Origin of the sequence: Klebsiella planticola ATCC 33531 (assembly GCF_000735435.1) — a bacterium.
Taxonomy (GTDB): Bacteria; Pseudomonadota; Gammaproteobacteria; order Enterobacterales; family Enterobacteriaceae; genus Klebsiella; species Klebsiella planticola.
This window is the reverse complement of sequence record NZ_JMPP01000055.1, coordinates 167,192-282,534: the sequence shown is the minus strand read 5'-3', so window position 1 is coordinate 282,534 and position 115,343 is coordinate 167,192. Positions and strand designations below refer to the sequence as shown.

Annotated in this window: 114 protein-coding genes and 2 pseudogenes (2 of these 116 running past the window's edge); 75 read left to right on the top strand and 41 right to left on the bottom strand. The window is 54.5% G+C overall.

Annotated elements, in window-relative coordinates:
- Positions 1–814, bottom strand: partial view of a 30S ribosomal protein S12 methylthiotransferase RimO gene (gene rimO / locus GRPL_RS04060; protein WP_032688683.1) — the 5' portion only. It extends 512 nt beyond the left edge of the window; the window shows 814 of its 1,326 coding nt (coding positions 1–814); the start codon lies at positions 812–814; its stop codon lies off the left edge, out of view.
- A 128-nt stretch (positions 815–942) separates the two neighbouring features.
- Positions 943–2,181: an oligosaccharide MFS transporter gene (locus GRPL_RS04065; RefSeq protein ID WP_162180119.1), complete on the bottom strand. Its 1,239-nt coding sequence runs from the start codon at positions 2,179–2,181 to the stop codon at positions 943–945.
- Positions 2,182–2,581: 400 nt separating this feature from the next.
- On the opposite strand from GRPL_RS04065, the gene bssR reads away from it, so the two are divergent.
- Positions 2,582–2,965: a biofilm formation regulator BssR gene (bssR, locus tag GRPL_RS04070; protein ID WP_032688759.1), complete on the top strand. Its 384-nt coding sequence runs from the start codon at positions 2,582–2,584 to the stop codon at positions 2,963–2,965.
- 140 nt (positions 2,966–3,105) lie between these two features.
- Positions 3,106–4,194 carry a PQQ-dependent sugar dehydrogenase gene (locus GRPL_RS04075; protein ID WP_375339043.1) on the top strand — a complete coding sequence of 363 codons (1,089 nt, stop codon included), beginning with the start codon at positions 3,106–3,108 and terminating at the stop codon, positions 4,192–4,194.
- A 2-nt stretch (positions 4,195–4,196) separates the two neighbouring features.
- Here GRPL_RS04075 and GRPL_RS04080 read toward each other — a convergent pair whose 3' ends face one another.
- Positions 4,197–4,823, bottom strand: coding sequence for a glutathione S-transferase family protein (locus GRPL_RS04080; protein WP_032697669.1), 627 nt, complete (start codon positions 4,821–4,823; stop codon positions 4,197–4,199).
- A 256-nt stretch (positions 4,824–5,079) separates the two neighbouring features.
- On the opposite strand from GRPL_RS04080, the gene dacC reads away from it, so the two are divergent.
- Positions 5,080–6,282 carry a serine-type D-Ala-D-Ala carboxypeptidase gene (dacC, locus tag GRPL_RS04085; protein WP_015584824.1) on the top strand — a complete coding sequence of 401 codons (1,203 nt, stop codon included), beginning with the start codon at positions 5,080–5,082 and terminating at the stop codon, positions 6,280–6,282.
- A gap of 28 nt (positions 6,283–6,310) precedes the next feature.
- On the opposite strand, the gene deoR is transcribed toward dacC, so the two are convergent.
- Complete coding sequence (gene deoR / locus GRPL_RS04090; protein WP_032688678.1) at positions 6,311–7,069, bottom strand: DNA-binding transcriptional repressor DeoR; 759 nt, start codon at positions 7,067–7,069, stop codon at positions 6,311–6,313.
- A gap of 70 nt (positions 7,070–7,139) precedes the next feature.
- Complete coding sequence (ybjG, locus tag GRPL_RS04095) at positions 7,140–7,733, bottom strand: undecaprenyl-diphosphate phosphatase (protein WP_032700499.1); 594 nt, start codon at positions 7,731–7,733, stop codon at positions 7,140–7,142.
- A 325-nt stretch (positions 7,734–8,058) separates the two neighbouring features.
- On the opposite strand from ybjG, the gene GRPL_RS04100 reads away from it, so the two are divergent.
- A complete protein-coding gene (locus GRPL_RS04100) occupies positions 8,059–9,297 on the top strand; it encodes an MFS transporter (RefSeq protein ID WP_032697667.1) in 1,239 nt (412 codons plus the stop codon).
- Between the two features lie 47 nt (positions 9,298–9,344).
- Here GRPL_RS04100 and GRPL_RS04105 read toward each other — a convergent pair whose 3' ends face one another.
- On the bottom strand, positions 9,345–10,157 hold the full coding sequence (locus GRPL_RS04105; RefSeq protein ID WP_032700498.1) for a Cof-type HAD-IIB family hydrolase: 813 nt from the start codon (positions 10,155–10,157) through the stop codon (positions 9,345–9,347).
- Positions 10,157–11,359: an MFS transporter gene (locus GRPL_RS04110; protein ID WP_032688673.1), complete on the bottom strand. Its 1,203-nt coding sequence runs from the start codon at positions 11,357–11,359 to the stop codon at positions 10,157–10,159. Before GRPL_RS04110 ends, GRPL_RS04105 begins: the two co-directional genes overlap by 1 nt.
- A gap of 158 nt (positions 11,360–11,517) precedes the next feature.
- Between GRPL_RS04110 and GRPL_RS04115 the strand changes: the two genes are divergently transcribed.
- Positions 11,518–12,066 carry a TetR/AcrR family transcriptional regulator gene (locus tag GRPL_RS04115; RefSeq protein ID WP_032697664.1) on the top strand — a complete coding sequence of 183 codons (549 nt, stop codon included), beginning with the start codon at positions 11,518–11,520 and terminating at the stop codon, positions 12,064–12,066.
- Positions 12,067–12,109: 43 nt separating this feature from the next.
- Here the strand turns inward: GRPL_RS04115 and GRPL_RS04120 are convergent, their stop codons facing one another.
- The 6 genes from GRPL_RS04120 to GRPL_RS27220 all read right to left on the bottom strand — a co-directional run bounded on the left by GRPL_RS04120 (position 12,110) and on the right by GRPL_RS27220 (position 18,593).
- Positions 12,110–12,910: an SDR family NAD(P)-dependent oxidoreductase gene (locus tag GRPL_RS04120; RefSeq protein WP_032700497.1), complete on the bottom strand. Its 801-nt coding sequence runs from the start codon at positions 12,908–12,910 to the stop codon at positions 12,110–12,112.
- A 79-nt stretch (positions 12,911–12,989) separates the two neighbouring features.
- Positions 12,990–13,805 carry a DUF6216 family protein gene (locus GRPL_RS04125; protein WP_032700496.1) on the bottom strand — a complete coding sequence of 272 codons (816 nt, stop codon included), beginning with the start codon at positions 13,803–13,805 and terminating at the stop codon, positions 12,990–12,992.
- Between the two features lie 406 nt (positions 13,806–14,211).
- Positions 14,212–15,264, bottom strand: coding sequence for a phage integrase (locus GRPL_RS04130; RefSeq protein ID WP_032700495.1), 1,053 nt, complete (start codon positions 15,262–15,264; stop codon positions 14,212–14,214).
- Between the two features lie 89 nt (positions 15,265–15,353).
- A complete protein-coding gene (locus GRPL_RS27910; protein WP_139103873.1) occupies positions 15,354–16,283 on the bottom strand; it encodes a hypothetical protein in 930 nt (309 codons plus the stop codon).
- 16 nt (positions 16,284–16,299) lie between these two features.
- On the bottom strand, positions 16,300–17,976 hold the full coding sequence (locus tag GRPL_RS04135) for an SNIPE associated domain-containing protein (RefSeq protein WP_032700494.1): 1,677 nt from the start codon (positions 17,974–17,976) through the stop codon (positions 16,300–16,302).
- 20 nt (positions 17,977–17,996) lie between these two features.
- Positions 17,997–18,593: a phage repressor protein CI gene (locus GRPL_RS27220; RefSeq protein ID WP_072010702.1), complete on the bottom strand. Its 597-nt coding sequence runs from the start codon at positions 18,591–18,593 to the stop codon at positions 17,997–17,999.
- A 95-nt stretch (positions 18,594–18,688) separates the two neighbouring features.
- Between GRPL_RS27220 and GRPL_RS27215 the strand changes: the two genes are divergently transcribed.
- The 11 genes from GRPL_RS27215 (at position 18,689) to GRPL_RS27905 (ending at position 26,351) form a co-directional block, all read left to right on the top strand.
- On the top strand, positions 18,689–18,910 hold the full coding sequence (locus tag GRPL_RS27215) for a MerR family transcriptional regulator (RefSeq protein ID WP_012016743.1): 222 nt from the start codon (positions 18,689–18,691) through the stop codon (positions 18,908–18,910).
- Between the two features lie 32 nt (positions 18,911–18,942).
- Complete coding sequence (locus GRPL_RS04140; protein ID WP_032700493.1) at positions 18,943–19,452, top strand: phage regulatory CII family protein; 510 nt, start codon at positions 18,943–18,945, stop codon at positions 19,450–19,452.
- Between the two features lie 7 nt (positions 19,453–19,459).
- On the top strand, positions 19,460–19,660 hold the full coding sequence (locus GRPL_RS27210; RefSeq protein WP_065799428.1) for a phage filamentation protein Fil family protein: 201 nt from the start codon (positions 19,460–19,462) through the stop codon (positions 19,658–19,660).
- Positions 19,624–19,965, top strand: a complete 342-nt coding sequence (locus GRPL_RS0126045; protein ID WP_032700492.1) for a DUF5347 domain-containing protein — start codon at positions 19,624–19,626, stop codon at positions 19,963–19,965. Before GRPL_RS27210 ends, GRPL_RS0126045 begins: the two co-directional genes overlap by 37 nt.
- A 67-nt stretch (positions 19,966–20,032) precedes the next feature.
- Entirely contained in the window at positions 20,033–20,269 is a 237-nt protein-coding gene (locus tag GRPL_RS04145) for a DUF2732 family protein (protein WP_032700491.1), read from the top strand.
- On the top strand, positions 20,269–20,496 hold the full coding sequence (locus tag GRPL_RS04150) for a TraR/DksA family transcriptional regulator (protein WP_032700490.1): 228 nt from the start codon (positions 20,269–20,271) through the stop codon (positions 20,494–20,496). The genes GRPL_RS04145 and GRPL_RS04150 overlap by 1 nt, the downstream gene beginning before the upstream one ends.
- Positions 20,497–20,515: 19 nt before the next feature.
- A complete protein-coding gene (locus tag GRPL_RS04155) occupies positions 20,516–22,897 on the top strand; it encodes a replication endonuclease (protein WP_032700489.1) in 2,382 nt (793 codons plus the stop codon).
- 573 nt (positions 22,898–23,470) lie between these two features.
- Positions 23,471–24,127, top strand: a complete 657-nt coding sequence (locus tag GRPL_RS26315; RefSeq protein ID WP_050500333.1) for a helix-turn-helix domain-containing protein — start codon at positions 23,471–23,473, stop codon at positions 24,125–24,127.
- 1 nt (position 24,128) lies between these two features.
- The gene (locus tag GRPL_RS04160; protein ID WP_032700488.1) at positions 24,129–24,797 is read left to right on the top strand and encodes a dTMP kinase; all 669 of its coding nucleotides are present in this window, start codon (positions 24,129–24,131) and stop codon (positions 24,795–24,797) included.
- 2 nt (positions 24,798–24,799) lie between these two features.
- Complete coding sequence (locus GRPL_RS04165; RefSeq protein ID WP_032700487.1) at positions 24,800–25,720, top strand: hypothetical protein; 921 nt, start codon at positions 24,800–24,802, stop codon at positions 25,718–25,720.
- Entirely contained in the window at positions 25,713–26,351 is a 639-nt protein-coding gene (locus GRPL_RS27905; protein ID WP_152632033.1) for a hypothetical protein, read from the top strand. Before GRPL_RS04165 ends, GRPL_RS27905 begins: the two co-directional genes overlap by 8 nt.
- A 36-nt stretch (positions 26,352–26,387) precedes the next feature.
- Here GRPL_RS27905 and GRPL_RS04170 read toward each other — a convergent pair whose 3' ends face one another.
- Positions 26,388–27,413, bottom strand: coding sequence for a phage portal protein (locus GRPL_RS04170; RefSeq protein ID WP_032700486.1), 1,026 nt, complete (start codon positions 27,411–27,413; stop codon positions 26,388–26,390).
- A complete protein-coding gene (locus tag GRPL_RS04175; protein WP_032700485.1) occupies positions 27,413–29,176 on the bottom strand; it encodes a terminase ATPase subunit family protein in 1,764 nt (587 codons plus the stop codon). Before GRPL_RS04175 ends, GRPL_RS04170 begins: the two co-directional genes overlap by 1 nt.
- 140 nt (positions 29,177–29,316) lie before the next feature.
- Here GRPL_RS04175 and GRPL_RS04180 point away from each other — a divergent pair, with 140 nt between their 5' ends.
- The 11 genes from GRPL_RS04180 (at position 29,317) to GRPL_RS04225 (ending at position 34,744) form a co-directional block, all read left to right on the top strand.
- Positions 29,317–30,150: a GPO family capsid scaffolding protein gene (locus GRPL_RS04180; protein WP_032700484.1), complete on the top strand. Its 834-nt coding sequence runs from the start codon at positions 29,317–29,319 to the stop codon at positions 30,148–30,150.
- A 16-nt stretch (positions 30,151–30,166) separates the two neighbouring features.
- Positions 30,167–31,219: a phage major capsid protein, P2 family gene (locus GRPL_RS04185; RefSeq protein ID WP_032700483.1), complete on the top strand. Its 1,053-nt coding sequence runs from the start codon at positions 30,167–30,169 to the stop codon at positions 31,217–31,219.
- 3 nt (positions 31,220–31,222) lie between these two features.
- Entirely contained in the window at positions 31,223–31,876 is a 654-nt protein-coding gene (gpM, locus tag GRPL_RS04190; RefSeq protein ID WP_032700482.1) for a phage terminase small subunit, read from the top strand.
- A gap of 95 nt (positions 31,877–31,971) precedes the next feature.
- Positions 31,972–32,436, top strand: coding sequence for a head completion/stabilization protein (locus tag GRPL_RS04195; protein ID WP_032700481.1), 465 nt, complete (start codon positions 31,972–31,974; stop codon positions 32,434–32,436).
- Entirely contained in the window at positions 32,436–32,639 is a 204-nt protein-coding gene (locus tag GRPL_RS04200; RefSeq protein ID WP_032700480.1) for a tail protein X, read from the top strand. The genes GRPL_RS04195 and GRPL_RS04200 overlap by 1 nt, the downstream gene beginning before the upstream one ends.
- A 3-nt stretch (positions 32,640–32,642) precedes the next feature.
- The gene (locus GRPL_RS04205) at positions 32,643–32,858 is read left to right on the top strand and encodes an HP1 family phage holin (RefSeq protein ID WP_032700479.1); all 216 of its coding nucleotides are present in this window, start codon (positions 32,643–32,645) and stop codon (positions 32,856–32,858) included.
- Positions 32,839–33,348 carry a lysozyme gene (locus GRPL_RS04210; protein ID WP_032700478.1) on the top strand — a complete coding sequence of 170 codons (510 nt, stop codon included), beginning with the start codon at positions 32,839–32,841 and terminating at the stop codon, positions 33,346–33,348. Before GRPL_RS04205 ends, GRPL_RS04210 begins: the two co-directional genes overlap by 20 nt.
- Positions 33,349–33,352: 4 nt before the next feature.
- Entirely contained in the window at positions 33,353–33,781 is a 429-nt protein-coding gene (gene lysB, locus GRPL_RS04215) for an Rz-like lysis system protein LysB (RefSeq protein ID WP_032700477.1), read from the top strand.
- Positions 33,666–33,914 (top strand): Rz1-like lysis system protein LysC, encoded by a 249-nt coding sequence (lysC, locus tag GRPL_RS28350; RefSeq protein WP_117138991.1) that lies wholly within the window; start codon positions 33,666–33,668, stop codon positions 33,912–33,914. Before lysB ends, lysC begins: the two co-directional genes overlap by 116 nt.
- Positions 33,877–34,308, top strand: coding sequence for a phage tail protein (locus GRPL_RS04220; RefSeq protein ID WP_032700476.1), 432 nt, complete (start codon positions 33,877–33,879; stop codon positions 34,306–34,308). The genes lysC and GRPL_RS04220 overlap by 38 nt, the downstream gene beginning before the upstream one ends.
- Positions 34,301–34,744: a phage virion morphogenesis protein gene (locus tag GRPL_RS04225; protein WP_032700475.1), complete on the top strand. Its 444-nt coding sequence runs from the start codon at positions 34,301–34,303 to the stop codon at positions 34,742–34,744. Before GRPL_RS04220 ends, GRPL_RS04225 begins: the two co-directional genes overlap by 8 nt.
- 40 nt (positions 34,745–34,784) lie before the next feature.
- Here the strand turns inward: GRPL_RS04225 and GRPL_RS04230 are convergent, their stop codons facing one another.
- Positions 34,785–36,539: a hypothetical protein gene (locus GRPL_RS04230; RefSeq protein WP_032700474.1), complete on the bottom strand. Its 1,755-nt coding sequence runs from the start codon at positions 36,537–36,539 to the stop codon at positions 34,785–34,787.
- A 79-nt stretch (positions 36,540–36,618) separates the two neighbouring features.
- Between GRPL_RS04230 and GRPL_RS04235 the strand changes: the two genes are divergently transcribed.
- The 15 genes from GRPL_RS04235 (at position 36,619) to GRPL_RS27200 (ending at position 50,147) form a co-directional block, all read left to right on the top strand.
- Positions 36,619–37,191: a phage baseplate assembly protein V gene (locus GRPL_RS04235; RefSeq protein ID WP_032700520.1), complete on the top strand. Its 573-nt coding sequence runs from the start codon at positions 36,619–36,621 to the stop codon at positions 37,189–37,191.
- Positions 37,188–37,550, top strand: a complete 363-nt coding sequence (locus tag GRPL_RS04240; RefSeq protein ID WP_032700473.1) for a GPW/gp25 family protein — start codon at positions 37,188–37,190, stop codon at positions 37,548–37,550. The genes GRPL_RS04235 and GRPL_RS04240 overlap by 4 nt, the downstream gene beginning before the upstream one ends.
- On the top strand, positions 37,537–38,445 hold the full coding sequence (locus tag GRPL_RS04245; protein ID WP_032700472.1) for a baseplate assembly protein: 909 nt from the start codon (positions 37,537–37,539) through the stop codon (positions 38,443–38,445). Before GRPL_RS04240 ends, GRPL_RS04245 begins: the two co-directional genes overlap by 14 nt.
- Positions 38,438–39,109, top strand: coding sequence for a phage tail protein I (locus tag GRPL_RS04250; protein WP_032700471.1), 672 nt, complete (start codon positions 38,438–38,440; stop codon positions 39,107–39,109). Before GRPL_RS04245 ends, GRPL_RS04250 begins: the two co-directional genes overlap by 8 nt.
- Before the next feature lies 1 nt (position 39,110).
- Positions 39,111–41,060 (top strand): CotH kinase family protein, encoded by a 1,950-nt coding sequence (locus GRPL_RS04255; protein ID WP_032700470.1) that lies wholly within the window; start codon positions 39,111–39,113, stop codon positions 41,058–41,060.
- Between the two features lie 9 nt (positions 41,061–41,069).
- On the top strand, positions 41,070–42,188 hold the full coding sequence (locus GRPL_RS04260; protein ID WP_032700469.1) for a hypothetical protein: 1,119 nt from the start codon (positions 41,070–41,072) through the stop codon (positions 42,186–42,188).
- Positions 42,189–42,239: 51 nt separating this feature from the next.
- Entirely contained in the window at positions 42,240–43,319 is a 1,080-nt protein-coding gene (locus GRPL_RS04265; RefSeq protein ID WP_032700468.1) for a phage tail protein, read from the top strand.
- A gap of 147 nt (positions 43,320–43,466) precedes the next feature.
- A complete protein-coding gene (locus tag GRPL_RS04270; protein ID WP_032700467.1) occupies positions 43,467–44,639 on the top strand; it encodes a phage tail sheath protein in 1,173 nt (390 codons plus the stop codon).
- A 9-nt stretch (positions 44,640–44,648) separates the two neighbouring features.
- Positions 44,649–45,164 carry a phage major tail tube protein gene (locus GRPL_RS04275; RefSeq protein ID WP_032700466.1) on the top strand — a complete coding sequence of 172 codons (516 nt, stop codon included), beginning with the start codon at positions 44,649–44,651 and terminating at the stop codon, positions 45,162–45,164.
- A gap of 53 nt (positions 45,165–45,217) precedes the next feature.
- Positions 45,218–45,508, top strand: coding sequence for a phage tail assembly protein (locus GRPL_RS04280; RefSeq protein WP_032700465.1), 291 nt, complete (start codon positions 45,218–45,220; stop codon positions 45,506–45,508).
- 14 nt (positions 45,509–45,522) lie between these two features.
- Entirely contained in the window at positions 45,523–45,642 is a 120-nt protein-coding gene (locus tag GRPL_RS27205) for a GpE family phage tail protein (protein WP_072010701.1), read from the top strand.
- On the top strand, positions 45,635–48,265 hold the full coding sequence (locus GRPL_RS04285) for a phage tail tape measure protein (protein ID WP_032700464.1): 2,631 nt from the start codon (positions 45,635–45,637) through the stop codon (positions 48,263–48,265). Before GRPL_RS27205 ends, GRPL_RS04285 begins: the two co-directional genes overlap by 8 nt.
- A complete protein-coding gene (locus tag GRPL_RS04290) occupies positions 48,262–48,747 on the top strand; it encodes a phage tail protein (RefSeq protein WP_032700463.1) in 486 nt (161 codons plus the stop codon). The genes GRPL_RS04285 and GRPL_RS04290 overlap by 4 nt, the downstream gene beginning before the upstream one ends.
- 5 nt (positions 48,748–48,752) lie before the next feature.
- A complete protein-coding gene (locus GRPL_RS04295) occupies positions 48,753–49,841 on the top strand; it encodes a phage late control D family protein (protein ID WP_032700519.1) in 1,089 nt (362 codons plus the stop codon).
- A gap of 87 nt (positions 49,842–49,928) precedes the next feature.
- Positions 49,929–50,147: an ogr/Delta-like zinc finger family protein gene (locus GRPL_RS27200; protein WP_032431668.1), complete on the top strand. Its 219-nt coding sequence runs from the start codon at positions 49,929–49,931 to the stop codon at positions 50,145–50,147.
- Between the two features lie 220 nt (positions 50,148–50,367).
- On the opposite strand, the gene GRPL_RS04300 is transcribed toward GRPL_RS27200, so the two are convergent.
- Positions 50,368–52,053: an aspartate:alanine antiporter gene (locus GRPL_RS04300; RefSeq protein WP_004859941.1), complete on the bottom strand. Its 1,686-nt coding sequence runs from the start codon at positions 52,051–52,053 to the stop codon at positions 50,368–50,370.
- A gap of 268 nt (positions 52,054–52,321) precedes the next feature.
- On the opposite strand from GRPL_RS04300, the gene GRPL_RS04305 reads away from it, so the two are divergent.
- The gene (locus GRPL_RS04305) at positions 52,322–52,705 is read left to right on the top strand and encodes an inner membrane protein YbjM (protein ID WP_032688671.1); all 384 of its coding nucleotides are present in this window, start codon (positions 52,322–52,324) and stop codon (positions 52,703–52,705) included.
- Positions 52,706–52,711: 6 nt separating this feature from the next.
- On the opposite strand, the gene GRPL_RS04310 is transcribed toward GRPL_RS04305, so the two are convergent.
- On the bottom strand, positions 52,712–52,975 hold the full coding sequence (locus GRPL_RS04310; protein ID WP_004859945.1) for a GrxA family glutaredoxin: 264 nt from the start codon (positions 52,973–52,975) through the stop codon (positions 52,712–52,714).
- A gap of 209 nt (positions 52,976–53,184) precedes the next feature.
- On the opposite strand from GRPL_RS04310, the gene GRPL_RS04315 reads away from it, so the two are divergent.
- The 12 genes and pseudogenes from GRPL_RS04315 (at position 53,185) to GRPL_RS04370 (ending at position 64,342) form a co-directional block, all read left to right on the top strand.
- Entirely contained in the window at positions 53,185–53,472 is a 288-nt protein-coding gene (locus GRPL_RS04315; protein WP_032688670.1) for a YbjC family protein, read from the top strand.
- A complete protein-coding gene (gene nfsA, locus GRPL_RS04320; RefSeq protein ID WP_032688669.1) occupies positions 53,456–54,178 on the top strand; it encodes an oxygen-insensitive NADPH nitroreductase in 723 nt (240 codons plus the stop codon). The genes GRPL_RS04315 and nfsA overlap by 17 nt, the downstream gene beginning before the upstream one ends.
- Before the next feature lie 113 nt (positions 54,179–54,291).
- Positions 54,292–55,194 carry a 30S ribosomal protein S6--L-glutamate ligase gene (gene rimK / locus GRPL_RS04325; RefSeq protein WP_004859950.1) on the top strand — a complete coding sequence of 301 codons (903 nt, stop codon included), beginning with the start codon at positions 54,292–54,294 and terminating at the stop codon, positions 55,192–55,194.
- Between the two features lie 88 nt (positions 55,195–55,282).
- Entirely contained in the window at positions 55,283–55,762 is a 480-nt protein-coding gene (locus GRPL_RS04330; protein ID WP_004859952.1) for a type III secretion system chaperone family protein, read from the top strand.
- Between the two features lie 348 nt (positions 55,763–56,110).
- Positions 56,111–57,223 carry a spermidine/putrescine ABC transporter substrate-binding protein PotF gene (potF, locus tag GRPL_RS04335; protein WP_004859954.1) on the top strand — a complete coding sequence of 371 codons (1,113 nt, stop codon included), beginning with the start codon at positions 56,111–56,113 and terminating at the stop codon, positions 57,221–57,223.
- Positions 57,224–57,409: 186 nt separating this feature from the next.
- Positions 57,410–58,543 (top strand): putrescine ABC transporter ATP-binding subunit PotG, encoded by a 1,134-nt coding sequence (potG, locus tag GRPL_RS04340; RefSeq protein WP_032688668.1) that lies wholly within the window; start codon positions 57,410–57,412, stop codon positions 58,541–58,543.
- A gap of 10 nt (positions 58,544–58,553) precedes the next feature.
- A complete protein-coding gene (gene potH, locus GRPL_RS04345; protein WP_032688667.1) occupies positions 58,554–59,507 on the top strand; it encodes a putrescine ABC transporter permease PotH in 954 nt (317 codons plus the stop codon).
- Positions 59,504–60,350, top strand: a pseudogene (gene potI / locus GRPL_RS04350) (putrescine ABC transporter permease PotI). Before potH ends, potI begins: the two are co-directional and overlap by 4 nt.
- A gap of 75 nt (positions 60,351–60,425) precedes the next feature.
- Positions 60,426–60,899 (top strand): YbjO family protein, encoded by a 474-nt coding sequence (locus tag GRPL_RS04355; RefSeq protein ID WP_032688666.1) that lies wholly within the window; start codon positions 60,426–60,428, stop codon positions 60,897–60,899.
- A gap of 42 nt (positions 60,900–60,941) precedes the next feature.
- Positions 60,942–62,072: a 23S rRNA (uracil(747)-C(5))-methyltransferase RlmC gene (rlmC, locus tag GRPL_RS04360; protein WP_032700462.1), complete on the top strand. Its 1,131-nt coding sequence runs from the start codon at positions 60,942–60,944 to the stop codon at positions 62,070–62,072.
- Between the two features lie 78 nt (positions 62,073–62,150).
- Positions 62,151–62,867, top strand: a complete 717-nt coding sequence (locus GRPL_RS04365) for a response regulator transcription factor (RefSeq protein WP_032688664.1) — start codon at positions 62,151–62,153, stop codon at positions 62,865–62,867.
- Positions 62,864–64,342, top strand: a complete 1,479-nt coding sequence (locus tag GRPL_RS04370) for a sensor histidine kinase (RefSeq protein WP_032700461.1) — start codon at positions 62,864–62,866, stop codon at positions 64,340–64,342. Before GRPL_RS04365 ends, GRPL_RS04370 begins: the two co-directional genes overlap by 4 nt.
- 79 nt (positions 64,343–64,421) lie before the next feature.
- Here the strand turns inward: GRPL_RS04370 and artJ are convergent, their stop codons facing one another.
- The gene (gene artJ / locus GRPL_RS04375; protein WP_032688661.1) at positions 64,422–65,153 is read right to left on the bottom strand and encodes an arginine ABC transporter substrate-binding protein ArtJ; all 732 of its coding nucleotides are present in this window, start codon (positions 65,151–65,153) and stop codon (positions 64,422–64,424) included.
- A gap of 103 nt (positions 65,154–65,256) precedes the next feature.
- On the bottom strand, positions 65,257–66,258 hold the full coding sequence (locus GRPL_RS04380; RefSeq protein WP_032688660.1) for a KpsF/GutQ family sugar-phosphate isomerase: 1,002 nt from the start codon (positions 66,256–66,258) through the stop codon (positions 65,257–65,259).
- Between the two features lie 171 nt (positions 66,259–66,429).
- On the opposite strand from GRPL_RS04380, the gene GRPL_RS04385 reads away from it, so the two are divergent.
- From GRPL_RS04385 to GRPL_RS04400, 4 genes are read left to right on the top strand one after another with little or no spacing between them, the layout of a single operon-like run.
- Positions 66,430–67,149, top strand: coding sequence for a DeoR/GlpR family DNA-binding transcription regulator (locus GRPL_RS04385; protein WP_032700460.1), 720 nt, complete (start codon positions 66,430–66,432; stop codon positions 67,147–67,149).
- Positions 67,146–68,483, top strand: coding sequence for a four-carbon acid sugar kinase family protein (locus tag GRPL_RS04390; RefSeq protein WP_152632127.1), 1,338 nt, complete (start codon positions 67,146–67,148; stop codon positions 68,481–68,483). Before GRPL_RS04385 ends, GRPL_RS04390 begins: the two co-directional genes overlap by 4 nt.
- An 18-nt stretch (positions 68,484–68,501) precedes the next feature.
- Positions 68,502–69,497: a 4-hydroxythreonine-4-phosphate dehydrogenase PdxA gene (gene pdxA / locus GRPL_RS04395; protein WP_032700458.1), complete on the top strand. Its 996-nt coding sequence runs from the start codon at positions 68,502–68,504 to the stop codon at positions 69,495–69,497.
- A 48-nt stretch (positions 69,498–69,545) separates the two neighbouring features.
- Positions 69,546–71,042, top strand: coding sequence for a GntP family permease (locus GRPL_RS04400; RefSeq protein ID WP_080694461.1), 1,497 nt, complete (start codon positions 69,546–69,548; stop codon positions 71,040–71,042).
- Between the two features lie 39 nt (positions 71,043–71,081).
- Here GRPL_RS04400 and artM read toward each other — a convergent pair whose 3' ends face one another.
- The 5 genes from artM to GRPL_RS04425 all read right to left on the bottom strand — a co-directional run bounded on the left by artM (position 71,082) and on the right by GRPL_RS04425 (position 74,694).
- Positions 71,082–71,750, bottom strand: coding sequence for an arginine ABC transporter permease ArtM (gene artM / locus GRPL_RS04405; RefSeq protein ID WP_032688655.1), 669 nt, complete (start codon positions 71,748–71,750; stop codon positions 71,082–71,084).
- Positions 71,750–72,466 (bottom strand): arginine ABC transporter permease ArtQ, encoded by a 717-nt coding sequence (artQ, locus tag GRPL_RS04410; protein WP_032688654.1) that lies wholly within the window; start codon positions 72,464–72,466, stop codon positions 71,750–71,752. Before artQ ends, artM begins: the two co-directional genes overlap by 1 nt.
- A 6-nt stretch (positions 72,467–72,472) precedes the next feature.
- The gene (gene artI / locus GRPL_RS04415; protein ID WP_032688653.1) at positions 72,473–73,204 is read right to left on the bottom strand and encodes an arginine ABC transporter substrate-binding protein ArtI; all 732 of its coding nucleotides are present in this window, start codon (positions 73,202–73,204) and stop codon (positions 72,473–72,475) included.
- A 19-nt stretch (positions 73,205–73,223) separates the two neighbouring features.
- On the bottom strand, positions 73,224–73,952 hold the full coding sequence (gene artP, locus GRPL_RS04420) for an arginine ABC transporter ATP-binding protein ArtP (protein ID WP_004859977.1): 729 nt from the start codon (positions 73,950–73,952) through the stop codon (positions 73,224–73,226).
- A 223-nt stretch (positions 73,953–74,175) separates the two neighbouring features.
- On the bottom strand, positions 74,176–74,694 hold the full coding sequence (locus GRPL_RS04425) for a lipoprotein (RefSeq protein ID WP_032700457.1): 519 nt from the start codon (positions 74,692–74,694) through the stop codon (positions 74,176–74,178).
- Positions 74,695–75,275: 581 nt separating this feature from the next.
- Here GRPL_RS04425 and GRPL_RS27900 point away from each other — a divergent pair.
- Entirely contained in the window at positions 75,276–75,659 is a 384-nt protein-coding gene (locus GRPL_RS27900) for a hypothetical protein (protein ID WP_155274644.1), read from the top strand.
- Here GRPL_RS27900 and GRPL_RS28345 read toward each other — a convergent pair.
- Together GRPL_RS28345 and yahO are read right to left on the bottom strand one after the other, a co-directional pair.
- A pseudogene (locus GRPL_RS28345) lies at positions 75,652–75,785 on the bottom strand (fatty acid transporter); the annotation flags it as partial. The gene GRPL_RS27900 and the pseudogene GRPL_RS28345 overlap by 8 nt on opposite strands.
- 325 nt (positions 75,786–76,110) lie before the next feature.
- Entirely contained in the window at positions 76,111–76,383 is a 273-nt protein-coding gene (yahO, locus tag GRPL_RS04435) for a DUF1471 family periplasmic protein YahO (RefSeq protein WP_032688756.1), read from the bottom strand.
- Between the two features lie 404 nt (positions 76,384–76,787).
- On the opposite strand from yahO, the gene GRPL_RS04440 reads away from it, so the two are divergent.
- Entirely contained in the window at positions 76,788–77,615 is an 828-nt protein-coding gene (locus GRPL_RS04440; RefSeq protein WP_032700518.1) for an N-acetylmuramoyl-L-alanine amidase, read from the top strand.
- Positions 77,616–77,622: 7 nt separating this feature from the next.
- Here the strand turns inward: GRPL_RS04440 and GRPL_RS04445 are convergent, their stop codons facing one another.
- From GRPL_RS04445 to poxB, 4 genes are all read right to left on the bottom strand, one after another.
- Positions 77,623–78,636 carry a 3-beta-hydroxysteroid dehydrogenase gene (locus GRPL_RS04445; protein ID WP_032695647.1) on the bottom strand — a complete coding sequence of 338 codons (1,014 nt, stop codon included), beginning with the start codon at positions 78,634–78,636 and terminating at the stop codon, positions 77,623–77,625.
- 96 nt (positions 78,637–78,732) lie between these two features.
- A complete protein-coding gene (locus GRPL_RS04450) occupies positions 78,733–80,166 on the bottom strand; it encodes a DUF2867 domain-containing protein (protein ID WP_032700456.1) in 1,434 nt (477 codons plus the stop codon).
- Between the two features lie 10 nt (positions 80,167–80,176).
- Entirely contained in the window at positions 80,177–81,178 is a 1,002-nt protein-coding gene (gene ltaE / locus GRPL_RS04455) for a low-specificity L-threonine aldolase (protein WP_032700455.1), read from the bottom strand.
- A 149-nt stretch (positions 81,179–81,327) separates the two neighbouring features.
- Positions 81,328–83,046 carry a ubiquinone-dependent pyruvate dehydrogenase gene (gene poxB / locus GRPL_RS04460; protein ID WP_032688647.1) on the bottom strand — a complete coding sequence of 573 codons (1,719 nt, stop codon included), beginning with the start codon at positions 83,044–83,046 and terminating at the stop codon, positions 81,328–81,330.
- A gap of 152 nt (positions 83,047–83,198) precedes the next feature.
- Here poxB and GRPL_RS04465 point away from each other — a divergent pair, with 152 nt between their 5' ends.
- The gene (locus GRPL_RS04465) at positions 83,199–83,633 is read left to right on the top strand and encodes a DoxX family protein (RefSeq protein ID WP_032688646.1); all 435 of its coding nucleotides are present in this window, start codon (positions 83,199–83,201) and stop codon (positions 83,631–83,633) included.
- Between the two features lie 152 nt (positions 83,634–83,785).
- Here GRPL_RS04465 and hcr read toward each other — a convergent pair whose 3' ends face one another.
- The 4 genes from hcr to aqpZ form a co-directional block, all read right to left on the bottom strand.
- Positions 83,786–84,754: an NADH oxidoreductase gene (gene hcr, locus GRPL_RS04470; RefSeq protein WP_032700454.1), complete on the bottom strand. Its 969-nt coding sequence runs from the start codon at positions 84,752–84,754 to the stop codon at positions 83,786–83,788.
- An 11-nt stretch (positions 84,755–84,765) separates the two neighbouring features.
- Positions 84,766–86,418 (bottom strand): hydroxylamine reductase, encoded by a 1,653-nt coding sequence (gene hcp, locus GRPL_RS04475; protein ID WP_032700517.1) that lies wholly within the window; start codon positions 86,416–86,418, stop codon positions 84,766–84,768.
- A 222-nt stretch (positions 86,419–86,640) separates the two neighbouring features.
- The gene (locus GRPL_RS04480) at positions 86,641–87,540 is read right to left on the bottom strand and encodes a LysO family transporter (protein ID WP_032688644.1); all 900 of its coding nucleotides are present in this window, start codon (positions 87,538–87,540) and stop codon (positions 86,641–86,643) included.
- A 127-nt stretch (positions 87,541–87,667) separates the two neighbouring features.
- Complete coding sequence (gene aqpZ / locus GRPL_RS04485) at positions 87,668–88,363, bottom strand: aquaporin Z (RefSeq protein WP_032688642.1); 696 nt, start codon at positions 88,361–88,363, stop codon at positions 87,668–87,670.
- A gap of 394 nt (positions 88,364–88,757) precedes the next feature.
- Here aqpZ and GRPL_RS04490 point away from each other — a divergent pair, with 394 nt between their 5' ends.
- From GRPL_RS04490 to macB, 3 genes are all read left to right on the top strand, one after another.
- The gene (locus tag GRPL_RS04490; protein WP_032688641.1) at positions 88,758–90,416 is read left to right on the top strand and encodes an ATP-dependent endonuclease; all 1,659 of its coding nucleotides are present in this window, start codon (positions 88,758–88,760) and stop codon (positions 90,414–90,416) included.
- A 101-nt stretch (positions 90,417–90,517) separates the two neighbouring features.
- Positions 90,518–91,633: a macrolide transporter subunit MacA gene (gene macA / locus GRPL_RS04495; protein WP_032688640.1), complete on the top strand. Its 1,116-nt coding sequence runs from the start codon at positions 90,518–90,520 to the stop codon at positions 91,631–91,633.
- On the top strand, positions 91,630–93,576 hold the full coding sequence (gene macB, locus GRPL_RS04500) for a macrolide ABC transporter ATP-binding protein/permease MacB (RefSeq protein WP_032700453.1): 1,947 nt from the start codon (positions 91,630–91,632) through the stop codon (positions 93,574–93,576). Before macA ends, macB begins: the two co-directional genes overlap by 4 nt.
- A gap of 68 nt (positions 93,577–93,644) precedes the next feature.
- Here the strand turns inward: macB and cspD are convergent, their stop codons facing one another.
- Positions 93,645–93,866: a cold shock-like protein CspD gene (gene cspD, locus GRPL_RS04505; RefSeq protein WP_004860015.1), complete on the bottom strand. Its 222-nt coding sequence runs from the start codon at positions 93,864–93,866 to the stop codon at positions 93,645–93,647.
- A 325-nt stretch (positions 93,867–94,191) separates the two neighbouring features.
- On the opposite strand from cspD, the gene clpS reads away from it, so the two are divergent.
- Positions 94,192–94,509: an ATP-dependent Clp protease adapter ClpS gene (clpS, locus tag GRPL_RS04510; protein WP_004860017.1), complete on the top strand. Its 318-nt coding sequence runs from the start codon at positions 94,192–94,194 to the stop codon at positions 94,507–94,509.
- A gap of 30 nt (positions 94,510–94,539) precedes the next feature.
- A complete protein-coding gene (clpA, locus tag GRPL_RS04515) occupies positions 94,540–96,819 on the top strand; it encodes an ATP-dependent Clp protease ATP-binding subunit ClpA (protein ID WP_032688638.1) in 2,280 nt (759 codons plus the stop codon).
- A 130-nt stretch (positions 96,820–96,949) separates the two neighbouring features.
- Here the strand turns inward: clpA and infA are convergent, their stop codons facing one another.
- The 5 genes from infA to trxB form a co-directional block, all read right to left on the bottom strand.
- On the bottom strand, positions 96,950–97,168 hold the full coding sequence (infA, locus tag GRPL_RS04520; protein WP_002211347.1) for a translation initiation factor IF-1: 219 nt from the start codon (positions 97,166–97,168) through the stop codon (positions 96,950–96,952).
- A gap of 384 nt (positions 97,169–97,552) precedes the next feature.
- Complete coding sequence (gene aat, locus GRPL_RS04525) at positions 97,553–98,257, bottom strand: leucyl/phenylalanyl-tRNA--protein transferase (protein WP_032700452.1); 705 nt, start codon at positions 98,255–98,257, stop codon at positions 97,553–97,555.
- Positions 98,258–98,416: 159 nt separating this feature from the next.
- The gene (gene cydC / locus GRPL_RS04530; protein WP_032700451.1) at positions 98,417–100,138 is read right to left on the bottom strand and encodes a heme ABC transporter ATP-binding protein/permease CydC; all 1,722 of its coding nucleotides are present in this window, start codon (positions 100,136–100,138) and stop codon (positions 98,417–98,419) included.
- A complete protein-coding gene (gene cydD / locus GRPL_RS04535) occupies positions 100,139–101,905 on the bottom strand; it encodes a heme ABC transporter permease/ATP-binding protein CydD (RefSeq protein WP_032700450.1) in 1,767 nt (588 codons plus the stop codon). It lies immediately after the preceding gene.
- Positions 101,906–102,019: 114 nt separating this feature from the next.
- A complete protein-coding gene (gene trxB, locus GRPL_RS04540; RefSeq protein WP_004860029.1) occupies positions 102,020–102,988 on the bottom strand; it encodes a thioredoxin-disulfide reductase in 969 nt (322 codons plus the stop codon).
- A 535-nt stretch (positions 102,989–103,523) separates the two neighbouring features.
- Here trxB and lrp point away from each other — a divergent pair.
- The 8 genes from lrp to GRPL_RS04580 form a co-directional block, all read left to right on the top strand.
- The gene (gene lrp, locus GRPL_RS04545; RefSeq protein WP_000228469.1) at positions 103,524–104,018 is read left to right on the top strand and encodes a leucine-responsive transcriptional regulator Lrp; all 495 of its coding nucleotides are present in this window, start codon (positions 103,524–103,526) and stop codon (positions 104,016–104,018) included.
- A 135-nt stretch (positions 104,019–104,153) separates the two neighbouring features.
- On the top strand, positions 104,154–108,071 hold the full coding sequence (gene ftsK / locus GRPL_RS04550; protein WP_032700449.1) for a DNA translocase FtsK: 3,918 nt from the start codon (positions 104,154–104,156) through the stop codon (positions 108,069–108,071).
- Positions 108,072–108,194: 123 nt separating this feature from the next.
- Positions 108,195–108,806, top strand: coding sequence for an outer membrane lipoprotein periplasmic chaperone LolA (gene lolA / locus GRPL_RS04555; protein WP_004860037.1), 612 nt, complete (start codon positions 108,195–108,197; stop codon positions 108,804–108,806).
- 8 nt (positions 108,807–108,814) lie between these two features.
- The gene (gene rarA, locus GRPL_RS04560) at positions 108,815–110,158 is read left to right on the top strand and encodes a replication-associated recombination protein RarA (RefSeq protein ID WP_032700448.1); all 1,344 of its coding nucleotides are present in this window, start codon (positions 108,815–108,817) and stop codon (positions 110,156–110,158) included.
- Positions 110,159–110,249: 91 nt separating this feature from the next.
- Positions 110,250–111,542: a serine--tRNA ligase gene (gene serS, locus GRPL_RS04565; RefSeq protein WP_032688604.1), complete on the top strand. Its 1,293-nt coding sequence runs from the start codon at positions 110,250–110,252 to the stop codon at positions 111,540–111,542.
- A gap of 201 nt (positions 111,543–111,743) precedes the next feature.
- Entirely contained in the window at positions 111,744–114,182 is a 2,439-nt protein-coding gene (dmsA, locus tag GRPL_RS04570; RefSeq protein ID WP_032695658.1) for a dimethylsulfoxide reductase subunit A, read from the top strand.
- 10 nt (positions 114,183–114,192) lie between these two features.
- Entirely contained in the window at positions 114,193–114,810 is a 618-nt protein-coding gene (locus GRPL_RS04575; RefSeq protein ID WP_032700447.1) for a DMSO/selenate family reductase complex B subunit, read from the top strand.
- A gap of 1 nt (position 114,811) precedes the next feature.
- On the top strand, positions 114,812–115,343 hold the 5' portion of the coding sequence (locus tag GRPL_RS04580) for a dimethyl sulfoxide reductase anchor subunit family protein (protein WP_032688602.1). 332 nt of this gene lie beyond the right edge of the window; the window shows 532 of its 864 coding nt (coding positions 1–532); its start codon is at positions 114,812–114,814; its stop codon lies beyond the right edge, outside the window.

The window sequence follows — 115,343 nt, the reverse complement described above, 5'->3', positions numbered from 1 at the left end:
GAATGCGCGGGCTGGCATGCTGCAGCGGGATATCCAGATACGGCAGAATTTTACCTTCCGCCATCAGTGGAATGACGTCATCGACGTGCGGGTACGGGTAGACGTAGTGCAGACGGACCCAGATACCCAGTTTAGCCAGCTCTTCGCACAGGCTGACCATGCTGGTTTTAACCGGCGCGCCGTCGTGGAAGCCGGTACGGTGCTTCACATCGACACCGTAGGCGGAGGTATCCTGAGAGATGACCAGCAGCTCTTTGACGCCGGCATCGGCCAGACGTTTGGCCTCGGACAGCACTTCACCAATTGGGCGGCTGACGAGATCGCCACGCATCGACGGGATAATGCAGAAGGTGCAGCGATGGTTACAGCCTTCGGAAATTTTCAGGTAGGCGTAATGACGCGGCGTGAGCTTCACGCCCTGTTCCGGCACCAGGCTCAGGAACGGGTTGTGTTTAGGCTTCGGCGTATAGTGGTGGACATGTTGCAGAACCTGTTCATAGCTGTGCGGCCCGGTTATCTCCAGTACTTTCGGATGCACTTCGCGAATCTGGTCTTCTTTCGCGCCCAGGCAGCCGGTCACAATCACTTTGCCATTTTCTTTTAACGCTTCGCCAATGGCTTCCAGAGACTCCTGAACGGCGCTGTCGATAAAGCCGCAGGTGTTGACGATAACCATATCGGCATTGTCGTAGGTGGGGACCACGTCATAACCTTCGGTACGCAGTTCGGTCAGGATGCGTTCTGAGTCCACGAGGTTTTTCGGGCAGCCCAGAGAGACAAAGCCGATCTTCGGCTGATGCGTTACATTGCTCATAGTTTAAAAAGTGTTCGATTATTGGAATGGTCAGGGTAGGAATTTTACAGATCTTTATGAAAAAGAGTATAGCCACGGTGTGACAGATGATGAAAAAGCCCGGGAGATCCTCCCGGGCGGCTGGTTCGTTATGGCTGCGCGACGCCTCCTGCCGGTGCCGCGCCAGGGGCGGTGGGTTCTCGCTTATCGCGGAGGGTGAAAATCGATATCAGGGTGAAGAGCCCGGCGATGCCGCCGAGAATATAATAAGTATGCGCGAAACCGATGGTGTCATACAGGTAGCCGGCCAGCGGCGAGTAAATCGCAGTGGCGATGGAGGCTACAAACAGCACCAGCAAATAGACCGTTGATGACAACTTATGGTCGAAGTTGGCGGCGATGAATTTAAATACTGAAACCAGGATGAGTGGTTTTTCCAGCGCGTGCATCATTTTCACCGCGCCAATCCACACCGGACCAAGCGGGATGGCGGAACCCACGATGCGTACCGACATAATCAATCCGGCAATAATCAGCGCCCACTTGGCCCCGGTACGGTTAACAAACCACGGCATCAGGCACAGAAAGAGCGTTTCACCGCAGACCTGGATGGAGGCCAGAATTCCGTACCAGCGGTTGCCTTCTTCCGGAGTAGGGAACTGCAATGAGAAGTACTGCGCAAACTGCTGATCGTAGGTGTCATAAATCTGCGTAACGAATAAGGTAAAGATCAGCAGCATCCAGAACTGCCCGTTTTTTGCCAGCTCCAGCGCATGGGAGACCTTCAGCGCGCTGGTTTTTTCCATCTCGGCTTCGGTGAGTTCAATTTTAGTCAGCATGAAGCAGAAGGCGGCAATCACAATGGCAATACTGGCCAGCCAGAAGGCAAGATTGGGGTTGCTGTCGATGTATTTTCCCACAATCCACGCGGCGGCGGCCCAACCTAACGAGCCCCACATCCGCACCCGACCATACTCAAAGTGATAGCGACGCGAAATTTTGTCGATATACGAATCGATCACTCCGCAGCCGGAGTTAAAAATCATCCCCAGGTAGATACCGCCCAACAAGGCCCCCAGCCAGAAGCTGTGGACCAGCAGCGGGGCATAGAGATAAATAAAGAACGGGCCGACCGGCAGCAGCATGGCCAGCAGGATCCAGATAAGCCGTTTTTTCAGGCCAAATTTATCGGCAATGAAGCCAAAAAAGGGCTGCATCAACAGCGCAATAAAGGCGTTGACGGAGTACAGCAGACCGGTTTTGGTGGCGCTGATGCCGAGATGCTGAGTCGTCCAGATGACAAAGAACGCCATGGTGGATGACCAGGCGAATAGATAGAGGAAATCGAAAAGACTCAACAATATGTAGTTTCTTTTGCCGGGCGTAATCATTTCAGTTCCTTCAGGCGGATCGGAGTTAGTGCTGCGGGCAATGGCCGCAGATTGTGTTTTTATTAAATGTTATACGTATTACATTAATGTCGCTGATATGACACCCGCTGGAAATTTTGATCAATTGAAATGATGGTTATTTGTGATCTTAGCGGCAAAAAAGAGTTATTTATCGATATTCACACGTTCGTGTCGATGGGTTATTTTGTGAGAGCGTATAACATTTTCTTTGGTTTTTTTCATGGGGCCTGAAAGAGATGGGCGGTCGCGAGTTTGAACATAAATGTAACATTGTAAATGATGTTAATTAACCAGAAATTATTGACCTCGCGCATCCTTTTGTACGAAAAATAACCATATTCTAATAATGGTAATGGATGACAGAGGAGGAACCATGATGAGCGTTGACAGACTGTATCGTAACCTTCTGAATAAGCTGATTAATGCCAATATTGATCTCGACGCTTATTTGCAGTTACGCAAAGCGAAAGGCTATATGTCAGTCAGCGAAAATGAGCATCTGCGTGATAACTTGTTCGAACTGTGTGGTGAAATGCGTGAGTACGGGCTGCAGTTGCAGCACGTTCTTGCACCGGAAGAAAAGGACGCTCTCCGTCTTGCAGGTGGAGCCATCGCGTCTGCGGCGGTTTGCCTGATGAGCGGGCATCATGATTGCCCGTCGTATATTGCGGTTAACGTAGAGACGCTAGAACGCTGTCTGGCAGAGCTGACGATGAATATTCATAAACTGAATAAACAGGCGTCAGTGACCCACGTCTGAATTCAGGGGGAGGCGAGCTCCCCCTGCTTAATGTTATGTAAAAATCCCCTCCTGATGTTCCCCGCTGGCTACCCTTAGCGCATTGCCGAAAGTATTGCCGATGAAAGGAGAATGCTATGCGCCAGGTTGCCATTTCGCTGATGCTCGCCACCCTGTTATTTCCTGCCGTGACCCTCGCCGGGAAGGTGCGCGTTGAGGTATTGCAAAATCAGCTTGCCCATCCGTGGGCGCTGGCCTTTCTGCCCGATGACCAGGGAATCCTGATTACCCTGCGTTCGGGCGAACTGAAGCGCTGGCGGCAGGGGGAAGGTCTTTCGGCCGCGATAACCGGCGTCCCGCCGGTCTGGGCCAGCGGCCAGGGAGGATTGCTTGACGTGGCGCTGGCGCCGGATTTCGCCCACTCCCGCCGGGTCTGGCTGAGTTTTGCTGAAGTCGGCGATGACGGCAAAGCCGGTACCGCCGTAGGTTATGGCCGCCTGAGCGACAACCTTCAGCAGCTGGAACATTTTCAGGTAGTCTTCCGCCAACAGCCGAAGCTCTCCACCGGCAACCATTTCGGCGGGCGCCTGGTTTTTGATGGCAAAGGATATTTATTCATTGGCCTGGGCGAAAATAACCAACGTCCCACGGCGCAGGATCTGGATAAACTGCAGGGAAAAGTGGTGCGTCTGACCCAGGACGGCAAAGTGCCTGCCGATAATCCTTTTGTTCATCGCGCGGGGGCGAGGCCGGAGATCTGGTCTTATGGCATCCGCAATCCGCAGGGAATGGCGATGAATCCGTGGACCGATACGCTGTGGCTCAACGAACACGGGCCGCGCGGCGGCGACGAGATCAATATTCCGCAGAAGGGCAAGAACTACGGCTGGCCGCTGGCGACCCATGGCGTCAACTACAGCGGTCTGGCGATTCCCGAAGCGCAGGGCACGGCGGTCGCCGGAACTGAAGCGCCGCTTTTCGTCTGGAAGCGGTCTCCGGCGGTAAGCGGGATGGCTTTCTACGCAGCGCCGACCTTCCCGCAGTGGCAGCACAAGCTGTTTATCGGGGCGCTGAAGGACCAGTCGCTGATTGTTCTGAAGGTGGATGGCGATAAGGTGAGCGAAGAGGCGCGCATTCTGGGCGAGCGCGGCAAGCGGATCCGCGATGTGCGCGTCGGACCCGACGGCTATCTGTATGTGTTAACCGACGAGTCCAACGGCGAACTGCTGAAGGTCAGTCCGGCCGACTAGCATCAGGTGACCGGAATCATCACCACATCGCGCCACGCCTGGCGTTGGTTAAGCTGCTGGTACCAACGCTGCAGGTGCGGGCGCGGCTGCCAGTTGTCAACAATCGTCATCAGGTTATAAACGAACGGTGCCACGGCGATGTCGCCAAGGCCAAAGGCCTCTCCGGATAGCCAGGGAGAGGTTGCCAGCTCATCATCAAGAATCGCCAAAAGCGCTTCACAGGCGGCAATACCGGCGGCGATGGACGCCGGGTCGCGCTTATCCGCCGGCGTTCTGACCAGCCCCATTAATACCGGACGGTGGGCGGGAGACAGCGAACCGTTTGCCCAGTCCATCCATTTATCGCTCTGCGCGCGTTTGCGCGGCGATGTGACCCATAAACGATCCTGGCCATACTCGGCGGCCAGATAGCGAATAATGGCATTCGATTCCCAAAGGACGAGATCACTGGCATCATCTTTCAACAGCGGCACCAGACCATTCGGGTTCATCGCCAGATACTCCGGGTCATGATTTAAGCCAAACTCCAGCCCTGCCATAATATGCTGATAGGGAAGACCCAGCTCCGCCAGCACCCAGCGTACTTTCTTCACATTCGTCGAGTTATTTCTGCCCCATAGCGTAATCATATTGGTTCCTGCCTGTTATTGAGCCGCCGTTGCAGCATGGTGAGCAATCATGTTGGAATAAAGATAATATTTAGGCAATCATGATCAAAAAAATTGCTCTGTTTTCAGCAGGGGGCGAGGTTATTGCGTAAACTTTAAAAACTTTACCAACTCGCTGTTTCTTTAAGGTCATTTGTACGCTTTACTCACCGGCTGCTGTTGCGCCGATAGAGTGCTGCGGCATATTTTGTTTGGAAAGGATACTTGGGTGGCTCTTATGACGCATGACGCTTTTTCCCTTCGCGGCCTCGTGGCAGGCTGCGCTCTTCTCGTTCTTGTGGCACCTGCGGTGCAGGCTGCGGAACAACTCCCCGATGCCCCATCGATCGATGCCCGAGCCTGGATCCTGATGGATTACGCCAGCGGTAAAGTGCTGAGCGAGGGCAACGCCGATGAAAAACTCGACCCGGCAAGTCTGACCAAGATCATGACCAGCTATGTCGTCGGGCAGGCGCTGAAGGCGGGCAAGATTAAGTCCACCGATATGGTCACCGTCGGTCGCGATGCCTGGGCTACCGGTAACCCGGCGCTGCGCGGGTCATCGGTGATGTTCCTTAAACCGGGGATGCAGGTTTCGGTCGAAGACCTGAATAAAGGCGTGATTATCCAGTCCGGCAACGATGCCAGTATCGCGATCGCCGACTACGTGGCGGGGAGCCAGGATGCATTCGTCAGCCTGATGAACGGCTATGCGCAAAAAATGGGGCTGACCAATACCACCTTTATGACCGTGCACGGCCTGGATGCGCCAGGCCAGTTTAGTACCGCGCGTGACATGGCGCTGCTGACCAAAGCGATGATTCATGACGTCCCTGAAGAGTACGCCATTCATAAAGAGAAAGAGTTCACCTTCAATAAGATTCGTCAGCCGAACCGTAACCGCCTGCTGTGGAGCTCAAACCTGAACGCGGATGGCGTCAAAACAGGGACCACCGCCGGCGCTGGCTACAACCTGGTCTCCTCGGCTACCCAGGGAGACATGCGTCTGATTGCCGTGGTGCTCGGTACCAAGACCGACCGTATTCGTTTTAATGAATCCGAAAAGCTGCTGACCTGGGGCTTCCGTTTCTATGAGACCGTGACGCCGATTAAGCCGGATGCCACCTTTATCACCCAGCGCGTCTGGTTTGGCGACAGCAACGAAGCCAAACTCGGGGCCGGCGAAGCCGGTTCGATTACCCTGCCGCGCGGGCAGCTGAAAAACCTGAAAGCCAGCTATACCCTGACGGATACGCAGCTGACGGCGCCGCTTAGCAAAGGACAGGTGGTCGGCACCATCGACTTTAAGCTCAATGATAAAACCATCGAGCAGCGCCCGCTTATCGTCATGGAAGCGGTCAATGAAGGCGGTTTCTTTAGCCGGATGATGGACTTCGTGCTGATGAAACTGCACGGCTGGTTCGGTAGCTGGTTCTCTTAACCGACAGGCCGCGCCCTGCGGGGCGCGGTCAGTAGAGCAGTGAAATCTGCTTTTCTTTCGCCAGCGCAAGCAGATCCTCATCCGGACAGACATCGCTGGCAATCACATCAAAACGCGATAAATCGCCCATCCGCGCCGGTCTGACTTTGCCAAATTTACTGTGATCGACAACCAGCACGTGATAGCGCGCGCTGCTCATCGCCCAGTGTTTAACCGGCAGCTCCTCGAGGTTATAGCAGGTGGCGCCCTGCGCACAGTCGATGCCGGCCGCTGAATAAAAGGCGATGTCCGGGCACAGATGGCTGAGCGTATCCTGCAGACTGAGCGGTTTAAAAATGGCATTGCTGGCATGGAACTCGCCGCCGCAGAGAATGGCCCGACACTGGGGTTTTTCCTGCAGCGCCAGAAAGGTGTTCAGCGAATAGCAGACGCCGGTAAAGGGCAGGGCGTTATCGATCGCGTCAATGATCCAGGGCGTGGTTGTCCCACAGTCGAAAAAAGCCATCTGATGGGCTTCAAGCAGCGCGGCAGCGTGACGAGCGGCACGGCGTTTTTCATCCACCAGACGGGTTTTCTGGTCGCTGAGCAGGTAATGGGTTGCGCTGCGCGGTTCGAGAACGATATAGCCGCCTAACAACACCACCGGGCCATTATGGCCGTTCAGGTCGCGACGAATGGTCATTTCTGATACGCCAAGGAGCGCGGCGGCCTCTTTTAAATGAAGCTTATCGCTGCGCTTGAGCGCCTGAATGAGCTGGCTGATACGTTCATCACGACGTGTTTCCATATTCCCTCTACGCTGAAATCGCCCTGCATTGGCAGGGCGTCAGTGGGCAATTTTACCTGCCGGAAGAGGGTTAGTCACGCACCCAGCCTTTGCGAATCGGCAGGGAAAAGCAAACCCGATACAGCTGCTGCAGGTATTGATACAGCGGTTGACCGCCGGCCTGCCACAGTAATCCGGCGGCCAGGCAGCCGCACATCCCGGTCAGCAGGCCGCCCAGCATATCCAGCGGCCAGTGAACGCCAAGATAGACGCGGGACCAGGCGATCGCCACGGCAGTTGCCAGCAGCGCGATCCCGGACCACAGGCGATGCCAGAACAAGAAAGCCAGCGCAAAGGTAAAGCTGATGGTGCCGTGATTGCTGGGGAAGGAGTTATTCGGCGCGTGATGCAGGAACTGATAGCCGATGCCTGCGGCAAACGGCCGCTCATGGGGGAAGAGCAGGCCAAAAATCCATGACAGACTCAGGCTAATCGCCAGCGCCAGGAGTACTTTAAACACCAGCTGCCGCTGGTTTGGTCCCCAGAGCCACAGCGCCGCGGCCAGCAGAGGCACAATCAGAATCACGTCTTTGGCAATGAATGTTGCCAGTGCGATGACCCATGAGGGCGAGGCAGGGGTGGCGTTGATGAAGGCAAACAGCGCGTCGTTGATATTTTCCAGCATAGATTCAGGCTCTTGGTATCCGATAGCAATCAGCCGCCCACCTTAAAAAACGGTGGCGATAAGGTAAAGCAGTATTGTCTTAATTATCAGCTTGTTAAGAAGCCGTGGCGCGGCATGTGGTGGTGAATATGCCGCAGAGGATGAGTATATCGCCTGTAACCTAATTGAAATATAAACGAAATATAGACAGATTTAATTAAAATGGCGGCGATATCCGCCGGCTGAGGGCGGATTGCGCTATTTTTAATTGTCACTCACAATTCACTATCTCCTCCGCAAGACTTTCATTAAACTTTGCGCGATTTTTGTTTAACTAAGAGATTGCATGCAGAACTATTCGCTTTCAGGCAAACGCCTCGGACGGCAGGCGCTTCTTTTCCCGCTCTGCCTGGTGTTATACGAATTTTCCACTTATATCGGCAACGACATGATCCAGCCGGGAATGCTCTCGGTGGTGGAAGAGTTTCAGGTCGGTAATGAATGGGTACCGACCTCGATGACCGCCTATCTCGCCGGCGGTATGTTTTTGCAGTGGCTGCTGGGGCCGCTGTCGGATCGTATCGGCCGTCGACCGGTGATGCTCACCGGGGTGGTGTGGTTTATCGTCACCTGTCTGGCCACGCTGCTGGCGCAGACGATTGAGCAGTTCACGCTGCTGCGCTTTTTGCAGGGGATTAGTCTGTGCTTCATCGGCGCGGTGGGATATGCCGCCATTCAGGAGTCGTTTGAGGAGGCGATGTGCATCAAAATCACCGCCCTGATGGCGAACGTTGCGCTGATTGCCCCGCTGCTGGGGCCGCTGGTGGGGGCGGCCTGGGTCCACATCCTGCCGTGGGAAATGATGTTCGTGCTGTTTGCCGTGCTGGCCGCTATTGCCTTTGTGGGCCTGCAGCGCGCGATGCCGGAAACCGCGACGCGGATGGGCGAGAAGCTGTCGATGAAAGAGCTGGGCCGCGATTATGGCCTGGTGCTGAAGAATCTGCGCTTCGTCGCCGGCGCGCTGGCGACCGGTTTTGTCAGCCTGCCGCTGCTGGCGTGGATTGCCCAGTCGCCGGTGATTATCATCAGTGGCGAAAAGGCCACCAGCTATGAGTATGGCCTGCTGCAGGTGCCGATTTTCGGCGCGCTGATTGCCGGTAACCTGGTGCTGGCGCGACTGACCTCGCGGCGGACGGTGCGCTCGCTGATTATTCTCGGCGGCTGGCCGATTATGTTCGGGCTGCTGCTCTCTGCGGTGGCGACGGTGGTATCGACCCATGCTTATTTGTGGATGACCGCCGGGCTGAGCGTCTACGCCTTCGGGATTGGTCTGGCGAACGCCGGGTTAGTCCGCCTGACGCTGTTTGCCAGTGACATGAGTAAAGGCACGGTTTCGGCCGCGATGGGGATGCTGCAGATGCTGATATTTACCGTCGGCATAGAGGTCAGTAAGCATGCCTATGAGCTGGGTGGTAGCGGGGTATTCAGCCTGTTTAACTTGCTCAGCGGCGTGATGTGGCTGGCGATGATTGTCTATTTCCTCAAAGACAAGAGCGTCGGCAATTCCAACGACCCGCAGGCTTAGCGGCGAAGCGTTCCGGGTGGGGCACGGCTGCCGCACCCGGACAACGATCAGGCGAACGGCGCTTCGCGATTCAGCACTTTGTCGATGATGTGCAGCACACCTTCTTCATTGTTATGCGGCGCATCGAAGCCGGCGACGGCTTTCACCGGTGCTGCCGCGTTGGCCATCGCAAAGCCAAATCCGGCATGTTGCAGCATTTCAATATCGTTTCCGCTGTCGCCAAAAGCGACGACTTCATGATTATCAATGCCCCAGCGCTGTTGCAAAATACGCAGACCGTTGGCTTTGTGCACGCCGGGAATAATCAGATCGATGCTGCCGTAGCCGGTTGCCACGGCGGTCACCATATCGCCCAACGCCGCGTGTAGCTGCGGCTGGATTTGTGGAATCAGCTGGTCAGGCACGTTGAGGCCGAATTTCAGTATCACGTCATCGATATGGTTGAAGTCATCCACCAACTGCAGGCGATGGTAATATTTCGCGGCGACCGTCTTTAACTCATCGTTATAGCTATTCAGGGTATACGCGCTGCGTTTACCGCAGGCGATAATTTCAATATCGGACAGCGTCTGCAGATAGTCGATGACGGTGTGGAAATGATCTTTTGGCAACTGACAGTTAAAAACGTCATCGCCAGCGCTGACCACCCAGCCGCCGTTTTCAGCAACAAAGGCTATCTCGTGGGCGATGTCCGGGAAAAATGAAATCAGCTGGTAATACTGGTTGCCGCTGGCGACGACAAAGCGAATATTCTGTTCGCGCATACGCTGATACTGGTTCAGGAAACGCGGTCGATTGTAGGTTTTGGCATCGCTTAAAAAGGTGCCATCCATGTCTACCGCAATCAGTTTGATGCTCATTAACTGTTCTCCATGACAGGTTCATTGTGTGGTTTTGCCACCGCTCTGGCGACCAACGCCGCTACCATGACCAGACCCAGCACCACCATCATGGCGCTGCGCAGGCCGAAGTGTTCGCCAAGGAAGCCCAGCAGCGGCGGCCCGACCAGGAAGGCAAGATAGCCGGTTATCGCCACCACGCTGACGCGCTTCGGTGCATCGGGGCCGGTGTCGCTGGCGGCGGAAATGGTCAGCGGGAAACCGAGCGATGCGCCAAGGCCCCACAGCAGTACCGAGACGCCGGCCACCCACGGGTTGTCGACGAAGATGATCAGGCCGATGCCCAGCGCGCCCATAAGGGCGCTGGCGCGTACTACCGTGACCCGGCTGTAGCGATCGATAAACCAGCCGCCGGTAAAGCGACCGATTGTCATCCCGAGGGTGAAGCCGGCGTAAATCAAGGAGCCAGAGGTGGGGCTGAAGCCGTGACCATCCACCATCAGCAGCGGCAGCCAGTCGTTGGCAGACCCTTCAGCAAAGGCCATCGCCAGCACCACGACGCCAATCAGCAACAGCTGAACATCACGCCATACCGGCAGACCTTTTTCTTCATGATGCGCGCTTTCTGCCGCATTTTTTCCGGTCCCGTCCGGGATGGCGCGAATCGCAATGGCGATCGGGGCAATCGCCACCAGCGCAGCCAGCAGAATATGCGGTGCGGCGGGCAGACCAAAACCGGTCACCGCCATCCCCACGCCGGCGCCGAACAGCGTACCGAAGCTGTAAAATCCATGCATCATCGGCAGGACGGTTTTATTCATTTCGCGCTCGACGGCGGCGCCTTCGACGTTAATAGCCACCTCCGCCGAACCGAAGCTGGCGCCGAAAATGGCCAGCCCGATGGCAAACAGGACCGCCGAGGTGAGCCACAGCGCCACGCTGAGCACTATCATGCCGACCACGGCGCACGACATGGTGGTGCGAATCACCTTGCGGGTGCCAAAACGTTTGACCAGCCACGCCGAGCAGAGAATCCCGCTCATCGAACCAATCGACAGGCCAAATAAAACGATGCCCATTTCCGCCGTTGACAGCGTCAGCAGGTCACGGATCGCCGGAGTACGGGTAGCCCATGAGGCCATCAGCAATCCAGGGATAAAGAAGAACATGAAGAGGGCCCAGAGTCGGAGCTGTAAGGCCCGGCGGGAGGTTTGCGCTGTCATCCGTAAACGCCTGTGAATGAGAAGATGGAGACAACAGTAGCAAGACTGTGTACATTTGTACATATTCTTCAGAATGCGTATTCGGACAAGAACCGGGCGCCTGGGAGCGCGACATTGCTGCCGATAGCATGCGCATGACAGCGACTAAGAGGAAAGATATGGCCCGTCGACCGAACGATCCGCAGCGCCGGGAGCGCATTTTACAGGCCACGCTGGATACCATTGCCACCCACGGGATTCACGCGGTCACCCATCGTAAAATTGCCAGCTGCGCGGAGGTTCCGCTAGGCTCGCTGACCTACTATTTCAGCGGTATTGAAGCGTTGATAGAAGAGGCGTTTCGCATTTTTACCCGCGATATGTCCGTACAGTACCAGCAGTTTTTTACCTCGGTCAGCAGCCGTGAAGAGGCCTGCGATGCGATTGCCGAGCTGATCTTCAGCGCCCAGGTGACGACCGCGCGAAATATGGAGTTGATGTATCAGCTGTATGCGTTTTGCAGCAGCCAGCCGGCGCTGAAGGCGGTGATGCAGCACTGGATGCGGCGCAGTCAGCAAACGCTGGAGCAGTGGTTTGAGCCGGCTACGGCTCGCGGGCTGGATGCGTTTATCGAGGGAATGACCCTGCATTTTGTCACCGATAGCGCGCCGCTCTCAAAGCAGGCTATCCGCCTGATGGTCGGACGCCTGGCCGGAGAGGGGGAGTAGCCCGCTAAAGCGCTGCGCGCAGAGATATTGCCCTGCCTGAGGATTATCCGCCGGTCGTGGCGCCGGCCGTCATATTAACCACCGTTGCCGTCATGGCGTCGGCACGATCGGATGCCAGAAAGGTGATGACATCGGCCACCTGCGTCAGCGTCGGCAAGCGTTTGAGCATAGTGCTGTGTGCTGCGCCGCCAACCCACTGTTCGACCGTTAATCCCATCGCCTGCGCTTTTGCAGCAAAGACTTCCGCAGTGTAAGAGCCGGCCTCCACCGCGCCGGTAATGGCGTGCGAGCGTACTCCGAGGACGCGGATATTCTTCGGCCCCAGTTCGCTGGCGAGCGCTTTGATAAAAGCTTCGCTACCCGCACAGCCGACGATATGGCCCAGGTGGCCCGGCATGGCCATTGTTGCCGCCGGAGCAACGACGGTGATAATGGCGCCCGGGCGAGCGCCGCCCATATAGGGGGTAACGGCTTTCGCCAGGTTGAACTGGGCCGCCAGGAACGGGGTGATGCCCTGCATAAACTCGGCGAGGGATAGCGTCGTGATTTCCTTGCCCTGATTATGGACGAAGCCGGTGGCATTGACGACGATGTCGAGCCCGTCGCTCTGCTGCGTCAGCTGCGCTATCCGATCGGCGGTCGATCGTTCGTCGAGGAGATCAACGATAAAGGTTTCGGCCCTGCCGCCCGCCGCCCGAATTTCGCCCGCCACCCGATCCAGCTTCTGCCGATCACGCGCGCCGAGGTAGACTCGCGCCCCCTCGCGCGCCATAGCATGCGCCACGGCGGAGCCTATCGCACCGCTGCCGCCGAAGATGGCGGCAACTTTATCTTTTACCAGCATCGCCTTTCCCTCTCACCGGACTGAACTCGTCAAAGTATGCGCAATAACCGGGAGGATGCCAATGCGACGGAGAATGCCGTTACCGCCGGGGCCTGCGAGCGTCCCTCTCCGCCAGCTCCTGATAGATGGCGTAAATACCTGTCGGTGCGAAGTTGCCCTGGACGCAATGAATCGCTTTTTGTTGTTCAAGCAAAATAAAGCGCCTGACTTTATTGGTGTAGTGAATCATTAACCAGAATCCCGACATCAGCCATAGCAGCATAAATTCAATAATAAAAATGAATGAGTAAGTGATCATTATTTCTTTATTGAAGTTTTTTATTGATTCTTCTAAATACTCCTTGCCTTCGGCTGTTGTCAGCAAGCGGCAAAGATCATGACGGTATTCGCGGTCCAGGACGCTGGCGGTATTTTTCGGCGGGGCTGTATTGGCTTGACAGTCGTTTGCTGAGACGGTCCATCGAGGTGCCGCCAGCACCGTGGCCTCCGTTGCGGTTGTTTTAGAAACATAAAAGCGATCGCCTGACTTTTTCCAAATCAACAGTGCCGTGTCTGGCGGGGCGGTAATCGTTTGTATAAGCGGTGGGACAAAATACCACAAAGACCATCCAAAAATAGCTGAGAACAAGAGGGTGATTAATTTCTCGGGCCTGCCTGTCGAGGGCAGTTTTTTCAATGGGATGGAGATGGCAAAGAAGTTCAAAATGAAGGGGGGCACCCCTGCATTCTTTAACACGATGCTGTGGCCTTTTTTATATTTGAATATCCCATTGACTGCTTTTCGCACTGGCTGGAACAGAAAGGCGAGAACGGTCAGGGCAGCGACAGTCGTGCTCAGCGGTGCGCCGGAGAACTCAGAAACAAACATCGTAAAGTCAGAGGGGAAAGCGGGCATCAACATCTCCTGTGGTAAACATTCCTTATTGGTATGATTTGACCTGTGGGGCAAGCGGGAGGAGTCGCGAACGGATCGCCCTGTTCCTGGCTGATGACGCGTGCAACTCTGGCGCTTCACCCGGCGTACCAGTGTACATCACCTGGTGGTTAAGGGGAGGGCAACGCATTCGTGAGGCCCGGCACAGCAGAAATGGTGGGGTGAGGAGCACGGTCCCGGGAGGATGCCCGGCTGATGTGGCGGTGGTCGCCGTGCTATCGCCAATGGCAGCACCCGGCGGTTGTCACTGAATAATTTTAAAGATGATAAAACTCAGGCAACAAAAAACCCATTTATGTAAACGGGTTAATTAAAACAACGAGTTGCATAATAATCAATAAGTTAGTTTAGTGGTGAGAAGTGACGACTACGGGGCATTGCCAACCGCTGCCGCCACTTTGTCGCCATTTGGCAGCGTAGCCAACGGGTTGAAGCGCAGGGCAGTTTCAAGATGATCTGGTGCCAGATGAGCATAGCGCATAGTCATTTTAATGTCGTGATGACCTAGGATTTTCTGCAAGGCGAGGATGTTTCCACCTGACATCATAAAATGAGCAGCGAATGTGTGGCGCAGAACGTGGGTAAGCTGCCCGCGTGGCAGCACGATAGAGGTCTTATCCATAACAGATAAAAACTGGAAATAGCCGTCGGTAAAGAACCTGAAGCCGTCAAGGGCAATGATTTCCTCATACAGCTCTTTGCTGATCGGAATGCTACGGTTCTTTTTGCCTTTGGTCCTGACGAAAGTGATTCGATATTTTGTGACTTGAGAGCGGGTGAGATTCACTGCTTCGCGCCAGCGTGCTCCGGTGCTCAGACAGATTTTAACGACCAGTGCGAGCAGAGGACTTTGGCGGTTGCAGTCGTACAAAAGCTCAGTTATTTGTTCATGCGTCAGCCAGGCCATCTCCTTTTCTGCGATGGTGAATTTGCGCATGTTTTCCAGCGGGTTCGGCGCTGTCCATTCACCTAGTCGGGCCAGTTCGCTAAAAACGCCGCTAAGATAGCTTTGCTCAAGGTTGATAGTTACCGGGCTGGCACCTTTTTTCCACTTGTCGCTAAAGTAAATTTCACCCGTTAGGCGTTTATCACGGTAATGCGCGAACAATTTGGAACTGAGATCTGTAGCGAGAGGATTTCCGAGGGCATCGACCATCAAGAGTAGCTTGTCGTAAACATGCTCGCCAGCGGTAAGGGATTTGCCGTGCAGTTTGAACCAGAGTTCAACGATGTCTTTCAACGTCCGACGGTCTACCGATTCACCTAGCCAGGGTTTCGCCTCCGTCTCATCCATAGTGTGGCGTTCAAAAGCCAATGCTTCACCTTTGGTGGCGAACTGTTTACGCACACGCCGCCCGCTGCGCCCTGCGGGGTAGCATTCGCATATCCATTTACCTGTGTCGAGTTTTCGTACTGCCATAAAAAAGCCCTCATGTTTGAGGGCTAAATTTAACTGTATGTTTGAACAGTGGTCAATGTATGAATTTCATAAATTCAAACATCATCTACTTAAGTTCTTAAGGCCTTTGATAAGCGGTCACCTATTGCTCGTTTCCAAACTTTATTATGAACGATACGCTCATATTCAAGGTCACCATTAATGATCTCTGCTTTAGTTAATTGAGATAATATTTCCCAATCTTTTTTGAAAATGTAAGTTGCGTTATCAAGAAAAATGCTTTCAAGTACGTATATACTTTTACTTTCAAAACCAAAGATAAAATATCCGTTGAATCCCGCATGACCAGTAGCAATGAAATCAGGTTTGTAGACATTGATTAACTTGAGTCTGGATTCAATGACCTCTCTATCGCTATCTGATGCTGAAGTTTTTTGGGTGTTAGAAGCTATTATTTTCGAAATTTCGTCCCATGGATATTTCCCTTTAGGTAATACAGTCCATAACACTTTTTTGAATTTTGTTGTTATTAATGGTTCTTTTTCTGTATCTAAAATTTCTATCTCATCGAAACATTCGAGCATTAAGTTTATAATGTGGATGTTTAACTCTGAATTTTCTTCGGACAAATTTAGTAAAGGTGAAGTTATGTATGTCCCATTTTTTGTTTTAGCAACAGAGATCATTATAGCAGGAGCTGGAATATGTTCTCTTGCTATCCGCATAGCTGTTCGTGTGCGCATCCCATAATGAGGATTTCTATGCCAGTCGTATGTAGTGCTTGTATATGAAACGCTGTATTGTTCTTTTGGCAAATCAGGTCGTAGGATTTCCTTTCCATTAGCATTGAAACTAGTAAACTTACCAATAACACTTGGTATTATCGATAGGCCTTCTTCTGGCGAAATGCCAAAACCAATTTCAACTAGCTTTTCAGGTCCTAAATCATCTAATTTGATACCTAATGTTATATTTTCTTGACCACCACAACATTTCAAAAAACGATCTAATGTTCTAATGGAATTAGCTTTAAATTTCATTACAAACTCTCCTTAGCTAAGCAACGATCAGTTCATCTTCGGGGATTTTATCAGTAAGGATTTTTTCAGTTATGGCTAGTGACTCACGATACTCTTTAGCCTCTGCAAACATCGTCCAATGCGCATCAATACTCATTTCTTGAATCGTAGATTTGATGTCTTTTATACCAACATTGAAGAACTCTTTGCGTGAGTTAACTTTGTTCACTTGCTTATCGTTAAACACTTTGTGAAGATAATTTTCGAGTGATGGTGCATCATCACTGTAGATCATTGCATGCACATCGAATGAAAAAGGTACGCTGGCATCACCAAGTTCACGAACGCGATCAAGGGGTTCAAGTCTGCGCGTCATCCCAATCTTATAAACGTTTTCCCCAAACGAGCCAATGTTACTGATCACATATACGTGACCTGAGCGAGTTTGCTGTGCCATCGAAATAGCCCGTTGGTTTTTGGATTCAGCTTCTTCATATTTAACTTGCAGCTCAGCCAGTCTCTGTTCGAGGGATATACGTTGTTCTTCGCCTGCGAGCATCAGTTCTTTAGTTGCTTTATCAATGGCCAGCTGAATGGTTTTTTCTTCTTTTTCAGCTTCTTTTATCGCTTTTTCGTACTCGCGACGCGCTTTTTCTTCTTCACGCAACTGCTCTTTGATTCGTCTTTGCTCTTCTCTTTCTTCGAGCATAATTTCATTTACAGCTACTCCCCATTTAAGCTCGTTGAGACGGGCCTGTAAGAAGATATCAGTGATCTTGGCTGACCTAAAGGCAGAACCGTTATAATTCACAAGCTCAAAAGCATCTTTTATTTCTTGGGATAATTTACCGTAGTTATTATGTTTTATTTTTGAAAGGGTGCTATCGACCTTTCCATTAAAAGCATCTAGTACAAATTTTATTGCGGTGTTTCGTCTGTTCGGTTCGACGTACTCACAACTTGCCGCTTTGCTTGTTTTGATAAGAGACTTGGTTAATTCTCTAGCTTTTTGCAGTTCTTTCCCTGCATCTGTAAATTCATAATTATCTGCCAATTCGTCCAAAACGCTTCGATTTGGAACTATCCATTCATCACCATACCCTTCAATTTTATTTTTCATTGAGTTGGCTACAGCTTGGTAGGTTTCTGCAAACTCTTTCGCTTCGTATGCGGACCCGGCAATTTCTTTTGCACGTGTCTCAGCATCTTCGATTATTTTCATCGCATTATCATTTGCATTTGAGATTAGCTCATCTGCCCTACTATTGGCGTTGTCCAATCGTTCCTTGGCTTTTAAACGAGAATCGCGAGCGTCTTTAGTTATTACAACTGCTTCGTTGTTAGCATTACTTATTGTGAGTCGGGCTTGATTATTTGCTTCTAAAACGATGCTGGAGGCTTTAAGTTGCGCTTCATTCACTGTGCTTTTAGCAATCGAGTCTGCTGTTTTTATCGTCTTTTCTGCATCCAGAACCGCACTATGCAGTTCTTCATATCGCCACAATGGAGCAGCTCTCCCCTCCAGATCTGAGTGCTCTCGTATAGCATTCGCTAAATGTTCTTGGCTTTCACTCAATTCATTCGACAGAGTTACATTGCGGTCACTAAGTGCCTTGATCTCGATCTTATATTGTTTGCTCTTCTTGAGCAAAATGACAGCCAAAATGGGGGAGAGTATGGCTAAAAGCAAAACTACAACAAGAAACAAATCCATTTTTAAATCCTTTTACTGAATCAATGTGAAACTGTTGTGCTTCTTATACATGCAATAACTTCTATATCTGAAAAAGCACACTCAAAACTATTTTCTGCAGTAGATATTTTAATCATGCCTTTCGGCAGCCTTGTAATCAGTCTAACGGAATAGGTTCCATCAATATTGATCAACCAGAACCCATCTAACACTTCAGTGAATTTTTGATCACAGATATATGTGGTACGACCATCACGAACAACAATCGGAGATGAAAGATTGGTGGGGAGAAATGATGCGTCAAAAACGCAAGAACCATCTTCAACCATTTTGCCAGCAGTGAAAGTAAACTGTGCCAGTTCTTCGGTAGTCGCTGTTTTCGAGCTTTGCTTTAGACCCTGCCCAGTGGTTAACCAATTGAGAGATACACCAGTTTCGAGGGCGCATTGGATTATCCAATCAGCAGGGAACGTGTCACGCATATACCTGTTAGCCAAAGTGCTTTTCGAGACGTCTAGGTGATCTGCTAATGCTTGCCGTGTTGAAAAACCATACGCCTCTACCAATCGTTCAATCGCAGCTTTGCCACCCTGATTGGGATTTATTTTGATCTCATTTGGGTACTTTGATGTTGACATATCTCTTATGCGATCCTAGTATCAGTTCTGTTCCCATTTGGGGACTTGTCACGATTACAAACGGCTCACCACAAGCCAATAGGAGATGTTGCATCATGACCCCTAATATTTCAATCACTCTGAACACACCGCACGTCACAATTGAACGCTATAGCGAGCTTACTGGGCTACCTGTTGACACCATTAACGACATGCTTGCAGATGGTCGGTTGCCTCGTCACCGCCTGCGCAAAGATAAGAAGCGTGAAAAGGTAATGATTAACATTGTTGCTTTAACAGTTGATGCACTTTCAGATTGCAACGTGACTATCAATTAGTTCCATTTTGAGACTTCACGGAGCAACTGACTATGTTTGACTATCGCATATCAAAACATCCCCATTTCAATGAGGCCTGCCGTGCTTTCGCGCTGCGCCATAATATGGCGAAGCTGGCTGAACGTGCAGGCATGAACGTTCAAACCCTGCGTAATAAGCTCAATCCGGAGCAACCTCACCAGCTCACAGCGCCAGATATTTGGTTGCTGACCGATCTCACCGAAGACTCAACGCTGGTTGATGGTTTTCTGGCGCAGATCCATTGCCTGCCATGTGTACCAACCAATGAAGTCGCGCGGGAGAAAATGCCGCAGTACGTACTGAAAGCCACCGCTGAGATCGGCCGTGTTGCTGCGAGTGCGGTTTCAGGTGTTCAGTTAAATGCGACCACCCGCCGCCAGGTTGTTGAAAGCGTCAACTCCGTTACTCGTCTGATGGCTTTAACTGCTATTTCACTGCAGGCGCGTTTACAGGCCAACCCTGCAATGGCAAGTGTTGTCGATACCATGACGGGCCTTGGCTCCTCGTTCGGTCTGAGCTGAGGTGTTTATGCTGAACAATGAACCCTCGTTTGCGTCTCTTCTAATTAAGCAAAGCCCGGCAATGCACTGCGGCCACGGCTGGATCATGGGGAAAGATGGTAAGCGCTGGCATCCGTGCCGCTCGCAGGATGCACTTTTGGCCGACCTGTCTACTATCCAACAGGGGAAACCATGGCTATTGAAGGTCCTGCAGCGACTGTTCCACTGAGTCCCGGTCAGCGCCTGAATGGGCTGAACCACATAGCGGAGCTGAGAGCAAAAGTGTTTGGTCTGAATATTGAGCGGGAGCTGGAACGGTTTATTAATGAGATGCGCGATCCCCGCGACATTAACCACAAACAGAATGAGAGGGCACTGGCCGCCATATTCTTCATGGCAAAAATTCCGGCAGAACGTCACAGCGTCAATATTAATGAGCTGACCACTGACGAAACGCGGGAGTTGATTAAAGCAATGAATCATTTTCGTGCAGTGGTGAGCTTATTTCCCAAACGGCTAACCATGCCGAATTAACCCAAAACAGAAATTAATGGCGTAAACCCGCCGGGCATTCTTTTGCCCAAATTCAGGAGAATTGATTATGCGAAATAGTGAAACCCGTTCTACCAAAACCGGACCGAATGATGCCGGTTTGTTCCAGCTGTTTAACGAGACTCGCCTGGATGAGCGTAAAAGCTGCGCCTTTGCCGTTTCCATCCGCATGGAGGCACTGGCGATCCACATCCTGAAAGAGGGGATGAACGGAGTGGAGGCAGCAGAACTGCTGCGCCGTGAAGTCGCTCGTTATGAAGCTGAATCACGCGGAGACTGGCACTGATGGCGGACTCCATGGATCTCGTACAGCAGCGCGTCGAAGAAAACCTTCAACGCCATATTCATAACGCCCGCACCAGAAAGCCAGGCATTGCCCGCGTTCTTTGCATCGACTGTGACGCGCCAATTCCAACTGCTCGCAGACAAGCTATCCCTGGCGTGCAGTGCTGCGTGACTTGCCAGGAAATCGCTGAGCTAAAAGGGACGCACTACACCCGAGGCGCGCTGTGAGCTTCGGAGCCTGTCAGTGATGCCTGAATTAACAAACGACAAAGGGGGCCCTGCTGAGGCCGCCGGGGTTTTCCCATGGAACGCCCCGAAAAAAGCAGTAAACCCCTATCTGGACCCGGCGGAAGTTGCGCCGGTGTCTGCGCTTTCAAACCTGATCACTCTCTACACTGCGGACAACGAGCAGGAACAGCTGCGCCGCGAGGCCCTGAGTGATCAGGTCTGGGAACGCTATTTCTTCAATGAATCCCGTGATCCTGTCCAGCGTGAACTGGAACAGGACCAGCTTATCAGCCGCGCCAAAATGGCCCGTGAGCAGCAGTGTTTTAACCCCGATCTGGTCATTCTGGCAAACGTCAGCGCCGAGCCTGCTCACGTCAGCAAACCTCTGCTGGAGAGAATTAAATTCTTCCAGGGGCTGGGAAGGACGAAGGCTTATTCCCGCTATCTGCGTGAAACCATCAGGCCGTGCCTTGAGCGACTGGATCGCGTGCGTGAAAGTCAGGTGTCTGCCTCTTTTCGGTTTATGGCGAGCCATGAAGGGCTGGAGGGGCTGCTGCTTCTGCCTGAAATGAGCCAGAACCAGGTTAAACGTCTATCTACACTGGTTGCGGCACATATGAGCATGTGTCTCGATGCCGCCTGCAGCGATCTGTTTGTGAATGATGACGTCAAGCCTGAGCAAATCCGACAGTCATGGGAAAAAGTAGCAGCAGAGGCTATGCGTCTTGATGTCATTCCGCCTGCCTTTGAACAGCTGCGCCGCAAGAAACGCCGCCGCAAGCCTGTACCCTATGACCTTATTCCGGGTTCGCTGGCGCGGATGCTGTGTGCAGACTGGTGGTATCGCAAACTGTGGCAGATGCGCTGCGAGTGGCGGGAGGAACAGCTGCGTGCTGTTTGCCTGGTCAACAAGAAAGCGTCCCCGTATGTCAGCTATGAAGCTGTGATCCACAAACGCGAGCAGCGCCGTAAATCGCTCGAGTTTTTCCAGTCGCACGAGCTGGTCAATGCCGACGGCGACACACTGGACATGGAAGACGTGGTGAATGCAAGCAGCAGCAACCCTGCGCACCGTCGTAATGAAATGATGGCCTGTGTGAAAGGACTGGAGCTGATCGCAGAAATGCGCGGCGACTGCGCCGTGTTCTATACCATCACCTGCCCGTCACGCTTCCACGCCACGCTCAACAACGGCAGACCCAATCTGAAGTGGACCAGCGAAACGGTCCGGCAGAGCAGTGATTATCTTGTCGATACATTCGCCGCATTCCGCAAAGCCATGCACAAAGCCGGGCTGCGCTGGTATGGCGTGCGCGTTGCCGAGCCGCACCACGACGGCACCGTACATTGGCACTTGCTGTGCTTCATGCGCAAAAAAGACCGTCGCACCCTCACTGCGCTGCTGCGTAAATTTGCCATTCGTGAAGATCGCGCCGAGCTAGGCAACAATACCGGCCCGCGCTTCAAATCTGAGCTTATCAATCAGCGTAAAGGCACTCCGACCAGCTACATCGCCAAATACATCAGCAAGAACATCGACGGGCGCGGCCTGGCGAAAGAGATCAGCAAAGAAACTGGCAAATCACTGCGCGATAGCGCTGAGCACGTTAGTGCTTGGGCATCACTTCACCGTGTTCAGCAGTTCCGTTTCTTTGGTATTCCAGGGCGTCAGGCATACCGCGAGTTGCGTCTTCTGGCCGGGCAGGCCGCGAGAGCGCAGGGTAACAAAAAAGCCGGTGCGCCGGTGCTGGAAAATCCGCAACTCGATGCCGTGCTAGCCGCCGCTGATGTGGGCTGTTTTGCCACCTACATCATGAAGCAGGGCGGCGTATTAGTTCCCCGCAAAAATCACCTTATCAGAACGGCCTACGAGCTTAACGACGAGCCTGGCACCTACGGCGATCGCGGAATCCGCATCTATGGCATTTGGTCCCCGCTCGTTGAGGGCCGGATCTGCACGCACGCGATGAAGTGGAAAATGGTTCGTAAGGCCGTTGATGTTCAGGAGGCGATAGCCGACCAGGGCGTTCGCGCCCCTTGGACTCGTGGCAATAACTGTCCCCCTGTGGAAAAAATGAACTACTTTGAGTCGGGTTTACCAAGTGAAGAACAGCCGGAACCGCTGCCGGACTTCAATAGCATGAGCAGAAAAGAGCTACGGGAGCTAAATGCGAGGCTGCGACAGGTAAGACCGAAGCGGCGGAAGGGTTACAAACAGGAAATTAACGATCAGCTGCGCCTGCAGCTTGAATATGAGTTGAAGTCCAGAGGGTTTGACGGCAACGAGCAGGAGATTGATTTACTGCTACGTGGCGGAAGTATCCCATCGGGAGCCGGTCTACGTCTTTTCTACCGAAACCAGCGTCTTCAGGAAGATGATAAATGGCGACAGTGGTACTGAGATGGTAAGGAATCAAGGCTATTTGTTAATCAAAGGGTTAGCTGACTAAAAAAATATTTCAGCTTTAAATACACATGATGTACTGTATATATAAACAGTAATATTGGGAGGGGATTGTGAACGATTTGTTCATGGAGTCACTTGCACTGCAGCGGATAGAACTTATGGCCCGGCTGGTTGCCAGCTCAGATTGTAGCGATGACGATAAGGAGGTTGCCATTTCGTGGTTGTCAGAACTGACAAGCGAACTGGTGAACAGGTTAAATCAGTACGGGGTAGGCCAGGATGAATGTAAGCATTAATCGTTTTGTTCTCTGTGAAATTCCCTCCCACAGAGCACACTTGAGCTTGAGAAGAGAGTGCATGTCTATGGTGCATGGATTCGCATGATCCAAAAAGGATCGCAAGGGGCCAGAGCCGTCAATGCTGGCGGGCTTTCTGGCCTATCATGCACCTGCATGAAAACTACTCCACAAAGCGGGCAGGCGTGGCGGGGATACGAGCGCGCGTTGAGTACATTCATTGCATCAACTAATCCAATGGATTACAATGTTGATTTAGTGGAGGGCATGTATGAAAGAGAATCTGACGAATGAAATGGCATCGGCTCATATTAAACAATTGAGAGCCAAAACCGGTTTAACTCAAGAGGAATTTTGTGAAACTTTTGCTCTTAACCTCAACACCTATCGTCATTGGGAGAGAGGGGACAGGAAACCAACTGGTTCATCATTAGTTTTGCTGAAGTTAATTGAGGAATCTTTTCACGAAGTGCTTTCAATTATGAATAAAATTAAAGGGGATGGACCAATAATGTCAGATGGTAAAACACTTATACTTCGATCACTTGAGCAAGAAAGATTTTTGACGTTTGATCGTTTTGTAAAAGAAAGCTCTTTCGTTTCTAACGACGCCATTTGTGCTCTTATTAAAGCTAATGGTTTCCCTTTCGTTAGTTTTTTAAATGATAAAGAGAAAGTTGTCTTTTCTGCAGGTTATGAAACTGAAGATATGAAGAATGTTTTTTGGTTCAATAATAACGATAATATGTATGGTGGGTCTCTTAAAAGTGTTATTGAAAAAACCTATAGTGCAATATATGCGATAGAAGTTGATTTGCAAGATGCTGTTTATTGGACACCAGAAATGAGAAATACAAGAATAGTCGATATTATCGATAAAACAGGAATTGATGGCGACTTTTTCAACAATATTGTAAGGAATTGGTAGTATGCGTGGAAAACTAATCAGCTTTGAAGGGATTGATGGCAGTGGGAAAGGTACTCAATCGAAGCTGCTTCTGAATAAACTAAACGCAAGTGGTGTAACGGCAAAACTTTTCAGTTTTCCTTGCTACGAGAATACTTTCTTTGGAAAAGAGATAGGAGCATTTCTTAGAGGAGAATTTGGAGGGATTAATGATGTGCATCCTAAGCTTGCATCAATTTTATATGCGATGGATCGCTTTGAGAAAAGGCAAGAAATTGTAGGTTTATTAACCCAAGGGGTTACGGTAATTTGTGACCGTTATGTTGATTCTAATATTGCACATCAATCTTCTAAATTGCCAGTTTCTGAACAGAAGGAATTTATTGATTGGATTAGTGATCTAGAATATAACTTTAATAAAATGCCAATTCCTGATTTGACATTCTTCTTAAATGTTCCTTTGGACATTTCAAAGGAAATGGTACTTAAAAAGAAAAAAAGAAGTTACACTGACTCGGATGAAGACATACATGAAAGAGCATATGGTTATCTAGATAGCGTGTTGCTAGCATATAATAAAATTGATTTTGGTACGCGCTGGAATTTAATAGAGTGCTGCACTGGTAATAAGCTAATGGAGCCTGAAATTATTAGTGACATAATATATAAAATTACCATTAAAGGACTTTAATTATGCATGAATTATTGAGGAAAAAACATTCTAGAACTAAATTTATTATAGTTTTTGTTTTAGTGGTGTTGTTAATACTATTAGCGAGATATTTTGCTCTACCGTTTTTTTACCCAACACAATCAGCTGATCTTGGTGGTTTTTTTGCTACCATTTCTAATGGACTGCTATCATCCTTAACTGTAACTTTCTTGATTGGTTTATTTATGTTCTGGATTCAGCCTGAAGCTGAAAGCAATGCCAAAATAGAAATTGCCTATCCTAAAGAACTACCTGAACTTTTCAATGTTGCATTCCTTAGATCGGAAATTTGGTATTATAAAGGTGGGTGTGGTAGGTATTTTCGAACAGCTACGCTACCAAATATGGCGAAGCAGGCGAGAGCGAAGTCCCAATCAAAAGAGATATTGGTTGTTATCCTTGATCCAGGTAATATTGATTTATGTGAAAAACATGCCATATACCGAAGTGGTACCGCATCTCAAAAAGTTGAAAGTAGACCTTGGACAACTCAGGAGGTGAGAGCTGAATTATTCGCTACAATTATTGCAACACTTATTACTCAAGCTAAAGAGCCGTCATTAAGAATAAAATTATCATTATGCCCCCATTATTCTTCTTTTAGAATAGATTTATCAGATGATTATGCCATTATTACAAAGGAAGACCGCGATTCCCCCGCTATTGTATGCCATAAGGGAACTCATTTTTATAAATCTTATAAAGATGAAGTAATTTTGTCACTGAACCAATCACGTAGCGTACGTATGGTAGATAAAGTTGACTTCACTTTGGAAAATATTGATGGTGAAAAGGTTAAGTCTTTGTTAATTGATGCTGATTTAGATGATAGCAATCTCACGCATGATTTTTATGAAAAGGTGGCTAAATTATGTAAAGAGGCGAAAAATCCATATGCATGATTATATAAATGAGATATATCAAAAAGTAATCAATAAACAATCTATAGATGTTCGGCGTTTTTTTGCTCATTTGGTTGATAATTTTGAGAGTTTTGAACCTACATGGCATGCTTTAGGATTTATTCATTGCCGCATAGCTCAGAATGATCAGGGAACTTTACGGCTGCATATTTGGTTCGGAAATAACTCACATGCAGCTGAACAGCTAGAAAAAATTCATGATCATAAATTCTCTCTGAACAGCTATGTTTTACACGGGGCGATATGTAACGAAGTTTTTGAACTTATAGATGCATCATCTAGGCAGTATGAATACCAAGCCTATGCAGTTAAATATCTGAATAATGGTTCGAAATTAATCCCGTTAGATACCTATTATAATGTTGGTAATGTGTCTACTGATATAGTGAGAGCTGGTTGTTATTATACGGTTGACTCCAAGGAATTTCATCGTTCAACACTTGTAAGTAGCCAGATGGCGATATCATTGGTAGCGACATTTGAGCATAAAAACAAAGATCCTTTGACTTTAGTCTCTAGCGGAAATAATGATCTTAAAATAAGAGATACGGTTCCATTTGATAAGGGTGAATGGGTGAGAATACTAAGGTCTTATATGTCTAAATTATAGCTTTAGCTGCCAGATAGTATTTATCTGGCAGCAGGATTAATTTAACTCGTATTGTCCAAAACGAATGATTTCCTCCTCAGCCCATGGGTTTAATGCGCAAAATTTCTTCTGCAGAGGAATTAGTTCATTTTTGACAAAAACATTAGCTGCTTTCTCCACATCCCCAAACCCCCCAACATTGCTCGGCATAATCCCCATCATCTGGGGTGGTACGCGGTGCGCGGCCATCATGTCATCCCGGCTCACATTCTTGATATTAAGAAACTCATCCTTTGCAGCGACCTCTGACAGCGGGATGATCTGAATCCCGTCTTTCTTGCCGTTCGGCGAGTACATAAACAGGTTGCGGAAATTGCCGGGCCCTTTGGCGCTTTTCATTGCCTGGCGGATATTGTTCACGTCCTCCTGGTTTTGCGCCGCGTCGGTCATGTACATGATGAATCCGGCGTGACTGCCGTTGATGTAATACTTACGGCGAAACAGAGTAGCGGACTCATTAAGCAGCGCCGAGGGGATGGCGGACAGGTATTCCGGCAGGCCGTAAATCTCCTGGTTCAGATCCGGTTCCATCAGGTGAAAGATGCTGCCTTTGGTGAACTCATACGGCTGTGTGGTCATGCCGTATTGCACAAACCAGTAAGTGTCGAGGTCGATCCCGCGTCGTGTGTATTTCGCCAGCGATGGCTCCAGCGACAGAATACCGCCCAGCCGGTTAGTCCTTTTCTCCAGATAAGCGTTACCAAATACCAGATAGTCCTGCACAAAGCGGCTGAATGCCTGCTGACTTAGCAACGGGTGCGGGATAAACGTGCTGGTCAGGATGTTGCGCTTAACGGAAATCGGTGAGCTGTGATGTACCGCGGCGCGGTACGTGCGTGCCAGCCCGTCAAAACTCACTGGCGGCTCATACCATCTGTCCATCTGCACGCACTCCACATAATCCAGCAGTTCGCGGCGGTCCAGTACAGGAATGGGATCGCCAAAGCTGAACGCCTGGGTAGAGGCGGTATTATTGGGTTGTACGTCAGGGGGCATTGCATCCTGTGCGGTATTCTCAGTCATTAAAAAATCTCCACGATGTTGCTTGTATTGGCGGCTTCGCCCAGCAGTGGTTCGTTAAATAGTGCGTGCATCGTTGCCCAGGCCAGATCGGCGTGGCTGGCTTCTTCGCTGCGGCTGGCTTCATAGGTAGGGCGGTTGCCGCTGGCGGTGGTGGCACGGCGGATAGCCATAAATGACTGCGCAATGTCGGTGTGCCCGGCGTCAAACTCCAGGCGGCGGTGGCTGATAATGTCGTATGCCTTCAGCACCAGGGCGTTTTTGACGTTGGGGTTGTAGACAAACTCCCGGACGGCAGGAAAAAAGGCTTTCACGTTTTCGTAAACGCCATGACCGACGCCGGTAGAGTCAATGCCGATGTAAGACACGTTGTACTGCTGGGTAAGCTTGCGGATAGCCTCCGCCTGAGCGCGGAAGTCCATTCCGCGCCACTGGTGGCGCTCAAGGATGCGAAACTTACCGCCGGGCACCATTGGCGGCGCAATGACGACACACCCGGCGCTGTCACCATTCTGCGTGCCTTTTGCCGGGTCATATCCGATCCAGACCTCACGCCAGCCAAACGGACGCAGGGCCAGCGCCTGAAAATCTTCCCAGACCTCCCAGCTGTCCACCATGCAGGCCTGCAGCTCGGACAGCGGGAACACGGACGCGAGATCATCAAGAAATTCGCACATCAGCAGGTTCTGGTATTCGTCCGGGCTGTATTCCAGTCGCAGCTGGTCCAGGTCGAACAGGTTACAGCCGCCGCGCACGGCATCCTCTACTGTCACGATCTGCCGGAACTGACCATCAGCACACAGCTGGCCCGCAGCCAGCGTGGAGTGGGTCAGATCGATATCGACACGGTCCGATTTTGAGCGACCACGGTTATACAGGGCGCCAGACCAGAAGGGATAAGCGCTGTGCGTCAGGCTGGACGGCGTAGAAAAATAGGTCTGCCGCCATCTTTTGTGCAGTGCCATGCCAGAGGCGACTTTGCGTAGCTCCTGGAATTTCGGTATCCAGAAATATTCATCAAGATACAGGTTGCCGTGGTAGCTCTGCGCGGTGCGGGCGTTGGTCCCCAGAAAATACAGCGTGGCGCCGTTCGGAAGCACCATCGGATCACCTCTGAGTTCAACATCGACCTCTTTGGCAAACTCAATGATGTACTGCTTAAACATGTGTGCCTGAGCTTTACTTGCTGACAGGAAAATTTGGTTGCGGCCAGTCACCAGCGCATCGATCAGTGCCTCACGCGCAAAGTAATACGTTGCCCCGATTTGGCGGGACTTCAGCACGTTGCGGATACGATGCTTTATTCCTGCTTCCCACCAGTGGCGCTGATATTCGAACATGCCAGCGCGGAAAATCTCCTCCAGCTTTTCGATCTGTTCGCCGCTGAACAGGTTTTTTTCAGGTGGTTTGCGGGGGCCGCGGTTGCGGTTTTCCACGTTCGGGTTTAAGTCGGCCTCGTTGCCGCCATTGTTAAATTTCCCGATGCGGGCGTGGCGCTCGGACTGGCGCGCCAGCAGGTCTATTTCTTTAAAGTCTTTCCCTTCCTTGTGCTCCTTCATTATGAGCTGGCAATAGCGGGCGGCAGTGGTGAGCTGCATCTGATCGAGTGGGCCATATTCGCCCCACTTGTCGCGCTTTTTCCAGCTGTGAACGGTTGCGGCTTTCTCGCCCAGCATTTCAGCAATGCGGGCTATGCGGTATCCCTGAAAATACAGCAGTAGTGCCTGCCGACGGGGATCGAGGTCTGCGGGGGTCATCGTTTCCATGGGACAAACATACGGGCTTGCCATGAGCCTTTCCCCGGCTGGCTTTTGTGTGGTTTACCGCACAAGGTCCGCGCGTTGTTTCCCCCCCTCCATCACAGCAACCATAAGGCCTCACAGAGTTATTTGATGGAGTCGCTCAAATGGCAGTTAAAGCAAAACGCTTCCGCATTGGTGTGGAAGGGGCAACAACAGACGGACGCACCATTGAGCGCGCCTGGCTGGAGCAGATGGCGGCAAGCTATAACCCGCAGGTCTATACCGCGCTGATTAATCTGGAACACATCAAGGGCTACACCCCGGACAGTCCGTTCCGCCGTTTCGGGACCGTGGATAAGCTGGAGGCTGAAGAAATTACGGACGGCCCGCTGAAAGGAAAAATGGCGCTGTATGCGTGGATCACCCCGTCAGATGATCTGGTGGCGTATACCCGCAAGCTGCAAAAGCTGTTCACCTCGATGGAGGTAAACACCAGCTTTGCCGATACCGGAAAGGCGTACCTGATTGGCCTTGCAGCGACTGACGACCCGGCAAGCCTGGGTACAGAAATGCTGCAGTTTAGTGCCAGCGCCAAAAGCAACCCGCTGGCAGGCCGTAAACAGAACCCGGAAAACCTCTTTACCGCCGCAGAAGAAACGCTGATCGAGTGGGAAGAGGTCCAGGGCGAAAAAACCTCCCTCTTTGCCCGCGTCACCGCGATGTTTACCAAAAAAGAGCAGACCGATGATGCCCGTTTCTCTGATGTGCATCGGGCTGTTGAGCTGGTCGCCACTGAGCAGCAGAGCCTGAGCGAGCGCACCGATCAATCCCTGTCCGCGCAGGATAAGCGCATTGCTGAGCTGGAAACCGCACTGCAGAAGCAGCAGACCGATTTTTCTGCGCTTAAGCAGAAGCTGAGCCAGGAAGACAGCCGTAAAGATTATCGCCAGCGTGCGCCAGGTGGTGAAGCACCTGCAGGCACCCTGACCAATTGCTGATGGAGCAAGAGAACCCATGAAAAAGAATACCCGTTTTGCCTTTAACGCTTACCTGCAGCAACTGGCGCGTCTGAATGGCGTGGAAGTCGAAGAGTTATCCAGTAAATTCACCGTTGAGCCGTCGGTGCAGCAGACGCTGGAAGACCAGATCCAGCAGTCCACGGCATTCCTGACCATGGTTAACGTGATTGGCGTGGCGGAGCAGTCAGGCCAGCTTCTGGGCCTGGGCGTCGGCAGCACCATTGCCGGGACCACTGACACGACCACGAAGGAGCGCGAGCCAACCGATCCCACTGAGATGGTGGATGTTGAGTACAAATGCGAACAGACCAACTTTGATACGGTGCTGACTTACGCAAAACTGGATATGTGGGCGAAATTCCAGGATTTTCAGGTGCGTATCCGTAACGCCATCGTGAAACGTCAGGCGCTGGACCGCATCATGATCGGATTTAACGGCGTAAAGCGTGCCAAAACCTCAGACCGTGCCGCCAATCCGTTGCTGCAGGACGTTAACAAAGGCTGGCTGCAGAAGGTCCGCGAAGATGCCCCGGATTGTGTGATGGGCAGTACCACGGCAGAAGATGGCACCACCACTGCAGACCCGGTGAAGGTCGGCAAAGGCGGTAAATATGCCAACCTGGATGCGCTGGTGATGGATGCAGTCAATGAGCTGATTGACCCGATTTTCCAGGACGATGCGGAACTGGTCGTGATCTGTGGACGTGAGCTGTTGTCCGACAAGTATTTCCCGCTGGTCAATAAAGACCAGGAGAACAGCGAAAAGCTGGCGGCTGACATGATTATCAGTCAGAAACGCATGGGCGGTCTGCAGGCCGTTCGCGCCCCGTCATTCCCGGCAAACGCCGTGCTGATCACCCGCCTGGATAACCTGTCCATCTACTGGCAGGAAGACACCCGCCGCCGTTCGGTGATTGATAACCCGAAACGTGATCGCATCGAAAACTTCGAATCCGTCAATGAAGCGTATGTGGTGGAGGATTACCGCTGCGTGGCACTGGTGGAAAACATCACGATTGGCGATTTCAGCGCCGGTGCCGGGGAGTAACGCATGAGCCTGAGTCCCGCACGGCAGCACCGCCTGCGCGTTCAGGCTGAACAGGCCGCCCGTCAGGGCGGCAGTGTTCGCCATGCGTCAGGGTATGACCTGATGCTGCTGCAACTGGCTGAAGATCGCCGCCGCCTCAAGGGGGTTCAGTCCACCGTGAAAAAGGCACAAATCAAGGTGGAGCTGTTACCCAAATATACCGCCTGGGCGGATGGCGTACTGGCAGCCGGTGGAGCGCAGCAGGATGACGTGCTGATGTTTCTGATGGTCTGGCGTATTGATGCCGGTGATTTTGCCGGTGGTCTGCAGATTGCGGCCCACGCGCTCAGACATGGCTGGGTGATGCCGCAGGCGCTGGGCCGTCGCAACGTGCAGACCGTTATCGCCGAAGAGCTGGCAGACCAGGCAGAGGCCGCGCAGCGCATGAAAGCAGATTTTCCTGCTGACGTGCTGCTGCAGGCGCTTTCACTGACGGATGCACTGGATATGCCGGACCAGTCACGCGCCAGGCTGCATAAAGCCATCGCCGCTGTGATCAGTGAGTCCAGTCCGGCAGCAGCGTTAAACCACTACAACTTTGCGCTGCAGCTCGATCCCCGCTGCGGTGTGAAGAAGGACAAAGAGCGGCTGGAGCGCCAGTTGCGTAACAGCCACTAACGGAACGTGCCCCGCGCACGGGCGGCACGGGATGGCGACAGGCATTGCCTTATCAAAATCCCGTTCACCGCCCACCTTTTCAGGAGAAAACCCGCATGAAGTTTGTTGCGCCAGAACAGGCGCCAGAACAGGCGGAGGTCATCAAAAATACCCCATTCTGGCCCGATGTTGATTTGACGGAGTTTCGAAGCGTGATGCGGACGGATGGCACGGTGACGTCGCCGCGTCTCGGGCAACTCATCCGGTCCGCAATGTCAGAGGTCAATGCGGAGCTGTACGACTTCCGCAAGCACCAGCAGGCGCTGGGGTTTCAGACACTGGCAGACGTACCGGCGGAAGAGCTGGACGGCAAAAGCGAGCGCATCCACCACTATCATAACGCTGTGTTTTGCTGGGCGCGTGCGCAGGTGAATGAGCGTTATCAGGACTACGACGCCACGGCGTCCGGCGTCAAACGGGGTGATGAGCTGGCGGAAGCCAGCGGCGATCTGTGGCGTGATGCCCGTTGGGCAATCAGCCGGGTGCAGGATGCACCCCACTGTACGGTGGAGCTGATCTAATGAAAGTGCGTGCGTACCAGGGCGACACGGTGGATGCGCTTTGCTGGCGTCATTATGGACGCACACAGGGCGTCACAGAGCAGGTACTGCAGGCAAATCCGGGGCTGGCTGAGCATGGCCCTTTTTTACCTCACGGGCTGAAGGTGGAGCTGCCGGATATTGCCACCGCTACCACGGTGCAGACCGTCCAGTTATGGGACTGAATTATGACGCTTGAACGGATCAGCGCCTTTATTACGTACTGCATCGCGGTGCTGCTGGCGTGGTTGGGGGATTTATCGCTTAAAGACGCCTCTACGGTGGGCGGTGTGCTGATTGGTCTGCTGATGATGGCGATCAACTGGTACTACAAACACAAAACCTATCAGCTGCTACGCGGCGGGAAGATAACCCAGGGGGAATATGAGTCCTTCAATCGTTAAGCGCTGCCTGGTTGGTGCAGTGCTGGCTATCGCTGCCACACTGCCCAATTTCCAGCAGCTTCACACCTCTGTGGACGGGCTGAAACTGATTGCCGATTACGAGGGTTGCCGCCTGCAGCCGTACCAGTGCGACGCTGGCGTGTGGACCGATGGCATCGGTAACACATCCGGTGTAGTGCCGGGAAAGACCATCACAGAGCGACAGGCGGCGGGGAACTTCATCACCAACGTATTGCGGGTGGAGAAGGCTCTGGCCCGCTGTGTTCTGGTAGATGTGCCGCAGTATGTCTATGACGCGCTGGTGTCGCTGGCGTTCAACGTGGGCACAGGCAATGCATGTGGTTCAACCATGGTGAAGTTTATCAATCAGAAGCGCTGGCGTGATGCCTGCTATCAGCTGCCGCGCTGGGTGTATGTCAAAGGCATATTTAATCCGGGGCTGGATAACCGTCGCGGGCGTGAGCTGGCCTGGTGTTTAAAAGGAGCATAGCGGAATGACGCGCACGCTGGCAGTAATTCTGGCTCTGGCACTGGCGGCGCTGGGCTGGCAGTCATGGCGACTGAATAAGGCCAGCCACACCATCGAACAGCAGGACAGTGACCTGAAAGTGAAGGGCGAAAGGCTGGCTAAAACGAACAGTCAGTTAATCGCCCTGTCCATCCTGACCGAAACCAACAACCGGGAACAGGCGCGGCTTTACGCGGCGGCAGAAAGCACAAACGCGCTGCTGCGGGGGCGCCAGCGCCGGATTGAGGATCTGAAACGTGAAAACGAGGATTTGCGGCGTTGGGCTGATGCTCCTTTGCCTGCTGATATTATCAGGATGCGCGAACGTCCGGCCCTCGCCGGAGGTGCAGCTTACCGTGAATGGTTGTCCCAGGGTGACACAGTGCCGCCTGGAAAAATCAGCGGCACGCACTAACGGTGATTTGCTGACGGCGCTGGATGAAGCAGAGGCCGCCTGGTCGGTCTGTGCCGACAAGGTGGACACGATAATTTCCTGCCAGGAACGAAATAATGAACAAACCTCAGTCCTTACGCCGCGCCCTGAATAAGTCGGTTCAGTATGTCAGGGACAACCCGGACAAGCTGCATTTGTTCGTCGATAACGGCTCAGTGGTGGCAACCGGCGCAGCGTCGTTGTCCTGGGAGTATCGCTATACCCTGAATGTGGTGATCGTGGATTTCAGCGGCGATCAGGGATTGCTGATGGCTCCCGTGCTGGCCTGGCTGATGGAGAATCAGCCAGATGCTGTCCATAACCCGGAACTGCGTGAAAAGCTGTTTACGTTTGAGGTCGATATCTTGCGCAATGATATCTGCGATATCAGCCTGAATCTGCAACTGACAGAGCGCGTGGTCGTCAGTGCTGACGGTGACGTGTCCAGCGTCGAAGCGGTACCGGAACCGGACGAACCGGAGGAAATATGGGCGGTGCGTCGTGGCTGAGCTGCAGGAAGTTGACGCCTGGTTAGATGCGCTCCTGGCGGGTCTGGAGCCTGCCACACGTAAGCGCATGATGCGGGAGCTGGCGCAGCAGCTGCGCCGCAGCCAGCAGAAAAATATCCGAATGCAACGTAACCCGGACGGGACCGCATACGCGCCGCGCCGCGTGACGGCCCGCACGAAGCAGGGGCGCATCCGTCGGCAGATGTTTGCAAAACTCCGCACCACAAAATACCTGAAAGCCATCGCCAGCCCGGACTCTGCCAGTGTCGAATTTGAGGGCAGAGTGCAGCGCATTGCCCGCGTTCATCATTACGGTCTTCGTGACCGTGTGAGCCGCAGAGGGCCGGAGGTGCAGTATTCGCAACGCCGGTTACTCGGCATCAATGATGAAGTGGAGGACATTACGCGCGATACTTTTTTGCGCTGGTTGTCCTGAGTTATCTATGTATAAGATAATCATGTCGAGACTTTTCAATTCAATCCCAGAATAGATTTTCTCTGATATTATCTTCACTAAAGATGAAACCATTTTTAGTTATTGTATCGTACCTTTGTTCGTATATTATTTTTATATATCTAAAACCTTGCGTTACAGAACGAATCTTTCTGGGCTTTGATGCAAGCATTACCAGAACTTCAAATATTTTATCGAGATAATTATGAGTGTGTTCAACTAAAAGTGGTGTAAATTGTTGACCTTTTCCTGAATGAACGATGTTGTTTCTTGTTCTATAAATTCGCCGAAACTGCCATTCTAGTCTTGTTTTATGATTATCCAAAGTTGTTTTAATGGCTTCAGGGGTTGAGATTATATTTTTTATATGTTCAAACCGGTCGGATAGTAGGCTGTAATTACGGAATTTAGAGGAGAGGGAGTTTCTGCTAGCTTCATAGTCGGGAAGTATCATTATATTTGCGAGTTTATGTTTTGACTTTGTTCCTGGTACACCTCTAAAATGAGAGTTAAGTATATGTCTATCCCATAATAATAAATCCCTTGCAAGATTTTCAATTAAAGAGTCAATGTAGGTAATGTTAAGGAATGGTATTATACTATCAGTAATGTGTTCTATCGTTGCACTGTCATTAGATTTTGTTTCTGTTGGTACCAGTGACTCTAAAGCTATCCATAAATTTAGTAGCTGATTTTCTACGCTTTCGCTCTTAAGTGCCATTGAATGTAACTGAATACTTCTTAGGAATTTTGCGAATGAGCTATTTTCAAGTGAAAACTCTGACATCAATGATTCTAATCGCCTCTTCGCTTTCTCGTGCTTTAAATCTTTGCATTTCTTCATAGGGTTTATGCGCTCAGAGACTTTCAATATTTCTGTATCTGAGATGACCAAAGCTTCATTAGACCAAGTAGGTTTATCTTTGTGATGGTAGATATTTAAAAAAGAGGATGCAATTTTAAGATGGTTCTCTGCTATTTCACGGGCGGAATATGAATCAAATGCATCTATATTAGATATAGATATTATTTTCTTTCTCTGTAGGTTTTTAAAGAATTGATTATCAGCTATCTCTTTAGGTGGTTCATCTTCAATGGATAATGAAAGCCTTTCAAATGTGGGTTCAGATCCTAAAAATACATTCTCTACTATAAAAAACACTTTGTGCTTTTTCTTTTCTATTTTTATTAATTTGAAAAATAAAGAGGCATCAGAATTGTTTGATATTCTATTGTCACCGTAATAAAAGAATTTTTGTGTCAGGTTTTTGAGGTTGTGTTGGCTGAAACCAATGTAAAGTAATAGGCTGATGTAATTTCTTGTTAATCTACGGATGATGCTTCTGTTCCAGTTGGGTAATGATAACTCCTTCAGTATTAATTCTTCACTTTTTTCTTTGTATAAATGTGCTGGTAGTTGAATGACTAGCATTTCAACAATGGATTTTCTTTCTTTGTTACCTATCTTAGGGTTCTTTAATTTATTAAGAAAGGCATTGTAAGCTTCCCCAAGCAAGGATTTCGCAACTTCATCATTTAATAGGTTATGTAATAACTCCGCTGTTAAATGTTCAAGATTTTTAGGTTGTATAATGCCTGTATCTACATCCGTAATGGTCTTTAATGTTTCTACTCCTATAGTTGGTGTGTTCATAACTGATGGTTTGTAAGTGTCGAGTGTATAGTCGAAAAGCATTTCATCTAACAATTGAGCGAAATAAATCAAAGCTTTACAGGTTTCGGGAGAGTCCCATTTATATAAAGTTCTAAATTTCATTTTACCATTCCAGATTGTGTGGATGTTCATACAATTACAACTCTTTCACGATAAAAGCAATATGCTGAATCATCGTGACATGAATGCACAATTAACCGAAATCATGCGCCTTATCACCAATCTCATCCGCACCGGCATTGTGACTGAGGTGGACCGGGACGGCTGGCTGTGCCGGGTGAAAACAGGTGACCTCGAAACCAACTGGATTAACTGGCTGACCCACCGCGCCGGTAAATCCCGCACCTGGTGGTGCCCGTCGCCGGGGGAGCAGGTGGTGCTGTTCAGCCTGGGCGGCAATCTGGAAACAGCCTTTGCGCTTCCGGCCATCTACTCCGACGCGAGCCCGCCGCCGTCCGACTCTGAAAGCGCGGACGTGACCGCATACGAGGATGGGGGCTGGTTCGAATACGACCCTGCCACCGGGCGCTGGATTATACGGGGCGTTAAAGCCGTGCTGATTGAGTCGTCACAGATGGTTTCCTGCAAAACAGGGGAGCTTGTGATCGAGGCCGACACGACCCGTATTAACAGCAACGTGATCATGAATGGCGATGTGACCCATGGCGGCGGGGAAATGACCTCAAACGGTATCGTTGCCGATAAGCATAAACACCCTGGCGACAGTGGCGGAACGACGGGAGGTCCAATTTGACGCTCTATATCGGGATGAACCGCGATAACGGCAAGGCAATAACGGAAACGGATCACCTGCGCCAGTCCGTGCGGGACATTTTGCTGACGCCGCAGGGTAGCCGCCTTGCCCGTCGGGAGTATGGCTCCCTGCTGTCTGCGCTGATTGACCAGCCACAAAATCGGGCGCTGCGCCTGCAGATCATGTCTGCGGTGTACGTCGCGTTGCTGCGCTGGGAGCCGCGGTTGCAGCTCGACACCATCACGATTAACAGCAGCAACATGGATGGCTCAATGGTGATTGAGCTGGCAGGCCAGCGTAATGACGGTGTGCCTGTGTCCCTTTCCGTATCGACAGGAGCAGACAATGGCCGTTATTGACCTTTCCCAGCTGCCGCCGCCGCAGATCGTGGATGAGCCAGATTTTGAAACCTTGCTGACAGAGCGTAAGGCGGAGTTTGTTGCGCTCTATCCTGCAGAAGAGCAGGAAGCTGTGGCCCGTACCTTAACACTTGAATCTGAACCGGTGGTGAAAATGCTGCAGGAAAATGTCTACCGGGAGTTGCTGCTGCGCCAGCGGATTAACGAGGCGGCACGGGCCGTCATGGTGGCTTATTCCGGCAGTGATGACCTGGATAATTTAGGCGCTAACAATAACGTGCAGCGCCGGGTGATCACCCCCGCAGACGATACCACCACGCCCCCTACTGAGGCGGAAATGGAATCGGACGCGGATTATCGGCAGCGCATCCCGGCGGCCTTTGAGGGGATGAGCGTTGCCGGGCCGGTTGGCGCGTATGAATTTCACGCGCTGAGCGCCGATGGCCGTGTGGCAGATGCATCAGCATTCAGCCCGGCACCGGCGGAAGTCGTGGTGACGATTCTGGCCCGCGACGGTGATGGCACTGCGCCGGATGACTTGCTGCAGGTAGTTGGTGTTGCACTGAATGATGAGGCCGTGCGGCCTGTAGCGGACCGGGTGAGCGTCCGCTCTGCTGAGATTGTCCGCTATGAAATCGATGCGGTTCTGTATGTCTATCCCGGCCCGGCAAAGGAACCCATCCTCGCTGCCGCGAAAGAGCAGGGCACAGCATACATCAATGAGCAGCGCCGCCTGGGGCGTGATGTGCGGCTGTCTGCGATTTATGCCGCTCTGCATGTTCAGGGCGTGCAGCGGGTTGAGCTGATGCAGCCCCTGGCTGACATGGTGATAGATAAAACGCAGGCGTCCTATTGCACCGATTTTAAAGCAGAAATTGGTGGCTCTGATGAATAGCCTGTTACCGCCGGGATCATCGTCGCTGGAGCGCAGGCTGGCGCAGGCCTGCTCAGGTATCAGTGATTTAAGCGTACCGCTGCGTGACCTCTGGAACCCGTGGAAATGCCCGGTGAAGTTCCTGCCGTATCTGGCGTGGGCGTTTTCCGTCGACCGCTGGGAGGAAACCTGGTCAGAGAGGGAAAAGCGCCAGGCGGTCAGCGATGCGTTCTGGATCCACCAACGTAAGGGGACGGTGGCGGCGGTTCGCCGGGTCATTGAAAACCTAGGCTACAGCATGACGTTACAGGAGTGGTGGGACGTGGCCGACCCCGCCGGGACATTCCGCCTTGAGATTGACCTGAATGATATCGGTATTACCGAAACGATGATTAAGGAGCTGGAGCGGATTATTGGCGATGCGCGACCGGTCAGCCGCCACATTGCCCGCCTGTCACTGTCAGCGGGGACCACCGGTCTTGTGTATACCGGTGCCGCAGCGTGCGGCGGGGAGGTCATCAGCGTGTATCCGCCGGAATATACGCCGGATGAGGCCGCCCGTTACGACGGCGGCGGGTTCCATTCCGGGTCGGTCACCTATACCGAAAACCAGCGGGGAGAAGACCCTCACCGCTATGACGGTCGCACTTTTCACGATGGCCGTGGCGTTTACGCAGGAGAATAACATGAGTGCTATTAACGAACAGACGAAATGGGAAGATGAGGTTTACCTGCTGGCGCGTGAAGACCGGGTGGAGGGCGGCATTTATGGCCCGTCAAACAAACAGGCCCGGCAGCTGGCGAACCGTACCCGCTATTTAAAAACCGCCGTTGAGTCGCTGCAGGACTACCGGGATTACACCTTCTTCATGACCGCGGAGGACCCGGACGGCACCGTTGCGGGGCTTGCCGGTACGCCGGAGGGAAAACTCTTTCGCGTGGTGGTGCCTGACAGCGAGGGGCAACTGCTGGCCTTTATCTATTACCAGAAGCACAACGGCCAGGCGAACCGGCTGAATGCGCTGGCAAGTCAGCAGGCGATTACGTCCCTGCGACAGCAGCTGGAGCAGGACACCGGCGCGGCGCTGGATGGCCTGACAGCGTTGCAGTCCGGTCTCCAGTCGCTGACGGCCGCACTGATGCAGCTCGGTCTCGATGAGATGGCCGCGCAGGTGACCAGCATGGCCGCTTCACAAAAAAGTCAGTCAGACCAGATTCAGGCGCTGATGCTGGCGTTTCAGTCCGGTATGCGGGCGCTGGCTCTGGTGGAGGCCACCCCCGAGGAGGTGGAAAGTCATCAGCTGAGTAATCTCTATGCCTTCCAGGTGCTGGCCCGTCAGCTTCTCCCGCTCGACGGCTTCGACCCCTCAGTGGCAGGCAGCGGCACGGGAAACCGGGAGGCGCAGGCGAAATATCCGGGCGTGTTTGCCTTCGGTGAGCCGCGCGGTCTGATCCGCCTGGACGTGACCTCCGACAGCGGCGCGCCGACCAGCAAGGACAACCCGGTTAACGGCACCTTACAGGTGGACGTCGACGGGGAGATGTTCACGGCATACGTGTCCTTCAAGGTTCAGGGGGCGTCGTCGGCGGGATACCCGAAAAAGAACATGAAATTCGAGCTGTTTGCCGACGCGGCACATACCGAAAACGTCAGCCTGAAAATCGGCGATGTGGTGCCGAAGGACAAATGGATTTTCAAGGCGAACTGGATTGACTCGACCCACCTGCGCAATGTGCTCTGCTACAACCTGTGGCAGAAGGTGATGGCGACCCGCAGCGGCTGGCCGCGCCGGGATATTGATAACAGCTACGTGGGGAAGCTGGGGGCCAGCGCCATTGATACCGGTGCCATCGGCTGCCCGAAGGGGTACGCCTGCGTGCTGTATATCAACGGTGAGTTTTACGGGATAGGGGATTTTCTCTACAACTCGTCCCGCAAGGATTACAACATCGCCAAAAACAGCCCGGAGCAAATCATGATTATCTGGGACGGGGCGATTAACATCCCGGCGCTCACGGATAACGGCACCTGGGTGATGGACTCACCCTCGAAACCCACGGCGGAAACGGCTGCCTGCCTCGACCGCTGGCGGGACTTCGCGCAGTCCGCACAGGACGCGTTTACCGCCGCTGCCGGTATGCATCTGGATAAAAACAACGTGGTGGATTTCTACGTCTTCCTCAGCTTTATCTGCGCCCCGGACTGCGTGCAGAAGAACACCACGTTTATCACCTGGGGCGGCACGAAATGGTTTTTCATGCCCTATGACCTGGATACCACCTTTGGTCTGCATTACGCAGGAACGTCGATTGCCTATCCGCCAGACCTGAATCTGTTTGATAACGGCCTCGCCATGCAGGTCAACCGCACCTTCTGGAAGAAAGTCCGTACCACCTTCCAGGCGGAAATGAATGCCCGCTATGCGGAACTGCGGGATAACGGTCTGTTTTCACAGCGCGGCGTGCTGGAGCTGGCCCGCGACCTGCTGGGGCGCTACACCCCGGAACTGATGCAGGCTGAATATGAAAAATGGCCGAATGTGCCCTCCCTGAGCATCACCAGTCTGGACCAGATGATGGACTGGACCCGACAGCGTATTGAATACCTGGACACTTTTTTCAGCTACCACCAGTAAGGACCCACCATGACCACGATTTTAGTCAAAGATGCGCTGCGGACCTCCGTTGAGGCGGCTTCGGGCGGAAAACAGACGGTGCTGTATACCCCGAAGGGACAGCCGACCTTTGTGAATATTATCCCGAAGGTGAGTATCGAAAGCCTGAACCCGGCGCTGGGGATTTCCGGCGTACACCCGGCCTTTAAGCAGGGCGACAGGGAAATCCCGTATCTGTATGTCGGAACCTATCAGGGATGCGTGCTGAACGGTGAGGTCCTGAGTCTGCCCAACGTGGATGCGAATGCCTGTAACGCAACCAGCGCCACTCTTATCCCGTTACTGAAAGCGATGGGCAGCACCTGGCACGGCATGACGTCGGTCGAGTGGGCGCTGATGCAGGCGATGGCCGTGAAAAGCCGCTACAGTCCCCTGGGTGCCGATGTGTACGGCAAGTCCGCGCTGGATGCGACCCAGACCGGACGCCGTATCGACGGCAGAGAGGCGGGCGATTTGTCCTCGCAGTCCCCGCGCATTTATACCGGCTCCGGTCCGGTCTCTTACCGTCAGGACAAAAAATACAACGGCATCAGCGACCTTGCCGGAAACGTCTGGGAGCGTACCTACGGCGCACGTGTGGTGGGTGGCGAAATCCAGCTCTACGGGACCGGCAATGAGGCCGCGCTCGCCGCCTCCGCGGTGTTCAGTGCGCACGGCGCTGATGTGCCGGGCTGGTACGCCATCCATGCGGTGACCGGGGCCTTTATCACCCCGACACATACCGGGAACACCACCACGGCGGACTATGTGGCCACCACCCCCAACAGCGTGCGGGCGGTGACAAAGACCACCGGGCTGGCTGACAACGAGTTTTATCACCCGGCCTGGGGCGGGACTTTCGTTCAGCCGCAGAACACGCTGCCGGAAGCGGTAAAAAATCTTCTGGAGCTGTATGGCGTATGGCCGTCCCTGACCGGTAAGGCGATTGTCCCGGCGGGGTCCACCGTCAACTACAACGCGGGCGCGACAAGCTGCATGCATCCTGTGCGCGGTAAGAACGATATTTTCCAGTTTGGCTTTGCCAACAATATCGAGGTGCTGAATTCCGAGATGGGTCTGCGCCCGGTGTATTACGCGCCCCTGAGTTAATCCCGAGGCCGCCCCGCTCCGGCGGGGAAGCCCGCTATTACGGACTGCCTTATGAGTAAAAAATTCAGCGCCATACTGACCGCGCAGGGGGCTGAACGCCTGGCCGCTGCGGCGGTGAAGGGTATCCCCCTGGGTATCACTCACATGGCCGTCGGCGACGGGGGCGGCGTCCTGCCGGTGCCGTCCCCGGACCAGACCGCCCTGATTAACGAGCAGTACCGCGCACCGTTAAACCGGCTGGTCATCGCCGACCAGGCGGCAAATGTTATCCGCGCCGAAATGATAATGCCGTCGCAGGCCGGGGGCTTCTGGATACGCGAGGCCGCGCTCTTTGACGAAACCGGCATCTGCCTGGCGGTGGCGAACCTGCCCGAATCCTACAAGCCGCTTCTGGCGGAAGGGTCGGGACGTTTTCAGGTGATTAATATCTGGCTGATGGTGAGTCAGACTGCCGATGTGCAGATGATTGCCGACCCGTCAGTCATTCTGGCGACGGTGGAAGAAGTCCGCCGGGCGGGGAACAATGCCAAAGATTATGCCGATGACATTGTTTCCACCCTGGAGAATGAGACGCGGGAGGCCATCACCTCAGCGGTCAGCACCGCTATCCGTGAGTTCTGGGAAGCGGAAAACCCCGTCGGCACGGTCCGGTTTTACAGCCAGCATGTGGACCCGAATGAACGCTATCCGTGGTCAACGTGGACGTATACCGGTGAGAACAGAACCCTCCGCGTGGCAAAAGCGGACGGTTCGAACGTCGGCGCCACCGGCGGCAGCGATACGGTCACCCTGCAGCGGGCGAATCTTCCCGCCGTGCAGGTTGATGTAGCCGGCTCAGCCTCCGAGGTGGAGGAGCAGAGACTGAGAACCGGCAGAGGCGGCGGACATAAGCACAAAGGCGGGATGGCGGGGCCAGGTGAGGCCTGGGACAGTAATTATATTGTGGGCTCCGATAATGACAGCCGCAGGACGCGAAACTATACCTCTGACGAGGGTGAGCACGACCACGAATACACGGTGCCGGGTCACGGTCACGCAGTCAGCGGCAAAACCGATAACCTCGGCGAGAGTAAATCTTTCAGCGTAGTGGAAGCCCATACCCTGCTGATGTGCTGGAGCCGCGTTGCCTGAATCGCCTGGCAAACCATGACTAAATCAGCCCCGGAATGGGGCTTTTTTTCTGCCTGCGATTGTATCAACCACGATACAACTGGCATCAACGGCTTGCGGGGAATGATTTCCCTACCATGGGTGAACCCCTAAACAGGAGATTCATTCATGGCGCAAGACTATCACCATGGCGTGCGTGTTGTTGAGGTTAACGACGGCACCCGCTCTATCACGACGGTGAGCACGGCGATTGTAGGCATGGTATGCACCGGCGATGATGCCGATGCCTCCGTGTTCCCGCTCAATAAGCCGGTTCTGCTTACCGATGTACTGACCGCCAGCGGCAAAGCGGGCGAGTCCGGCACGCTGGCCCGCTCACTGGACGCCATCGCAGACCAGGCAAAACCCGTCACCGTAGTAGTACGTGTTGCCCAGGGCGACACCGAAGCGGAAACCACCTCCAACATTATCGGCGGCGTAACCGCTGACGGTAAGAAAACGGGCATCAAAGCGCTGCTTTCGGCGCAGTCGCAGCTGGGCGTGAAGCCGCGTATTCTTGGCGTGCCGGGCCATGACACGCAGGCTGTTTCCACTGAACTGTTAAGCGTGGCGCAGAGCCTGCGCGGCTTTGCGTACCTGTCTGCCTACGGTTGTAAAACCGTGGAAGAAGCGACTGCCTACCGCGAAAATTTCAGTCAGCGAGAAGGGATGCTGATCTGGCCTGATTTCATCAACTTTGACACGGTGCTGCAGGCAGATGCGACTGCTTACGCCACTGCCCGCGCGCTGGGTCTGCGTGCAAAAATCGACGAGCAGACCGGCTGGCACAAAACCCTTTCTAACGTGGGCGTCAACGGCGTAACCGGCTTGTCTGCGGATGTGTTCTGGGATCTGCAGGACCCGGCAACCGATGCCGGACTGCTGAACCAGAACGACGTCACCACCTTGATCCGCAAGGATGGTTTCCGCTTCTGGGGTTCCCGCTGCCTCAGTGATGACCCGTTATTCCAGTTTGAAAACTACACCCGTACCGCGCAGGTGCTGGCAGACACCATGGCGGAGGCGCATATGTGGGCCGTGGACATGCCGCTTAACCCTTCGCTGGCTCGCGACATTATCGAAGGTATCCGCGCCAAAATGCGCAGCCTGGTAAATCAGGGCTACCTCATCGGCGGTGATTGCTGGATTGATGACAGTGTGAATGACAAAGACACGCTGAAAGCCGGGAAACTCTGGATCGACTACGACTATACGCCAGTGCCGCCACTGGAAAACCTGATGCTGCGCCAGCGCATCACTGACCGTTACCTGGTGGATTTCACCACCCGCGTAAGCGCATAAGGGGGACCCATGGCCTTACCACGCAAGTTAAAACACCTGAATATTTTTAACGCCGGTAACAACTGGATGGGCATTGCTGAATCCGTCACCCTGCCGAAATTCACCCGCAAGCTGGAAAACTACCGCGGCGGCGGTATGCCCGGTTCAGTCGGTATTGATCTGGGGCTGGATGATGGCGCGCTGGATACGGAAATGACCATCGGAGGTACGGAGGCGCTTCTGTTTAAACAGATGGGCAAAGCCACGGTGGACGGCGTGCAGCTGCGCTTTACCGGGTCTATTCAGCGCGACGACACCGGCGAAGTGCAGGCCGTTGAGCTGGTCGTCCGTGGGCGCCACAAAGAAGTGGATTCCGGCGAGTGGAAAACCGGCGAGAGCAATTCCACCAAAGTCAGCAGCGTTAACTGTTACGCGAAGCTGACCATTAACGGTGAAGTGCTCTATGAGGTCGATGCGATCAACATGATTGAAGTTGTTGATGGTGTTGACCTGATGGAAGAACACCGTAAAGCCATCGGCCTTTAATGCAGCACTGGCGCGGACTACCGCGCCAGCCACCCCATAACAGGAAAAAGAACATGAGCGAGAAAACAGTAACTCTGGATACCCCAATCAAGCGCGGCGACACCACCATTACGGAAATTGTGCTGCGTAAACCGCAGTCCGGCGCACTGCGCGGTACGCGCCTTCAGGCGGTGATGGAAATGGATGTGGCCTCTATGATGACAGTGATCCCCCGCATCTCCACGCCAGCGCTGACCCCTCAGGAAATGGCGGACCTTGACCCGGCAGACCTTTCTGCGATGTCGATCGAGGTTGTCCTTTTTTTGTTGCCGAAGTCGGCGCTTGCCAGTTTGCCGACGACCTGACGGTAGATGACCTGGTGGCGGATATCGCCACGATCTTTCACTGGCCGCCGTCCGTCACAGACGTTATGCCGCTTACAGAAGTGCTGGAGTGGCGGCACAGAGCGATAATGCGAAGCGGGGCCAGAGATGAGTGATAAAAACCTGCGCCTGCAGGTGGTTCTGAATGCGGTTGATAAACTCACCCGCCCTTTAAAAATGGCGCAGGCTGGCTCTAAGGAGCTGGCCTCCGCCGTCCGGCAGACCCGCGAACAGCTTAAACGGCTGAATTATGCGGGGGGCCAGTTAAAATCATTCGATCAGCTGTCACAGAGCCTGAGCCGGACCAGTACCGAACTGGACCAGGCGCGGCTGCGTGCGCAGATGATGACCCGTGAAATGTCAGCCCTCGGATCCCCGACAAAAAAGCAGACGGCGGCGCTTGAAACGCAATGGCGGGCCGTGTCACGTCTGGAGCAAAAGCAGCAGCAGGAAACGCGACAGATGGCGGCAGCCAGGGTGGAGCTGTACCGCCTTGGCATCTCTGCTGGCGGCGGTGCCCGTGAAACGGCACGCATTACCCGCGAAACGGATCGCTATAACAAACAGCTGGCAGAGCAGGAAAGGCGCTTGCGGGATGTGGGCGAGCGCCAGCGCAAGCTGAATGCGGTCAGGGCCAAAGCTGACAAGATGCGCGACGTGCGTAACAGCCTGGCGGGGAACGGTGCCGGGATGATGGCGGCCGGGGTGACAACGGGCGCGACACTGCTGGCCCCCATTCGCGCCTACGCGGAATCAGAGAACGCGGCTAACCAGCTGGCAGGCTCAATGATGGGGCCGGGCGGAAAGGTGGCGCCTGAGTTTGAGAAGCTAAACAAGCTGGCGATCGCTCTGGGTGACCGGCTGCCCGGTACCACGGCAGACTTTCAGAACATGATGACCATGTTACGCCGTCAGGGGATGTCAGCGCAGGTTATCCTGGGCGGGCTGGGTGAGTCGGCGGCTTACCTTGGCGTGCAGCTGCAGATGGCGCCGACGGAGGCCGCAGAGTTTGCCGCAAAATTGCAGGACGCCACGCAGACCACCGAAAAAGACATGATGAGCCTGATGGACGTGATCCAGCGGGGTTATTACGCGGGCGTTGACCCTGGCAATATGCTGCAGGGATTTTCAAAAATCAGCGCCGCGATGGACATTATCAAGCTCCAAGGCCTGGACGCTGCAAAAACCTTCGCGCCGCTGCTGGTCATGGCTGATCAGGCGTCGATGGCAGGGGAGTCTGCTGGTAATGCCTACCGAAAGATTTTTCAGGCCACACTGAACAATAAAAAGATTGATAAAGCAAATGATGTACTTGCAGGGACAGGTATAAAGCTGAGTTTTCAGAACAGTAAAGGCCAGTTTGCAGGACTGGAAAACCTTTATAAGCAACTGGATAAGCTGAATAAAATTACCGACGATGGGAAAAAGCAAGCTGTCAAAGCAACCCTTTTTGGTGATGACGCGGAAACCCTGCAGGCACTGAACATCATGATCACAAAAGGGATAGCGGGCTATCGTGAAACCGCCGCCAAACTGGAGAACCAGGCGACCCTGCGTGAGCGTGTAGAGGCGTCACTTAATACCCTGGGGAATAAATGGGAAGCTGCTGGCGGCTCGTTTACTAATGCCATGGCGAGTATCGGTGAAACCGTCGCGCCGGTACTGAAAAATATTGCTGACTGGTTAGGCGATCTGGCGTCAGCTCTCGACGGGTTTGTTAAGCGTCATCCGCAATTGACTGCCGCACTTTTCAAGATTGCGGCCGTATTTGCCATCGTTGCTACTGCTGCGGGTGTGTTGTCGCTGGCGCTGGCGTCCATCCTGGGACCGATGGCAATTGTACGGGTAAGCGCCGGGGTTTTGGGCCTTAAATTTACCTCTGCGTTTGCCCTTATCACAAAAGTGATTAGCGGTACGGGCCAGGCGATCCTGTGGCTGGGTAGATTGATGATGGCTAACCCCATGCTGGCAATAATTGGCCTCATTGCGATGGGGGCCATTTACATCTGGCAGAACTGGGAAACGCTGGGGCCGAAGTTTAAAGCTCTGTGGGATGCCATCTCATCCGGCGTATCAGGGGCATGGGCTGTGATTAAGCAGACTATCAGCAATAAATGGGATGAAATTCTGAATGATGTTGCCGCGCTGCCCGCGAAGTTTAAAGAAGTGGGCGGGGCAATCATTGACGGCATCCTGAGCGGTATCAATGAGAAATGGGAGACGCTCAAGAGCAAGTTGGCATCGGTAAAAAGCTACCTGCCGGAGTGGATGACCGGCGGCGACAAATCACCTGGTGCCACCCAGCAAAAAGGCGCCGGAGGATTCTTTGCGGGGATGTATGACAGTGGCGGTTATATTCCGAGCGGGCAAGTGGGCATCGCGGGAGAAAATGGCCCGGAACTGATTAACGGTCCGGCCTATGTGACCAGCCGCCGGAGGACCGCAGCGCTGGCATCCGTTGTCGCCGGAATGATGGGGGGAGCAATGCCTGCAGAGGCTGCACCGCTTCATCCAATGAGCCTGCCGGCAGCATCATACCGCCCAGAAGCAGAGAAACCGGCAGGTACGCAGCCGGTATTCCAGTTTGAAACCCAGGCACAAATTATTATCCAGGCGCAACCAGGGCAGAGTCCGCAGGATATTGCGCGGGAGGTCGCGCGACAACTCGATGAGCGCGAGCGCCGCATGAGGGCTAAGGCCCGCAGCAGTTTCAGCGATCAAGGGGGGTACGATTCATGATGATGGTTCTGGGCTTGTTTGTGTTTCAACTGCGCACGGTGCCCTATCAGCAACTGCAGTATCAGCGGAACTGGCGGCATGTGACCAACAACCGCGTTAATCGCCGTCCGACAACGCAGTTTCTGGGGCCAGATAACGATCAGCTGACGTTCTCCGGCGTCCTCATGCCGGAAGTTACTGGCGGCAGGTTGTCTCTGCTGGCGCTGGAGCTGATGGCGGAGCAGGGCAAGGCCTGGCCTCTGATCGAGGGCGGCGGGACCATCTACGGTATGTATGTGATTGAAAGTCTGAGCCAGACGAAAACGGAATTTTTCGCCAGCGGTGAAGCGAGAAAAATAGAGTTTTCGCTGGGACTTAAACGGGTGGATGAGTCGTTGTCTGAAATGTTCGGCAGCCTGAGCGACCAGCTTAGCAGCCTGCAGGACTCCGCTGCGGCAGCGGTAGGGAATATCAGAAACGCGGTGGGAGGATTACTGCAGTGATTGAGATGACAGATTTACTCAATCAGGGCAGTAAGACACCGGCCTTTCGCATCGTGATCGAAGGCAAAGACGCAACGCAGACCCTGGATAAACGTCTGCTGGGTATGACGCTGACCGACAACCGCGGATTTGAGGCTGACCAGCTCGATCTGGAGTTGGACGACGCCGACGGACTGGTGATTATGCCGCGTCGTGGCGCGGTGATTTCTCTGGCGCTGGGATGGAAAGGCGAGCCGTTGTTTTCGAAAGGGAAATTTACCGTTGATGAAATAGAGCATAGCGGCAGCCCGGACAGGCTGACAATCCGTGCCCGTAGCGCGGATTTCAGGGAGACGCTGAATGTCAGGCGTGAAAAGTCATGGCACAAAACGACGGTGGGCGAAGTGGTGAAGGAAATTGCCACACGGCACAGCCTGAAGGTTGCCATTGGCAAAGATGTTGCTGCGCAGGCACTGGACCACCTTGATCAGACCAACGAAAGCGATGCGAGTTTTTTGATGAAGCTGGCGCGGCAGTACGGTGCGATTGCCTCGGTGAAGGACAGTAATCTGCTGTTTATCCGGCAGGGGCAGGGAAAAACGGCCAGTGGAAAACCGCTGCCGGTCATCACTATTACCCGTAAGGACGGTGACAGCCACCGGTTCAGCCTGGCTGACAGGGGAGCGTATACCGGGGTGATTGCTCACTGGCTGCATACGCGGGAACCGGCAAAGAAAGAAACGGCTAAGGTGAAGCGCCGCCGGAGGACGACAAAACCCAAAGAGCCGGAGGCAAAGCAGGGGGATTACCTGATCGGGACGGATGAGAACGTGCTGGTTCTGAACCGAACCTATGCGAACCGCAGTAATGCAGAGCGGGCTGCAAAAATGAACTGGGAGCGGCTGCAGCGCGGTGTTGCGTCATTTTCTCTGCAGCTGGCAGAAGGCCGGGCGGATCTCTATACGGAAATGCCCGTTAAGGTCAGCGGCTTTAAACAGCCCATTGATGATGCAGAATGGACCATCACAACGTTAACGCACATGGTCAGTGCGGATAGCGGATTTACGACCAGCATCGAACTGGAAGTGAAAATTGATGATCTAGTAATGGATTGAGGTTTTCAAAAGAGAACTTAAAGTTCACAAAGTGAAATAATGTTGTATCATTATTGCGATTTCAGGAAAAATGGTGGGGACGTAAAAATGATGATTTGCCCATTGTGTGGAAGTGCAGCCCATACTCGCAGCAGTTTCCAGGTCTCTTCAATGACCAAAGAACGTTACAACCAGTGCCAGAATATCAACTGCAGCCATACGTTCGTAACGCATGAGACTTTTGTGCGCTCAATCTCTACACCTAAAGAGGCCCATCATGTGCAGCCTCATCCTACAAATTCAGGTCAGGCAGCACTGTCTCTTTGAGGCTGCCGCCACTTTGTCGCCATGGCTTAAAAAGAGGGTTTGTAACTATATGATTTTAAATGTCTTAAAATCCAGGCAACAAAAAACCCATCAACCTTGAACCAAAATGGCGGGGTTGATGGGCTCCACAAAATGGGGACATCAAAGAAAAGCAGTGGCACTACTTATGACTGATGCCCAAGAGAAAAGTTCTGCCTCTATCCATTTTTTTCTTAAATATTTACTGTAGCCCTGGCCAGATGATAACAATCAGCGTCCCCGCCAGGGTCAGAAGAACGTTGGCAATCGCATAGGTGCCCGCGTAGCCCAGCGCCGGAATGTTGCTGCGCGCGGTGTCGCTGATAATTTCCATCGCCGGAGCGCAGGTGCGCGCCCCCATCATGGCGCCAAACAACATCGCGCGGTTCATACGCAGCACATAGGCGCCAAACAAGAAGCAAATTACCACCGGCACCAGGCTGACGATAAGACCCGCCGCCAGCATCTGGCCGCCGATGGCGCCCAGGCCGTGACCAATCCCGGCGCCGGCGCTCAGACCGACCCCGGCCATAAAGACCATCAGGCCGAACTCTTTCACCATATTCAGCGCGCCCTGCGGAATATAGCCGAAGGTCGGGTGGTTGGCGCGCAGGAAACCGAGCATAATCCCGGCAAACAGCAGCCCCGCCGCGTTACCGATACCAAAGCTGAAAGAGCTGAACTGGAAGGTGATCATGCCGATCATCAGCCCGACGATAAAGAAGGCGCAGAAGGCGAGCAGGTCGGTCACCTGGCTGTGAATGGAGATAAAGCCGATGCGGTCGGCAACGGTTTTGACGCGTCGCGCATCGCCGCTGACCTGTAACACGTCGCCTTTGTTGAGCACCACGTTATCGTCGATCGGCATTTCAATCTGGCTGCGGATGACGCGGTTTAAGAAGCAGCCGTGATCGGTCAGCTTCAGCTGCGCAAGACGGCGGCCTACGGCGTTGTGGTTTTTCACCACGATCTCTTCGGTGACGATGCGCATATCCAGCAGATCGCGGTCGAAGACCTCTTTGCCGTTACGGAAGCTGGGATCAAGGCGGGCATGGGCGTCCGGGTAACCCACCAGCGCGATATCATCGCCCATCTGCAGGACGGCATCGCCATCCGGGTTCGCCAGAATACCGTTACGGCGAATACGCTCAATGTAGCAGCCGGTTTGCCGGTAAATCCCCAGCTCGCGCAGATTTTTACCGTCAGCCCAGGCGACCAGCTCCGGGCCGACGCGATAGGCCCGGATCACCGGCAGGTAGACTTTACGTTTGGAGTCGGTATCGAGCCCGCGTTCACGCGCAATCTGCTGGGCGCTGGTTTGCAGATCCTGATGCTGCAGCTTCGGCATATAGCGCGCGCCGACGATCAGACTGACGAGACCAATCAGATAGGTCAGGGCGTAGCCCAGACTCAGGTGGTCGAGGGAGAGCGCCAGCCGATCGCTGGGCAGGCCAAAGTGCCGTAGCGTATCCCCCGCACCGACCAGCACCGGCGTTGATGTCATCGCACCTGCGAGCATCCCGGCGGTCAGACCGATGTCCCAGCCGAACAGTTTTCCCAGCCCCATCGCCAGCAACATCGCGCTGCCGACCATCACCAGGGCGAGCATCAGATAGTTTTTTCCGTCGCGGAAAAAAATAGAAAAAAAGTTGGGACCCGCTTCCACGCCAACGCAAAAAATAAACAGCATAAAGCCCAGATTTAGCGCATCAGTGTTAATACTGAAATGCTGCTGACCTAATAATAATGAAACCACTAAAACGCCAATAGAATTACCAAGTTGTACTGACCCGAGACGAAGTTTCCCGAGACAAAGCCCCAGGGCAAGTACAACGAATAATAACAGGATGTAATTCCCGTTTAACAAATCTGCGACGTTTATATTCACGAAAGCCAACTTCTCATTTACTAGTAAGTTGTTGAAGGAAATGGTTATTTGGTCTAAGGTTGGTCCAGTGTTCGCGTTGTCCCGAACCCTGTTCTGGCATCCCGTTATAACCAGTAAAAACAGAGCCGGTAGTTTAATCCTTCCTGGATGCTGCGGCTAGTCACAATCGTTTTTACGCCGATGGGGAGCTAAATTGGCATGGATTGCCGGAATGCTTTATCTGACTGGACGAAGTGAAGTGGGTTAGAAGCAGAATCAGGAGGATATTGTGAAATCTGAGCGTGCCTGGGTGGGTATTACCTGTGGGTTCTTTCTGTTTATCGTAGTGTGTTTATTGTTGTTACTGCATATGAAAGGCGTCTTTCGGGCTACCGGTAATCCTGAGGTTGGACTGCTCTACTTTTTGCTGCCCGGTGCGGCCGCCAGCTGCCTCTCTCCGGGGCGACGCGTCATCCAGCCGCTGGTGGGGGCGATTCTGGCGACTCCCGTCTGTCTGCTGATCATGCGGATTTTTTTTGCGGCTCAGCGTACCTTCTGGCAACAACTGGCGTGGCTGTTTAGCGCGGTATTCTGGTGTGCGCTGGGTGCGCTGTGCTTTCTGTTTATCTGCGCCTGGCTGGATACCAGACGCAATCATTCGTCAGAGGAATGAGTCGGCTCAGGCAAACAGACCGAGATTCTCTTTCGCCCAGGCTTCAAAATCGGTGCAGCCGCCGATATGTTTTTGATCGACAAAAATCTGCGGAACGGTCTCAACCGGTTTGCCTACGGTCTTTTCCAGGTCGCTCTTGCTGATGCCTTCGGCGTGAATATCAACGTAGCGGTAGTTGAAGTCATCGCGTTCATTGGTCAGTTTCTCTGCCAGTTCTTTAGCGCGAACACAATACGGGCAACCAGGGCGACCAAAAATAACGGTAAACATACTTTCTCTCCTTAAATCTCAGCCGGATGGCGAATGGCAGCTATGATGACGCGTTATGCCGGCGAGGAAAAGAAGGTTCTGCCTTTTTCTTCGATGGTTTAAGGCTATGTTTGATAAATGTCTTCGTGGTTAAATCATTATACTGTGTCGGCCGCGCGCGATTAGCCTGCGGAGCGCGCGAATAATATTGACTGGAGGAGAGCAGAGCTATGCGATCGCCTGCCGTTTTGCCAAAAAGCGTTCTGCTGGTAGAGATCATCGGGATTGTGCTGTTGACCCTCGCCTGGCTCTCGCTCAATCAGTACCTGCAGCTGCCGGCGCCGTTTTCCAGCCCGACGGCGGCGATGCTGATGATTTTTTCCGGGATCCTGCTGATGCTCCCGGCAGCGATAGCATTAATGTGGCGAATGGCCAGGATCGTCGCGCCACAGCTGACTCACACTCCAAAACCAACTTCTTCACCAGACAGAGAAAAACAAGATGACGCCGACCATTGATCTGCTGCGTAGCCACCGTTCCATCCGCCACTTTACCGATGCGCCGATCGGCGACGAACAGCGCGAAGCTATCATCGCCAGTGCGCAGGGGGCCTCAAGCTCGAGCTTTTTACAATGCAGCTCCATTATTCGCGTCACCGATCCTCAGCTTCGTGAGCAGCTGGTCACGATGAGCGGCGGCCAGCAGCACGTTGCGCGCGCGGCGGAGTTCTGGGTATTTTGCGCCGACTTTAACCGCCTCCTGCAAATCTGTCCGGACGCCCAGCTGGGGCTGGCCGAACAGCTGCTGCTGGGGGCGGTGGATACCGCAATGATGGCGCAAAATGCGCTGGTTGCCGCCGAATCCCTGGGCCTCGGCGGCGTCTATATCGGCGGGATCCGCAATAGTATTGAAGGGGTGACCGAACTGCTGAAGCTGCCGCAGCACGTCCTGCCGCTGTTTGGCTTGTGCCTGGGATGGCCCGCCGATAACCCGGGGGTGAAGCCGCGCATGCCTGCGGCGCTGCTGGTGCATGAAAATGCGTACCAGCCGGTGGATGAGGCGGTGCTGGCACAATATGATGAGCAGATGGCGCAGTACTACCTGTCGCGCGGCAGCAACACCCGCCGTGATACCTGGAGCGACCATATTCGGCGCACTATCATTAAAGAAAGTCGCCCGTTTATTCTCGACTATCTGCATAAGCAGGGGTGGGCAACGCGCTGATTGCGTGTACACTGCTGCCTGCTTTCCGCCCCGCCATTTGGTGCACCGGGCGGTCGTGGCGCAATTAACATATTGCAGGCCCGCCGGAGCGGGCCTTGTTGCAGAGGTGCAGGGTGAAAATTGCTATATTATCCCGGGATGGAACGCTTTATTCATGTCGTCGCCTGCGCGAAGCCGCGCAAAAACGCGGCCACCAGGTGGAAATTCTCGATCCGCTTTCCTGCTATATGAACGTGAGTCCGGTGGCCTCATCGATTCACTATAAGGGACGCCAGCTCCCGCATTTCGATGCCGTGATCCCACGCATTGGTTCCGCAATTACCTATTACGGGACCGCCGCCCTTCGTCAGTTTGAACTGCTCGGCAGCTATCCGCTCAATGAATCGGTGGCGATAACCCGCGCCCGTGACAAGCTGCGCTCGTTGCAGCTGCTGGCGCGGCAGGGGATCGATCTGCCGCTGACCGGTATTGCGCACTCTCCGGACGATACCAGCGACCTGATTGCCATGGTCGGCGGCGCGCCGCTGGTGGTCAAACTGGTGGAAGGGACGCAGGGCATCGGCGTGGTGTTGGCGGAGACCCGCCAGGCGGCAGAGAGCGTGATCGACGCTTTCCGCGGCCTGAACGCGCATATTCTGGTTCAGGAGTATATCGCCGAGGCGAAAGGGCGGGATGTACGCTGCCTGGTCGTGGGTAATGAAGTGGTGGCGGCGATCGAGCGGCGGGCGAAAGAGGGCGATTTCCGCTCTAACCTGCACCGCGGCGGTGTGGCGACGGTGGCCACGATCAGCGATCAGGAACGTGAGATGGCGATCAGGGCGGCGCAAACCCTGGGGCTGGATGTCGCCGGGGTGGATATCCTTCGCGCGACCCGTGGGCCGCTGGTCATGGAGGTGAACGCCTCTCCGGGTCTGGAAGGCATTGAAACGACCACCGGAATTGATATTGCCGGGCGCATGATCGCCTGGATTGAGCGTCAGGCCACGCCAGAATTTTGTCTGAAAATGGGCGGATAACCGGCGCGGGCGACACTTTCATGGTATGCGCGGCGTTTTTTGCGTAAGCTATGGCGTCGTTTTTCTACAGTAAGAGGTCACAGGTCATATGGATTCACTGGTCGTTCCGGGTCTGGATACGCTACGTCACTGGCTCGATGAGTTAGGTATCAACTTCTTTGAGTGTGATTCCTGCCAGGCCTTGCATCTGCCGCATATGCAGAATTTCGACGGCATTTTTGATGCGAAGCTCGATCTGGTGGATAACGTCGTGCTCTTTTCCGCCCTGGCTGAAGTGAAGCCTTCGGCGCTGCTCGGACTTTCCGCGGATCTTTCGGCAATTAACGCCAGTTCGTTGACCGTCAAAGCCTTCCTCGATATTCAGGATGACAATCTGCCCAAACTGGTGGTGTGTCAGGCGCTTTCCGTCGGCGTCGGCATTACCGTCGAACAGTTTGGCTGGTTCTTCCGCCAGAGCGAAGAGCAGATTTCTATGGTTATCCTCGAAGCTGCAGCCAACCAGGTGCTCTATAAAGCCGAAGAAGAAGAGTACGTCGCTGAAGATATTCAGCACCATTTTCTTCACTAAACCTGCCGATGAATAGCGCAGCCACTGCCATAGCGGCTGCGTATTACGTGCTTTTATTCTGCATTTAACCTTTCCTTCAAGAATTTTTCACCGCCATTCAGCCGCTTTTGGCTTATCACGTAGACCGTTATTGCATAAAAAATTGATAAAAGGCGTTATTTTACCTGGGCTATAGCCTCTTATTCTGGCTACAGTTATTCTGACGATGCTTCCAGTTGCGGGCAACCATTCCGGGAGAGGTCCTCTCTCCTTTTCTTAGGCAATGAGAAAATATGCATGATTATTGCATGCAGACAAGTGCGTATATTAAGCCCGCTTGTTAACGGGCATTGAGAAGGAAAAAGAGATATGACCGCCTTTGGTAAAAAATGGTTAACAGGTCTGGTTACGGGTGCGTTGATGGCCGTCTCTGCCGGTTCACTCGCCGCTGAACAAAAAACCCTGCATGTTTATAACTGGTCTGATTATATTGCGCCGGATACGGTGGCAAATTTTGAAAAAGAGACCGGTATTAAAGTGGTGTACGACGTTTTTGACTCCAACGAAGTACTGGAAGGCAAATTAATGGCGGGCAGCACCGGCTTTGACCTGGTGGTCCCGTCCGCCAGCTTCCTCGAACGTCAGCTGGCGGCAGGCGTCTTCCAGCCTCTGGACAAAAGCAAGCTGCCAAACTGGAAGAATCTTGACCCGGAAGTCCTCAAGCTGGTCGCCAAACACGACCCGGATAACAAGTACGCGATGCCGTACCTGTGGGCGACCACCGGCATTGGCTATAACGTCGATAAAGTGAAAGCCGTGCTCGGTAAAGATGCGCCGCTGAATAGCTGGGATCTGGTGCTTAAGCCGGAGAACCTTGAAAAACTGAAAAGCTGCGGCGTCTCCTTCCTTGATGCGCCGGAAGAGATTTTTGCCACCGTCCTGAACTATCTGGGCAAAGATCCGAACAGTACAAAAGCCGATGATTATACCGGTCCGGCGACCGACCTGCTGCTGAAACTGCGGCCGAATATCCGCTACTTCCACTCCTCGCAATATATTAACGATCTTGCTAACGGCGATATCTGCGTCGCCATCGGCTGGGCTGGCGATGTCTGGCAGGCGGCGAACCGGGCAAAAGAAGCGAAGAACGGCGTAAACGTCTCCTACTTCATTCCCAAAGAGGGGGCGCTGGCGTTCTTTGATGTCTTCGCGATGCCGGCGGATGCGAAAAACAAAGATGAGGCTTATCAGTTCCTTAACTATCTGATGCGCCCGGAAGTGATCGCCAAAATCAGCGATCAGGTGTACTACGCTAACGGCAACAAAGCCTCTACGCCGCTGGTGAGCGAAACCATCCGTAATAACCCGGCTATCTACCCGCCGGCCGATGTGTTCGCCAAACTGTTCACCCTGAAGGTGCAGGATCCGAAAATCGACCGCGTACGTACGCGGGCGTGGACGAAAGTCAAAAGCGGGAAATAAAACCTGATGGCCCGGTTCACCGGGCCTGAAAGGTCTGACCCGGCCGGGTGGTTTCTCCGCGTGGTCGGGCAACAAACGGATTAAAGTGCAGCGAATACATGCACCAGGATGGTGCACCTGCACTGTAAAGTTCAATGTATGGCAACCGGGCCATACGGTGGTAGTTTTTTGCCGGAGAGCACCTGAGTGAACGACGCAATTCCCCGCCCACAAGCGAAAACCCCCAAAGCGCTGACCCCGCTGCTGGAAATCCGTAATCTGACGAAGTCTTTCGACGGGCAGCACGCCGTCGATGACGTCAACCTCACGATTTATAAAGGTGAAATCTTCGCCCTGCTGGGCGCATCCGGCTGTGGAAAATCGACGCTGCTGCGTATGCTGGCCGGCTTTGAGGAGCCGACGGCCGGGCAAATTATGCTCGATGGCGTTGACCTGTCGCGCGTGCCGCCCTACCAGCGGCCGATCAATATGATGTTTCAGTCCTACGCCCTGTTCCCCCATATGACGGTGGAGCAGAACATTGCCTTTGGTCTGAAGCAGGACAAGCTGCCGAAAGCCGAAATCGCCAGCCGGGTGCAGGAGATGCTGGCGCTGGTGCATATGCAGGAGTTCGCTAAACGCAAACCGCATCAGCTTTCCGGCGGTCAGCGGCAGCGCGTGGCGCTGGCCCGTAGCCTGGCGAAACGACCAAAGCTGCTGCTGCTTGATGAGCCGATGGGCGCGCTGGATAAAAAGCTCCGCGATCGTATGCAGCTGGAAGTGGTGGATATCCTCGAGCGCGTGGGGGCGACCTGCGTCATGGTGACCCACGATCAGGAAGAGGCGATGACCATGGCGGGACGTATCGCCATTATGAACCGCGGGAAGTTCGTGCAAATCGGCGAGCCGGAGGAGATCTACGAGCATCCGACAACCCGCTACAGTGCGGAATTTATCGGCTCGGTCAACGTGTTTGAAGGGGTAGTAAAAGATCGTCTGGAAGATGGTCTGGTGCTGAGTTCACCGGGGCTGACGCATCCGCTGAAGGTCGATCCTGATGCCTCCGTCATTGACAATGTGCCGGTGTGGGTCGCTCTGCGCCCGGAAAAAATTATGCTCTGCGATGAGCCGCCGGCGGATGGCTACAACTTTGCGGTAGGAGAGGTGATCTATATCGCCTACCTCGGCGACCTGTCTATCTACCACGTGCGGCTGCAAAGCGGGCAGATGATCAGCGCCCAGCTACAGAACGAACACCGCCACCGTAAGGGCACGCCAACCTGGGGTGATGAAGTGCGTTTGTGCTGGGATGCCGACAGCTGCGTTGTTCTGACGGTGTAAGGAGAGGGCGATGAGTGCATTAGAACCACCGGCCGGGGTGAAAAAAACCGGCGGTTTTGCCCAATGGCTCACCCGGTTGCAGATGGCGCATGGCCGCAAGCTGGTAATCGCGCTGCCGTATCTGTGGCTGATCCTGCTGTTTCTGCTGCCGTTCCTGATCGTGTTTAAAATCAGCCTCGCGGAGATGGCGCGGGCGATCCCGCCCTACACCGATCTGTGGGAGTGGGCGGACGGCCAGCTCACGCTCACCTTGAATCTCGGCAACTTCCTGCAGCTGACCGACGATCCGCTCTATTTTGAAGCCTATCTGCAGTCGCTGCAGGTGGCGGGGATCTCAACCTTCTGCTGCCTGCTGCTGGGCTATCCGCTGGCATGGGCGGTGGCGCACAGTAAACCGTCAACGCGAAATATCCTGCTGCTGCTGGTGATCCTGCCATCGTGGACCTCATTCCTGATCCGCGTCTATGCGTGGATGGGGCTGTTGAAAAGCAATGGCGTGCTGAATAACTTCCTGATCTGGCTCGGGGTTATCGATCAGCCGCTGGAGATCCTGCATACCAATCTGGCGGTCTATATCGGTATTGTGTACGCCTATCTGCCGTTTATGGTGCTGCCGATCTATACCGCGCTGACGCGTATCGACTACTCGCTGGTCGAGGCCTCTTTAGATCTGGGCGCCCGGCCGCTGAAAACCTTCTTCCAGGTGATCGTCCCGTTGACCAAAGGCGGGATTATCGCCGGTTCAATGCTGGTTTTCATCCCGGCGGTTGGGGAGTTCGTGATCCCGGAACTGCTGGGCGGTCCGGACAGCATTATGATCGGGCGGGTCCTGTGGCAGGAGTTCTTTAATAACCGCGACTGGCCGGTCGCTTCAGCGGTGGCCATCGTGATGCTGCTCCTGCTGATCGTGCCGATTATGTGGTTCCATAAACATCAGCAAAAACAGATGGGGGATCATGGATGAACGATTTGCCGGTAGTCCGTTCGCCGTGGCGAATTTTAATCCTCGTGCTCGGCTTTACCTTTTTATATGCGCCGATGCTAATGCTGGTGATTTACTCATTCAACAGCTCGAAGCTGGTGACGGTATGGGCGGGATGGTCGACACGCTGGTACAGCGAGTTGTTCCATGATGATGCGATGATGAGCGCCGTCGGGCTGAGTCTGACCATCGCCACCTGTGCGGCGACGGCGGCGGCGATTCTGGGGACGATTGCCGCGGTGGTGATGGTGCGCTTTGGTCGCTTTCGGGGATCAAACGGCTTTGCCTTTATGATTACGGCGCCGCTGGTAATGCCGGATGTCATTACCGGGCTATCGCTGCTGCTGCTGTTTGTCGCGCTCGGGCACGCCATCGGCTGGCCGTCGGATCGCGGCATGTTGACCATCTGGCTGGCGCACGTGACTTTCTGTACCGCCTACGTGGCGGTGGTGATCTCGTCGCGACTGCGTGAACTGGACCACTCTATTGAGGAGGCGGCGATGGATTTAGGCGCGCCGCCGCTGAAGGTCTTTTTTCATCATTACGCTGCCGATGATCATGCCGGCGGTGATCTCCGGCTGGCTGCTGGCGTTTACCTTATCACTGGACGATCTGGTCATCGCCAGCTTTGTTTCCGGCCCGGGAGCCACCACCTTGCCGATGCTGGTCTTCTCCAGCGTGCGTATGGGGGTGAACCCGGAAATCAACGCCCTGGCAACCTTAATCCTCGGCGTCGTGGGGATTGTTGGTTTTATCGCCTGGTATTTGATGGCGCGCGCAGAAAAGCAGCGGGTGCGCGATATCCAGCGTGCAAGACGGAGCTGAAGCCCCTAAAATCTACGGTAAAACTGGTATCGGCGTCGCGATGGTGCGACGCCGTTTTCATGGAAGACGTTTCCGTTGGGACTGTTTACAAAAACTCGTTCATCGCATGCGCGTCTTAACGTCCCTGCACTGGTGCAGGTGGCGGCGTTCGCCATTATTTTGATTCGTGCCGTGGATCTGCTGATGATCCTCAATCAGCTGGGTATCGGTGGGATAGAGGCGTTTATTCAGCGTAGCGTGCAGACATGGACCTTGACGCTGGTGTTTCTCTCCAGTCTGCTGCTGGTCTTTATTGAGATCTGGTGCGCATTTTCACTGGTGAAAGGGCGTAATCTGGCGCGCTGGATCTTTCTCCTGACGCAAATTATCGTCACCGCTTATCTCTGGGCGGCCTCGCTGGGGTATGGCTATCCGGAGCTGTTCAGTATTGCCGGCGAGTCAAAACGTGAAATTCTGCGTTCTCTGGTGATGCAAAAACTGCCCGATTTTCTGGTGCTGGCGCTGCTGTTTGTTCCGGCGTCGTGTCGACGGTTTTTCCGACTGCAATAACGGTGATACAATCCCCGCCCCTGATTTCTGGAAGGTCTTTTTATGCTCTGCCCACTCTATGACGCGGGTCGCTGTCGCTCTTGTCAGTGGCTGGAACGGCCGTTAACACAACAGCTCGCCAGTAAAATGGCCGATCTCGAAACGCTGTTGGCGGACAGCCCGGTGGCGACATGGTTAGCGCCGGTTTCCGGCCCGCAAGCCGGTTTTCGCAACAAAGCTAAAATGGTGGTCAGCGGCAGCGTTGAACGCCCGCTGCTGGGGATGTTGCACCGCGATGGCAGTCCGGAAGACCTGACCGAATGTCCGCTCTATCCGGCCAGTTTTGCGCCGGTTTTTGCCGTGCTGAAACCGTTTATCGCCCGCGCCGGATTAACGCCCTATCACGTCGCCCGCAGGCGCGGCGAGCTGAAGTATCTGCTGCTGACGGAAAGCCAGCTCGACGGCGGCATGATGCTGCGTTTTGTGCTGCGTTCCCCGACAAAACTTGCGCAGCTGCGCGCCGCGCTGCCGTGGCTGCAGGCGCAGCTGCCGCAGCTGAAGGTGATTACCGCCAATATTCAGCCGGTGCATATGGCCATTATGGAAGGCGAAGAGGAGATTCTCCTCAGCGAGCAGGCGGCGCTGGCGGAAAACTTTAACGACGTACCGCTGTGGATCCGCCCGCAGAGCTTTTTTCAAACGAATCCTGCCGTTGCCAGCCAGCTGTATGCGACCGCCCGCGATTGGGTACGCCAGCTGCCGGTCAATCATATGTGGGACCTGTTCTGCGGAGTGGGGGGCTTTGGCCTGCACTGCGCCACGCCGGAAATGCGCCTGACCGGGATTGAGATTGCGCCGGAGGCGATCGCCAGCGCGAAGCAGTCTGCCGCCGAACTGGGCCTGACCAACCTCCATTTTCAGGCGCTGGACTCGACGCAGTTTGCCACCGCTGAGGGAGAGATTCCTGACCTGGTGCTGGTCAACCCGCCACGCCGCGGTATCGGCCGCGAGCTGTGCGACTATTTAAGTCGTATGGCGCCGCCCTTTATTATCTACTCCAGCTGTAACGCGCAGACGATGGCGAAAGATATTGCGCGGCTGCCGGGCTATCGGGTTGAGCGGGTGCAGCTGTTTGATATGTTCCCCCACACCGCCCACTACGAAGTGCTGACGCTGCTGGTTCGCGAAGTTTAAACAAAATGTGAACTCTTCTGCCGACGTAAATCGGGTAAGCTTGGCTAATAACAGCGTGAAATTAGCGGAGCAATACCCATGGCAAAGAAAATCCTGTTGGTCGAAGATGACGACGATATTGCCGCATTGCTGCGTTTAAATCTGCAGGATGAGGGATATCAGATTGTGCATGAAGCGGACGGCGCGCAGGCGCTGGTGCAGCTGGAAAAGGGCGGCTGGGATGCGGCGATTCTCGACCTGATGCTGCCCAACGTCGATGGGCTGGAGATTTGCCGGCGCATTCGCCAGATGACCCGCTATCTGCCGGTGATTATTATCAGCGCCCGTTCCAGCGAGACGCACCGCGTGCTGGGACTGGAAATGGGGGCGGACGACTACCTGGCCAAACCGTTTTCGGTTATCGAACTGGTGGCGCGAGTCAAAGCGCTCTTTCGTCGCCAGGAGGCGATGGGGCTCAATTTGCTGATGGATTCCGGGCGTATCGATTGCCACGGCCTGAGCATCGACCCGCTTGCGCGTGAAATCAGACTGCGCGGTGAGCCGGTGGATTTAACGCCGCGCGAATTTGACCTGCTGTACTACTTTGCCCGCCATCCCGGCGAGGTCTTCTCCCGCCTGGCCTTACTTGACCGCGTCTGGGGCTACCAGCACGAGGGCTATGAGCACACGGTCAATACCCATATCAACCGCCTGCGCAGTAAAATTGAACGCGACCCGGCGGAGCCGGAAATCATTCTGACGGTCTGGGGCAAGGGCTATAAATTCGCGCCTGTGCGTAAAGGAGCGGAGCAATGATGCGGCGATTAAGCCTGAGCCAGCGCCTGGCGCTGGTCTTCACTTCGCTGCTACTGCTTTGTGCGGCGGCGGTGTGTGTGGTTCAGCTGTATAGCAGCGCGCAATACGGTAATGCGATGGTCCAGCGTCTTTCGGTCGGGCTGGCACAGCAGATTGTTGCCCGTGAACCGCTGCTCGATGCGCGGGGCCAGGTCAATCGCGAGGCGCTGAAACCGCTTTTCGATCGCCTGATGGTCTTCAACCCCAGCGTCGAGCTCTACTTGATCTCTCCTGACGGCGAGCTGCTGGCCGATGCTGCGCCGCCGGGCCATATTAAACGCCAGCGCGTTGACATCGTGCCGATACAGACGTTTCTCTCCGGCGGCACCTGGCCGGTGTACGGTGACGATCCGCGTAGCGAGGATCAGCGCAAGGTCTTCAGCGTGGCGCCGTTGAATGTCGACGGCCAGCTGCGCGGCTATCTCTATATTATCCTGCAAGGGGAAACCTTTAATGAGCTGGCGGCCAGCGCCTGGCAGAAGACGTTGGGAAGCTTGCTTATCTGGACGCTGCTGCTGGTGGCCCTGTTTGGTCTGCTGGCTGGCGGTCTTGCCTGGTATTGGGTGACGCGCCCGGTACGCCAGCTGACCGCACAGGTGGGGGTGCCCGGAGAAGACAGCATGGGAGCGATTAAACTGCTGGCGGCGCAAGCGCCGGATCCGCATCCCGGCAATGAAGTGGCGATCCTGCATAACCGGTTTATCGACCTGGCCCGGCAGATCGCCGGGCAGTGGGATCGACTGGCCGATAGCGATCGCCAGCGGCGTGAATTTATCGCCAATATTTCTCACGATCTGCGGACTCCGCTGACTTCGCTGCTCGGTTATCTGGAGACGCTGACGCTGAAAGCCGATCGGCTGAGTGCGGAAGAGAGCAAGCGCTATCTCAATATTGCGCTGCGCCAGGGGAATAAGGTCCGCTCTCTTTCCCAGCAGCTGTTTGAGCTGGCGCGCCTGGAACATGGCGGGATCAAGCTGCAGCCGGAGAAATTTGTGCTGGCGGAGCTGGTCCAGGACGTGGCGCAGAAGTTCGACCTGGCGATTGCCACCCGCCACATCCGCTTACAGCTCTCCCTGGCCGGGGGATTGCCGCCGGTGGTGGCGGATTTATCGATGATGGAGCGGGTGTTGACCAATTTACTGGATAACGCGATTCGCCATACGCCGGATGGCGGCAGTATCAGCCTGACGGCCCGTCAGCAGGGGACGGAGATGGTGGTTGAGGTAGCCGATAGCGGCCCTGGGGTTAGCGGTGAGCTGCGGGCGACACTGTTTGAGCGGCCTTCGGTGCTTGAACCCGGTCAGAGCCCGGAATCGCGAGGCGGGTTGGGGCTGATGATTGTGCGGCGAATGCTGCAGCTGCACGGCGGTGATATTCAGCTGGTGGATGTGCCGGCAGGAGCCAGCTTCCGCTTTACCCTGCCGTTGCGTTCGTAGCGATGGCTCCCGGCCAGGCGGTGCTGGCCGGGGAACCGCCCGGGCAAGGCATTTCGCCGCGACCCGGGTCAGCCGGGGATTATTCCGGGAACCACTGGTGGCTGATTTTCTGATACGTGCCGTCCGCTTTAATCGCCTTCAGCGCGGTATTGAGTTTTTCCAGCAGCGCCTTGTTGTCCGGACGTACCGCGATGCCGAGGCCGGTGCCGAAGTATTGCGGATCGGTCACTTTCGGAGTGGCGACGCCCAGCTGCGGGTTGGTCTTCAGCCACTCATTCACCACGGCAGTATCGCCAAACACCCCGTCAATACGGCCATTTTTCAGGTCGATAATCGCATTCTGATAGCTGTCATAGGCGACGGTTTTAACTTCCGGATGTTTGTCCTGCAGGTATTTCTGGTGGGTGGTGCCGTTTTCCATACCAATACGTTTGCCTTTCAGATCGGCAAAGGAGTGGAAGGCGTCTTTTTTAGCGATAACCAGCGCCGAGTTAGCGTAGTACGGATCGGTAAATGCGACCTGTTTGCTGCGCTCCGGAGTAATGTCCATCCCGGAAATCACCGCGTCATATTTTTTAAATTTCAGCGCCGGGATCAGGCTATCGAAAGCGTGGTTGGTAAAGGTACAGTCAGCCTGCATCTGTTTGCACAGCGCTTTCGCCAGATCCAGATCGAAACCAACGATCTGATTGTTAGCATCCATGGATTCAAAAGGGGGGTAGGTTGCCGAAACGCCGAAGCTGATTTTCTCTGCCGCGGCCGCGTTAAATGCGGTAGCGGCGAACATTGCGGCTAACAGTAACTTCTTCATGCGTGTTGCTCCCGTCTGTCAATATTGTGGTCGTTCGTCGTTTCCTGACGTGGAATAACCATGCCAAAAAATGAATTTATATTCAATATAAATGTATTTTTATTTATTTTTCCGGCGGAAATATGCGCAGGAGATCGGTTAAATGGAGTAATCCGACAACCTGTTTGTCGTCGTTAATCACCGGTAGCACGGTAATGGGGGCCGGCTGGTGCTGCTCCATGATTCTGATCGCCTCATCAATCAACTGATGCTGACCAATGCAGGTCGCGAAAGGGTTCATCAGTTCCCTCACCGGAGTCTGTAAGAAGAGGTTGTTGTACATGATATAGCGGCGGATATCGCCATCGGTAATGATGCCTTCCAGTTCATTGCGGCCATTAACAATCAGCGCTGCCCCCGAAAGATAGCGGGTCATGATGAACAGCGCATCCAGAATCGTCGACTCCCGACCGATCAGGCAGGCTTTTTCGCCGCTGCGCATCGCTTTCCCGACCGTTAATAGCCGCCTCCTGCCGAGTGAACCGCCGGGATGATAGAGGGCAAACTCCTCTTTGCTGAAGTTTCGTTCTTGCATCAGGGTTACGGCAAGGGCGTCTCCGATGGCCAACGCCAGCGTGGTGCTGGTTGTCGGGGCAAGATCCAGAGGGCAGCATTCATGCTCAACCTGTGAAGAAATAACAACGTCACTGTATTTTGCCAGCGGGGAATCAGGGGCGCCACATATCGCAATAATGGGCACGCCTGTTCGCTTGAGCGCGGGGAGCATATTGATGACTTCTGTCGTCTCGCCGCTGTTGGAGATGAGGATCACCACATCTTCGCGGCTGACTCTTCCCAGATCGCCATGCAACGCTTCGGCCGGGTGCAGATAAAATGAGGGCGTGCCGGTGCTGGCGAGGGTGGCCGAAATTTTATGCGCGATATAGCCGGGTTTGCCCATGGCGCTTAGCACCACCTTGCCTGGCGCATTTAATATAATATTTATCGCTTGTGCAAAATTATCATTAATATTAGAGGTTGCGCTAATAATTGCTTTGGCCTCTTCATGCAATACGTTACGGCCTCGATTAATTATTTCCGATGTATTTCTTGTTTTATTATTCATAACGAGTTCCTTTAGGCGTTTATCGTTATTATGGTAGGTCCGATCACAGTACTCTTTTTATTCTGTGATTGAGTGAATGAGCTGTGAATTTGTGATTTTATTCACATCTCCATATTTAAAAAACGGTTAGCTTAAAAATCGAGTGAAGCTAACACTCAGCGAGATAATGTCATGACACGCTATTCAAAAACGCAAAGGGTGCGTCGTATTATTGAGATGCTTGACGTTAATCATTCCACTACTATTAACCAGTTAGCTGAATACTTTACAGTTTCACATATGACCATTCGCCGTGATATTGAGGAACTCCAGAAGAACGGGCAGGTCAAGGTTATATTCGGTGGTCAAGTTATTAAGGGATTCATTAATGAAAGTCCAGAATATAAAGATAAAGCGCAACACCATATTGCATGGAAAAAGGAGATAGCGCTCCAGGCCTATAAACTCTTGCGTCCTGGAGAGATCGTCTTTATGGACGGTGGCACCACGGTGAAACAGCTGGCCTGGCTAATAGATATTCCACTAACGGTGATCACTAATGATATTTCTACTGCCTATATTCTGAATGACCGCCCCAACATTAAATTGCTTATTTGCCCAGGTGAGTTAGTCAGAGAAAGTCGCTCAGCCTATTGTACTGAGACGCTGCGTTACCTGAGCGAGCATTATACCGACCTCGCTTTTATCGGCGCGGATGGTTTTGATGAGAATTATGGCGCAATGACCACCACGCAAAGTAAAGCGGACTGTAAGTGGATGGCAATGAGCCGCGCCGCAAAGTCAGTTCTGCTGGTGGATAAGAGTAAACGCAATGTCTTCTGCCATTACAAAATAACCGATTTGGCGGAATTCAGTCAGGTCATCGTCAATAGCGATTCGCTGATGAGGTGACATCAACCCGATACGGAGAGGGAAGCACTGTGAAAATTGCAATAATTGCGGACGATTTAACCGGCGCAAATGCGACCGCCGCGCTGTTAAGTACCAAAGGGTTTACGACCATGACCTGTCTGGATAACGACGCGAAAGAGGCGGAACGCTTTGACGTGGTTTCATTTTCTACAGATTCCCGCTCAGTTTCTTCTGCCGAAGCCTACAGGCGGGTAGCGGAATGCGTCGCGCGGATTAACCCGGAGCAGACGCTGATCAGTAAGCGCATTGATTCAACGCTGCGCGGTAATTTAGGCGCTGAAGTTGATGCGGTCATCGATAGCTTTCCCCATCTGATGGCTATCGTCGTCCCCGTTTATCCCTCCAGCGGGCGTATTTGCGTGGGAGGATCGCTGCTGGTGGACGGCATTCCGCTACAGAATACCGCAATGCGCAACGATCCTAAAAACCCAATGCTGGAATCGTCGGTGGTGGAGTTGTTCCGCCAGCAGACCAATAAAAATGTCAGTTATATTTGTCTGCGCGATGTGCTGCGTGGCGAAATCACGCTGACTAAAAAACTGAAGGAGTTGTATTGTGGCAATGTCCGGATTGTCATCATTGATGCGACAACCGGTGATGATATTCAGCAGATAGCGCAGGCGGTACAGAAAGCAAAAATTCCCGGTTTTTGCGTCGACCCCGGTGTGTTCACCGCGCAGCTGGCATGGTTAAAATTTTCATCCGGGCGCAGACGGACCAATAAAGTTTTTCTGGCCATTGGCAGTGTTTCTGATTTAACCCAGCGGCAAATAAAGAAATTACGCTACGAGCGCGAAGTCTATATTGAGACGCTGTCGGCAGAGGAGTTAATCAATTTTTCCCTTAACCCGGAAAGTGCCGCCCAGGTCGTTGATCGGTTAATTGATAAAACCCGAACCTTTGATGTTATAGGCATTGATTCTGTCGAGGCTCCTGAGCATATTTTCAGGCTGGATACTCTCGCTAAAAAATTCGCAGTCGACAATCATCAGGTCAGTTGCATGATTAATAGTGGTATCGCCGAAGTCGTCGCTCAGGTGTTGAAGAAAGAAAAATCGCCGATCAGCGGACTCTACGGCAGCGGCGGCGATGTGATGGTCAGTATTACCAGACGATTAAAAGGTAGCGGCGTAGTATTAAAAGACGAAGTTGAACCGCTGGCCGTCTATGGAAAGTTAGTCGGGGGATTGGCTGATGGGCTGCCGTTAATTACCAAAGGTGGATTTATCGGTAATGATAACACCCTGGTGCACTGTATTGATTATTTAGTGACTAAAGTATCGGGCAATATCGCCATTACCGAAACTGTGTAAATATAAAAGGAGTTAATTATGAGACCGTTGGTGGTTATTCCAATGGGGGATGCTGCTGGCATCGGCCCGGAGATTACCGTAAAAACCCTGGCCTCTGAGCACGCGCAACAATATGCCAGAATGGTCGTTGTCGGAAATAAACATATTCTTGAACAGGCGCTGAAGTTTTCCGGCGTGTCGTTAGCTATTAACGTCATTACTGGTGTGAATGAGTATCTCGATCGACCGGGATTAATGAATCTCATTGAGTGCGGGGATCTTAATATTGATGTGTTCCAATCTGGTGAGATTCAGGGGCAGTGCGGCAGGGCGGCCTATGACTGTATTGAGAAAGCGGTAAAGATGACGCTACGCGGCGACGTTGACGCGGTGGCGACGACCCCGATTAATAAGGAGTCACTGCGGGCCGGAGGCGTTGATTTTATTGGCCACACCGAGATATTTGCTCATCTCACGGATACCCGCGATCCGCTGACTTTGTTTCAGGTGCGCACGCTGCGGGTTTTCTTCCTGACGCGTCATCTCTCTCTGGTGGAGGCGATCCGCAGCCTGACGCCGGAGAAAGTGTGCGATTACGCGGTGCGCTGTACCCGCGCGCTGCAGCAGCTTGGCGTGCCGCAGCCCAAACTGGTGGTGGCTGCGATTAATCCCCACGGCGGCGAACATGGTCTGTTTGGCCATGAGGATGATGAAGTCCTGTTGCCGGGTATTGAGCTTGCGCGCGAACAAGGTATAGCGATTGAGGGGCCAAAACCGGCCGACAGCGTGTTCCATTTTGCTCTGCTGGGGGCATGGGATGCCGTACTGTCGCCGTACCATGACCAGGGGCATATCGCCACCAAAATGGTGGACTTCCACCGCACCATTTCTATCACCAGCGGCATGCCTGTCCTACGAACCTCCGTTGATCACGGTACGGCAAATGATATTGCGGGTAAGGGGATTGCCGATCCGGTTAGCCTGATTGAAGCGGTCAGGCTGGCTGCACTCTACGCGCCCTATTACAAAAAATAATAACCTGCGGCGGGCGTGACGCCCGCCGCTCAATAATCCGAGGTGAGTATGTCTGATAAACCAGTGGAAGCCGCCGCGGCGGGAATGAGTCCGGCATTGAAGGGGGCATTAGTTCTTGGCATTGGGTTAATCATTTTTAATCCTGGAAGTACCAGCGGGGAGGAGCTCGACAGTTTCCGCGTGATTGGTGGGCTGCTGGTCGCAATAGCGGCACTGCTCTTTATGATCCTTAAAACGCGCATTCCGGCATTTCCCGCCTTGATCATTGCCGCGGTGATTACCGGTTCGTTAGGCGGGATGAAAAGCGAAATGATGATCGCTTCTGTTACCCGGGGCTTTGGTGGGACGCTAGGGAATATCGGTATCGTGATTGGCTTTGGCGTGATGATGGGATCGCTGTTGCAGATGAGCGGGGCCTCAAAGCGCATGGCGATTTCGTTTATCAACCTGCTGGGCAAGGGGCGCGAGGAGCTAGCGCTGGTGATGATCGGTCTAATCGTCTCAATGGCCGTATTCTGTGATTCGGCATTTATCGTTCTGGTACCGTTGGTTAAGGCGATCTCCCGTTCAACGGGGAAATCGGTGGTAGGGTTAGGAGCAACGCTTGCGGCCGGACTGGTGATCAGTCATAGCATGATCCCGCCTGCCGTTGGTCCGTTTGGCGTGGTATCACAGTTCAATATGCCTATTGGCCGCTTTATGCTCTGGAGTATGGTCGTGGCGGTACCGGTGGCGATAGCCGGATTCCTGTATACCCGACGACTTGGCAACGCTATTTTCCTGATCCCGACGGAAGACGGCAGTGGGTTTACCCGTGAACGCCCTGTTTCCGCAAAGGAAAGTGTGCAGCAGGAGGAATCTCTGCCGGGCAAAGTGATTTCGTTTGCTCCGCTGATGGTGCCGATTGTGCTTATTCTGCTGGCCACTTTCTTCAAGGAGTTCGGCTATATTGAGCCCGAGAGTCATGCGTGGCAGCAGTCGTTAGTGCAGATGGTCATCGCAATCGGTCATCCGGTGACGGCGGTGGGGACCGGGCTACTGATCGCCATTATTGGGCTGGGCAGCCGTTACGAGCGTAAAGAAGTGACCCAAAACATGGAAAATGCGATTCGTTCGGCGGGGATCATTTTTCTGGTTATCGGCGGGGGAGGGGCGCTGGGGATGGTGCTGCGTGATTCTGGTGCCGGTAATATGATCGCCGATTACATTATCCAGACAGGCGTGCCGGGCGTCTTGCTGCCGCTGACCATTTCGACGTTGGTGCGCTTAATTCAGGGGTCTGGTACGGTGGCGATGATTACCGCTGCAAGTATTACCGCCCCGATGATTGGGACGTTAGGCGTGGATCCTGTTATTGCTGGCCTGGGCTGTACGGTTGGCTCCTTCATGTTTTCTTACTTTAACGACGCCTATTTTTGGGTCGTCAACCGCTCGCTTGGCGTGACTGAAGTTCAGGAACAGATCAAGGTGTGGAGTATCACCTCAACTATCCTCTGGGCGACCGGGTCGGTCACCTTACTGCTGATTAACGCGCTGTTCTTTTAAGGAATAAAAAAAGGGATCCCAACGGGATCCCTTTTGGGGTTAGTTCCGTCGTTCAAACGCCAGCGCTTTACGCTCCACTAACCGCATCAGCAGCGTCAGCAGACCGTTGACGATGAGATAGACAATACCGGCCGCGCCAAACACCATCACGTCGTAGGTACGTCCGTACAGCAGCTGGCCGTGCCCCATGACTTCCATCAGCGTAATGGTGTAAGCCAGAGAGGTACTTTTGAACACCAGCACCACCTCGTTGGAATAAGAAGAGAGGGCGCGTTTAAAGGCGTACGGCAGCAGAATCGCCAGCGTGTCTTTCTTGCTCATGCCCAGCGCGCTGCAGGATTGCCACTGGCCGTCAGGGATGGCGCGGATCGCACCATAAAACAGCTGGGTGGTGTAGGCTGCGCTGTTGAGGGACAGGGCTATCATGGCGCACAGCCAGGGTTCAGAAATCAGATGCCACAGCACCGGGTAGTTCTGCAAAGAGGGGAACTGACCTGGACCATAGTAAATCAGGAAGATCTGCACCAGCAGCGGCGTACCGGTAAATAAGGTGATGTAAGCGCGAACAATCCACACCAGTACCGGCGTTTTCAGCGTCAGGACGATGGTGAAAACCAGCGCCAGAATCAGCGCCACGACGATCGAAGCCGCCGTCAGCGTCAGGCTGGTATGCAGCCCTTTCAGCAGTTCGGGTAAATAATCGAGCATCAGCCTGGTCTCCGTTCGAAGCGCGTCGCACGCTGGTCAATACGTTTGAGGATGTACTGACTGAGCAGGGTGATGACCAGATAGATCGCCGCCGCGATGATGTACCAGTTAAACGGCTCCTGGGTGCGCGTGGCGATGCTTTTGGTTTGCAGCATCAGATCGTTGACGCTGATTAAACTGACCAGCGCGGTATCTTTCAGCAGAACCAGCCACTGGTTGCCGAGGCCCGGCAACGCATGACGCCACATCTGCGGCATCACCAGACGGAAGAAGATCGCCCCTTTCGATAGCCCCAGCGCCTGGCCGGACTCCCACTGTCCCTGAGGTACCGCCTTAAGCGCTCCGCGCAGAGTTTGCGAGGCGTAAGCGGCGTAAAGCAGGGACAACGCGATGGCGCCGCACAGGAACGGACTGACGTCGAAGTTTTCAATCTGCATCTGTACCGGAATCTGCACAAAGCCAAGATTGATCGTAAAACCGTCGGAGAGCGTAAGCAGCAGCTGTGAGGAGCCGAAATAGATAAACAGGACCACCAGAATCTCCGGTAGTCCACGCAGAACCGTGACCACGCCGGTTGCGAGCCATGCCAGCGGGCGCCATTTCACTGACTCCAGCACGGCAAACAGCATCGCCAGCACAAGGCCGATGATGAGCGCGCAAACGGCAAGGCCGACGGTCATCCCGGCGGCACTTGCTAATGGAAAAATTTCATTCATTTAGCGTTACTTCTGAAACCATTTGCTATAGATGGTCTGGTAAGTCCCATCTTTTTTCACTTTTTCCAGCGCAGCATTAAATTTCTGCTGCAGTTCGGTATTGCCCTGACGAAGCGCAATGCCCAGACCGGTACCGAAGTAGTCTTTATCGGTGACTTTATCGCCCACCGCGGCCAGCTTCGGATTGCTTTTCAGCCACTCGGTGACGACGGCATTATCGCCAAACACGGCATCAATACGGCCATTTTGCAGATCCAGCTTCGCATTCTGGTAGCTGTCGTATGGCACGGTGGTAATTTCAGGGTGTTTGTCGTTAATAAATTTCTGGTGCGTGGTCCCGTTCTGGACGCCGACTTTTTTGCCTTTCAGCTGTTCGAGGCTGGTGTATTTACCCTGCTGGCCGACAAACAGCGCCGAGTTTTCGTAATAAGGGGTCGTGAACAGCACCTGTTTTTCACGCTCAGGCGTGATATCCATCCCGGCCATCACCGCATCGACGCGGCGGAATTTGAGGCTGGGGATCAGGCTGTCGAAGGCCTGGTTGGTGAAGGTGCAGGTGGCATCAATTTCTTTACACAGCGCGTTGGCCAGATCGACATCAAAACCGACAATTTTATTGTTGGCATCAATCGATTCAAACGGAGGGTAGGAGGCCTCAGTGGCGAAACGAATGGTCTGGGCGGCAGTAGCTGACAGGCTCATGCTGGCCAGGATCGCGGCAATCAGTACTTTTTTCATCGTCATTTCCCCGAAAACATCAATGTGAAAGATAGTTTTTAAACGCGTCGGTCTGAGGATGCGTAAAGCAGCTGGCATCCCCTTGTTCAATGATGTGACCATTTTCCATATACACCACCCGGCTTGCCGTTTTACGCGCCACTTCCACTTCGTGGGTGACGATAACCTGCGTAATGCCGGTACCGGCCAGTTCGCGGATAATGCTGACGATCTGAGCGGTGATTTCCGGGTCGAGTGCGGCGGTAGGTTCATCAAACAGCAGAACCTGAGGTTCCATCATCAGCGCCCGCGCAATGGCGACGCGCTGCTGCTGGCCACCGGAAAGATGCAGCGGATAGCGATCGCTGTAGGGCTTGAGACGAAGACGTTCCAGCAGTTTTTCGGCGCGAGCGAGCGCCATGTCTTTACTTAACCCCAGCACGCGGCAGGGGGCTTCAATCAGGTTTTGCTGCACCGTCAGGTGCGGCCACAGATTATACTGTTGGAAAACCATACCCACGTTCTGGCGCAGCTCACGAATGGCTTTGTCAGAAGGCGCTTTGGTAAAGTCGAAGTGGTTACCGGCGATATGTAATGTCCCGGAGCGCGGCATTTCCAGCAGGTTGAGTACGCGAAGCAGCGAGCTTTTCCCGGCGCCACTGGGGCCGAGCAGCACCAGCGTTTCCCCCTGCGGGCAATCCAGCGTGATGTCGAACAGCGCCTGATGCGCGCCGTAGAAGCAGTTAATGCCGTTTAGTTTAATACTCATCTGGGCTGTCTGATACGAATAGCTATTGAGGCCGCAAATACTACCTTTGACAGAATAGTTATGCAATATTTATGCGTTAAAAGTTAAATGTAAACCACATTTACCTCTAAACTTAGCACAAAATATGGGTTCGTGGGGTGGGGAGGCACAAATGTCGGCATAACCTGGAGAAATACCGACATTTTACCGGGGTTATCGTTTCAGCGGCGTGGGTTCCACGCCCTTATCCGCGTTTTTCAAGACTCTGTTGCAGGGAACCGGCCGGGGCATGGGAGTTAATGCCAAGATAACGCACGTCGTCGACGGCCCAGCACTGGCCTTCCTGAATCATCAGCACTTCATCCTGCCAGCTTTGACTGCCCTGTTTTAAATCGACGCGCAGAGGGATATTGCGGGCATCGCGGTTTGGAATGGTCGAGGCGCTGGCCACGCTGGCGCTATCGGCCGGGGTTGTCGAGCTGGAGAAGAGGTTCGATTGCAGCAGCGAGCTGCGTGACGGATCCTGGCGGGCATCGTTTAACAGTTTGGCCAGATCGTCGCTGAGATAAGGACGCAGGGCCGTCAGGTCGTTGTTCCGATGCTGGACCTGATAATCGTAAAATTTCTGCGCCACCTCATCCGGCCCACCTTCGATGCAGGCCCCGCTGCGGGTGCCATTATCTTTATAGGCGGGTGTGACGGTGGTACAGGCACTCAGCGTGAGCGCGCACGGGATAATAAAAGCAACGAGTTTGTAGCGCATGATGATTTCCTTATAAGCTCACTACGTTATTAGTTTCTGTTCAAGCATAGCGTACTGGCTCCGGAATGTGCTTGACTCTTAGAGCTCAGGCAATACATTTTTCCCCAAGTGTATTTTGGCCCATGCGTTGTCAGCGATCGCGCTATTTTTTATCAGCGATCACACGCTATTTATTTTCGCCAATACAATCTGTTTTACGTAAAATGAAAACTATATATCTGCTTAAATATTCAATAATCAGTTGCGATAGGATTTATATTTAGAATAGGATCCTGTCTCCTCAGGCTATGGTGTTTGCCATTTTAGAACCAGGCAGTGCTCACCCTCCTCACGTACTCCCTGTCGGTGTCCGGACGGGCGGCAATAATTACACCTGCCGGGACAGGATCTAAGCACAGCCCGTCGCTGCGATGGTATTATTATTTAATAGCAAATAATAAACTCCAGTGCGGGCAAAATTATTACCTCGCTTTGTGAAAAAAAACGACCGGACGGTGAACCGGATGATGATTATGCGGTATATTTTTCCGATACCGGCAGGCAGCGCTATTGGCTCGACGGGTTTAAGGGGCATGACGTCCATGTTGAGCGTCTGGCCGTATCGGTGTCTGATAATATGCAAACGGGAAAATCCCTCGTTTCCCGCCGGCTCGGGATGGAAAGCCAAACTGTACACTATAAAAATATGGCAAGATCATATCAGAATCGATTTCTTTAACGCCATTAACGATTCGCTGCATATTATTGATGGCAATACTTTGCCCTTAAAGGGAAATTGCGCTCATATTTCCCCATTCCAGGCGCGTGAACTCACCAGTCAGGAGCGTGTATTCTTATTGCGTTTAATTGTGTATGAGTTCGTAAGGCGGCACCCGTCATATCCCGTGGCAGGCATCACGCTGGATGAAGCGCTTGCACTTCTCTACGGCAGGCTGGCGATCCCCGCAGCGCTGGGGCGAGAGTAAAGGCATCTTGCGCCCGCGCCGTCTGGCAGGCTCCCGCCAGACCGATATCTTCCGTACCGATTTCATAAAACCGAGTGCACTCGTGTGCGCACCACTGCTACAGACCAGCCCAGAGAGGATCGATATGACCTTTTTCCTTGGCCGCCTGCCAGCTGCAGGGTTGTAAATTTTAGTCTCGTTTTTATCTCCGCAAAGCATAGTCACTCCGCCGGCGCCAGAATGAACTTCGGTCGTTAAACATCATTTCGTGGCGTGGTACCACAATCATTTCGGCGGAATTTAAAATGTGTCGATCTGAATTTGAGTATGCTGGTCTTGCGCGGGGCGCTATCTGATAATGATATGCAGGGGCTGTAAATATTAAATGCTATCTAAAAATAAACCTTGTCAGGAATACACAAGGGGGATTATCGCCATTTGGCGATAATCCCCCTTCAGAAAGAAAAGTTAATTATTTTTTCTTATAAATATTGGCAGAAACATGAAGTTTCTTGTCGGTGTTGCCGGAAGACAGAACGACAACATCAGCACCTTTTTCTTCAGCTTTTTTCAGCAACTCTGCACGCGCATCGCCAGGAGCGGTCTGGCCTGTAGAGGAAATGGTACCCACTTTTTGATACTGGGTCTGCACTTTGGCGAAATCTTCTTTGGACAAAATTTCCGCTGAGAATGCGTTTGCGGTTAAAAACAATGCTGCACCTGCCACTAAAGCTGCATATTTCATATTTTTAATCTCCATTGTTTAACTTGCTATCATCATGCCCTTGTTTTAACTAACCAATGAGCGGCTCCAGATTGAATCAAGTGAATTTTTTTTTCAAGCTAAATACTACAAAACTATGATCGCTAACTCGTGTACTGATAAGGAAAAGATGACTCCGGGTTTATGATTTGTGGCGTCTTTTTTCAAAAGAGTAGTTAAGACTCTACTTAATCTCATTTTAAACAGTGGTTAGTATAAATTTACCTTATGTATTACGGCTGTGAAATTTGCAAAATGGCACCGGCAGACAGCGTTGAGTTCATGGTTTATCATGAGTCAAGCCGCTATCGACATTGGCGGAAGGTGGTTTATATAAGGATCTGACTGATGGCCCGACTCACCGTATGTTGGGGGATGACCTCCCGATGAAACGTTCTGGACTTATCGCGCTCTTACTGCTGCTGGCCGGTTGTAGCGCAGAAAAAGGGATTATTGACCGCGACGGTTACCAGCTCGATACCCGCCATCCGGCGCAGGCAGCCTACCCGAGAGTGAAAGTCTTAGTCATTCACTATACCGCCGATGACTTTGACGTTTCCCTGGCGACCCTGACGGACAATCAGGTCAGCTCCCACTATCTGATCCCCGAGCAGCCGCCGCTGTATCAGGGCAAACCGCGGATCTGGCAACTGGTGCCGGAACAAGATTTGGCCTGGCATGCCGGGATTAGCTTCTGGCGCGGCAGTACACGCATTAACGATACGTCTATTGGCATTGAACTGGAGAACCGCGGCTGGCAGAAGAGCGCGGGGGTGAAAAGCTTTACACCGTTCAACCCGGCGCAGATTAACGCACTGATTCCGTTGGCAAAAGATATTATTTCCCGCTACCACATTGCGCCGCAAAACGTGGTTGCCCACGCCGATATTGCCCCGCAGCGTAAGGACGATCCCGGGCCGTTATTCCCATGGCGGCAGCTGGCCGGGCAAGGTATTGGCGCATGGCCGGATGCCAGTCGGGTGGCGTTTTATCTCAACGGTCGGCCATCGTATCAACCGGTTGATAGCGCTGAACTGCTGGATACGCTCTCCCGCTATGGCTATCAGGTCACGCCAGAGATGACCCCGGCGCAACAGAAACGAGTCATTATGGCCTTTCAGATGCACTTCCGCCCGGCGCGCTGGGATGGCGTCGCCGATGCTGAAACCCAGGCCATCTCCGATGCGCTGCTGGAAAAGTATGGCCAGGGATAACCTGAGGCTAGCGGTGTAATTTCCCGTGGTCCTTCAGCCAGGCGGCGGTGCGAATAATGCCGTCATCCAGCGTGACCACGGGTTGATAGCCCAGCTCTTGCTGAGCGCGGGAGATATCGAGGGTAAAATCAAAGTTCAGCTTGGAGACGCCGTAGTGGGTAAAGGCGGGTTCCCTGGCGGACTTGTTGCCAAAATGCTCCATACTGCGGGCGATAATATCCAGCATCGGGTAGGGCACTGAGCGGATCCGGCATTTAATGCCCAGTTCATCAATCAGCTTCTGCACGATGCTGTGCAGCGTGCGCGGTTCGCCGTTGGTGATATTCCAGGCGCGGCCAGAGGGCAAATGATCGCACTGTGGCTGGCTGGCGAGCCACATCGCATGTACCGCATTTTCATAATAGGTCATATCAACCAGCGCGCTGCCGCCGCGCGGAAGCAGGACGCTACCGTAGTGCTGCATCATTTGCGCCAGGCGAGGAATAAACACTTTATCATGGGGGCCGAACAGGCTTTGCGGACGCAGAATGGTAAAGCGGGTGTTGGGGTTCGCCTGGGCCAGCAGATGAATGACCTCTTCGCTGGCCGCCTTGCTGCGGGCAAATTCATTGGCGAAACGCTGCGGACGGAAATCTTCCTGCACATCGCGATGATGGTGATAATCAAAGTAGAGCGACGGGGAGGAGATATGAACGAAATTACGCACGCCCCAGGCAACGGCCCACTCTCCGAGACGGCGGGTAGCCCGCACGTTAGCGAGATCAAAAGCCTGCTGTGTACCCCAGGGAGAGGTAAAGCTTGAACAGTGCCACAGGGTATCGATACCGGCGAGCATCACTTTGGCCTGCGAAGAAACCAGTTCGGTTAAATCAGCAGGCACAAACTCGGCGCCCATTTTGCTCAGAAGCTTGCCCATCGCTTCATTACGCCCGGTGGCTCTGACGCTGATGCCTTGATGACGCAGATATTCCACCGCGTTGCGGCCTAATCCGCTGGTCGCACCGGTAACCAGTACCTTCATATCAACCTACTGTCCCAGAAAAGAATTTCGTGCGCATTTTTCCGTGATTCTCCTCATGATGCAATGAGAATGATGAAAGAATGCCACACATACTGCCTATTTGCCTGTGATTTGTTCGGCCAGCCGGGCAATGCGTCGCGCCATACCGCGAAAGATAAACAGATGCGCCGGGATCATCAGCAGCCAATAGAACAGCCCGGGCATGCCGTGAGGATGCCACCAGGCGCGGACATCCAGTTCGCGGCGATCGCCTTTGTCGCTCAGCGTAAAACTCAGGCGTCCAAGACCCGGCGCTTTCATGCCGAATAATAAGGTTAGCTGCTTTTGCGGTTCGACGATAATGACCTTCCAGCTGTCCACCGTATCACCGGTCCGTAGGTTGGCACGATCGGGACGACCTTTCGCCAGCCGGTGGCCGACCAACAGGTCCATCGCCCCGCGGATCCGCCACAGAATATTGCCAAAGAAGTAACCCTCTTTGCCGCCGATTTGATTGACCACCTGCCACAGCGCCGCCGCGCTGGCGTGGGTGCTCACCGTACAACCGGCCTGTTTAGGATAGTAGCCATACTCCGGCCGCCAGCGGGCAAACGCCTGGGCGTCATAGCCCCAGTCGCTGGAGTTGGCGAGCTGCTCTTCCTCTTTTAGCGTGCGGCGCACCGCTTCATCAAAGGAGAGCAGCGTCTGGGGGATCAGCGCGCGCAGGGTGCGATCGTCGGCGATCAGATCGTGCTTTAACCCCTGAATCAATGCCCGGGCGATAGTCGGAGGGACCGACGTAATCACGTTGAGAAACCACACCGAAATCCAGCGGGTGGGGAAGGGGATCGGGATTAACAGGCGATGTTTGCCGCTCACTGCCATAAAGCGAGTGAACTGCTGTTGGTAGCTTAATATTTCTGGTCCGGCGGCCTCCAGTACGCGATGAGCGCTGGCCGGATGGTGAAGCAGCTGCACCAGATAATAGAGCAGGTTTTCCAGAGCGACAGGCGTCGTTCGCGAGCGAACCCAGCGCGGTGGCGTCAGGATCGGCAGGTTGTAGACCATATCGCGCATCACTTCGAAAGCGGCGGAGCCGGCGCCGATGATAATTCCCGCCCGCAGTTCGGTGACCGGTACGGCGGATTCCCGCAGAATGTCGGCGGTGATTTGCCTGGCGCGCAGATGATCCGATTGTTCGGCTTCCGGCGCCTGCAGGGAGCTGAGAAAAATCAGCTGCCGGACCGGCGTGACGCGCAGGGCATCGCGAACGTTGACCGCGACCCGACGTTCGTGCGCAATAAAATCGCCGCCTTCGCCCATCCCGTGCACCAGATAATAAATGGTATCCACCTGCGCCAGCAGGGCGGAAAGCCCCTGCGGCTGGTTAAGATCGAGCGGATGGCAGCTTACGCCCGGAAGATTGAGTTTCTGCAGCCTGTCGACATGGCGTGCCGCCGCCAGCACCGGGTAACCCTGCTCGCTTAATGCCTGCACCAGATGCTGGCCGATATAGCCGCTGGCGCCGAGCACCAGAATTCGTTGCGACACGCCGGGCTCCTTAGCGCTGCAAAAATGCCTGCCAGTGGCCGACGACGTCCGCAAGCTGCTGGCGGCTGACATCCAGATGGGTGACCAGGCGCACGATCGGCGAGGCATTGATCAGCACGCCGCGCTGCTGCATAAATGCGCCCAGCGCTTCGGCGTGTTCTTCTCCCACGCGGACAAACACCATGTTGGTATCATGCCGGGTCACGTCGGCGCCCATTGCGCTGAGCTGCCCGGCCATCCACGCCGCATTGTCGTGGTCCTCTTTTAACCGTTGGACGTTGTTTTGCAGGGCATAGAGGCCTGCCGCCGCCAGAATACCGGCCTGGCGCATGCCGCCGCCGACCATTTTCCGCCAGCGGGTGGCGCGGCGAATGTACTCGTGGCTACCGATCAGCAGCGAGCCGACCGGCGTGCCCAATCCTTTAGAAAGACAGATAGTAAAAGAGTCGCAATATTGGGCGATATCCCGCAGCTCACAATCGTATTCCACGACCGCATTGAAGATACGCGCGCCGTCAACGTGCAGCGCCAGATTGCGCTCGCGGGTAAATTGCCAGGCTTCTTTGAGATAGTCGCGTGGCAGAACCTTACCGTTATGGGTATTTTCGAGGCTCAGCAGGCGAGTTGGGGCAAAGTGGATATCGTCAGGTTTAATCTTCGCGGCGACTTTATCCAGCGGCAGAGTGCCGTCTGCGGCGGCGTCTATCGGCTGCGGCTGAATGCTACCCAGTACCGCCGCACCGCCCGCTTCATACAGATAGTTATGCGCGCCCTGGCCGACGATATACTCTTCGCCGCGCTGGCAGTGGCTCAGCAGGCCGACCAGATTAGCCTGGGTACCGGTGGGCAGGAACAGCGCGGCTTCTTTACCGGCCAGCTGGGCGGCGTAGCGCTGAAGTTCATTTACCGTTGGATCGTCACCATACACGTCGTCTCCGACCGGGGCGGCCATCATCGCCTCCAGCATGGCGGGTGATGGGCGGGTTACGGTATCACTGCGTAAATCTATCACGGCATTTCCTTCTGGGTGGCTCATCCCGCAGGCGGCTGTGGCGCGCCTTTTCTGACCCCGGCGACAGGCGTGGTGCTGTCGTCGGGGATTCTCGGGCGCGCCGCATCACGGCATCGGGCATGATTTCAGGTATTAACTAAAAGAATGTTTTACCTGAGCCAGTTGGTTTTCGCCAGTTCGATTACCTCATCGCCGCGTCCGCTGATAATGGCGCGCAGCATGTACAGACTAAACCCTTTGGCCTGCTCCAGTTTGATCTGTGGCGGAATGGCCAGCTCCTCTTTGGCGACGACAACATCCACCAGTACCGGACCATCGGTACTAAACGCGGTCTGTAACGCGCTATCGACCTCGCTGGCTTTTTCGACGCGGATCCCTGTGATCCCGCAGGCTTCAGCAATGCGGGCGAAATTCGTGTCGTGCAATTCGGTGCCGTCGGTCAGATAGCCTCCGGCTTTCATTTCCATTGCCACGAAGCCGAGGACGCTATTGTTAAAAATGATAATTTTTACCGGCAGCTTCATTTGCGCCAGCGAGAGGAAGTCGCCCATTAACATGCTGAAACCGCCGTCGCCGCACATCGCCACCACCTGGCGATCCGGCGCTGTCGCCTTGGCGCCAATCGCCTGCGGCATGGCGTTAGCCATCGAACCGTGGTTAAACGACCCGATCAGGCGGCGTCGGCCGTTCATTTTCAGATAGCGGGCGGCCCAGACGGTTGGCGTCCCGACGTCGCAGGTGAAAATTGCGTCGTCGGCGGCAAAATGGCCGATCTGCTGCGCCAGATACTGCGGGTGAATCGCTTTGTCGCTTGGTTTCGCCAGGTCATCGAGTCCTTTACGCGCTTCGCGGTAGTGCTCAAGGGCTTTATCCAGAAACGCGCGGTCGGTTTTCTCTTCCAGATGCGGCAGCAGCGCGCCGAGCGTGGATTTAATATCGCCGACCAGCGCCATATCGACTTTGCTGTGGGCGCCGATGCTGCCGGGGTTGATATCAATCTGGATGATTTTGGCGTCGGTGGGGTAGAAGGCCCGGTAGGGGAACTGGGTTCCAAGCAGCACCAGGGTATCGGCATTCATCATGGTATGGAAACCTGAGGAGAAGCCAATCAGTCCGGTCATCCCGACATCATAGGGGTTGTCATACTCAACGTGCTCTTTGCCACGCAGGGCATGAACGACAGGGGCTTTTAATTTCGCGGCAAATTGGACCAGCTCGGCGTGCGCGCCGGCGCAGCCGCTGCCGCACAGCAGGGCGATATTGCTGGAATAGCGCAGTACCTGCGCCAGCTTTTTGATCTCCTCTTCCGGCGGCGTGACCGTCGGCAGCGGCGCAGCGTACCAATGAGTGCTGGCGTTCTCCGGCGCGGCTTTCAGCGCCACGTCGCCGGGCAGCACGACCACCGATACGCCACGGTTAATCACCGCTTTGCGCATCGCTATTGCCAGCACCTGCGGGATTTGCTCTGGCGTGGAGACCAGCTCGCAATAGTGGCTGCATTCGCGGAACAGCTCCTGCGGATGGGTTTCCTGAAAATAGCCGCTGCCGATTTCACTGGAGGGAATATGGGCGGCGATGGCCACCACGGGAACGTGGTTGCGATGGCAGTCAAAAAGGCCGTTAATCAGATGGAGGTTACCCGGGCCGCACGAACCTGCGCAAACCGCCAGTTCACCGGTTAACTGCGCTTCGGCGCCTGCCGCAAAGGCGGCGACTTCTTCATGTCGGGTGGGCATCCAGGCAATGGTGCCCATCCGGTTCAGGCTATCGCTCAGTCCATTGAGGGAGTCGCCGGTGACGCCCCATATGCGTTTTACGCCGGCCTGTTCAAGTGTTTTTGCTATGTATGCCGCCACAGTTTGCTTCATGGTTCTCCATCTCCTTTTTGTGATAACGCTTACAAGCTTAGATGAAACTGACCGTTCCGCCCGCCGGTCCCCCTCATTTTCCGCTGGTTTTATTGTTCGCCAATCCCGCATATTGTGTCGACACACCAGACGGTAAACAGGAATCATTTCAAATGGTTAAATCGCTGTTAAATGCTGTTAATAAAATGTTTTCACATGATGATGTCGGCAAACTCTTGTTACGACTTGCAGTGGGTGGGCTGATGCTGTTTCACGGATTGCATAAGCTTGTTGCTGGCGTGGACGGCATTAGCGGTATGCTGGTGGCCAAAGGATTGCCCGGTTTTATCGCCTATGGCGTACTGGTGGGGGAGGTGGTTGCGCCTTGTCTGCTGATTCTGGGGATCCTTACCCGCCCGGCGGCGCTGGTACTGGCGTTTACGATGATCGTGGCCTGGCTGATGGTGGGAATCGGCGAAACCGGATCGCTGGATAAAACCGGGGCCTGGGCAATTGAGAGTCTGGTCTATTTCTTTATTGGCGCGCTGGCGATTGCCTGTCTTGGGGCGGGGCGTTTCTCGGTGGTGGGAAATTCGGTCTGGCGATGAGGAATTGCCGGATGGCGCTGCGCTTATCCGGCCTACAGCGACTCTCGTAGGCCCGGTAAGCGTTAGCGCCACCGGGCATTTGTGTCGGGTGGCGCGGTGTTGACCCGACCGACAAAACGACAACGGCTCTCGTAGGTCGGACAAGTCTACGATCAGGCGAGAACCAAATCCCCCTGCGGATGGCAGGAGCAGGCCAGCACGTAACCCTCAGCGATTTCCGCATCGGTTAACGTCATGGTACTGCTGACGGTATATTCACCGGAAACCACTTTGGTTTTGCAGCAGCCGCACACCCCCGCGCGGCAGGCGACGGTCACCGGCACCTGGTTGCTTTCCAGCGCCTCCAGCAGCGTGGTGCCGACCGGTGCATAAAACGCCTTCGCCGGCTGCAGTTTGGTGAACTTCAGTCCGGCGGTGGCCGCTTGTGCAACCGGCGTAAAGAACTTTTCTTTAAAGAAGCGCGTTACGCCAAGGGCGGTCACTTCCTGCTCGACCCAATCCATATAGGGCGCAGGTCCGCAGGTCATTACCGTACGGGTTGCGAGGTCCGGCACGCTTTTCAGTAACTCCGTGGTCAGACGCCCGGCGACAAAACCGTGGGTAGCGTTATTTTCCGCCACCAGCGTCACCGGGTGCTGTCGCCACTCATCGGCGAAAATCACATCCTGAGGCGAGCGAACATTGTAAATCACCTGCACATCGGCCTGTGGACGATATTTTGCCAACCAGCGGCGCATCGACATAATCGGGGTCACGCCGCAGCCGGCGGCCAGCATCAGGAACTTGTCTTCCGCTTTATCTTCACAGGTGAACTCACCCATCGCGTCGGACAGCCAGAGATAATCACCGCGTTTGAGCTGACGGGTCAGCCACTGTGAGCCGGCTCCCTCGTCAATCCGGCGAACGGTCAGCGTAATGTATTCGCTGACCCCCGGCGTCGACGAAAGGGTGTAAGCGCGCAGCGTCTCTGCCGAATTGCGCACGCTCACCAGCGCGTACTGCCCGGCACGGTACGGATAATAGTCGTGGCAGAGCAACGAAATCGTCCAGACATCCGGCGTCTCCTGATGGATGTGATGAACCTGCATCCGCCACGGGCACTGATGGGTTGGCATGGTCATTCTCTCGCTCCTTACGCGCTTAGCAGCTGCTGCATGTCTTCTTCTACGGTGGTCACTGAACGCAGGCCAAACTTCTCATTGAGAATCGCCAGCAGGTCCGGCGTGAAGAAGCCCGGCGCGGTTGGACCGGTCACGATGTTCTTCACCCCCAGCGCAAGCAGGGTCAGCAGAATAACAATCGCTTTTTGCTCAAACCAGGAGAGCACCAGCGAGAGCGGGAGATCGTTGACGCCGCAGCCCAGTTTCTCCGCGAGGGTGACCGCCAGAATAATCGCCGAGTAGGCGTCGTTGCACTGACCGGCATCGACCAGACGCGGCAGACCTTCGATATCGCCGAAGTCCAGTTTGTTAAAGCGGTATTTACCGCAGGCCAGGGTCAGGATCAGGCAGTCATCCGGGACGCTGGTGGCGAAATCGGTGAAGTAGTTACGTTCACCGCGCGCGCCGTCGCAGCCGCCGACCAGGAAGATATGGCGCAGTTTTTCACGGCTCACCAGGTCGATAAGGGTATCCGCGGCGCCGAGCAGCGTCTGGCGACCGAAGCCGACGGTGATCAGGTGTGGAATTTCGCTGTACGGGAAGCCCGCCATCTGCTGTGCCTGAGCGATAACCGGAGCAAAATCATCCCCCTCGAGGTGATTGACGCCCGGCCAGCCGACAATGCTGCGGGTCCAGATACGGTCATCATAGGCGCCAACGGTCGGGTCGATAATGCAGTTCGAGGTCATCACGATAGGGCCAGGGAAGCGGGCAAATTCTACCTGCTGATTTTGCCAGCCGCTACCGTAGTTACCGATCAGATGTTTGAATTTACGCAGCTCCGGATAGCCGTGCGCCGGCAGCATTTCACCGTGGGTATAGACATTGACGCCGGTGCCTTCGGTTTGTTGCAGCAGATTGTAGAGATCTTTCAGGTCGTGGCCAGAGATCAGGATGCACTTGCCTTCGGTCGCTTTGACGTTGACCTGAGTCGGGGTCGGATGGCCATATTGAGTGGTTTCACCGGCATCCAGAATGCTCATTACTTTGAAGTTCATCTGGCCGATTTCCATTGAGCACTCCAGCAGAGCGTTCAGATCGGCGGGCCAGGTGCCTAACCAGGCCATGATTTTGTGGTACTGCGCATAAATGTCATTGTCGTACTGACCGAGAACGTGCGCGTGCTCCATATAGGCCGCTGCGCCTTTCAGGCCGTACAGGCACAGCAGACGCAGGCCGAGAATGTTCTCGCCAATAGCCGCTTTGTCTTTGTTGGGGGTAAATTCCGCCGCCTGGCGCTGCAGGTCGCCGAGATCGTCGCTCGCCAGCTGCAGATCGGCCATCGGGTTATCGACGCTGGCGGTCGCATCAACGCTCAGGCATTGTGCTTTCAGCGCGTCGCGCATGGCAATCGCCTCACGCGCGTAGCCAACAATACGCGGGGAATCGAAGTTAACGTTGGTCAGCGTGGAGAAAAATGCGCGCGGGGCAAAATTATCAACATCATGATTGATGATGCCATATTCACGGGCCTTTACCGCCCATGCGGACAGACCTTGTAGGGAAGCAATCAGCAGATCCTGGAGATCGGACGTTTCTGCCGTTTTACCGCACATACCCTGCGCGTAAGAGCAGCCGTTCCCTGCCGGGGTACGGATGGTTTGTTCACATTGCACACAAAACATGGTCACACCTTTTTTAAAGTTATATTTGAGATACATGTTTAAGGTTATGCCGGTAAAAGAAGGGAGAAAAGGTATTTCTGATACAATTTAAAGGGAGATTGATTTAGCGCAAATTTGGCCGCGGTGGGCTACCGCCACGGAGGTACAGATCAAGACCAGGGCGATGTGCCCCCGGGCGCGGCGAATACCATCGCCGGGGGCAGAGTGAGGGCGCTGAATGCTTCAGGCCGAGAAGAGGGCGATCAGCACTGGCACCAGCAGGCTCAGAACAAAACCGTGGACGATGGCGGCAGGGACAATCTCGACGCCGCCGGAACGCTGTAAAACCGGCAGGGTAAAGTCCATTGAGGTGGCGCCGCATAGCCCTAATGCCGTGGAGCGACTGCGGCGAACCAGGCCCGGGATCAGCATGATGGCCAGCAGCTCGCGGGAAAGGTCGTTGAAGAATGCGGCGCTGCCGATGACCGGTCCAAAGGATTCAGTCATCAGGATCCCGGAGAGCGAATACCAGCCGAACCCGGAGGCCATGGCCAGACCGGTCTTCAGCGGCAGGTCGAGAATAAAGGCGTTAATCACCCCGCCGGCTAATGAACTCGCCGTGACGACCACTGCCACAATCATGCCGCGACGATTAAGTACTATTTGCCGTAAAGTCATTCCATTATTTCGCAGCTGAATACCAATCAGGAACAGCAGGAAGATCAGCGTATATTCGCTCGCCTCGGTGGCATGCTGTAAAAATGACAAACCGCTCAGACCAATCAGGAAACCAATAAGCACCACGCCGCACAGCTGCAGAGATTCCATGGCCATTGCGACGCGCGAAGGTAATTTCTCCTGCCGGTGCTGGTGACGCCACGGCATTTTCTGCTCGAGCCACATTAATGCGGCAATATTACACAGCAGAATAACCACCACGCTGACCACCGCATAATGAAGAATAGACAGCAGGTTGCTGGAGAGATTGTCGAGGAAGGCGAGACTAATCCCCATGAAAAAGAGGATCACGTAGACAATCCAGCTCAACAGTCGCGTAATAAGTTTTAGTACTGAAGGGTGACGCAGAGGAATAAGGTAGCCGGCAACCAATGGCAGCAGAATGATTAATAATCCCGAAAACATGAACGATCTGGTCCTTGCAGAATGAGGTGAGCACCACTGACACTACCCAAATCAGAGAACCGAGTAAAGCTGTGCCTGAAAAGAAAGGCCCGGCATTGCCGGGCCTTGCGTGAAACCAGATAAAGGGTTAATTGCGTTTTTCCAGCAGAGTACGGTACAACACGCCGCCGAGGATACCGCCGATAACAGGCATCACCCAGAATAACCACAGCTGCTGCAGCGCCCAACCCCCCTGGAAAATCGCCACGGCGGTGCTGCGCGCCGGGTTAACCGAGGTATTGGTGACCGGGATGCTGATCAGGTGGATTAAGGTCAGCGCCAGGCCAATCGCGATGGGCGCGAAGCCGGCCGGTGCGTTTTTATCCGTTGCACCATGAATGACCAGCAGGAAGCCGCAGGTCAGGACAATTTCAATCACAATGGCGGACAGCATGGAGTAGCCGCCAGGCGAATGTTCTCCGAAGCCGTTGGAAGCAAAGCCGCTGGCTGCGGCATCAAAACCGGTTTTACCGCTGGCCACCACATACAGAACGGCAGCGGCAATAATACCGCCAACCACCTGGGCAATAATATAGCCAATCACGTCCTTCGCCGGGAAACGACCGCCGGCCCACAGACCTAAAGTGACCGCCGGGTTGAAGTGCCCGCCGGAAATATGACCGACGGCAAATGCCATGGTTAATACAGTTAAACCGAAGGCTAAAGCCACCCCGGCAAACCCAATTCCCAGCTCCGGGAAGGCTGCGGCGAGCACGGCGCTACCGCACCCACCAAACACAAGCCAGAATGTACCAAAGCATTCCGCTGCTAATTTTCTGAACATAACCACCTCAAAAGAATAATGTAAACGGGCACGGATTGTGTGCCGATCTTTATTTATCGACATAAAGGATAACGATAAAAATAAAGCGACGCTATTTTATGGACGATCGTCATCCTGCGGCTAGCTAAATAACTAGATTTAATTTGATTTAGGGCAATGTGATCTTAATCCTTGCACCATTGGTGATTGCACAAAAGTGTAGAACAAAAATAATAAAGATAACCACTTTGGCGAATGAATTATTTTCAGAATAAATAGCACGGTTAATAATCATAACCCGGGCAATGTCACTCGTCGGCTCGGGGCCGCGTTTGGGCCGGTAGTGTCATGTTTACGCATGTCTCGCTATACTGCTGATTATTGAAGGAGAAAGTGGTGACTGAGCGGAGGAGATATGCATCTTGAGCGGGTAGAAATCGTCGGTTTTCGCGGCATCAATCGTTTATCGCTGATGCTGGAGCAAAATAACGTTTTGATCGGCGAGAATGCATGGGGTAAATCCAGCCTGCTGGATGCGCTGACGCTACTGCTTTCGCCGGAATTTGAGCTCTATCACTTCGTCCGCGATGATTTCTGGTTTCCGCCGGGCGATGTTCAGGGACGTGAACATCATCTGCATATCATTTTGACCTTCCGCGAGAATGAGCCAGGCCACCATCGGGTGCGCCGTTTTCGTCCGCTGAGCGACTGCTGGGTGCCCTGCGAGGATGGCTATCAGCGCATTTTTTATCGCCTGGAAGGCGAGCTGACCGATGACAACAGCGTCATGACGCTGCGCAGCTTTATCAACAGCAGAGGCGAGGCGCTGGCGCTGGACGATATTGACGAAATGGTGCGCCACCTGGTGCGGCTGATGCCGGTTCTGCGTCTGCGCGATGCGCGCTTTATGCGGCGCATTCATAATGATGCCGTTCCGCACTCGCCGCAGATTGAGATAACCGCTCGCCAGCTGGATTTTCTCTCCCGCGAGCTGGTGAATCACCCGCAAAATTTAACCGATAGTCAGATACGCCAGGGGCTATCGGCTATGGTGCAACTGCTGGAGCACTATTTTGCCGAGCAGAGTAGCGCGCAATCTCGTCACCGCCTGATGCGTCGTCACTCGCATGACGAACAGCGTAGCTGGCGTTACCTGGATATTATTAACCGGATGATTGATAAGCCCGGCGGCCGTAGCCATCGGGTGATCCTGCTTGGCCTGTTTTCAACCCTGCTACAGGCCAAAGGGACGGTAAGGCTCGACCGCGACGCGCGGCCTCTGCTGTTGATTGAAGATCCGGAAACGCGTCTGCATCCTATTATGCTGTCGGTAGCCTGGCATTTACTGAATTTGCTGCCGCTGCAGCGCGTCACAACCACCAATTCCGGCGAACTCCTGTCGTTGACGCCGGTGGAACACGTCTGCCGACTGGTGCGCGAATCCTCGCGCGTATCGGCCTGGCGGCTTGGGCCTGGGGGAATGAATGCGGAAGATAGCCGGCGCATCGCTTTTCACATTCGCTTTAACCGCTCCTCCTCACTGTTTGCCCGCTGCTGGCTGCTGGTTGAAGGGGAGACCGAGACCTGGGTTATCAACGAACTGGCCCGGCAGTGCGGGCATCATTTTGATGCTGAAGGGGTCAAGGTCATTGAATTTGCTCAGTCGGGGCTGAAGCCGCTGATCAAGTTTGCCCGTCGGATGGGAATTCAATGGCACGTGCTGGTCGACGGCGATGAGGCGGGGAAAAAATATGCGGCGACGGTTCGTGGCCTGCTCAACGATGATCGCGATCTTGAACGCGAGCACCTGACCACGCTTCCGGCGCTGGACATGGAGCACTTTATGTATCGCCAGGGCTTTAACGATGTTTATCATCGGGTGGCGCAGCTACCGGCGAATGTGCCGATGAATATGCGACGGGTGATTACCAAGGCGATTCACCGCTCGTCAAAACCGGATCTGGCCATTGAGGTGGCGATGGAGGCCGGTCGCCGCGGCGTGGAGTCGGTGCCGACGCTGCTGAAAAAAATGTTCTCCCGCGTGCTGTGGCTGGCGCGCGGTCGGGCAGACTAAGCGTGGTGACAATAAGAATGATTCAAATTTAGCGTTATGTTTTTACCCTCTGCGGATAGAATCACCACCTGGCTCTGCGAGTGAAAACATCAGGAATTTTTATGAAGCTCAATGGAAAACGCAGGAAAGTCTGGTGGCTGCTGGTCGTTATCGTGCTGGCGCTGGCCTTCTGGGGATGGCGGATACTCAATGCGCCGCTGCCGCAGTATCAGACATTAGTGGTGCGTAAAGGCGATTTACAGCAGAGCGTGCTGGCCACCGGCAAACTGGACGCCCTGCGCAAAGTCGATGTCGGGGCGCAGGTCAGCGGACAGTTAAAAACGCTGCGCGTGAATATCGGCGACAAGGTTCAGAAGGATCAGCTGCTGGGGGTGATTGACCCCGAGCAGGCGCAAAACCAGATCAAAGAAGTCGACGCGACGTTGATGGAACTGCGCGCCCAGCTGAATCAGGCGCGCGCCGAACGTAAGCTTGCCGCGGTCACCCTGGCTCGCCAGCAGCAGCTGGCCCAACGCCAGCTGGTTTCCCGCCAGGAGCTGGATACGGCGGCGACGGATTTGGCGGTGAAAGAGGCGCAGATTGGTACCATTGAAGCGCAGATAAAGCGTAATCAGGCGACGTTGGATACCGCCAAAACCAACCTCGACTACACGCGGATTCTGGCGCCGATGTCTGGGGAAGTGACGCAAATTACCACCCTGCAGGGGCAAACGGTGATTGCCGCCCAGCAGGCGCCCAATATTCTGACCCTGGCCGATCTCAGTACGATGCTGGTCAAAGCTCAGGTATCTGAGGCGGACGTGATTCACCTTCGCCCGGGGCAAAAAGCCTGGTTTACCGTGCTCGGCGACCCGCTGACCCGCTACGAGGGGAGCCTGAAGGATATTTTACCTACCCCGGAAAAAGTCAACGACGCCATTTTCTATTACGCTCGCTTTGAAGTGCCGAACCCGCAGGGGATCCTGCGCCTGGAGATGACGGCCCAGGTACATATCCAGATGGCGGAAGTCAAAAATGTCATCACCATCCCGCTCAGCGCGCTGGGCGATGCCATCGGCGATAACCGTTACCACGTGCGGCTGCTACGCACCGGCGAGGTGAAAGAGCGCGAAGTGACTATCGGCGCGCGCAACGATACCGATGTGGCGGTGGTGAAAGGGCTGGAAGAAGGCGATGAAGTGATCGTCGGCGAAAGTCGTAGCGGGACGGCAAAATGACGGCGTTGCTGGAACTGCGTGATATCCGCCGCAGCTACCTCTCCGGCGACGGCAGTGTTGACGTGCTCAAGGGCGTGACGCTGAGCATTGCCGCTGGTGAAATGGTGGCGATTGTCGGAGCATCGGGTTCAGGAAAATCGACGCTGATGAATATTCTTGGCTGTCTCGATAAGCCGACCAGCGGCAGCTACCGCGTTGCCGGAACCGATGTCTCCTCGCTCAGCGGTGATGCGCTGGCCCGCCTGCGACGGGAACATTTTGGTTTTATTTTCCAGCGTTACCATCTGCTCTCGCACCTGACGGCAGCGCAGAATGTTGAAGTCCCGGCGGTGTATGCCGGGGCCGAGCGACGAGAACGTCTGGCCCGGGCGCATGATTTGCTGGTGCGGCTTGGTCTGGGAGAGAGAGCGGAATATCAACCTTCGCAGCTCTCCGGCGGCCAGCAGCAGCGGGTCAGTATCGCCCGCGCGCTGATGAATGGCGGGGAGGTGATTCTGGCCGATGAGCCGACCGGCGCATTGGACAGCCGCTCGGGTGAAGAGGTCATGGCGATTCTGCACCAGCTGAAATCGCAGGGGCATACGGTGATTATCGTCACCCATGATCCGCAGGTGGCGGCGCAGGCCGAACGGATCATTGAGATCCACGATGGGGAAATTGTGCGTAACCCGCCGGCGAAAGGTCCGGTCAGCGGCGGGGTAGCCCGGCCGTTGGGCGGTGAAGAGCCTTCCGCATGGCGCCAGTTTACCAGCGGTTTTCGTGAAGCGCTGGTGATGGCCTGGCGGGCGATGGCGGCGAATAAAATGCGCACGCTGTTGACCATGCTCGGCATCATTATTGGCATCGCGTCGGTGGTGTCGATCGTGGTGGTCGGCGATGCGGCGAAGCAGATGGTGCTGGCGGATATTCGCGCGATTGGCACCAACACGATCGATGTTTATCCCGGTAAAGATTTTGGCGATGACGACCCCCGCTATCAGCAGGCGCTGAAATATGACGATCTGCTGGCCATTCAGAAGCAGCCGTGGGTGAGTTCGGCGACGCCCGCGGTGTCGAAAAGCCTGCGTCTGCGTGCCGACAATATCGATGTTGCCGCCAGCGCGGAAGGGGTCGGGCCACAGTATTTTAATGTCTACGGCATGACCTTTAGCGAAGGCAATACGTTTAACGAGCTGCAGCTCAACAGTCGGGCGCAGGTGGTGGTGCTGGATAGCAATACGCGTCGCCAGCTGTTTCCGCACAAAACGCGAGTTGTCGGGGAGATAATCCTCGTCGGCAATATGCCGGCGACCATCGTCGGGGTCGCGGATGAGAAGCAGTCGATGTTCGGCAGCAGTAAAATCCTCCGTGTCTGGCTGCCGTACACCACCATGGCCGGGAGAGTGATGGGGCAATCGTGGCTCAATTCGATTACCGTTCGCGTGAGGGAAGGGTATGACAGCGCCGCCGCCGAACAGCAGCTGCTGCGTTTGCTTGAGTTGCGCCATGGCAAAAAAGATGTTTTTACCTGGAATATGGACAGCATCTTGAAAACGGCGGAACGGACCACACATACATTACAGCTGTTTCTGACGCTGGTTGCGGTGATTGCGCTGGTGGTGGGCGGTATCGGCGTTATGAATATCATGCTGGTGTCGGTGACCGAACGAACGCGTGAAATTGGGATTCGGATGGCGGTCGGGGCGCGGGCCAGCGACGTACTGCAGCAGTTTCTGATTGAGGCTGTTTTAGTCTGTCTGGTCGGCGGCGCGCTCGGCGTGACTTTATCGCTGATGATCGCGGTGGTTCTGCAGCTGTTTTTACCCGGCTGGGAGATCGGTTTTTCTCCGCTGGCGCTGCTGACGGCGTTTTTGTGCTCGACGCTAACCGGCGTGCTGTTTGGTTGGCTGCCGGCGCGAAATGCCGCGCGCCTCGATCCGGTGGATGCGCTGGCCCGCGAGTAGAAACAAAAAAATGCCAGTCAGAAGGACTGGCATTTTACTGGCAGGATGTACACAATGAAGCAAAAGAGTTATGCAGCCGCTTCTGCTTCCACAGGAACAATCACGCTGGCGTGATTGCCTTTCGGCCCCTGGTGAACATCAAACCGAACGGCTTGTCCGGCTTTAAGCGTTCTGTAACCATCCATCTGGATGGTGGAGTAATGGGCGAAAATGTCTTCGCCGCCGCCCTCAGGGCAAATAAAGCCGAACCCTTTGGCATTGTTGAACCACTTAACAGTACCCATTTCCATACTTCGACATCCTTCGTAAATCTTTATAAGTAAGATGGAATGAACCGGTGGTGGAGTGACGAGTTGTTCAAATGCTCGCCAACTCTCGCTAGTACAATTTAGAGAAATACGGAAATGCGTCAAGCAATTGACGGTAGTGGGAGGCGAAAAATGCGTCAAAATTTGAAGCAGTTAACGCTATTGCCGGGGAATGTGACAGACATCGCGGATGGAAGTAATAGATGATAGTTATCTATGATCTATTGTAGATTTGCGTTGTGCATAGCCTCTGGTCATCGACAGGCCGCCGCCTGTTGGCAACAGCAACCGATGATGAATACTGACGATGAGTAAGAGAGATTGGCTGGACTTCGATCAGCTGGTAGAAGACGAAGTTCGTAATGAGCTTAAACCACCATCTATGTATAAAGTGATATTGCTCAATGATGACTACACTCCAATGGAGTTTGTTATTGACGTGTTACAAAAATTCTTTTCTTATGATGTAGAACGTGCAACGCAACTGATGCTGACGGTTCACTATCAAGGTAAAGCGATTTGTGGTGTATTTACCGCAGAAGTGGCGGAGACCAAAGTCGCGATGGTGAATGAATACGCGAAGGAGAACGAGCATCCATTGCTGTGTACGCTAGAGAAAGCCTGAAGACAGGCGTGAAAATTGGGGGAGGTGCCTATGCTCAATCAAGAACTGGAACTCAGTTTAAACATGGCTTTCGCCAGAGCGCGCGAGCACCGTCATGAGTTCATGACCGTCGAGCACTTGCTGCTGGCGCTGCTCAGCAACCCCTCGGCCCGCGAGGCGCTTGAAGCGTGTTCCGTGGACCTGGTGGCGCTGCGTCAGGAACTTGAAGCCTTCATCGAACAGACCACACCCGTTCTGCCCGCCACGGAAGAAGAGCGTGACACCCAGCCGACGCTGAGTTTTCAGCGTGTGCTGCAGCGTGCCGTCTTCCACGTACAATCCTCCGGCCGCAGCGAAGTGACCGGCGCTAACGTTCTGGTCGCGATTTTCAGCGAGCAGGAATCACAGGCGGCCTATCTGCTGCGTAAACACGAAGTGAGCCGTCTTGACGTCGTCAACTTCATCTCTCACGGTACACGCAAAGACGAGCCGAGCCAGTCTTCCGATAACAGCGGAAGCCAGCCCAGCAATGAAGAGCAAGCAGGCGGGGAGGAACGTATGGAAAACTTCACCACCAATCTTAATCAGCTTGCTCGCGTCGGCGGAATTGATCCGCTGATCGGCCGCGACAAAGAGCTGGAGCGCGCGATTCAGGTGCTGTGCCGCCGCCGTAAAAATAACCCGCTGCTGGTGGGTGAGTCCGGCGTGGGTAAGACCGCGATTGCCGAGGGTCTGGCCTGGCGGATCGTTCAGGGCGACGTGCCGGAAATCATGGCCGATTGCACCATCTACTCGCTGGATATAGGCTCCCTGCTGGCGGGCACGAAATATCGCGGCGATTTTGAAAAACGTTTCAAAGCGCTGCTTAAACAGCTTGAGCAGGATACCAACAGCATTCTGTTTATTGATGAAATCCACACCATTATCGGTGCGGGCGCGGCATCAGGCGGCCAGGTCGATGCCGCTAATCTGATTAAACCGCTGCTCTCCAGCGGCAAGATTCGGGTGATGGGTTCCACAACCTATCAGGAATTCAGCAACATCTTCGAAAAAGACCGGGCGCTGGCTCGTCGCTTCCAGAAGATAGATATTACCGAACCTTCCGTGGAAGAGACGGTGCAGATTATCAACGGCCTGAAGCCGAAGTACGAAGCGCACCACGATGTGCGCTATACCGCGAAAGCGGTGCGTGCGGCGGTGGAGCTGGCGGTGAAATACATTAACGATCGCCATCTGCCGGATAAGGCTATTGACGTCATTGATGAAGCCGGTGCGCGGGCGCGGTTAATGCCGGCCAGCAAACGGAAGAAAACCGTCAACGTTGCGGATATCGAGTCCGTGGTGGCGCGTATTGCCCGTATTCCTGAGAAGAGCGTCTCGCAGAGCGATCGCGATACGCTGAAAAATCTCGGCGACCGCCTGAAAATGCTGGTCTTCGGCCAGGGCAAAGCGATCGAAGCGTTAACCGAAGCGATTAAGATGGCGCGCGCGGGCCTCGGTCACGAGCACAAGCCCGTCGGCTCTTTCCTCTTCGCCGGGCCGACCGGAGTCGGGAAAACCGAGGTTACCGTGCAGCTGGCGAAAGCGCTGGGCATTGAGCTGCTGCGTTTTGATATGTCTGAATATATGGAACGTCATACCGTCAGCCGCTTAATTGGCGCGCCTCCGGGCTACGTTGGTTTCGATCAGGGCGGGCTGCTGACCGATGCGGTGATTAAACATCCGCATGCGGTACTGCTGCTTGATGAGATCGAAAAAGCGCATCCGGACGTCTTTAACCTGCTGCTGCAGGTGATGGATAACGGTACGCTGACCGACAATAACGGCCGCAAGGCGGACTTCCGCAACGTGGTGCTGGTGATGACGACCAACGCCGGCGTGCGTGAGACCGAGCGTAAATCGATTGGTCTTATCCAGCAGGATAACAGTCCGGATGCGATGGATGAGATCAAGAAGATCTTTACCCCGGAATTCCGCAACCGTCTCGACAACATTATCTGGTTCGATCATCTGTCCACGACGGTGATCCATCAGGTGGTGGATAAGTTTATCGTCGAGCTGCAGGTTCAGCTGGATCAGAAAGGCGTCTCGCTGGAAGTGAGCCAGGAAGCGCGTGACTGGCTGGCAGAAAAAGGCTACGACCGGGCAATGGGCGCACGTCCGATGGCGCGCGTGATTCAGGATAACCTGAAGAAACCGCTGGCTAACGAACTGCTGTTCGGCTCGCTGGTGGACGGCGGACAGGTCACCGTTGCGTTGGATAAAGAGAAGGGCGCGTTGACTTATGACTTCCAGAGCGCGCAGAAGCACAAACCAGAAACGGCACATTAATGCCGCTCCGTGATAGCAAAAACCGGCCTGCGGGCCGGTTTTTTTATGCCGCTTTTAGCCGGCTGCAGATATGAAAAGACCGGGAATTATCCCGGCCTTCAGCATCTGACGCCACGAGGGCGGAAAACTATCAGCGACTACGGAAGACAATGCGGCCTTTGCTCAGGTCGTACGGGGTCAGCTCAACAGTCACTTTGTCGCCCGTCAGAATGCGGATGTAGTTTTTACGCATTTTACCGGAAATATGCGCAGTTACCACGTGACCGTTTTCCAGTTCTACGCGGAACATTGTGTTAGGCAACGTGTCAAGTACGGTGCCCTGCATTTCAATATTGTCTTCTTTGGCCATCTAGTCCTCTGGGGTATCACTACCGTAGTTTTGAACCGGCAAGATAATGCCGAAGTTCAGCGAGTAAGTAAAGGTTTACGTTTGTGCACTTTATCTTTCAGGCTGCCTTCGCTCACTCGGTTACATAGTTATTGACGCAGCCAGGCGCTTTGCGGTGCCACCTGACGCATCCAAAATTATTAAGGGTAAAATCATTGAAGTAGTTTTGGCGCATTGCCCGGAATTCACACGGATAAGCCGCATGACAGGCGCAAACGTAAAGGGGAGCGACAGAACGATGGGCGTTATCTGACTCTTATTATTCCCAAACGGCGGCGGGGCAACAGGCAGAAGCTACTCTACTGCGCAATTATACCATCACGGTAAAAAATGTGCTGAAAACATTTACACATCGCCGGTAAATAGCACCCGGGGCACCCAGAATCTTTCCGGCAGGCGACGGGCGCGCAATACCGACAGCGCATCAAGATAATCGCGGCGGGGGATTTCGATGGCGCCCAGCGATGCCGTGTGCTTATTCAGGACCTGGCAATCGATTAATTTCCCACCGTCGCGGATAAACGCCTGGCAGAATATCAGCAAGGCCGTTTTCGACGCATTTTCCGCGCGGCTGAACATTGACTCGCCGCAAAACAGCGCGCCTTGCGCTACGCCGTACATTCCTCCCACCAGCGTCTCGCCTTGCCACACTTCAATCGAGTGCGCATGGCCAAGCTCATGCAGCTGGTGATAGGCCTTGACGATGCTGGAGGTGATCCATGTCCCTTCATCGCGATTGTCGGCACAACCTTCAATCACCTGGCCAAACGCGTGGTTCAGCGTCACGCGATAGGGCGATCGCTGGTGAAAACGCTTCATGCTGCGGCTGAGATGGAACTGATCGGGCCACAGCACCGCCCGCGGATCGGGGGACCACCATAAAATCGGGTCGCCCGGCGAAAACCAGGGGAAAATCCCGTGCTGATAGGCCATAAGCAGACGCGACGGACTGAGATCGCCGCCGAGCGCCAGCAGGCCATTGGGTTCGCGTAACGCTCCCTCCGGGGAAGGGAAGGCAATGGACTGACGGGAGAGCTGAACCAGACGCATTTTAACCTCAATACGCACCAGGCAATTGTTCAATATATTCGCTGTGGTTCAAGCGGATGGTCCGTCGCCATACCGGCAACGCCAGGACGCAGCGGACCGCTCTTTCAGCACGCCTGAAACTCATAGAGTATATACGCAAAACGGCGTGAAACAGCCGGACTACAGACGCTGCTTAAACTGGTAGTAACGCCCTTGTTCAGCCAGCAGTTCCGCGTGACTACCTTGCTCAATAATCTTGCCGTTGTCCATGACAATTATCCGATTAAACCGCGCCAGTCCGCGCAGGCGGTGAGTTACCATCAGCACGGTTTTTTCACGCATCACTTCAGCCAGTAAATCCAGAATCTGGCTCTCCGTCGTCGCATCAAGGCCTTCGGTCGGCTCATCGAGTAACATCAGCGGCGCATCGTGCAGCAGCGCACGGGCAATGGCCAGTCTGCGCAGTTCACCGCCGGAAAGCTGGCGGCCGCCTTCGCCCAGCCAGGCGTTGAGACCGCTATCTTCCAGTAGTTTTTCCAGTCCGACACGCTCCAGAGCTTTCATCAGCTGGATATCGCTGGCGCCGGGAGCGGCCAGCAACAGGTTATCGCGCAGCGTGGCGCTAAACAGATGCACGCGCTGTGGAACCACGCTCATCGCCTGACGCAAAGTGGCCTCGTTAAGCCGGGTTAACGGCTGGTCGTTGAGTAAAATCTCGCCATCAGCCGGATCCCAGGCGCGGGTCAGAAGCTGCAGCAGCGTAGATTTACCGCAGCCGGTGCGGCCAAGAATGGCAATATGCTCCCCTGCGCCGACCTGCAATGAGATATTTTCCAGCGCCGGAGAAGGCTGCTGTGGATAGCTGAAGGTGACCTGGTTCAACGTCAATGAGACCTGCCCGAACGCCTGCCCGTTGCCGGCGGTGAAAGTGACCTCCGGCTGTTGCGCGGTAATCTGCGTAATTCGGCGGGCGGAAGCAATCACCTGCCCGAGATGCTGAAAGGCGCCGGTTACCGGCGCCAGCGCTTCAAATGCCGCCAGCGCGCAGAAGACAAAAAGGGCGATCAGCGCGCCGGGTTGGCTGTTGCCGCCTACCCCAGCAGAGGTGAGCCACAGCATCGCAACCACAGCAACGCCACCGATCAGCAGCATCAGCGCCTGCGACAGCGCCGTCAGCTCCGCCTGACGACGCTGGGCATCCTGCCAGCGCTGCTCGGTTTTTTCCAGCTGCTTGCGGTAGCGGTCGCTGGCGCTGAACAGCATCAGTTCAGCCTGTCCTTGCAGCCAGGCGGTTAGCTGTTGACGGTATTGCCCGCGCATTTGCGTGATACTCTCACCGGCGGGTTTCCCGGCGCGATAAAACAGCGGCGGCAGGACCAGTAGAGTCACCAGCATAATACCGCCTAGCGTCAGCGCCAACGTGACATCGAGAATGCTTAAGCCTGCGGTGACCACCACAATGACAACCAGTGCGCCGATCAGCGGCGAGATGACCCGCAGATAGAGATGGTCAAGGGTGTCGACGTCGGCGACCACCCGGTTGAGGAGTTCACCTTGACGAAAACGCGCCAGCCCGGCAGGGGAGAGGGGGAGCAGTTTACTGAAGGTAAACACCCGCAGATGCTGTAACACGCGGAAGGTGGCATCGTGGCTGACCAGACGTTCGAAATAGCGACCGGCGGTACGGATAATCGCCGCACCGCGAACGCCGGCTGCCGGCAGCATATAGTTGAAACTGTAAATACCGGCGACGCCAACGACGGCAGAAGCGGATAAGAACCAGCCTGATAGCGTCAGCAGGCCGATACTGGCCAGCAGGGTGACGATAGCCAGTACCACGCCGAGAGTCAGCAGCCAGATATGGCGTTTATACAACGCCAGATAAGGTAATAGTGCGCGCATTTAAATCTCCTCCTGACGGTGGGCTAACAGGGCGGCAAAAGGCCCGTTTGCCATCGCCAACTGGCTATACGTCCCTTGTTCGACTATCTGCCCATCCTGCATCACCCAGATGGCATCCCAGTCGGCGATACCTTCCAGCTGGTGGGTCACCATCAGCGTTGTTTGCTGCGAAGAGGCATTAAAGAGCGCCTGCATGACCCGCTGTTCGCTATGCGCATCAAGGCTGGCGGCCGGCTCATCCAGCAATAACAGCCGGCACGGTACCAGCAGCGCCCGCGCCACGGCGATACGCTGCGCCTGCCCGACGGACAGACGACCCGCCTGATCGCCGACCGGCGTATTAATCCCTTGCGGCAGTTGCGAGATGAATTCGCTCACCCAGGCTTTATCCAGCGCAAGCTGAAGCTGTGCTTCGCTGGCTTCCGGCCAGGCCAGCAGAACGTTTTCGCGAAGCGTGGCGGCGGGTAGCTGCGGGTTCTGCCCCACCCAGCTGAGCAGACGATGCCAGCGGCTGGCGTCAAGATCGCGCAGTTCAACGCCGTTGACCAACAGCGAGCCGTCGTAAGGGAGAAAACCGGTCAAAGCATTCAAAAGCGAACTTTTGCCGGAGCCGCTCTGACCGACCAGCACGACGCGTTTACCGGCAGGGAGCGTAAAGTTCAGCGGCCCCGCCAGGATTTTGCCTTCCGGCGATTTGACGATCGCATCGCGCGCTTCGAGACCGATCGGTTCGTTGTCGCTGAGGAGCTTCTCGCCGCGAGTTTCCTGCGCCAGCGGCTTTTCCATAAACGTTTTCAGACTATCCGCGGCACCGATGGCCTGTGCTTTGGCATGGTAAAAGGTGCCTAAATCACGCAGCGGCTGGAAAAACTCCGGCGCCAGGATCAGGGCCAGGAAACCTGACATCAGGGTGACGCCTACGCCATAGTGGCCAAAGTTGAGCTCTCCGAGATAGGAGAAACCGAAGTAAACCGCAACCAGAGCAATGGAAAGCGAGGTGAAAAACTCCAGTACGCCGGAGGAGAGAAAGGCGAGGCGTAACACTTCCATCGTCCGCTGGCGGAAATCCTGGGAAGCATGGCGAATATTGTCCGTCTCCGCTTCGCCACGGTGAAAGAGACGCAGCGTTTCCATCCCGCGCAGACGGTCGAGAAAGTGGCCGCTCAGGCGAGCGAGCGCCAGAAAGTTGCGGCGATTAGCCTCCGCCGCGCCCATGCCGACCAGCGCCATAAACAGCGGGATCAGCGGGGCGGTGCCGAGAAGAATCAGCGCCGCCGCCCAGTTTATCGGGAAAATGGTGATGACAATCAGCAGCGGGACGCTGGCGGCGAGGGTCATCTGCGGGAGATAGCGCGCGTAGTAGTCGTGCATATCGTCAATTTGCTCAAGCACCAGCGTCGCCCAGCTTCCGGCGGGTTTCCCCTGAATCCACGCGGGACCGGCCTGCTGCAGGCGATCGAGCACCTGGCGGCGTATTTCATAGCGAATATGCTGCCCGGCATAGAAACCTACCCGCTCGCGCAGCCATACCACCCAGGCCCGCAGAACAAAAATCAGCACCAGGACGATAAACGGCAATACCAGCGCCGTCGCCGGAATATTCTCCATAATCATGCGATGAAGGATCCGCGCCAGCAGCCAGGCCTGACCGACGATCAGCAGGCCGCTAATGACGCCCAGCGCGCGGGAAATCATCAACCAGCGACGGGAGAGAATGCTTTGCTCTTTTAACCAGCGTGTTAACTCTTGTTGACGGGTTTTATTCATTGCGCACTTAGCAGGTGTAGTTATGAGGTTTTTAGGCCACGCAATGTTACAACGAGGAAAAAATAAAGGCGACTTTTCGTCGCCTTCTTTACCTTTGTTACTGACTTGTAAAGATTATTTGCACGCGTCAGCTAAACCATCAAGATAACGTTCAGCATCCAGCGCCGCCATACAGCCGGTACCGGCAGAGGTGATGGCCTGGCGATAGATATGGTCCATCACATCACCTGCGGCGAATACGCCCGGAATGCTGGTCTGGGTGGCATTGCCGTGGATCCCGGACTGCACTTTGATATAGCCGTTTTCCAGCGCCAGCTGGCCTTCGAAAATGGCCGTGTTGGGGCTGTGGCCAATCGCCACAAACAGACCCGCGACCTCCAGAGACTCGACATTGTCGGCATTCTGCGTATCACGCAGACGCAGACCGCTGACGCCCATCTGGTCGCCCGTCACTTCTTCCAGCGTGCGATGGGTATGCAGCACGATATTTCCGTTGGCCACTTTATCCATCAGACGATTAATCAGGATTTTTTCGGCGCGGAAGGTATCACGGCGGTGAATCAGGTGGACTTCGGAGGCGATGTTAGACAGGTACAGGGCTTCTTCCACCGCGGTATTGCCGCCGCCGATGACGGCCACTTTCTGGTTGCGATAGAAGAATCCGTCGCAGGTCGCACAGGCGGAAACGCCGCGTCCTTTGAAGGCTTCTTCTGACGGGAGCCCCAGATAGCGTGCTGAAGCGCCGGTGGCGATAATCAGCGCGTCACAGGTGTACTCGCCGCTGTCGCCGACCAGGCGGAAAGGACGGTTTTGCAGATCGACGCTATTGATATGGTCGAAAATAATTTCGGTATCGAATTTCGTCGCATGTTCGTGCATCCGTTCCATCAGCAGCGGCCCGGTCAGATCGTTGGGATCGCCCGGCCAGTTTTCCACTTCCGTGGTGGTGGTCAGCTGACCGCCTTTTTCCATGCCGGTAATCAGTACCGGCTGCAGGTTTGCGCGCGCGGCGTAGACTGCAGCGGTATATCCCGCAGGTCCAGAACCAAGAATAAGCAGTTTACTGTGTTTGGTCGTGCCCATGAGATCCCCATAATTTATTGGCATACATTGGGCTGGATTGTAGGGAATTTGTTGACGTAAAAAAAGAGCGCAGCAGTTTTGTTAACGATATGTGCAATAGAGGCCGCCAATGAACTGGCGATTTTACGTGCGAAGAATATAACTAATTCTACTGTCGTCGGGACAATTATAAGAGGAAAACATGAGAATCACCGGGGGCGGATAATGAATATCTGGCATCTTGTACTAAAAATCGATGTTTTGCTTTGACAATCCCCTGTGCTTTTGCGAAAACATTCATGGAAGACAAAAAGCAGTGTTTCGCGTGCGGCGAATTTTCATGCACGCAAATGCCATTTTTATCCGGGTTAGCGAAATCTACGCATGGTGTGGACAGACGCCATGCGTGATGTCGGTGGCTGCCGTCAGGCAACGGGCTTCTCACGTACCCCTGGGGTTACTCAATGTCGTATACGGGTAAGAACAGGATGGACTCGGGCAGTGAAGGCTCTGAGTCGGAACAGGAGTAGGGAAGGAATACAGAGAGACAATAATAATGGTAGATAGCAAGAAGCGCCCTGGCAAAGATCTCGACCGCATCGATCGTAATATTTTGAATGAGCTGCAAAAAGACGGGCGTATTTCAAACGTCGAACTTTCTAAACGGGTGGGACTTTCCCCGACGCCTTGCCTTGAGCGCGTGCGTCGACTGGAAAGACAGGGTTTTATTCAGGGCTATACGGCGCTGCTCAACCCGCACTATCTGGATGCATCACTTCTGGTATTTGTTGAGATTACTCTGAATCGTGGCGCGCCGGATGTGTTTGAGCAATTTAACGCCGCTGTGCAAAAACTTGAAGAAATTCAAGAGTGTCATCTGGTATCCGGTGATTTCGACTATCTGTTGAAAACCCGCGTGCCGGATATGTCAGCGTATCGCAAATTACTGGGCGAGACCCTGCTACGTCTGCCGGGCGTGAACGACACCCGTACCTACGTGGTAATGGAAGAAGTCAAGCAAAGTAATCGTCTGGTAATTAAGACGCGCTAACACGGAACAGGTGCAAAATCGATGTAGTTTGATTACACTCCTGTTAATCCATACAGCAACAGTGCCGGGGTGACCCGGCACTGTTGTCCGTTTTAGCAGCAGGCAGGAAACAGCCTGATACCTGGAGAGCCTTTTTTGAGCCAGGAATACACCGAAGACAAAGAAGTCAAACTGACCAAGTTAAGCAGCGGGCGCCGACTCCTTGAGGCGTTACTCATCCTTTGCTCCCTGTTTGCCATCTGGCTGATGGCGGCATTACTGAGCTTTAATCCCTCGGATCCTAGCTGGTCGCAAACGGCCTGGCATGAACCTATTCATAACATAGGTGGCATTCCGGGAGCCTGGCTTGCCGATACGCTATTTTTCATTTTTGGCGTAATGGCTTACACCATTCCCGTGATTATTATCGGCGGTTGTTGGTTCGCCTGGCGTAATCAGGCCAGCGACGAGTACATCGACTACTTCGCTGTTTCGCTACGCTTAATTGGCGCACTGGCGCTGATTCTGACCTCCTGCGGCCTGGCCGCGATTAACGCTGATGATATCTGGTATTTTGCCTCCGGCGGCGTGATCGGCAGTTTACTGAGTACCACTCTGCAACCGTTGCTGCACAGCAGCGGCGGCACTATTGCGTTGCTCTGCATCTGGGCGGCCGGTTTAACGCTGTTTACCGGTTGGTCATGGGTCAGCATTGCCGAAAAACTCGGCGGTGCGATTTTGTCTGTTCTGACCTTCGCCAGCAACCGTACCCGACGGGACGATACCTGGGTGGATGAGGACGAATACGAAGACGATGAAGACGACTACGACGACGCAGTCAAACCGCAGGAATCTCGTCGTGCGCGCATTTTACGCAGCGCGCTCGCTCGCCGTCAGCGTCTGGCGGAGAAATTCTCCAATCCGATGGGGCGTAAAACCGATGCCGCGCTGTTCTCTGGCAAGCGTATGGATGATGCCGAAGAGGATGTACAGTTCAGCGCCAACGGCGCGCCCGTAGCGGCGGACGATGTACTCTTTTCGGGCTCCAGCGCCGCACGTCCTGGCGATGCTGACGATGTGTTGTTCTCTGGCGCCAGCGCCGCGCGGCCGGGGGATTTTGACCCTTACGATCCGCTATTAAATGGTCACAGCATTGCCGATCCGCTGGCAGCAGCAGCTGCTGCAACCGCAGCGCCACAGGCATGGGCTGAACCGGTAGCTGAGCACGCGCCGCAGCCGGTTTACCAGCCGGAGCCGTCCTACCCGCAGCATCAGGCGTACCAGCCTGAGCAGGCGCCGGTACAGCAGCCGGTTTATCAGCCGGAGTCGTCCTACCCGCAGCATCAGGTGTATCAGCCTGAGCAGGCGCCGGTGCAGCAGCCGGTTTACCAGCCGGAGCCGTCCTACCCGCAGTATCAGGCGTATCAGCCTGAGCAGGCGCCGGTACAGCAGCCGGTTTACCAGCCGGAGCCGTCCTACCCGCAGCATCAGGCGTATCAGCCTGAGCAGGCGCCGGTACAGCAGCCGGTTTACCAACCGGATCCGCCGGCAGCCGCCCCTGCCGTAGCGCCTGAAGCGCCGCAGGAAGAGGTGAAGCCGCAGCGTCCGCCGATGTATTATTTTGAAGAAGTCGAAGAAAAACGTGCGCGCGAACGTGAGCAGCTGGCCGCCTGGTATCAGCCGATCCCTGAGCCGGCAAGCCCGGTCGCCACACGGCCTGTTACACCACCGCCAGCCTCTCCGGTCGAAGCCGCAGCGGTGACCACCCTTGCCGCCGGTGTACACCAGGCGACGAGCGCTGGTGCAACGGCGGCGACGGTTGCTTCCGCCGCATCATCTGCTGCGCCGTTATTCAGTCCGGCATCCGGTGGGCCGCGTGCGCAGGTGAAAGAGGGGATTGGTCCAAAACTGCCGCGTCCTAATCATGTCCGCGTCCCTACGCGCCGTGAGCTGGCATCGTATGGTATTAAACTGCCGTCGCAACGTATGGCTGAAGAGCGGGCGCGTAAAGCGGAGCTGAATCAGGCCTATGACGACGAGCCGTTAACGGATGAAGAAGCGGACGCGCTGGAACAGGACGAACTGGCGCGCCAGTTTGCCGCCACCCAGCAGCAGCGTTACGGCGAAGTCTACGCGCAGGATGAAGAGGATGACTCCGCAGCTGAAGCTGAACTGGCCCGTCAGTTTGCGGCGTCGCAGCAGCAGCGCTACAGCAGCGAACAGCCGCAGGGCGCAACGCCGTTCTCTCCTGCGGATTATGATTTCTCGCCGATGAAAGCGCTGGTCGATGACGGTCCGAGCGAACCGCTGTTCACGCCGATGCCGGAGACTCAGCCGCCGGTGCAGCAGTACCAGCAGCCCGTCCAACGGTATCAACAACCGGCGCAATCGTCGCCGGTACAACAACCGTATCAACAACCTGTGCAGCCGGTTCAACCTCCGCAGCAGCCTCAGCCTGCCGCACAGAGCTATCAGCCGCAGCAAGCCCATCAGGGCCACATGCCGCAGCAGACAGCCGCAGTGCCGCCGCAGGATAGCCTGATTCACCCGCTGCTGATGCGTAACGGCAACAGCCAGCCGATGCAACGGCCGACGACGCCGCTGCCGTCGTTGGATCTGCTGACCCCGCCGCCGAGCGAGGTCGAGCCGGTGGATACCTTCGCGCTGGAGCAAATGGCGCGCCTGGTTGAGGCCCGTCTGGCTGACTTCCGTATTAAAGCCGATGTGGTGAACTACTCGCCAGGCCCGGTTATCACTCGCTTCGAACTGAATCTGGCGCCGGGCGTGAAGGCCGCGCGGATTTCAAACCTTTCGCGTGACCTGGCCCGCTCCTTGTCCACCATTGCGGTGCGCGTCGTGGAAGTGATTCCGGGTAAACCGTACGTGGGTCTGGAACTGCCGAATAAAAAACGTCAGACCGTTTATCTGCGTGAAGTGCTGGATAACACCAAATTCCGCGATAACCCATCGCCGCTCACCGTGGTGCTGGGTAAAGACATCGCCGGCGATCCGGTCGTTGCCGATCTGGCAAAAATGCCGCACCTGCTGGTTGCTGGTACCACCGGTTCCGGTAAATCGGTTGGGGTGAATGCCATGATCCTCAGCATGCTTTATAAAGCGCAGCCGGAAGATGTGCGCTTCATTATGATCGACCCGAAAATGCTTGAACTGTCGGTCTATGAAGGGATCCCGCATCTGCTGACCGAAGTCGTCACCGATATGAAAGACGCCGCTAACGCACTGCGCTGGAGCGTGAACGAAATGGAGCGTCGCTACAAGCTGATGTCGGCGCTGGGCGTGCGTAACCTGGCGGGTTACAACGAGAAAATCGCCGAAGCGGCGCGTATGGGCCGTCCGATTCCGGATCCGTACTGGAAACCGGGCGACAGTATGGATGCCGTCCATCCGGTGCTGGAAAAACTGCCGTATATCGTCGTTCTGGTGGATGAATTCGCCGACCTGATGATGACCGTCGGCAAGAAGGTCGAAGAGCTGATTGCTCGTCTGGCGCAGAAAGCGCGTGCGGCGGGTATTCACCTCGTGCTGGCAACCCAGCGTCCGTCGGTTGACGTGATTACCGGTCTTATTAAAGCGAACATTCCGACGCGTATCGCCTTCACCGTCTCGAGCAAAATTGACTCGCGTACCATCCTCGATCAGGGCGGTGCGGAATCACTGCTGGGGATGGGGGATATGCTTTATTCCGGGCCGAACTCGACCATGCCGGTTCGTGTCCACGGCGCGTTTGTTCGCGACCAGGAAGTCCACGCCGTGGTTCAGGACTGGAAAGCGCGCGGGCGTCCGCAGTATGTTGACGGCATTACGTCAGATAGTGAAAGCGAAGGCGGCAGCGGCGGCTTTGACGGTGGTGAAGAGCTGGATCCGTTGTTCGATCAGGCCGTAAACTTCGTCACTGAAAAACGTAAAGCCTCGATTTCCGGCGTTCAGCGTCAGTTCCGCATCGGATATAACCGTGCGGCACGTATTATCGAACAGATGGAAGCGCAGGGTATCGTCAGCGAGCAGGGCCATAATGGTAACCGTGAAGTGCTGGCGCCGCCGCCCTTCGAGTAAGTGCAAAGTTGGGTAAATAAGCGCAAAATCAGCCTGTTCTGCTGTTCCGCCGTGCCAGGCGGCCCTAAATTAGGAGGCAGAAGAGGCTCCCGCGTCGGGAGTGACGCACATTAAGGAATAACAATGAAAAAACTCGCAATCACCTGTGCATTACTGTCTGGATTTGTCGTGAGCCAGGTTTGGGCGGATGCCGCCAGTGATTTGAAAAGCCGCCTCGATAAAGTGAGCAGCTTCCATGCCAGCTTCACCCAAAAAGTGACCGATGGCAGCGGTAACGCCGTGCAGGACGGACAGGGCGACCTGTGGGTTAAACGTCCGAATCTGTTTAACTGGCATATGACCCAGCCGGATGAAAGCATTCTGGTCTCTGACGGGAAGACCCTGTGGTTCTACAACCCGTTTGTGGAGCAGGCAACCGTCACCTGGCTGAAAGACGCCACCAGCAACACGCCGTTTATGCTGATTGCCCGCAACCAGTCCAACGACTGGCAGCAGTACAACATCAAGCAAAACGGCGATGATTTTGTCCTGACGCCAAAAAGCGGCGGCGGCAACCTGAAGCAGTTTACGATTAACGTGGGCCGCGACGGGACCATCCATCAGTTCAGCGCGGTAGAGCAGGATGACCAGCGCAGCAGCTACCAGCTGAAGTCTCAGCAAAACGGTGCGGTCGATGCATCGAAGTTCACCTTTACACCGCCGAAAGGGGTGACGGTGGACGATCAACGTAAGTAGAGGCGAATGTGAGCAATCTGTCGCTCGATTTTTCCGACAATGCGTTTCAACCTCTGGCCGCCCGCATGCGGCCAGAAAATTTAGCGCAGTACATCGGCCAGCAGCATCTGCTGGCGCCGGGGAAACCTTTGCCGCGGGCGATTGAGGCCGGGCATCTGCATTCGATGATCTTATGGGGGCCGCCTGGCACCGGTAAAACTACGCTGGCTGAAGTGATTGCTCGCTATGCCAGCGCCGATGTTGAACGGATCTCGGCGGTGACCTCCGGCGTAAAAGAGATCCGCGAAGCGATCGAGCGCGCCAGACAGAACCGCAATGCCGGACGCCGCACCATTCTGTTCGTTGATGAAGTCCATCGTTTCAATAAAAGCCAGCAGGATGCATTTTTACCGCATATTGAAGACGGCACCATCACCTTCATCGGCGCGACGACGGAAAACCCCTCTTTTGAACTCAATTCCGCGCTGCTATCCCGGGCGCGCGTGTATCTGCTGAAATCGTTGTCCAGCGAGGATATTGAGCATGTGCTCACGCAGGCGATGAACGATAAAGATCGTGGCTATGGCGGGCAAAATATCGTGCTGCCGGATGATACTCGGCAGGCTATCGCCGGGCTGGTTAACGGCGATGCGCGCCGGGCGCTGAATACGCTGGAAATGATGGCCGATATGGCAGAGACGGATGCCACCGGCAACCGGGTGCTGAAAGCGGAACTGCTGACCGAAATTGCCGGTGAACGCAGCGCGCGGTTTGATAATAAAGGCGACCGTTTCTACGATCTGATTTCCGCGCTGCACAAGTCCGTGCGCGGCAGCGCGCCGGATGCGGCGCTGTACTGGTACGCACGTATCATCACCGCCGGCGGCGATCCGCTGTATGTGGCCCGACGCTGCCTGGCGATCGCTTCAGAAGATGTCGGAAATGCTGACCCGCGAGCTATGCAGGTCGCGCTCTCTGCCTGGGACTGTTTTACCCGAGTCGGGCCCGCGGAGGGCGAGCGCGCTATTGCGCAGGCCATCGTTTATCTCGCCTGCGCGCCGAAGAGCAACGCGGTCTACACGGCATTTAAAGCCGCCATGGCCGATGCCCGCGAGCGTCCGGATTATGATGTGCCGGTGCATCTGCGCAACGCGCCAACCCGCTTGATGAAAGAGATGGGCTATGGGCAGGAGTATCGCTATGCCCATGATGAGCCAAACGCCTATGCTGCCGGGGAAGCCTATTTCCCGCAGGAAATGGCTCAAACTCGTTATTATCGGCCAACAAATCGGGGGCTCGAAGGGAAAATTGGCGAAAAGCTCGCCTGGCTTACCGAACAGGATCAAAATAGCCCCATAAAACGCTACCGCTAACAGAGACGTTGCGGTAAGGTTATCAAGATATCCCGGTGGTCGTAGTCTGCGGCCACTTTTCTTTTATTTATTCGATAAGCACAGGATAAGCATGCTCGATCCCAATCTGCTGCGTACCGAGCCAGACGCAGTCGCTGAAAAACTGGCACGCCGGGGCTTTAAGCTGGATGTAGATAAACTGCGCGCTCTGGAAGAGCGTCGTAAAGTTCTGCAGGTTGAAACGGAAAACCTGCAGGCGGAGCGTAACTCCCGATCGAAATCCATTGGCCAGGCGAAAGCGCGCGGGGAAGATATCGAGCCATTACGCCAGGAAGTCAACAAACTTGGCGAACAGCTGGATGCGGCGAAAGCCGAACTGGACGTGTTACTGGCAGAGATCCGCGATATCGCGTTGACTATCCCGAACATTCCGCACGACGACGTTCCGGCCGGCCGCGACGAAAACGACAACGTTGAAGTCAGCCGCTGGGGTACGCCGCGCGAGTTCGATTTTGACGTCCGCGATCACGTGACGCTGGGCGAAATGCACGGCGGGCTGGACTTTGCCGCAGCCGTTAAGCTGACCGGCTCCCGTTTTGTGGTGATGAAAGGGCAACTGGCCCGTCTGCATCGTGCGCTGGCGCAGTTCATGCTGGATCTGCATACCGAACAGCACGGCTACAGTGAAAACTATGTGCCGTACCTGGTGAACCAGGAGACGCTGTACGGTACCGGTCAGCTGCCGAAATTTGCCGGCGATCTGTTCCATACGCGCCCGCTGGAAGAAGAAGCGGATAGCAGCAACTATGCGCTGATTCCCACTGCGGAAGTACCGCTGACCAACCTCGTTCGCGATGAGATCATCGACGAAGACGATCTGCCGATCAAAATGACCGCTCACACGCCGTGTTTCCGTTCTGAGGCGGGATCCTACGGCCGTGATACCCGCGGTCTGATTCGTATGCATCAGTTCGACAAAGTGGAAATGGTGCAGATCGTGCGTCCGGAAGATTCGATGGCGGCGCTGGAAGAGATGACCGGCCATGCGGAAAAAGTTCTGCAGCTGCTGGGTCTGCCATACCGCAAAGTGGCGCTCTGCACCGGTGATATGGGCTTCAGCGCATGCAAAACGTATGATCTGGAAGTCTGGGTTCCGGCACAGAACACCTATCGTGAAATCTCCTCCTGCTCTAACGTCTGGGACTTCCAGGCGCGTCGTATGCAGGCACGCTGCCGCAGCAAGTCCGACAAGAAAACCCGTCTGGTGCATACGCTGAACGGTTCCGGGCTGGCGGTAGGTCGTACCCTGGTCGCGCTGATGGAAAACTATCAGCAGGCGGATGGTCGTATCGAAATCCCGGAAATTCTGCGCCCCTATATGCGCGGCCTCGAATTTATCGGCTGATTTTTTTACCTGTTTCTCAAAAGCGCCTTCGGGCGCTTTTTTTTTATCCCCTTATTGATGCCGGGCAATAATCCCTCTGGCGATTCCCCCCATACTCCCTTGGTGTTAGCGCAGCATAAAAAACTATAAAAGATTAAATTCGTTATATATGTATCTATATAACGATTGTCAGTGAATTGTGAGCAACCAAAGCGAGTATCCATGAAAATTAAAGCCCCCGATGCTTTACTGGCTGCCGAAGTAAGCCGGCGTGGTTTAATGAAAACCACGGCAATTGGCGGTCTGGCGATGGCCAGCAGCGCATTTACCCTACCGTTTACACGCATTGCCCATGCTGCAGACGCTCTGGCACCGGTGAAGGAAACGGTCACCTGGAGTGCCTGTACCGTGAACTGCGGCAGCCGTTGTCCGCTGCGTATGCATGTGGTTGATGGCGAAATTAAATACGTTGAAACGGATAATACCGGCGACGACAACTATGACGGCCTGCATCAGGTACGCGCCTGTTTGCGCGGGCGTTCCATGCGTCGCCGTGTCTACAACCCCGATCGTCTGAAGTATCCCATGAAGCGCGTTGGCAAACGCGGGGAAGGAAAATTTGAGCGCATCAGCTGGGAAGAAGCATTCGATACTATCGCCAGCAATATGCAGCGCCTGATTAAAGATTACGGTAACGAATCTATCTATCTGAATTACGGTACCGGTACTCTTGGCGGCACCATGACCCGCTCCTGGCCACCGGGAAAAACGCTCATCGCACGTCTGATGAACTGCTGCGGCGGTTACCTTAACCACTATGGCGATTATTCATCGGCGCAAATTGCCGCGGGCCTGAATTACACCTACGGCGGCTGGGCCGACGGTAACAGCCCATCGGATATCGAAAACAGCCAACTGGTGGTGCTGTTCGGCAACAACCCCGGCGAAACGCGGATGAGCGGCGGCGGGGTAACGTACTACCTGGAGCAAGCGCGGCAAAAATCCAATGCCCGGATGATCATCGTCGATCCGCGCTATACCGATACCGGCGCCGGTCGTGAAGATGAGTGGATACCGATTCGACCAGGCACCGACGCCGCGCTGGTTTCCGCGCTCGCCTGGGTGATGATCACCGAAAACCTGGTCGATCAGCCGTTCCTCGATAAATACTGCGTCGGCTATGACGAGAAAACGTTGCCTGCCGATGCGCCGGCCAACGGCCACTACAAGGCTTACATCCTCGGTCAGGGTAGCGACGGTACTGCCAAAACGCCGCAGTGGGCATCGACGATTACCGGGATTCCGGTCGAGCGTATTGTGCAGCTGGCACGCGAAATTGCGACAGCCAAACCTGCCTTTATCAGCCAGGGCTGGGGGCCGCAGCGCCATGCGAATGGGGAAATCGCCACCCGCGCTATCTCGATGCTGTCGATTCTGACCGGTAACGTTGGCATCAACGGAGGTAATACCGGCGCGCGTGAAGGTTCGTACGACCTGCCTTTTGAGCGTATGCCGACGCTGGATAACCCCGTTGAGACCAGCATCTCGATGTTTATGTGGACCGACGCGATTGAACGTGGTCCACAGATGACGGCGCTGCGTGACGGCGTGCGCGGTAAAGATAAACTGGACGTCCCGATTAAAATGATCTGGAACTATGCCGGTAACTGTCTGATTAACCAGCACTCTGATATCAACCGCACCCATGAAATCCTGCAGGATGATAAGAAGTGCGAAATGATCGTGGTGATCGACTGCCACATGACATCGTCGGCAAAATATGCCGATATCCTGCTGCCGGACTGCACCGCTTCCGAACAGATGGACTTCGCGCTGGATGCTTCCTGCGGCAACATGTCCTACGTCATCTTCACCGACCAGGTGATTAAACCGCGTTTTGAGTGCAAAACGATTTATGACATGACCACGGAACTGGCAAAACGCATGGGCGTGGAGCAGAAGTTTACCGAAGGCCGCACTCAGGAAGGCTGGATGCGCTATCTGCACGAGCTTTCCCGCAAGGCTATTCCCGATTTGCCTGACTTCGATACCTTCCGTCAGCAGGGGATTTACAAGCAGCGCGACCCGGAAGGGCATCATGTTGCCTATAAGGCATTCCGTGACAATCCGCAGGCTAATCCGCTGGAGACCCCGTCGGGCAAAATTGAGATCTATTCCCAGGCGCTGGCGAAAATTGCCGCCACCTGGGAACTCCCCGATGGCGATGTGATCGATCCGCTGCCGATTTATACGCCAGGTTTCGAAAACTATAACGATCCGCTGACGGCGAAATTCCCGCTGCAGCTGACCGGTTTTCACTACAAGTCGCGCGTTCACTCCACCTACGGCAACGTCGATGTGCTGAAGGCCGCCTGTCGTCAGGAGATGTGGATTAACCCGCTCGACGCGAAACAACGCGGCATTGCCAACGGCGATCGCATCCGTATTTACAACGATCGCGGCGAAGTGCATATCGAAGCCAAAGTGACGCCGCGGATGATGCCTGGCGTTGTCGCGCTGGGTGAGGGCGCCTGGTATAACCCGGACGCAGGACGCGTGGATCAGGCGGGGAGCATCAACGTGCTCACCACCCAACGCCCGTCGCCTTTGGCGAAAGGTAACCCATCGCACACCAACCTGGTCCAGGTTGAGAAGCTGTAAGGAATAACCGATGACAACTCAATACGGATTTTTTATCGATTCTGCTCGTTGCACCGGTTGTAAAACCTGCGAGCTGGCCTGTAAAGACTTCAAAAACTTAACGCCGGACGTCAGCTTCCGCCGCATTTATGAATATGCGGGCGGCGACTGGCAGGAGGACAACGGCGTCTGGCATCAGAACGTCTTTGCCTATTACTTATCCATCGCCTGTAACCATTGCGAAGACCCGGCCTGCACCAAAGTGTGCCCGAGCGGCGCTATGCATAAACGCGATGACGTTTTTGTCGTGGTTGATGAAGATGTGTGCATCGGCTGTCGCTATTGTCATATGGCCTGCCCGTACGGTGCGCCGCAGTACAATGCCGCGAAAGGGCATATGACCAAGTGTGATGGCTGCTACCAGCGCGTTGCCGAGGGTAAAAAACCCATTTGCGTCGAATCCTGCCCGCTGCGCGCGCTGGACTTTGGCCCTATCGAAGAGCTGCGCAAGAAACACGGCGAACTGGCTGCGGTTGCGCCGCTGCCATCCGCGCACTTTACAAAACCCAGCATTGTCATTAAACCGAACGCCAATAGTCGTCCGTGCGGTGATACAACCGGCTATCTGGCCAACCCGAAGGAGGTGTGAGATGGGAAGTGGATGGCATGAATGGCCGCTGATGATCTTCACGGTCTTTGGACAATGTGTGGCGGGCGGTTTTATCGTCCTGGCACTGGCGCTGATGAAAGGCGGTTTGTCGAATGAGCAGCAGCAGCGCGTGGTGCTGAGCATGTTTGGCTTGTGGGTGCTGATGGGGATTGGGTTTATCGCCTCCACGATGCACCTGGGATCGCCGATGCGGGCTTTTAACTCGCTTAACCGGATTGGTGCGTCGTCGTTGAGTAACGAAATTGCCAGCGGTGCCCTCTTTTTCGCCGTCGGCGGAATTGGCTGGCTGCTGGCGGTGATGAAGAGACTGCCGGCCGGGCTGCGCAGCCTCTGGCTGGTCGCGACGATGGCGCTGGGTATTATCTTCGTCTGGATGATGGTGCGGGTGTATAACACCATTGATACCGTACCGACCTGGTATACCGTCTGGACGCCGCTGAGCTTCTTCCTGACCCTGTTTCTCGGCGGCCCGCTGCTGGGCTATCTGCTGCTGCGCGTGGCGGGAGTTGACG

Bases quoted from the DNA above. Each gene is read 5' to 3' on its own strand.
- bssR (WP_032688759.1), top strand. From the start codon at position 2,582: ATGAGCGTTGACAGACTGTATCGTAACCTTCTGAATAAGCTGATTAAT.
- GRPL_RS04075 (WP_375339043.1), top strand. From the start codon at position 3,106: ATGCTCGCCACCCTGTTATTTCCTGCCGTGACCCTCGCCGGGAAGGTG.
- GRPL_RS04080 (WP_032697669.1), bottom strand. From the start codon at position 4,823: ATGATTACGCTATGGGGCAGAAATAACTCGACGAATGTGAAGAAAGTA.
- dacC (WP_015584824.1), top strand. From the start codon at position 5,080: ATGACGCATGACGCTTTTTCCCTTCGCGGCCTCGTGGCAGGCTGCGCT.
- deoR (WP_032688678.1), bottom strand. From the start codon at position 7,069: ATGGAAACACGTCGTGATGAACGTATCAGCCAGCTCATTCAGGCGCTC.
- ybjG (WP_032700499.1), bottom strand. From the start codon at position 7,733: ATGCTGGAAAATATCAACGACGCGCTGTTTGCCTTCATCAACGCCACC.
- GRPL_RS04100 (WP_032697667.1), top strand. From the start codon at position 8,059: ATGCAGAACTATTCGCTTTCAGGCAAACGCCTCGGACGGCAGGCGCTT.
- GRPL_RS04105 (WP_032700498.1), bottom strand. From the start codon at position 10,157: ATGAGCATCAAACTGATTGCGGTAGACATGGATGGCACCTTTTTAAGC.
- GRPL_RS04110 (WP_032688673.1), bottom strand. From the start codon at position 11,359: ATGACAGCGCAAACCTCCCGCCGGGCCTTACAGCTCCGACTCTGGGCC.
- GRPL_RS04115 (WP_032697664.1), top strand. From the start codon at position 11,518: ATGGCCCGTCGACCGAACGATCCGCAGCGCCGGGAGCGCATTTTACAG.
- GRPL_RS04120 (WP_032700497.1), bottom strand. From the start codon at position 12,910: ATGCTGGTAAAAGATAAAGTTGCCGCCATCTTCGGCGGCAGCGGTGCG.
- GRPL_RS04125 (WP_032700496.1), bottom strand. From the start codon at position 13,805: ATGCCCGCTTTCCCCTCTGACTTTACGATGTTTGTTTCTGAGTTCTCC.
- GRPL_RS04130 (WP_032700495.1), bottom strand. From the start codon at position 15,264: ATGGCAGTACGAAAACTCGACACAGGTAAATGGATATGCGAATGCTAC.
- GRPL_RS27910 (WP_139103873.1), bottom strand. From the start codon at position 16,283: ATGAAATTTAAAGCTAATTCCATTAGAACATTAGATCGTTTTTTGAAA.
- GRPL_RS04135 (WP_032700494.1), bottom strand. From the start codon at position 17,976: ATGGATTTGTTTCTTGTTGTAGTTTTGCTTTTAGCCATACTCTCCCCC.
- GRPL_RS27220 (WP_072010702.1), bottom strand. From the start codon at position 18,593: ATGTCAACATCAAAGTACCCAAATGAGATCAAAATAAATCCCAATCAG.
- GRPL_RS27215 (WP_012016743.1), top strand. From the start codon at position 18,689: ATGACCCCTAATATTTCAATCACTCTGAACACACCGCACGTCACAATT.
- GRPL_RS04140 (WP_032700493.1), top strand. From the start codon at position 18,943: ATGTTTGACTATCGCATATCAAAACATCCCCATTTCAATGAGGCCTGC.
- GRPL_RS27210 (WP_065799428.1), top strand. From the start codon at position 19,460: ATGCTGAACAATGAACCCTCGTTTGCGTCTCTTCTAATTAAGCAAAGC.
- GRPL_RS0126045 (WP_032700492.1), top strand. From the start codon at position 19,624: ATGGCTATTGAAGGTCCTGCAGCGACTGTTCCACTGAGTCCCGGTCAG.
- GRPL_RS04145 (WP_032700491.1), top strand. From the start codon at position 20,033: ATGCGAAATAGTGAAACCCGTTCTACCAAAACCGGACCGAATGATGCC.
- GRPL_RS04150 (WP_032700490.1), top strand. From the start codon at position 20,269: ATGGCGGACTCCATGGATCTCGTACAGCAGCGCGTCGAAGAAAACCTT.
- GRPL_RS04155 (WP_032700489.1), top strand. From the start codon at position 20,516: ATGCCTGAATTAACAAACGACAAAGGGGGCCCTGCTGAGGCCGCCGGG.
- GRPL_RS26315 (WP_050500333.1), top strand. From the start codon at position 23,471: ATGAAAGAGAATCTGACGAATGAAATGGCATCGGCTCATATTAAACAA.
- GRPL_RS04160 (WP_032700488.1), top strand. From the start codon at position 24,129: ATGCGTGGAAAACTAATCAGCTTTGAAGGGATTGATGGCAGTGGGAAA.
- GRPL_RS04165 (WP_032700487.1), top strand. From the start codon at position 24,800: ATGCATGAATTATTGAGGAAAAAACATTCTAGAACTAAATTTATTATA.
- GRPL_RS27905 (WP_152632033.1), top strand. From the start codon at position 25,713: ATGCATGATTATATAAATGAGATATATCAAAAAGTAATCAATAAACAA.
- GRPL_RS04170 (WP_032700486.1), bottom strand. From the start codon at position 27,413: ATGACTGAGAATACCGCACAGGATGCAATGCCCCCTGACGTACAACCC.
- GRPL_RS04175 (WP_032700485.1), bottom strand. From the start codon at position 29,176: ATGGAAACGATGACCCCCGCAGACCTCGATCCCCGTCGGCAGGCACTA.
- GRPL_RS04180 (WP_032700484.1), top strand. From the start codon at position 29,317: ATGGCAGTTAAAGCAAAACGCTTCCGCATTGGTGTGGAAGGGGCAACA.
- GRPL_RS04185 (WP_032700483.1), top strand. From the start codon at position 30,167: ATGAAAAAGAATACCCGTTTTGCCTTTAACGCTTACCTGCAGCAACTG.
- gpM (WP_032700482.1), top strand. From the start codon at position 31,223: ATGAGCCTGAGTCCCGCACGGCAGCACCGCCTGCGCGTTCAGGCTGAA.
- GRPL_RS04195 (WP_032700481.1), top strand. From the start codon at position 31,972: ATGAAGTTTGTTGCGCCAGAACAGGCGCCAGAACAGGCGGAGGTCATC.
- GRPL_RS04200 (WP_032700480.1), top strand. From the start codon at position 32,436: ATGAAAGTGCGTGCGTACCAGGGCGACACGGTGGATGCGCTTTGCTGG.
- GRPL_RS04205 (WP_032700479.1), top strand. From the start codon at position 32,643: ATGACGCTTGAACGGATCAGCGCCTTTATTACGTACTGCATCGCGGTG.
- GRPL_RS04210 (WP_032700478.1), top strand. From the start codon at position 32,839: ATGAGTCCTTCAATCGTTAAGCGCTGCCTGGTTGGTGCAGTGCTGGCT.
- lysB (WP_032700477.1), top strand. From the start codon at position 33,353: ATGACGCGCACGCTGGCAGTAATTCTGGCTCTGGCACTGGCGGCGCTG.
- GRPL_RS04220 (WP_032700476.1), top strand. From the start codon at position 33,877: ATGAACAAACCTCAGTCCTTACGCCGCGCCCTGAATAAGTCGGTTCAG.
- GRPL_RS04230 (WP_032700474.1), bottom strand. From the start codon at position 36,539: ATGAAATTTAGAACTTTATATAAATGGGACTCTCCCGAAACCTGTAAA.
- GRPL_RS04235 (WP_032700520.1), top strand. From the start codon at position 36,619: ATGAATGCACAATTAACCGAAATCATGCGCCTTATCACCAATCTCATC.
- GRPL_RS04245 (WP_032700472.1), top strand. From the start codon at position 37,537: ATGGCCGTTATTGACCTTTCCCAGCTGCCGCCGCCGCAGATCGTGGAT.
- GRPL_RS04250 (WP_032700471.1), top strand. From the start codon at position 38,438: ATGAATAGCCTGTTACCGCCGGGATCATCGTCGCTGGAGCGCAGGCTG.
- GRPL_RS04255 (WP_032700470.1), top strand. From the start codon at position 39,111: ATGAGTGCTATTAACGAACAGACGAAATGGGAAGATGAGGTTTACCTG.
- GRPL_RS04260 (WP_032700469.1), top strand. From the start codon at position 41,070: ATGACCACGATTTTAGTCAAAGATGCGCTGCGGACCTCCGTTGAGGCG.
- GRPL_RS04265 (WP_032700468.1), top strand. From the start codon at position 42,240: ATGAGTAAAAAATTCAGCGCCATACTGACCGCGCAGGGGGCTGAACGC.
- GRPL_RS04270 (WP_032700467.1), top strand. From the start codon at position 43,467: ATGGCGCAAGACTATCACCATGGCGTGCGTGTTGTTGAGGTTAACGAC.
- GRPL_RS04275 (WP_032700466.1), top strand. From the start codon at position 44,649: ATGGCCTTACCACGCAAGTTAAAACACCTGAATATTTTTAACGCCGGT.
- GRPL_RS04280 (WP_032700465.1), top strand. From the start codon at position 45,218: ATGAGCGAGAAAACAGTAACTCTGGATACCCCAATCAAGCGCGGCGAC.
- GRPL_RS04285 (WP_032700464.1), top strand. From the start codon at position 45,635: ATGAGTGATAAAAACCTGCGCCTGCAGGTGGTTCTGAATGCGGTTGAT.
- GRPL_RS04290 (WP_032700463.1), top strand. From the start codon at position 48,262: ATGATGATGGTTCTGGGCTTGTTTGTGTTTCAACTGCGCACGGTGCCC.
- GRPL_RS04295 (WP_032700519.1), top strand. From the start codon at position 48,753: ATGACAGATTTACTCAATCAGGGCAGTAAGACACCGGCCTTTCGCATC.
- GRPL_RS27200 (WP_032431668.1), top strand. From the start codon at position 49,929: ATGATGATTTGCCCATTGTGTGGAAGTGCAGCCCATACTCGCAGCAGT.
- GRPL_RS04310 (WP_004859945.1), bottom strand. From the start codon at position 52,975: ATGTTTACCGTTATTTTTGGTCGCCCTGGTTGCCCGTATTGTGTTCGC.
- GRPL_RS04315 (WP_032688670.1), top strand. From the start codon at position 53,185: ATGCGATCGCCTGCCGTTTTGCCAAAAAGCGTTCTGCTGGTAGAGATC.
- nfsA (WP_032688669.1), top strand. From the start codon at position 53,456: ATGACGCCGACCATTGATCTGCTGCGTAGCCACCGTTCCATCCGCCAC.
- GRPL_RS04330 (WP_004859952.1), top strand. From the start codon at position 55,283: ATGGATTCACTGGTCGTTCCGGGTCTGGATACGCTACGTCACTGGCTC.
- potF (WP_004859954.1), top strand. From the start codon at position 56,111: ATGACCGCCTTTGGTAAAAAATGGTTAACAGGTCTGGTTACGGGTGCG.
- potH (WP_032688667.1), top strand. From the start codon at position 58,554: ATGAGTGCATTAGAACCACCGGCCGGGGTGAAAAAAACCGGCGGTTTT.
- rlmC (WP_032700462.1), top strand. From the start codon at position 60,942: ATGCTCTGCCCACTCTATGACGCGGGTCGCTGTCGCTCTTGTCAGTGG.
- GRPL_RS04365 (WP_032688664.1), top strand. From the start codon at position 62,151: ATGGCAAAGAAAATCCTGTTGGTCGAAGATGACGACGATATTGCCGCA.
- GRPL_RS04370 (WP_032700461.1), top strand. From the start codon at position 62,864: ATGATGCGGCGATTAAGCCTGAGCCAGCGCCTGGCGCTGGTCTTCACT.
- artJ (WP_032688661.1), bottom strand. From the start codon at position 65,153: ATGAAGAAGTTACTGTTAGCCGCAATGTTCGCCGCTACCGCATTTAAC.
- GRPL_RS04380 (WP_032688660.1), bottom strand. From the start codon at position 66,258: ATGAATAATAAAACAAGAAATACATCGGAAATAATTAATCGAGGCCGT.
- GRPL_RS04385 (WP_032700460.1), top strand. From the start codon at position 66,430: ATGACACGCTATTCAAAAACGCAAAGGGTGCGTCGTATTATTGAGATG.
- pdxA (WP_032700458.1), top strand. From the start codon at position 68,502: ATGAGACCGTTGGTGGTTATTCCAATGGGGGATGCTGCTGGCATCGGC.
- GRPL_RS04400 (WP_080694461.1), top strand. From the start codon at position 69,546: ATGTCTGATAAACCAGTGGAAGCCGCCGCGGCGGGAATGAGTCCGGCA.
- artM (WP_032688655.1), bottom strand. From the start codon at position 71,750: ATGCTCGATTATTTACCCGAACTGCTGAAAGGGCTGCATACCAGCCTG.
- artQ (WP_032688654.1), bottom strand. From the start codon at position 72,466: ATGAATGAAATTTTTCCATTAGCAAGTGCCGCCGGGATGACCGTCGGC.
- artI (WP_032688653.1), bottom strand. From the start codon at position 73,204: ATGAAAAAAGTACTGATTGCCGCGATCCTGGCCAGCATGAGCCTGTCA.
- artP (WP_004859977.1), bottom strand. From the start codon at position 73,952: ATGAGTATTAAACTAAACGGCATTAACTGCTTCTACGGCGCGCATCAG.
- GRPL_RS04425 (WP_032700457.1), bottom strand. From the start codon at position 74,694: ATGCGCTACAAACTCGTTGCTTTTATTATCCCGTGCGCGCTCACGCTG.
- GRPL_RS27900 (WP_155274644.1), top strand. From the start codon at position 75,276: ATGTTGAGCGTCTGGCCGTATCGGTGTCTGATAATATGCAAACGGGAA.
- yahO (WP_032688756.1), bottom strand. From the start codon at position 76,383: ATGAAATATGCAGCTTTAGTGGCAGGTGCAGCATTGTTTTTAACCGCA.
- GRPL_RS04440 (WP_032700518.1), top strand. From the start codon at position 76,788: ATGAAACGTTCTGGACTTATCGCGCTCTTACTGCTGCTGGCCGGTTGT.
- GRPL_RS04445 (WP_032695647.1), bottom strand. From the start codon at position 78,636: ATGAAGGTACTGGTTACCGGTGCGACCAGCGGATTAGGCCGCAACGCG.
- poxB (WP_032688647.1), bottom strand. From the start codon at position 83,046: ATGAAGCAAACTGTGGCGGCATACATAGCAAAAACACTTGAACAGGCC.
- GRPL_RS04465 (WP_032688646.1), top strand. From the start codon at position 83,199: ATGGTTAAATCGCTGTTAAATGCTGTTAATAAAATGTTTTCACATGAT.
- hcr (WP_032700454.1), bottom strand. From the start codon at position 84,754: ATGACCATGCCAACCCATCAGTGCCCGTGGCGGATGCAGGTTCATCAC.
- hcp (WP_032700517.1), bottom strand. From the start codon at position 86,418: ATGTTTTGTGTGCAATGTGAACAAACCATCCGTACCCCGGCAGGGAAC.
- GRPL_RS04480 (WP_032688644.1), bottom strand. From the start codon at position 87,540: ATGTTTTCGGGATTATTAATCATTCTGCTGCCATTGGTTGCCGGCTAC.
- aqpZ (WP_032688642.1), bottom strand. From the start codon at position 88,363: ATGTTCAGAAAATTAGCAGCGGAATGCTTTGGTACATTCTGGCTTGTG.
- GRPL_RS04490 (WP_032688641.1), top strand. From the start codon at position 88,758: ATGCATCTTGAGCGGGTAGAAATCGTCGGTTTTCGCGGCATCAATCGT.
- macA (WP_032688640.1), top strand. From the start codon at position 90,518: ATGAAGCTCAATGGAAAACGCAGGAAAGTCTGGTGGCTGCTGGTCGTT.
- macB (WP_032700453.1), top strand. From the start codon at position 91,630: ATGACGGCGTTGCTGGAACTGCGTGATATCCGCCGCAGCTACCTCTCC.
- cspD (WP_004860015.1), bottom strand. From the start codon at position 93,866: ATGGAAATGGGTACTGTTAAGTGGTTCAACAATGCCAAAGGGTTCGGC.
- clpS (WP_004860017.1), top strand. From the start codon at position 94,192: ATGAGTAAGAGAGATTGGCTGGACTTCGATCAGCTGGTAGAAGACGAA.
- clpA (WP_032688638.1), top strand. From the start codon at position 94,540: ATGCTCAATCAAGAACTGGAACTCAGTTTAAACATGGCTTTCGCCAGA.
- infA (WP_002211347.1), bottom strand. From the start codon at position 97,168: ATGGCCAAAGAAGACAATATTGAAATGCAGGGCACCGTACTTGACACG.
- aat (WP_032700452.1), bottom strand. From the start codon at position 98,257: ATGCGTCTGGTTCAGCTCTCCCGTCAGTCCATTGCCTTCCCTTCCCCG.
- cydC (WP_032700451.1), bottom strand. From the start codon at position 100,138: ATGCGCGCACTATTACCTTATCTGGCGTTGTATAAACGCCATATCTGG.
- cydD (WP_032700450.1), bottom strand. From the start codon at position 101,905: ATGAATAAAACCCGTCAACAAGAGTTAACACGCTGGTTAAAAGAGCAA.
- trxB (WP_004860029.1), bottom strand. From the start codon at position 102,988: ATGGGCACGACCAAACACAGTAAACTGCTTATTCTTGGTTCTGGACCT.
- lrp (WP_000228469.1), top strand. From the start codon at position 103,524: ATGGTAGATAGCAAGAAGCGCCCTGGCAAAGATCTCGACCGCATCGAT.
- lolA (WP_004860037.1), top strand. From the start codon at position 108,195: ATGAAAAAACTCGCAATCACCTGTGCATTACTGTCTGGATTTGTCGTG.
- serS (WP_032688604.1), top strand. From the start codon at position 110,250: ATGCTCGATCCCAATCTGCTGCGTACCGAGCCAGACGCAGTCGCTGAA.
- dmsA (WP_032695658.1), top strand. From the start codon at position 111,744: ATGAAAATTAAAGCCCCCGATGCTTTACTGGCTGCCGAAGTAAGCCGG.
- GRPL_RS04575 (WP_032700447.1), top strand. From the start codon at position 114,193: ATGACAACTCAATACGGATTTTTTATCGATTCTGCTCGTTGCACCGGT.